The 115,343-nt window shown below is 57.0% G+C and carries 95 protein-coding genes and 2 pseudogenes (1 of these 97 running past the window's edge); 49 read left to right on the forward strand and 48 right to left on the reverse strand.

Features of this window, described 5'->3' with window-relative positions:
* The first annotated feature begins 103 nt into the window (after positions 1-103).
* The gene (locus DL88_RS09400) at positions 104-1,486 is read left to right on the forward strand and encodes an IS5 family transposase (RefSeq protein ID WP_051955798.1); all 1,383 of its coding nucleotides are present in this window, start codon (positions 104-106) and stop codon (positions 1,484-1,486) included.
* 262 nt (positions 1,487-1,748) lie between these two features.
* Here the strand turns inward: DL88_RS09400 and DL88_RS09410 are convergent, their stop codons facing one another.
* The 3 genes from DL88_RS09410 to DL88_RS09420 all read right to left on the reverse strand — a co-directional run bounded on the left by DL88_RS09410 (position 1,749) and on the right by DL88_RS09420 (position 4,693).
* On the reverse strand, positions 1,749-2,054 hold the full coding sequence (locus DL88_RS09410; RefSeq protein WP_245270744.1) for a hypothetical protein: 306 nt from the start codon (positions 2,052-2,054) through the stop codon (positions 1,749-1,751).
* 610 nt (positions 2,055-2,664) lie between these two features.
* Positions 2,665-3,507: a 3-mercaptopyruvate sulfurtransferase gene (gene sseA, locus DL88_RS09415; RefSeq protein WP_034995179.1), complete on the reverse strand. Its 843-nt coding sequence runs from the start codon at positions 3,505-3,507 to the stop codon at positions 2,665-2,667.
* Positions 3,508-3,661: 154 nt separating this feature from the next.
* Positions 3,662-4,693, reverse strand: a complete 1,032-nt coding sequence (locus DL88_RS09420; RefSeq protein ID WP_034995180.1) for a cysteine synthase A — start codon at positions 4,691-4,693, stop codon at positions 3,662-3,664.
* Between the two features lie 357 nt (positions 4,694-5,050).
* Between DL88_RS09420 and DL88_RS09425 the strand changes: the two genes are divergently transcribed.
* Complete coding sequence (locus DL88_RS09425; protein WP_034995181.1) at positions 5,051-5,617, forward strand: HPF/RaiA family ribosome-associated protein; 567 nt, start codon at positions 5,051-5,053, stop codon at positions 5,615-5,617.
* 301 nt (positions 5,618-5,918) lie between these two features.
* Here DL88_RS09425 and DL88_RS20265 read toward each other — a convergent pair whose 3' ends face one another.
* Positions 5,919-6,140, reverse strand: coding sequence for a hypothetical protein (locus tag DL88_RS20265; RefSeq protein WP_156971024.1), 222 nt, complete (start codon positions 6,138-6,140; stop codon positions 5,919-5,921).
* 240 nt (positions 6,141-6,380) lie between these two features.
* Here DL88_RS20265 and DL88_RS09430 point away from each other — a divergent pair, with 240 nt between their 5' ends.
* The gene (locus DL88_RS09430; RefSeq protein ID WP_034995182.1) at positions 6,381-7,163 is read left to right on the forward strand and encodes an SDR family NAD(P)-dependent oxidoreductase; all 783 of its coding nucleotides are present in this window, start codon (positions 6,381-6,383) and stop codon (positions 7,161-7,163) included.
* 22 nt (positions 7,164-7,185) lie between these two features.
* On the opposite strand, the gene DL88_RS09435 is transcribed toward DL88_RS09430, so the two are convergent.
* Positions 7,186-7,512, reverse strand: a complete 327-nt coding sequence (locus tag DL88_RS09435; RefSeq protein WP_034995184.1) for a hypothetical protein — start codon at positions 7,510-7,512, stop codon at positions 7,186-7,188.
* A gap of 556 nt (positions 7,513-8,068) precedes the next feature.
* On the opposite strand from DL88_RS09435, the gene glyA reads away from it, so the two are divergent.
* The 4 genes from glyA (at position 8,069) to DL88_RS09455 (ending at position 12,995) form a co-directional block, all read left to right on the forward strand.
* The gene (gene glyA, locus DL88_RS09440) at positions 8,069-9,370 is read left to right on the forward strand and encodes a serine hydroxymethyltransferase (RefSeq protein ID WP_034995185.1); all 1,302 of its coding nucleotides are present in this window, start codon (positions 8,069-8,071) and stop codon (positions 9,368-9,370) included.
* 77 nt (positions 9,371-9,447) lie between these two features.
* A complete protein-coding gene (gene ribD, locus DL88_RS09445; protein WP_034995390.1) occupies positions 9,448-10,614 on the forward strand; it encodes a bifunctional diaminohydroxyphosphoribosylaminopyrimidine deaminase/5-amino-6-(5-phosphoribosylamino)uracil reductase RibD in 1,167 nt (388 codons plus the stop codon).
* 2 nt (positions 10,615-10,616) lie between these two features.
* The gene (locus DL88_RS09450; protein WP_034995186.1) at positions 10,617-11,225 is read left to right on the forward strand and encodes a riboflavin synthase; all 609 of its coding nucleotides are present in this window, start codon (positions 10,617-10,619) and stop codon (positions 11,223-11,225) included.
* A gap of 129 nt (positions 11,226-11,354) precedes the next feature.
* The gene (locus DL88_RS09455; protein WP_051955799.1) at positions 11,355-12,995 is read left to right on the forward strand and encodes a Na+/H+ antiporter; all 1,641 of its coding nucleotides are present in this window, start codon (positions 11,355-11,357) and stop codon (positions 12,993-12,995) included.
* Between the two features lie 126 nt (positions 12,996-13,121).
* Here the strand turns inward: DL88_RS09455 and DL88_RS20810 are convergent.
* The 3 genes and pseudogenes from DL88_RS20810 to DL88_RS09465 all read right to left on the reverse strand — a co-directional run.
* Positions 13,122-13,264: pseudogene (locus DL88_RS20810) on the reverse strand (transposase); the annotation flags it as partial.
* 154 nt (positions 13,265-13,418) lie between these two features.
* Complete coding sequence (locus DL88_RS09460; protein WP_034995188.1) at positions 13,419-15,377, reverse strand: family 2A encapsulin nanocompartment cargo protein cysteine desulfurase; 1,959 nt, start codon at positions 15,375-15,377, stop codon at positions 13,419-13,421.
* Positions 15,358-16,281 (reverse strand): family 2A encapsulin nanocompartment shell protein, encoded by a 924-nt coding sequence (locus DL88_RS09465; protein WP_034995190.1) that lies wholly within the window; start codon positions 16,279-16,281, stop codon positions 15,358-15,360. The genes DL88_RS09460 and DL88_RS09465 overlap by 20 nt, the downstream gene beginning before the upstream one ends.
* 386 nt (positions 16,282-16,667) lie before the next feature.
* Between DL88_RS09465 and DL88_RS09470 the strand changes: the two genes are divergently transcribed.
* Together DL88_RS09470 and DL88_RS09475 are read left to right on the forward strand one after the other, a co-directional pair.
* The gene (locus DL88_RS09470; protein WP_084705089.1) at positions 16,668-17,975 is read left to right on the forward strand and encodes an MFS transporter; all 1,308 of its coding nucleotides are present in this window, start codon (positions 16,668-16,670) and stop codon (positions 17,973-17,975) included.
* 5 nt (positions 17,976-17,980) lie between these two features.
* Complete coding sequence (locus DL88_RS09475; protein WP_034995399.1) at positions 17,981-18,415, forward strand: MarR family winged helix-turn-helix transcriptional regulator; 435 nt, start codon at positions 17,981-17,983, stop codon at positions 18,413-18,415.
* Positions 18,416-18,476: 61 nt separating this feature from the next.
* Here the strand turns inward: DL88_RS09475 and DL88_RS20270 are convergent, their stop codons facing one another.
* From DL88_RS20270 to xseA, 3 genes are all read right to left on the reverse strand, one after another.
* Entirely contained in the window at positions 18,477-18,941 is a 465-nt protein-coding gene (locus tag DL88_RS20270) for a hypothetical protein (RefSeq protein WP_156971025.1), read from the reverse strand.
* 113 nt (positions 18,942-19,054) lie between these two features.
* On the reverse strand, positions 19,055-19,381 hold the full coding sequence (locus DL88_RS09485) for a hypothetical protein (protein ID WP_051955800.1): 327 nt from the start codon (positions 19,379-19,381) through the stop codon (positions 19,055-19,057).
* Positions 19,382-19,506: 125 nt separating this feature from the next.
* The gene (gene xseA / locus DL88_RS09490) at positions 19,507-21,144 is read right to left on the reverse strand and encodes an exodeoxyribonuclease VII large subunit (RefSeq protein ID WP_034995406.1); all 1,638 of its coding nucleotides are present in this window, start codon (positions 21,142-21,144) and stop codon (positions 19,507-19,509) included.
* 334 nt (positions 21,145-21,478) lie between these two features.
* Between xseA and DL88_RS09495 the strand changes: the two genes are divergently transcribed.
* Positions 21,479-23,305, forward strand: a complete 1,827-nt coding sequence (locus DL88_RS09495; RefSeq protein ID WP_034995192.1) for a cation:proton antiporter domain-containing protein — start codon at positions 21,479-21,481, stop codon at positions 23,303-23,305.
* Positions 23,306-23,353: 48 nt separating this feature from the next.
* Here the strand turns inward: DL88_RS09495 and DL88_RS09500 are convergent, their stop codons facing one another.
* The gene (locus DL88_RS09500) at positions 23,354-24,682 is read right to left on the reverse strand and encodes a DUF3422 family protein (protein ID WP_034995194.1); all 1,329 of its coding nucleotides are present in this window, start codon (positions 24,680-24,682) and stop codon (positions 23,354-23,356) included.
* Positions 24,683-25,049: 367 nt separating this feature from the next.
* Positions 25,050-26,399, reverse strand: coding sequence for an omega-aminotransferase AptA (gene aptA, locus DL88_RS09505; protein WP_034995196.1), 1,350 nt, complete (start codon positions 26,397-26,399; stop codon positions 25,050-25,052).
* 494 nt (positions 26,400-26,893) lie between these two features.
* Between aptA and DL88_RS20950 the strand changes: the two genes are divergently transcribed.
* Both DL88_RS20950 and DL88_RS20955 read left to right on the forward strand, forming a co-directional pair.
* Complete coding sequence (locus DL88_RS20950; RefSeq protein ID WP_280949201.1) at positions 26,894-27,097, forward strand: DUF2214 family protein; 204 nt, start codon at positions 26,894-26,896, stop codon at positions 27,095-27,097.
* Between the two features lie 49 nt (positions 27,098-27,146).
* Positions 27,147-27,347 (forward strand): DUF2214 family protein, encoded by a 201-nt coding sequence (locus DL88_RS20955; protein WP_280949202.1) that lies wholly within the window; start codon positions 27,147-27,149, stop codon positions 27,345-27,347.
* 15 nt (positions 27,348-27,362) lie between these two features.
* On the opposite strand, the gene DL88_RS09515 is transcribed toward DL88_RS20955, so the two are convergent.
* Positions 27,363-27,962, reverse strand: coding sequence for a hypothetical protein (locus DL88_RS09515; RefSeq protein WP_034995197.1), 600 nt, complete (start codon positions 27,960-27,962; stop codon positions 27,363-27,365).
* Between the two features lie 164 nt (positions 27,963-28,126).
* Between DL88_RS09515 and DL88_RS09520 the strand changes: the two genes are divergently transcribed.
* On the forward strand, positions 28,127-29,143 hold the full coding sequence (locus DL88_RS09520; RefSeq protein ID WP_034995408.1) for an NAD(P)H-quinone oxidoreductase: 1,017 nt from the start codon (positions 28,127-28,129) through the stop codon (positions 29,141-29,143).
* A gap of 40 nt (positions 29,144-29,183) precedes the next feature.
* On the opposite strand, the gene DL88_RS09525 is transcribed toward DL88_RS09520, so the two are convergent.
* A complete protein-coding gene (locus tag DL88_RS09525) occupies positions 29,184-30,206 on the reverse strand; it encodes an alpha/beta fold hydrolase (RefSeq protein WP_034995198.1) in 1,023 nt (340 codons plus the stop codon).
* Positions 30,207-30,337: 131 nt separating this feature from the next.
* Here DL88_RS09525 and DL88_RS09530 point away from each other — a divergent pair, with 131 nt between their 5' ends.
* Positions 30,338-30,796 (forward strand): META domain-containing protein, encoded by a 459-nt coding sequence (locus DL88_RS09530; protein ID WP_051955802.1) that lies wholly within the window; start codon positions 30,338-30,340, stop codon positions 30,794-30,796.
* 303 nt (positions 30,797-31,099) lie between these two features.
* On the forward strand, positions 31,100-31,717 hold the full coding sequence (rpsD, locus tag DL88_RS09535) for a 30S ribosomal protein S4 (protein ID WP_034995199.1): 618 nt from the start codon (positions 31,100-31,102) through the stop codon (positions 31,715-31,717).
* A 264-nt stretch (positions 31,718-31,981) separates the two neighbouring features.
* Here the strand turns inward: rpsD and DL88_RS09540 are convergent, their stop codons facing one another.
* From DL88_RS09540 to DL88_RS09550, 3 genes are all read right to left on the reverse strand, one after another.
* Positions 31,982-32,722 (reverse strand): TetR/AcrR family transcriptional regulator, encoded by a 741-nt coding sequence (locus DL88_RS09540; RefSeq protein ID WP_051955803.1) that lies wholly within the window; start codon positions 32,720-32,722, stop codon positions 31,982-31,984.
* Positions 32,723-33,071: 349 nt separating this feature from the next.
* Positions 33,072-33,899: a pyrroline-5-carboxylate reductase gene (gene proC / locus DL88_RS09545; RefSeq protein ID WP_034995200.1), complete on the reverse strand. Its 828-nt coding sequence runs from the start codon at positions 33,897-33,899 to the stop codon at positions 33,072-33,074.
* Positions 33,900-34,210: 311 nt separating this feature from the next.
* The gene (locus DL88_RS09550; protein WP_034995201.1) at positions 34,211-34,711 is read right to left on the reverse strand and encodes a type III secretion system chaperone family protein; all 501 of its coding nucleotides are present in this window, start codon (positions 34,709-34,711) and stop codon (positions 34,211-34,213) included.
* A 388-nt stretch (positions 34,712-35,099) separates the two neighbouring features.
* Between DL88_RS09550 and DL88_RS09555 the strand changes: the two genes are divergently transcribed.
* Complete coding sequence (locus DL88_RS09555; RefSeq protein WP_034995202.1) at positions 35,100-35,957, forward strand: M48 family metallopeptidase; 858 nt, start codon at positions 35,100-35,102, stop codon at positions 35,955-35,957.
* 79 nt (positions 35,958-36,036) lie between these two features.
* On the opposite strand, the gene hrpB is transcribed toward DL88_RS09555, so the two are convergent.
* Positions 36,037-38,556 (reverse strand): ATP-dependent helicase HrpB, encoded by a 2,520-nt coding sequence (gene hrpB, locus DL88_RS09560; RefSeq protein WP_051955804.1) that lies wholly within the window; start codon positions 38,554-38,556, stop codon positions 36,037-36,039.
* A 402-nt stretch (positions 38,557-38,958) separates the two neighbouring features.
* Between hrpB and DL88_RS09565 the strand changes: the two genes are divergently transcribed.
* The 3 genes from DL88_RS09565 (at position 38,959) to DL88_RS09575 (ending at position 44,192) form a co-directional block, all read left to right on the forward strand.
* Entirely contained in the window at positions 38,959-40,890 is a 1,932-nt protein-coding gene (locus tag DL88_RS09565) for a potassium transporter Kup (protein WP_034995204.1), read from the forward strand.
* Positions 40,891-40,994: 104 nt separating this feature from the next.
* A complete protein-coding gene (gene mutS / locus DL88_RS09570) occupies positions 40,995-43,847 on the forward strand; it encodes a DNA mismatch repair protein MutS (protein ID WP_084705090.1) in 2,853 nt (950 codons plus the stop codon).
* A 39-nt stretch (positions 43,848-43,886) separates the two neighbouring features.
* The gene (locus tag DL88_RS09575) at positions 43,887-44,192 is read left to right on the forward strand and encodes a carboxymuconolactone decarboxylase family protein (protein WP_034995205.1); all 306 of its coding nucleotides are present in this window, start codon (positions 43,887-43,889) and stop codon (positions 44,190-44,192) included.
* Between the two features lie 181 nt (positions 44,193-44,373).
* Here DL88_RS09575 and hrcA read toward each other — a convergent pair whose 3' ends face one another.
* The 6 genes from hrcA to DL88_RS09605 form a co-directional block, all read right to left on the reverse strand.
* Complete coding sequence (gene hrcA, locus DL88_RS09580) at positions 44,374-45,474, reverse strand: heat-inducible transcriptional repressor HrcA (RefSeq protein ID WP_034995208.1); 1,101 nt, start codon at positions 45,472-45,474, stop codon at positions 44,374-44,376.
* Between the two features lie 278 nt (positions 45,475-45,752).
* Positions 45,753-46,118, reverse strand: coding sequence for a response regulator (locus DL88_RS09585; RefSeq protein WP_034995211.1), 366 nt, complete (start codon positions 46,116-46,118; stop codon positions 45,753-45,755).
* A 285-nt stretch (positions 46,119-46,403) separates the two neighbouring features.
* On the reverse strand, positions 46,404-47,744 hold the full coding sequence (locus DL88_RS09590; RefSeq protein ID WP_051955805.1) for an outer membrane beta-barrel protein: 1,341 nt from the start codon (positions 47,742-47,744) through the stop codon (positions 46,404-46,406).
* Positions 47,745-47,929: 185 nt separating this feature from the next.
* Entirely contained in the window at positions 47,930-48,079 is a 150-nt protein-coding gene (locus DL88_RS20275) for a hypothetical protein (protein ID WP_156971026.1), read from the reverse strand.
* Positions 48,080-48,922: 843 nt separating this feature from the next.
* Entirely contained in the window at positions 48,923-50,512 is a 1,590-nt protein-coding gene (serA, locus tag DL88_RS09600; RefSeq protein ID WP_034995216.1) for a phosphoglycerate dehydrogenase, read from the reverse strand.
* A gap of 355 nt (positions 50,513-50,867) precedes the next feature.
* Positions 50,868-52,040, reverse strand: coding sequence for a phosphoserine transaminase (locus DL88_RS09605; protein ID WP_034995218.1), 1,173 nt, complete (start codon positions 52,038-52,040; stop codon positions 50,868-50,870).
* 237 nt (positions 52,041-52,277) lie between these two features.
* On the opposite strand from DL88_RS09605, the gene DL88_RS09610 reads away from it, so the two are divergent.
* From DL88_RS09610 to DL88_RS20280, 6 genes are all read left to right on the forward strand, one after another.
* Positions 52,278-53,513 (forward strand): argininosuccinate synthase, encoded by a 1,236-nt coding sequence (locus tag DL88_RS09610; protein WP_034995225.1) that lies wholly within the window; start codon positions 52,278-52,280, stop codon positions 53,511-53,513.
* Positions 53,514-53,832: 319 nt separating this feature from the next.
* Positions 53,833-54,201 carry an SWIB/MDM2 domain-containing protein gene (locus DL88_RS09615; protein ID WP_034995228.1) on the forward strand — a complete coding sequence of 123 codons (369 nt, stop codon included), beginning with the start codon at positions 53,833-53,835 and terminating at the stop codon, positions 54,199-54,201.
* A gap of 419 nt (positions 54,202-54,620) precedes the next feature.
* Positions 54,621-55,568, forward strand: coding sequence for an aldo/keto reductase family protein (locus DL88_RS09620; RefSeq protein ID WP_034995238.1), 948 nt, complete (start codon positions 54,621-54,623; stop codon positions 55,566-55,568).
* Positions 55,569-56,008: 440 nt separating this feature from the next.
* Entirely contained in the window at positions 56,009-57,073 is a 1,065-nt protein-coding gene (locus DL88_RS09625; protein WP_156971027.1) for a hypothetical protein, read from the forward strand.
* Between the two features lie 265 nt (positions 57,074-57,338).
* Positions 57,339-57,755 carry a DapH/DapD/GlmU-related protein gene (locus DL88_RS19865; RefSeq protein WP_169741556.1) on the forward strand — a complete coding sequence of 139 codons (417 nt, stop codon included), beginning with the start codon at positions 57,339-57,341 and terminating at the stop codon, positions 57,753-57,755.
* A gap of 267 nt (positions 57,756-58,022) precedes the next feature.
* On the forward strand, positions 58,023-58,595 hold the full coding sequence (locus DL88_RS20280) for a hypothetical protein (protein ID WP_034995247.1): 573 nt from the start codon (positions 58,023-58,025) through the stop codon (positions 58,593-58,595).
* Between the two features lie 9 nt (positions 58,596-58,604).
* Here DL88_RS20280 and DL88_RS20285 read toward each other — a convergent pair.
* From DL88_RS20285 to DL88_RS09650, 4 genes and pseudogenes are all read right to left on the reverse strand, one after another.
* A pseudogene (locus DL88_RS20285) lies at positions 58,605-59,344 on the reverse strand (transposase); the annotation flags it as partial.
* Positions 59,341-59,751, reverse strand: a complete 411-nt coding sequence (locus DL88_RS09640; RefSeq protein WP_034995251.1) for an acyl-CoA thioesterase — start codon at positions 59,749-59,751, stop codon at positions 59,341-59,343. The gene DL88_RS09640 and the pseudogene DL88_RS20285, both read right to left, overlap by 4 nt.
* A gap of 297 nt (positions 59,752-60,048) precedes the next feature.
* Positions 60,049-62,112, reverse strand: coding sequence for a thioredoxin domain-containing protein (locus tag DL88_RS09645; RefSeq protein WP_034995252.1), 2,064 nt, complete (start codon positions 62,110-62,112; stop codon positions 60,049-60,051).
* Positions 62,113-62,222: 110 nt separating this feature from the next.
* Positions 62,223-62,918: a hypothetical protein gene (locus tag DL88_RS09650; RefSeq protein WP_034995254.1), complete on the reverse strand. Its 696-nt coding sequence runs from the start codon at positions 62,916-62,918 to the stop codon at positions 62,223-62,225.
* 980 nt (positions 62,919-63,898) lie between these two features.
* Here DL88_RS09650 and DL88_RS09655 point away from each other — a divergent pair.
* The 7 genes from DL88_RS09655 to DL88_RS09685 all read left to right on the forward strand — a co-directional run bounded on the left by DL88_RS09655 (position 63,899) and on the right by DL88_RS09685 (position 73,944).
* A complete protein-coding gene (locus DL88_RS09655; protein WP_034995257.1) occupies positions 63,899-66,922 on the forward strand; it encodes a patatin-like phospholipase domain-containing protein in 3,024 nt (1,007 codons plus the stop codon).
* A gap of 25 nt (positions 66,923-66,947) precedes the next feature.
* Positions 66,948-68,282, forward strand: coding sequence for a tRNA uridine-5-carboxymethylaminomethyl(34) synthesis GTPase MnmE (mnmE, locus tag DL88_RS09660; RefSeq protein WP_034995260.1), 1,335 nt, complete (start codon positions 66,948-66,950; stop codon positions 68,280-68,282).
* 73 nt (positions 68,283-68,355) lie between these two features.
* Positions 68,356-70,212 carry a tRNA uridine-5-carboxymethylaminomethyl(34) synthesis enzyme MnmG gene (mnmG, locus tag DL88_RS09665; RefSeq protein WP_084705104.1) on the forward strand — a complete coding sequence of 619 codons (1,857 nt, stop codon included), beginning with the start codon at positions 68,356-68,358 and terminating at the stop codon, positions 70,210-70,212.
* A gap of 28 nt (positions 70,213-70,240) precedes the next feature.
* On the forward strand, positions 70,241-70,909 hold the full coding sequence (rsmG, locus tag DL88_RS09670; protein WP_245270746.1) for a 16S rRNA (guanine(527)-N(7))-methyltransferase RsmG: 669 nt from the start codon (positions 70,241-70,243) through the stop codon (positions 70,907-70,909).
* Positions 70,910-71,126: 217 nt separating this feature from the next.
* Positions 71,127-72,719: a bifunctional phosphoribosylaminoimidazolecarboxamide formyltransferase/IMP cyclohydrolase gene (purH, locus tag DL88_RS09675; protein WP_034995429.1), complete on the forward strand. Its 1,593-nt coding sequence runs from the start codon at positions 71,127-71,129 to the stop codon at positions 72,717-72,719.
* Between the two features lie 114 nt (positions 72,720-72,833).
* Entirely contained in the window at positions 72,834-73,121 is a 288-nt protein-coding gene (locus DL88_RS09680) for a heavy metal-binding domain-containing protein (protein WP_034995432.1), read from the forward strand.
* 169 nt (positions 73,122-73,290) lie between these two features.
* Complete coding sequence (locus DL88_RS09685; RefSeq protein ID WP_034995265.1) at positions 73,291-73,944, forward strand: MT-A70 family methyltransferase; 654 nt, start codon at positions 73,291-73,293, stop codon at positions 73,942-73,944.
* Between the two features lie 26 nt (positions 73,945-73,970).
* On the opposite strand, the gene gmk is transcribed toward DL88_RS09685, so the two are convergent.
* The 5 genes from gmk to DL88_RS09710 form a co-directional block, all read right to left on the reverse strand.
* Complete coding sequence (gene gmk / locus DL88_RS09690) at positions 73,971-74,654, reverse strand: guanylate kinase (protein ID WP_034995268.1); 684 nt, start codon at positions 74,652-74,654, stop codon at positions 73,971-73,973.
* Positions 74,655-74,659: 5 nt separating this feature from the next.
* Entirely contained in the window at positions 74,660-75,544 is an 885-nt protein-coding gene (locus DL88_RS09695) for a YicC/YloC family endoribonuclease (protein WP_034995270.1), read from the reverse strand.
* Positions 75,541-76,257: a phosphoribosylglycinamide formyltransferase gene (gene purN / locus DL88_RS09700; protein ID WP_084705094.1), complete on the reverse strand. Its 717-nt coding sequence runs from the start codon at positions 76,255-76,257 to the stop codon at positions 75,541-75,543. Before purN ends, DL88_RS09695 begins: the two co-directional genes overlap by 4 nt.
* Complete coding sequence (gene purM / locus DL88_RS09705) at positions 76,254-77,321, reverse strand: phosphoribosylformylglycinamidine cyclo-ligase (RefSeq protein WP_034995272.1); 1,068 nt, start codon at positions 77,319-77,321, stop codon at positions 76,254-76,256. The genes purN and purM overlap by 4 nt, the downstream gene beginning before the upstream one ends.
* A 111-nt stretch (positions 77,322-77,432) precedes the next feature.
* Positions 77,433-77,942, reverse strand: a complete 510-nt coding sequence (locus DL88_RS09710) for a hypothetical protein (protein WP_156971030.1) — start codon at positions 77,940-77,942, stop codon at positions 77,433-77,435.
* Between the two features lie 72 nt (positions 77,943-78,014).
* Between DL88_RS09710 and DL88_RS09715 the strand changes: the two genes are divergently transcribed.
* The 5 genes from DL88_RS09715 (at position 78,015) to DL88_RS09735 (ending at position 82,773) form a co-directional block, all read left to right on the forward strand.
* On the forward strand, positions 78,015-78,947 hold the full coding sequence (locus tag DL88_RS09715; protein ID WP_034995276.1) for a LysR family transcriptional regulator: 933 nt from the start codon (positions 78,015-78,017) through the stop codon (positions 78,945-78,947).
* Positions 78,948-79,040: 93 nt separating this feature from the next.
* A complete protein-coding gene (locus DL88_RS09720) occupies positions 79,041-79,274 on the forward strand; it encodes a hypothetical protein (protein WP_034995278.1) in 234 nt (77 codons plus the stop codon).
* A gap of 659 nt (positions 79,275-79,933) precedes the next feature.
* A complete protein-coding gene (locus DL88_RS09725; RefSeq protein ID WP_034995281.1) occupies positions 79,934-80,482 on the forward strand; it encodes a CDP-alcohol phosphatidyltransferase family protein in 549 nt (182 codons plus the stop codon).
* A gap of 442 nt (positions 80,483-80,924) precedes the next feature.
* Positions 80,925-82,073, forward strand: a complete 1,149-nt coding sequence (locus DL88_RS09730) for an AI-2E family transporter (RefSeq protein ID WP_034995284.1) — start codon at positions 80,925-80,927, stop codon at positions 82,071-82,073.
* Position 82,074: 1 nt separating this feature from the next.
* Positions 82,075-82,773 (forward strand): P-loop NTPase family protein, encoded by a 699-nt coding sequence (locus DL88_RS09735; RefSeq protein ID WP_034995287.1) that lies wholly within the window; start codon positions 82,075-82,077, stop codon positions 82,771-82,773.
* Positions 82,774-82,952: 179 nt separating this feature from the next.
* Here the strand turns inward: DL88_RS09735 and DL88_RS09740 are convergent, their stop codons facing one another.
* Positions 82,953-83,273: a YdhR family protein gene (locus DL88_RS09740; protein ID WP_034995289.1), complete on the reverse strand. Its 321-nt coding sequence runs from the start codon at positions 83,271-83,273 to the stop codon at positions 82,953-82,955.
* A gap of 220 nt (positions 83,274-83,493) precedes the next feature.
* On the opposite strand from DL88_RS09740, the gene DL88_RS09745 reads away from it, so the two are divergent.
* Together DL88_RS09745 and DL88_RS09750 are read left to right on the forward strand one after the other, a co-directional pair.
* Positions 83,494-84,579 carry an alpha/beta fold hydrolase gene (locus tag DL88_RS09745; RefSeq protein ID WP_280949203.1) on the forward strand — a complete coding sequence of 362 codons (1,086 nt, stop codon included), beginning with the start codon at positions 83,494-83,496 and terminating at the stop codon, positions 84,577-84,579.
* An 84-nt stretch (positions 84,580-84,663) separates the two neighbouring features.
* On the forward strand, positions 84,664-85,350 hold the full coding sequence (locus DL88_RS09750; RefSeq protein WP_051955837.1) for a DUF938 domain-containing protein: 687 nt from the start codon (positions 84,664-84,666) through the stop codon (positions 85,348-85,350).
* Between the two features lie 71 nt (positions 85,351-85,421).
* Here the strand turns inward: DL88_RS09750 and DL88_RS09755 are convergent, their stop codons facing one another.
* A complete protein-coding gene (locus DL88_RS09755) occupies positions 85,422-86,876 on the reverse strand; it encodes a GntP family permease (RefSeq protein WP_034995291.1) in 1,455 nt (484 codons plus the stop codon).
* Positions 86,877-87,994: 1,118 nt separating this feature from the next.
* Here DL88_RS09755 and aspS point away from each other — a divergent pair.
* Both aspS and DL88_RS09770 read left to right on the forward strand, forming a co-directional pair.
* The gene (aspS, locus tag DL88_RS09765; RefSeq protein WP_034995297.1) at positions 87,995-89,788 is read left to right on the forward strand and encodes an aspartate--tRNA ligase; all 1,794 of its coding nucleotides are present in this window, start codon (positions 87,995-87,997) and stop codon (positions 89,786-89,788) included.
* 1,328 nt (positions 89,789-91,116) lie between these two features.
* On the forward strand, positions 91,117-91,872 hold the full coding sequence (locus DL88_RS09770) for a YkgJ family cysteine cluster protein (protein WP_034995299.1): 756 nt from the start codon (positions 91,117-91,119) through the stop codon (positions 91,870-91,872).
* A 343-nt stretch (positions 91,873-92,215) separates the two neighbouring features.
* Here DL88_RS09770 and DL88_RS09775 read toward each other — a convergent pair whose 3' ends face one another.
* Positions 92,216-93,667 carry a DEAD/DEAH box helicase gene (locus DL88_RS09775; RefSeq protein WP_084705095.1) on the reverse strand — a complete coding sequence of 484 codons (1,452 nt, stop codon included), beginning with the start codon at positions 93,665-93,667 and terminating at the stop codon, positions 92,216-92,218.
* Positions 93,668-94,459: 792 nt separating this feature from the next.
* On the opposite strand from DL88_RS09775, the gene DL88_RS19345 reads away from it, so the two are divergent.
* Positions 94,460-95,239 (forward strand): methyltransferase, TIGR04325 family, encoded by a 780-nt coding sequence (locus DL88_RS19345; protein WP_210165295.1) that lies wholly within the window; start codon positions 94,460-94,462, stop codon positions 95,237-95,239.
* Between the two features lie 350 nt (positions 95,240-95,589).
* Here the strand turns inward: DL88_RS19345 and DL88_RS09785 are convergent, their stop codons facing one another.
* Complete coding sequence (locus DL88_RS09785) at positions 95,590-96,390, reverse strand: DUF2076 domain-containing protein (RefSeq protein WP_034995303.1); 801 nt, start codon at positions 96,388-96,390, stop codon at positions 95,590-95,592.
* A 405-nt stretch (positions 96,391-96,795) separates the two neighbouring features.
* Between DL88_RS09785 and hisS the strand changes: the two genes are divergently transcribed.
* The 3 genes from hisS to hisG all read left to right on the forward strand — a co-directional run bounded on the left by hisS (position 96,796) and on the right by hisG (position 100,740).
* Complete coding sequence (gene hisS / locus DL88_RS09790) at positions 96,796-98,298, forward strand: histidine--tRNA ligase (RefSeq protein ID WP_034995305.1); 1,503 nt, start codon at positions 96,796-96,798, stop codon at positions 98,296-98,298.
* Positions 98,299-98,590: 292 nt separating this feature from the next.
* Positions 98,591-99,763 (forward strand): ATP phosphoribosyltransferase regulatory subunit, encoded by a 1,173-nt coding sequence (locus DL88_RS09795; RefSeq protein WP_034995307.1) that lies wholly within the window; start codon positions 98,591-98,593, stop codon positions 99,761-99,763.
* Positions 99,763-100,740 (forward strand): ATP phosphoribosyltransferase, encoded by a 978-nt coding sequence (gene hisG / locus DL88_RS09800; protein WP_034995309.1) that lies wholly within the window; start codon positions 99,763-99,765, stop codon positions 100,738-100,740. The genes DL88_RS09795 and hisG overlap by 1 nt, the downstream gene beginning before the upstream one ends.
* A 588-nt stretch (positions 100,741-101,328) precedes the next feature.
* Here hisG and DL88_RS20290 read toward each other — a convergent pair.
* Positions 101,329-101,670 (reverse strand): hypothetical protein, encoded by a 342-nt coding sequence (locus DL88_RS20290; protein ID WP_156971032.1) that lies wholly within the window; start codon positions 101,668-101,670, stop codon positions 101,329-101,331.
* Between the two features lie 151 nt (positions 101,671-101,821).
* On the opposite strand from DL88_RS20290, the gene DL88_RS09810 reads away from it, so the two are divergent.
* Entirely contained in the window at positions 101,822-102,223 is a 402-nt protein-coding gene (locus tag DL88_RS09810; protein WP_051955807.1) for an HdeA/HdeB family chaperone, read from the forward strand.
* Between the two features lie 367 nt (positions 102,224-102,590).
* Here DL88_RS09810 and DL88_RS09815 read toward each other — a convergent pair whose 3' ends face one another.
* The gene (locus tag DL88_RS09815) at positions 102,591-104,723 is read right to left on the reverse strand and encodes an ABC transporter ATP-binding protein/permease (RefSeq protein WP_084705097.1); all 2,133 of its coding nucleotides are present in this window, start codon (positions 104,721-104,723) and stop codon (positions 102,591-102,593) included.
* Between the two features lie 345 nt (positions 104,724-105,068).
* Between DL88_RS09815 and DL88_RS20295 the strand changes: the two genes are divergently transcribed.
* Positions 105,069-105,239, forward strand: coding sequence for a hypothetical protein (locus DL88_RS20295; protein ID WP_156971033.1), 171 nt, complete (start codon positions 105,069-105,071; stop codon positions 105,237-105,239).
* Positions 105,240-105,457: 218 nt separating this feature from the next.
* On the opposite strand, the gene DL88_RS09820 is transcribed toward DL88_RS20295, so the two are convergent.
* The 5 genes from DL88_RS09820 to DL88_RS09840 form a co-directional block, all read right to left on the reverse strand.
* Positions 105,458-105,844, reverse strand: a complete 387-nt coding sequence (locus tag DL88_RS09820; protein ID WP_084705098.1) for an integration host factor subunit alpha — start codon at positions 105,842-105,844, stop codon at positions 105,458-105,460.
* A 333-nt stretch (positions 105,845-106,177) separates the two neighbouring features.
* The gene (locus DL88_RS09825) at positions 106,178-107,299 is read right to left on the reverse strand and encodes an ABC transporter permease (protein ID WP_034995312.1); all 1,122 of its coding nucleotides are present in this window, start codon (positions 107,297-107,299) and stop codon (positions 106,178-106,180) included.
* Between the two features lie 3 nt (positions 107,300-107,302).
* Positions 107,303-108,424: an ABC transporter permease gene (locus DL88_RS09830; RefSeq protein WP_210165296.1), complete on the reverse strand. Its 1,122-nt coding sequence runs from the start codon at positions 108,422-108,424 to the stop codon at positions 107,303-107,305.
* An 11-nt stretch (positions 108,425-108,435) separates the two neighbouring features.
* Positions 108,436-110,187: an ATP-binding cassette domain-containing protein gene (locus DL88_RS09835; protein ID WP_034995317.1), complete on the reverse strand. Its 1,752-nt coding sequence runs from the start codon at positions 110,185-110,187 to the stop codon at positions 108,436-108,438.
* The gene (locus DL88_RS09840) at positions 110,187-111,206 is read right to left on the reverse strand and encodes an HlyD family secretion protein (RefSeq protein ID WP_034995319.1); all 1,020 of its coding nucleotides are present in this window, start codon (positions 111,204-111,206) and stop codon (positions 110,187-110,189) included. The genes DL88_RS09835 and DL88_RS09840 overlap by 1 nt, the downstream gene beginning before the upstream one ends.
* Before the next feature lie 97 nt (positions 111,207-111,303).
* Here DL88_RS09840 and DL88_RS09845 point away from each other — a divergent pair, with 97 nt between their 5' ends.
* Positions 111,304-112,038 (forward strand): TetR/AcrR family transcriptional regulator, encoded by a 735-nt coding sequence (locus DL88_RS09845; RefSeq protein WP_051955808.1) that lies wholly within the window; start codon positions 111,304-111,306, stop codon positions 112,036-112,038.
* A 116-nt stretch (positions 112,039-112,154) separates the two neighbouring features.
* Here DL88_RS09845 and groL read toward each other — a convergent pair whose 3' ends face one another.
* Together groL and groES are read right to left on the reverse strand one after the other, a co-directional pair.
* Positions 112,155-113,801 carry a chaperonin GroEL gene (groL, locus tag DL88_RS09850; protein ID WP_034995321.1) on the reverse strand — a complete coding sequence of 549 codons (1,647 nt, stop codon included), beginning with the start codon at positions 113,799-113,801 and terminating at the stop codon, positions 112,155-112,157.
* A gap of 131 nt (positions 113,802-113,932) precedes the next feature.
* Complete coding sequence (gene groES, locus DL88_RS09855; protein ID WP_034995324.1) at positions 113,933-114,220, reverse strand: co-chaperone GroES; 288 nt, start codon at positions 114,218-114,220, stop codon at positions 113,933-113,935.
* Positions 114,221-114,694: 474 nt separating this feature from the next.
* Here groES and DL88_RS20300 point away from each other — a divergent pair, with 474 nt between their 5' ends.
* On the forward strand, positions 114,695-114,853 hold the full coding sequence (locus DL88_RS20300) for a hypothetical protein (protein ID WP_156971034.1): 159 nt from the start codon (positions 114,695-114,697) through the stop codon (positions 114,851-114,853).
* Positions 114,854-114,910: 57 nt separating this feature from the next.
* On the opposite strand, the gene DL88_RS09860 is transcribed toward DL88_RS20300, so the two are convergent.
* Positions 114,911-115,343 carry the end of a Do family serine endopeptidase gene (locus tag DL88_RS09860; protein ID WP_034995326.1) on the reverse strand. It continues 1,118 nt past the right edge of the window, so 433 of the gene's 1,551 nt are visible here — the last part of the coding sequence; its start codon lies off the right edge, out of view; it ends in the stop codon at positions 114,911-114,913.

Raw genomic sequence — 115,343 nt, forward strand, 5'->3', positions numbered from 1 at the left:
GTATTTGCCGGATTTGATAGGCTGTGGACGGGTTTTCTTGCAAATTGATCGTGGGCTTTGGGTGTGATTCTCTGGTTCTGAGGGAAGCGGAGGATCAGCGGGGATGCGGCCACGGGAGAGGCGTGAGAGCGGCCAGCAGGATCTGTTTCGGGCGCGGCTCGATCAGATCCTCGACATGCAGCATCCGCTGGTGAAGCTGGCGGCGGCGATCGACTGGGGCTTTCTCGAAAAGCGCTTTGGCGCCGCTTACAGCGATGCGCCAGGCCATCCTCCTCTGCCGACGCGGTTGATGGCTGGCGTGGCGATCCTCAAGCACATGGTCGATCTGTCTGACGAAGCGCTCTGCGAGCGCTGGGTCGAAAACCCTTATTATCAGCTGTTTTGCGGAGAAGAGTTCTTCCAGCACAGCCTTGCCTTCGACCGCTCTTCGATGACCCGCTGGCGGCAGCGGATGGGAGAAGAAAAGCTTGTCGCGCTGTTGCAGGAAAGTCTGGCGAGTGCGACGCGCACCGGCGCGGCCAAGCCCTCCGACTTCGCCAAGGTGATCATCGACACGACCGTGCAGCCGAAGGCGGTAGCGCATCCGACGGATGCCAGGCTCATGCAGCGCGCCCGTGAAAGGCTGGTCCGGCTCGCCAGGAAACACGGTGTCAGTCTGCGCCAGAGTTACCACCGCGTCGGCAAATATGCGCTGATCAGGCAGCAGCGCTATGCCCATGCCAAACAGTTCAGGCGCGCCAGACGCTCGCTAAAGACCCTCAAGACCTCTCTCGGCCGGGTGATCCGCGACATCACCCGCAAGATCAAAGACCAGGAGGCACTCCAGCAGATCTTCGCCCCCGAACTCATGCTGGCCCGCCGCGTCCATGCCGGCAACAGAAACCTGCGGCCTCTCAGGGGACAAAAGGCTGATACAGACCTGCGGGTGTTCAGCCTGCATGCGCCGGAGGTCGAATGCATCGGCAAGGGCAAGCCGCACAAGCCCTATGAGTTTGGGGTGAAGGTCTCGCTGGCGACGACACTCAAACGCTCAAAGGGCGGCCAGTTCATCGTCCATGCCAAGGCTCTGCCCGGCAAGCCCTATGACGGCCATACGCTCGGGACAGTCATTCCCGACATCGAACAACTCATCGGATGCTCCCTTGAACGGATATTCACCGATGCGGGGTACAAGGGCCACAACGCGCCACCTGCCCACCGCTTCAAGGTCTATCGCGCCGGACAGAAACGCGGCATGACAAAGGAAATCCGCCGCCAGATGCGGCGCAGGTCCGCCGTCGAGCCCGTCATCGGCCATACAAAATCCGATCATCGCATGGACCGAAATTATCTCGCGGGCCAAGCCGGCGATGCCATCAACGCTGTCCTCGCGGCAGTCGGCTACAACTTCAAACGCATCCTCTCATGGCTCCGCGTTTGGCTCGCCATTCTGTGGAGCTTCATTACAAGCTGTGGCCACTCAAAAAATCACTTCGCTCAGGCTTGAATGCCCTTCTTCACAGTCGACCGAAAGAGGATCAAGGAATCCGATCAAAAAAAGTCCGGTGCGGGAAAGCACCAGACTTCGAGAGGGTTTGCGGAGCAAGATGAAAAGGCCGCCTGTTTCGCAGAGATGTCGCGTGTGCAGGCTGTCATTCCGGCACGGGACGCAAAGCCACGGATGCGAAACCAGTCATCAGTCAACATGAAAAGACCGGAGTTTTGCTTTACCCCGGTCTCGAAGTTCAGGCTGATCGGTCAACTTCCACTCAGATGATTTCCTCAAGCACAGGTGTTTTCGCTTTGATGGAAGGTTCGGAGACGGGCTCTTCCTCAACGACGGCCGGGATGAGCGATACGGTGACGCCGGTGCCGAGCAGTTGCAGTGAGATTTCCTTGCCGTTGCCAAATTTGACGCCATCACGATAGGCGCCATGTTCCAGACGGGCGAAGATGACATCTTCCTGAGCGTTCACGCCGAGGCGGCTTTGCAGATCGCCTGAAAGACCTTCGAGAGTCAGTTTGGTATCATATTGGACGCAGACCGCGGTCGTGCAATCACCGGCTACAGCCAAGCCGATGGAGCCAGACGGGAAGCGGGTCGTAACGTATTTTTCGGACTCGCGCGCAGGCCGAGAGGCATACATTTCTAGCGAATAGTCACACATTACGGTCACTCCTGAAGTTTCGAGACGAAGTTCCCCCTTCCACGCACACGCCTATCGTCATGCCGACGAGCGGTATGGTACATTGGACCCGGATTTTCGAATGGGCCCCCTAAGACGGAGGGGGATGTGCGTGAAGGCCTCTCAGGTGCGGCCGGTCTCGCCTCTAGAAAAATGCGCGCATGAATCGGCGCATCTGGGCCAAGAACCACATTCGGCGGTCGTCGAACGTTTCACTTCAAGATCAGCAACGCATGATCCCCGGAAGAAGTTGCATCGGGAGTTCAAGTCGTTCTGCCTTGATATTGATGCTACCGCAATGACCTTGAGCGTCAAGTCACAATCATCAAGGCGAACATTAACTTTTATGTGTGTCGACGGCTTCGGACCACAGGCAGGAGTTGTGTCCGTGGTTGCGCGCTGTCACCGCCATGCGTATGCCCGACCGCAGGCACATTTTCTCTCTCATGAAATTCGCTCATGGAACGGGCGCCGTATCGGGCGCCCGTTCCAAGCTGTTTCAGCCGGTTGCGATCGGCAGGTCCGAGCGTCCGCCCCATTCGGTCCAGGAGCCGTCATAGAGCTGAATGTGACGCTGGCCGACGGTTTCCAGCGCCAGGAGAAGTATAGCCGCGCTAACGCCGGAGCCGCAGGAGGTGATGATCGGCTTATGCGGATCGAAGCCGATTGCAGCAAAAGCCTCTCGGATTTCGTCCGGCGATTTCAAGGTGCCCTCGCCGACGACTTCCCGCCAGGGAAGATTGAGGCTGCCTGGAATATGACCCGACCGCAGGCCCGCGCGCGGTTCCGGCACTTCACCGCGAAAGCGCGGTGCGGCGCGCGCATCGATGATCTGACTGGTTCCGCTCTTGGAGGCCGCGTTGACGGCCTCTGCATCGGCGACGGCCGAGGGGTCGAAATGTGGGGCGAACACGCGTGGTGTGGGCTGAACCTCTCCGCTCTCGGCCGGACGGCCTTCGGCGATCCATTTCGGGAGGCCGCCCTCAAGGATCTTGACGTTCTGTGCTCCGAAGGTGCGCAGCGTCCACCAGACGCGTGGCGCACCCAGCAGGCCGGAAGCGTCATAGACGACGAGCCGCATGGCCTCGGAAAGCCCGAGCTGCCCCGCCGCGGTCGCGAAATCGGCAGGATTGGGTAGCATATGTGGCAGATCGGTGCTGTGATCGGCGATCGCGTCGATGTCGAAGAAAATCGCGCCGGGTATATGGCGCGTGCGATATTCGGATTTCGCGTCCCGTTTCTCGTCGGGCATGAAAAACGTGCCGTCGATGACGGCGAGATCGGGTTTGCCGATTTCGCCGGCGAGCCATTCCGTGGAGACGAAATAAGCCGGATCACCCATGATTTTCTCCCGATCGTGGTGGAATTATCGTGGAACGCCGCCGACTTGCGGATCCAGGAGCGTTTCGGCTCTATCCGAAACGCTTTTCTTAACAAATCCAAGCATTTTCAAAGTCATAAAATCGCGAAGCGATTCAATTTCATCGAAAAATGTTCTAGACGAAATCCGGTTTGATCGTCACTGGCCGCTCCAGCCAGCCCGGCACGGGGAGATTTTTCTCGCGCAGAAAGGCCGGATTATAGAGCTTCGATTGGTAGCGGGCGCCTGAATCGCAGAGAACCGTCACGATCGTATGCCCGGGACCGAGTTCCTTGGCGAGGCGGATGGCGCCGGCGACATTGATGGCGGAGGAGCCGCCAAGCAACAGCCCTTCATGTTCAGCGAGATCGAAGAGGATCGGCAAGGCTTCTTGATCGGGAATCTGGTAGGCGATGTCGATCGGGGCATTTTCGAGATTGGCCGTGATCCTGCCTTGGCCGATGCCCTCGGTGATCGAGGATCCTTCGGCTTTCAGTGTGCCGTGGGTATAATATTCATAGAGCGCAGCGCCGAGAGGGTCGGCGAGACCGATCCGTACCTCCGGCTTCTTGGCCTTGAGCGCCATGCCGATGCCGGCGAGCGTGCCGCCAGTGCCCACGGCGCAGATGAAACCATCGATCTTGCCCTCGGTTTGGGCAAAGATTTCTGGACCGGTCGTCTCGAAATGGCCCTGGCGATTGGCGATATTATCGAATTGATTGGCCCAGATGGCGCCTGCGGGATGCTCCTTGGCGAGCCGTTCGGCGAGGCGACCGGACAATTTTACATAATTGTTCGGATTGGCGTAACCGACAGCCGGAACTTCCAGCAATTCCGCGCCCTGAAGGCGCAGCAGGTCCTTCTTTTCCTGGCTTTGCGTCTCGGGAATGACGATGACCGTGCGAAAGCCCAGAGCATTGGCCACCAGAGCGAGGCCGATTCCGGTATTTCCTGCCGTTCCCTCGACGATCATGCCGCCGGGCTTGAGCACGCCGCGGGCAAGCGCGTCCCTGACGATGGCCAGAGCGGCGCGATCCTTGACCGACCCGCCGGGATTCATGAATTCGGCCTTGCCGAGAATGGTGCAACCCGTCTCCTCCGAGGCACGGCGAAGCTTGATGAGGGGCGTATGACCGATGGCCTCGATCACATTATCGGCTACAGACATGAATAGGATCCTTTGCTTTTTCTCGACTATAGAGACATGGCCAAGTCACTGTCGAGATCGACTTGGTGCGGAGTTTGGCCGCGTGCCGGCTGCATCGGTCGCAGAGCAATGCCGGGGCCACGAGAATCGAGCACGTCTGTTTCAGTTGAGGTGATCAGCGGCATCGTGTGGAATGCGTCCGAAGATGGAGATGTCTTCGCGTAATCCTTTTCTTGCGCCTGCCGTATGTCGTGAGTTTGCAGCTGAACCTAAATTTTTGATCTCCGGAACGAATTCGCGCCTAAGTCGTTGCTCCGGTTGGCCCGCCTGCTTCCGTCAACGGAACGGTGGCCGGCCGATCGCGAAAGGAACAAGTGTATGGATAGGCCTTTGCAGATCGTTTTCCGGGATCTTGAACATTCCGACTCGCTCGAACATTTGATTCGGGAGCGTGCCCAGCGCCTTGAACATGTCTTTCATCATATCATCGGCATGCGCGCCGTCGTGAGCCCTGCTCAAGGGTCGGAGACGGCAAAGAAGACGCTTGCGCTGACGGTGGAAGTTGAAGTTCCTGGCCGCCCGCTGATCGTCGGCAAGTCCGAGGAACCGAGGCACGATTCGAAAGGCTCCCCGACTGCCCTCGTCAAACGGTCTTTCGATGCCGTGCAGCGCCAGATAGAGGCCCTTGCCGATATTCGGCGCGGTCAGGTCAAGCATCATGACGGGGAAGGGGAGACAGGTGTAGTGACACGGCTTTTCCCGCAGCAGAATTACGGCTTCATCGAAGTCAAGGGTGCTGGCGATCTCTATTTTACACGCAACGCCGTGCAGCGAGGAGATTTCGACGCCATGCAGGTCGGCAGTCACGTCATCATCACCCGGGCGACGACGGATGGCCCGATGGGGCCGCAGGCGAGCTCCGTCCGCTGCGTCGACAGCCTGTAGGCCGTGATGAGATGAGTGGCCTTGCGCCGAACTCATACTGGCCATGAATATGGGATTCATGAGTGAGTATGGGCTTTAAGACGTTAATCATCCAGGCGGGGAACGACTCCCCGCCTTTTGTTTGTGCTGCTTTCCCTTTCCGTCCTCTTTAGAATGCAACCTGTTCGGTATGTGTGATGCAGTGCCGCCCCATTCATATTCGTCAGAACACTGAAATCGCGAAGCGATTCAACACTATCGGAAAAGGCTCCAATGCCGATGGGAGGAAGCGATTTCAGATGATCGTGTTGCCATGATCATGTCATTCAGCCAAATTTTTTCCGTTGAATTCATCCATTTGGTTCCAAACAGCTTTGGCGCGGCGACAGCGACGATTGATTTTGCTGGGTTGCGCAAAATGCTGAAGTGTAAGCGACATTGCGAGAGTCTGTTCGGCGTCCTCTCGCACAGGATTCCAGACCACATTTGATGAACATAGTTCGTCGGGATTGGCTGCAGCTTGCCGCTGGACCTCCCTGGCCACACCGTCTCCCGATCCGGGAGGCCTGGTTTGATCGAATTTGGTATTTTCGATCTGGACGAATCATGCGGACGATCTTTTGATTGCCGGGAGAGGGTTTCTCCGAAATGATTTCGGTGTTCTCATTGGTCTTCTGTCATGGGATGAGACCGTTTAGGCGGAAGCGGTTCTCGTCTTCAAAATCTTATCGCGCGGCAATTCCGTTTTAACCGCAGGTGCCTTGCGCAAGCGAGTGAGTGGAGCATGAGGAGTTATCGTGCGAAGCCCCGGGATGGGGTCGCCTGGGTTACCGGGGCGAGCTCGGGAATCGGCCGTGCCGTGGCTCTTGAACTGGCCCGTCGCGGCTATCGTGTCGCGGTCACGGCCCGTCGCAAGGGAGATCTGGAGGAACTGGTCTGCCATACGGAAAACATCACGAGCTTTCCGGGGGATGTCACGGATGTCGCGGCGATGCGCGCGCTCGTCAAGCGGATCGAGCGTCAGCTTGGACCCATCGCGCTCGCCTTCCTCAATGCGGGCGTCTATTTCGTGCAGGAACGGGCGGTTTTCTCGGCGGAACTGGCGTGGAGAACCTTTGAGGTCAATACCGGCGGGGTTCTCAATTGTCTCGATCCGCTGCTCGTGGAGATGCGTCGCCGCCGATTTGGCCAGATCGTGATGAATGCATCCCTTGCTGCTTACGGCGGCATGCCGGGATCTCTTTCTTATGCCGCAAGCAAGGCTGCTGTCGTGTCGCTTGCCGAGACGCTGAGAATGACCGAAGACCGGCAGGGCATTAATGTCCAGGTCGTCACGCCGGGATTTGTGGAGACGGCGATGACGGCACATGAGACCAGTTTCGCCATGCCCTTCCTGATGGATGCTGATCAAGCGGCAACGCGCATTTGCGATGGCATCGAGATCAGTGGCTTCGAGATCACTTTCCCCAAGCGGCTTGCCTGGCCCTATAAATTCGTGGCGCTGCTACCCTATCCGCTTTATTTCGCGATCATGCGCTGGGTGACCCGGAGAGTGCCGTTGGGTTAGACGCGGGTGAGCCGGTTGTTCTTCAGCTCTCCTGCCCTTCCTCCGGGCTGAGTTCCTTGAGCTGATCGGAAATGACGCCAACTTCTGCCCAGTCCAGCGGTATCGGCGGCTGACGCGCCTGCAACAGCAGGCCCTCTGGCGCTACAGTGCCGACGAAATCTTGATCACTTGCAATCGGGCTCATATAGATTTCATCCACCTTGCTGGTACCGGCCTTTACGGCGGCGAGTGCTCTCGCAAGGGTGAGCGCTTCGCGCGGGGTCAGGTCGAAACTCAATCCATCCGACAGGCTGAGCCGGATCATTGGGCCGAGACCGCGATGGATGAAAGAATGTGCCGTACTGCTCATGAAGCCAATCCAGTGCTTGCCTTGGAACTTTCGATACGCGTCTTTTGATGCAATTACGACGGCGGTTTCTTCGCGGCGGGCAAATTACCGTCGGATCGCGTTGCATGGGCGCATGCCCGAATCCCTCGCATCGGTCTTGAGGTGCCGATCGCAAAGGCACTAGAGGAAAATTTGCCGGCAATGTGCCGATTTCCTCTCCGAATCTTTTGCTTTATTGAAATTCCATCGCCGCAGCGGCGCTGAGGCAGAGTTCGCTCCTGAAATCGGTTTCGAAGCATCGGCCAGGCTGATGTTTCAGAATAGAAATCGGGAGCTTCTGCCTTGCGTTGCAGCGTCAAACCGGAACGTGAACGATCATTCCTTCCAGGAATTTTGGTGCCGTCACAATCCGTTAGAGCGCCGCCCACGATCCCGTCTGAATCGCGCGGTGTTCCGACAGGGCAGCGCCAAGGTATTGAACCCCGTGGATCTGGGACAGATCATGATCCATGGGACTTGGTATTAGTGTCTCGCAAAGGGTGCCGCTGCTCCCTCTGGGCAGGCCGGGAGAATCATCATGACTATCAAACCAGAGGCCGGTCAGCCGGCCGCGAATTCCTTTTTCGCCGCGTCGCTCGCCGATGCGGATCCGGAAATCGCCAAGGCTATTGATCTCGAGCTTGGCCGTCAGCGCCATGAGATCGAATTGATCGCGTCGGAAAATATCGTCTCGAAGGCCGTGCTCGAAGCCCAGGGCTCGATCATGACCAACAAATATGCGGAAGGCTATCCGGGCCGCCGCTATTATGGCGGCTGCCAATATGTCGATATTGCCGAGACGCTGGCAATCGAGCGGGTCTGCAAATTATTCGATTGCCAGTTTGCCAATGTGCAGCCGAATTCTGGCAGCCAGGCCAATCAATCGGTTTTTCTCGCTCTTTTGCAGCCCGGCGACGTATTCATGGGGCTCGATCTCGCGGCAGGCGGTCATTTGACCCACGGATCCCCGGTGAATCTCTCGGGCAAGTGGTTCAAGGCAGTTTCCTATGGCGTGCGCCAGTCCGATCACCTGATCGATATGGATGCCGTCGAGGCGCTCGCCAAGGAGCATCGGCCGAAACTCATCCTTGCAGGCGGGTCCGCCTATCCGCGTCATTGGGATTTTGCGCGCTTCCGCGAAATCGCCGATTCCATCGGCGCGTGGTTCTTTGTGGATATGGCGCATTTCGCCGGACTGGTCGCAGGCGGGGTGCATCCGTCGCCATTCCCGCATGCGCATGTCGTGACTTCCACCACGCATAAGACCTTGCGCGGGCCGCGCGGTGGTCTCGTCCTGACCAATGATGCCGACATCGCCAAGAAGATCAATTCCGCGGTCTTTCCGGGTCTTCAGGGTGGTCCGCTGATGCATGTGATCGCCGCGAAGGCCGTGGCCTTCGGCGAAGCCCTGCGGCCGGATTTCCGCGCCTATGCGCAAAATGTCGTCGACAATGCCCGTGTGCTCGCCTCACAGCTCACTGCAAAAGGGTTTGCGATTTCTTCCGGCGGTACCGACAACCATCTCATGCTCGTCGATCTTCGGCCGAAGCAATTGACCGGCAAGGCGGCTGAGGCCGCGCTTGGGCGTGCCTCCATTACCTGCAACAAGAATGGCGTGCCTTTCGATACGGCGAGCCCCTTCGTCACATCCGGTATTCGGCTTGGCTCTCCAGCGGCGACATCGCGTGGTTTTGGCGGTGCGGAATTTCACGAGATTGCCGATCTCATCGCCGAAACGCTCGACGGCCTCGCCAAAAACGGTGAGGAAGGCAATGCCGCCGTCGAGGCCGCCGTCAAGGAGCGCGCGCTCGCCCTGACACAAAGGTTCCCGATCTATTGATCGGGCGCCTCTGCATTCCCTGATATCCTCCCACCTCTAGCACGAGGACTGCGACTTCGTCGATGCATTCGAGCGGCATGAGCATTGAGGCCATCGCCTCGTCCGTCAGTGAGGCCGATGTTCTCTATATGGAGGAGGCTCTTGCGCTTGGCCGGCGCGGACTTGGGCGTTCAGCGCCCAATCCTTCGGTTGGTGCGCTCCTTGTCAAAAACGGCGTCGTGGTCGGCAAGGGCCGCACCCAGCCTGGCGGGCGTCCCCACGCCGAGACCGACGCTCTGGCTGAAGCGGGGGAATCCGCGCGCGGTGCCACGCTCTATGTGACGCTGGAGCCTTGCAGCCATTTTGGCGTCACACCACCCTGTGCGGCGGCGATTATTGCCGCCGGCGTCGCCCGTGTCGTCTGTGCGCTGGAGGATCCGGACCCTCGCGTTTCGGGACGCGGCTACCGCATGCTGCGCGACGCCGGCATCGAGGTCGTTCATGGCGTGCTGGAAGCCGAAGCCCGCCGGGCCAATCTCGGCCATATTCTGCGCACGCTGGAAAATCGTCCGATGGTGACGCTGAAACTCGCCATGACGCAAGACGGCTATGCCGGGAAAGCCCATGGAACCACCTCACCAGCGCAGCGTCTGAAGATCACCGGCCCGGAGGCCGATGAAGAAGTCCACAGGATGCGTGCGTCTCATGACGCCATCATGATCGGTGTCGGCACCGCGATTGCCGACGATCCGCTGCTGACCGTCCGTTTGCCGGGTATGGAGACGATAAAGCCGTTGCGCATCGTGCTCGATAGCCATTTGCGGCTTCCGCTCGATTCGCGGCTCGTGCGGACGGCAGTGGATCATCCGACGCTGGTGTTCACGCGCGCCGATGCGCCGGCAGAGGCGATCGACCGATTGCGGGCGGCCTCCGTCGCCGTTGAAACAGTGGAAAGTGTCGATGCCGCGGAGACTTCGCTCGATCTTTCGGCCGCGCTGCATTGCGCGGCAGGCCTCGGGCTGACGCGCGTCTTTTCCGAGGGGGGACCGAGAGTTGCCGACGCGCTCATCGGGCTGGGGGTTGCCGACGATATCATCCTGTTGACCTCTGACAGGACGCTCGGCGGGGCTCAGGAGCAGGGCGCGGATATTCCGGGCCTTTCTTCCTCTGCGCGCGCCCTGATCACCCAATCCGGCCGTTACCATCTGACCGAGACCCGGATGCTCGGCAAAGACCGTCTGACCCATTACGAGAGGATTCTTTGATCATGTTCACCGGGCTCATCAGCGATGTCGGAGAAGTCGGCTCGGTCGAACCGCGTGGTGATCTGCGGCGGCTCCGGATCCTCTGTTCCTATCCGGTAGAGACGATCGCCATTGGCGCCTCGATCGCGTGCAATGGCGCCTGTCTGACCGTTGTCGAAATTGATCGTGACAGACAGAGCAACCGGACATGGTTCGAGGTCGACGTCGGCGCGGAAACCCTGGCGCGGACGACCGCGAAACAATGGGAGCCCGGCATGCAGATCAACCTCGAACGCTCCCTGAAAGTCGGGGATGAACTGGGCGGCCATATCGTCACCGGCCATGTGGATGCGGTGGCGACGATTGCGGCAATCGAGGATTTTGATGGAATGCGGCGGTTTTCCATCAGCGTGCCAGAGGATCTTTCCCGGTTTATCGCCGAGAAGGGATCGGTGAGCCTCGACGGCACATCACTGACCGTGAACAGCGTCGATGGCAATCTTTTCTCCATTCTTTTGATCCCGCATACGCTTGCCGTCACCACATGGGCTTCGCGGCGCGCGGGGGATTCAATCAATCTCGAGGTGGATCTGATGGCGCGCTATGCGGCGCGGCTTGCGGGTATCTCCTGAAAGCGTCATCCGGACTTGCAGGACACCGAGGATGGAATTGAGATTGCAAGGAGGAGACTTGTCATGAAAGCCGCGTTCTAAAAATTTTAGAAAATGGCGATAGGATAGGGGGATCAAGAGGGACGAAGCGTGGATACGGTTGTCAGCATTCTCATCTTTCTCGTCGCGGTCGTTCTCAGCAGTTCGCTCGCCAGGCTTTCTCCCATCCCCATCCCGCTTCCTCTGGTGCAGATCGCGCTCGGTGTCCTGATCACCGCTGTGACCGATCTGGGCGTGACGCTGCAGCCGGATGTTTTCTTCCTTCTCTTTTTGCCACCGCTATTGTTTCTCGATGGCTGGCGCATTCCCAAGGAGGGGTTGTTCCGTGACAAGGACACCATTCTGGAACTGGCGCTCGGTCTCGTGGTCTTCACTGTCATTGGGGTCGGTTTTTTCATCCACTGGATGATCCCGGCCATGCCGCTCGCAGTGGCATTCGCGCTCGCGGCCATCGTTTCGCCGACCGATCCGATTGCTGTTTCGGCAATCGCCTCGAAAGTGCCGATTCCCAATCGCATGATGCATCTTCTGGAAGGGGAATCCCTGCTCAATGATGCCTCAGGCCTCGTCTGTATGCGGTTTGCTGTGGCGGCGGCACTTACCCACCGGTTCTCTCTCCCCGAGGCCTTCGGCACATTTCTCTGGCTTTCGATCGGCGGAATTTTCATCGGCGTCGCCGTCACCTGGCTGGTGACACAGGCGAAATACTGGATGGCGCGTTTCGTCGGTGAAGAGACGGGAGCGCAGATCCTCGTCAGCCTGCTTATTCCATTTGGTGCTTATCTCGTAGCGGAACATTTCCATTGTTCCGGTATCCTCTCCGCTGTCGCGGCGGGCATTACGATGAGTTATGTCGAACAGTCGGGACAGGTGCTCGCCGTAACCCGTGTTCGCCGGAATGCCGTCTGGGAAACGATGCAATTTGCCCTCAACGGCATCATTTTCGTTCTCCTCGGCGAGCAATTGCCGCAGATCGTTGACGGCGCCACGAAGGTCGTACGGGAGACAGGCCATCACGATCCGGTCTGGATCTTGATCTATGTGCTCGCCATCAATGCCGCTTTGGCGGCATTGCGTTTCGTCTGGTCATGGGTCTCATTGCGCTACAATCTGTTTGTAGCCAAGCGTAAAGGGCTCACAGTCAAACTGTCGATCGGCCGTCTTGTCGCAGCCATGTCGGTTGCCGGTGTGCGTGGCACCATCACACTCGCTGGTGTTCTGTCTCTGCCGTTGTCCATGCCAGACTGGTCGCCGTTTCCCGCGCGTGATCTCGCGATCTGTCTTGCCGCTGGCGTCATCATCGTCTCGCTGATCGTCGCCAGCATCTTCCTGCCGATCTTTCTTAAAAATGTCGAAGTGCCGCCGGAGCCGTCGCATCAGGAGGAGGAGGATCATGCCCGCATTGTCGCGGCTGAGGCTGCGATCAAGGCGATCGAGCGGGGTCAGCATGATCTCAGCCAAGGCCGTTCGGATGTCGATCTCTATGCGAGTGTCGGCACGCGCCTGATGGAACTTTACCGCCAGAGGATCGATGGGCGTTCGAAGACCGGAGCCGAGGCTGATCTCGTCAAGAAGGCGGAAGATGTCGAACGACAGCTACGCCTCGCCGCACTTCGTGCCGAACGCGATGAGATCTTCCGTCTCGCAAGAGCGCGCCGTCTTTCGGACGAGACGGTGCGGAAGTTGGTGCGTGAGATCGATTTGCAGGAAACCCGCATTTTAGCTGTATGAGAAGCGTTTTTTCGCACGGAGTAAAAATTGCTTTTCGGCCTCGTTGGTTCTAAGGGCCGAAAAGCAAGCTCAATCAAGCTGACCAGAGATTTCCATCAAAAATTTTTATTGATTTGGCCACCTGGAACAACCCGCAACCTCGAAGGGCAGATGCTCCCACGGGGTTGCCGTAAAAAGAACGAACAGGATGCCAGGAGCATTTCGCGGTTCTCCACCCGAGGCCGCCCACCTTTGGGGCGCGGCGCAACCGGAGGAAACAACGGTGCGATTTCAGCTCATAAGGCGTCAGGAACAAGCTGTTTGGCCATACAAATATCGTCAGCAAAACAGGGTTAACAAATCGGTTTGTTAGACGCTCTAAAATAATAAAACCTTCCCTGCGTTGTGTACGCAGGGAAGGTTTTTAAAGCGGTGCGACAGGTTTTAAACAGTCGGCAAGGTCATCGATTTGATGTCACGAACGGCCTGCACAAGTGCGTCTATATCTGCGAATGTATTATAGAGCGCGAGTGAGGGTCTGACAGTCGCCTCCAGACCGAAACGACGCAGGATCGGTTGCGCGCAATGATGACCGGCACGCACGGCTATGCCTTTCTGGTTCAGCGCGCGGCCAACTGCAGGTGCGTCAAGGCCATCGAGAACGAACGAGACGACGCCGGCTTTTTCCTTTGCCGTTCCAATGATCCTCAAACCCTGGATCTCGGAAAGGCGCAAGGTGGCATAGATAAGAAGGTCATGTTCGTGCCTGGCGATGGTTTCCATGCCGAAACGTTCGAGATAATCAAAGGCGGCGCCGAGCCCGACGGCGTCAGCGATATTGCCTGTACCAGCCTCGAACCGTGCAGGGGAGGGCTGATAGGCGGTCTTCTCGAAAGTGACATCCTCGATCATATTGCCGCCTCCCTGCCAGGGAGGGCTATTTTCGAGTACGTTCTGCTTCCCGTAGACGACTCCTATGCCCGTTGGTCCGAACACTTTATGTCCGGAAAGCACATACCAATCGCAGCCAAGGGTCTGCACATCGACTGGCATATGCGATACCGCCTGTGCTCCGTCGACGAGGACATGCGCGCCATGACGCTTTGCCATGGCCACCATTTCACGGGCGGGAGTCACCGTGCCGAGCGCATTCGAAACCTGAGTAAACGAAACCAATTTCGTGCGCTCGCTGAGTAGCTTCTCATATTCCTCGAGAATGATCTGCCCATCGTTATCGACCGGCACGACTTTCAGCTTGGCGCCTTTCTCGGCGCAAAGCATCTGCCAGGGCACGATATTGGCGTGATGTTCGAGCCAGGTGATGATGATGTCATCGCCGGCACGGATGTTGGCGCGGCCCCAGCTTTGCGCGACGAGATTGATCCCTTCGGTCGCGCCGCGAACGAAGATGATTTCGTTGGTGGATGTGGCATGCAGAAAGCGCCGCGTCTTCTCTCTTGCAGCTTCATAAGCATCGGTCGCGCGTGCGGCGAGTTCGTGGGCGGCGCGATGGATATTGGAATTTTCATGTCGGTAGAAGGCCGACAGGCGTTCTATGACGGCATTGGGTTTCTGCGTTGTCGCCGCATTGTCGAGCCAGACGAGCGGATGGCCATTGACTCTTTGATGCAGGATTGGGAAGTCGGCCCGCACGAAATTGGCATCAAACGCGGAGTGGCGTGATACTGCGGGCTGCGGTGCCTTATGGGAGGCCTCCCTCGAAGCCGCTGCCTCAAAAACTCCGGCCGTTCCATCAAGGAAATAATAGTCGGGTTCGGCGCCTCTTGAGCCGGCCGCCGAGGGTATTCCTTCACGGTTTTGCGGCACGGCCCGTGATGAGGCGAACAAAGCCTTTAAGGCATCTTCCGCCGGGAAAGTGTCGGAGAGCAGCGGAATTGCCGCAAGGCCGGGAAGAGTGGTACCGGACAGCCCAAAGCCTTGATCGGGTGTTGTGACAGGCGCGCCCGATGGAATGCTGAAGCCGCTTTGCGCCGTGGGGATTGGTGCTTCAAAAGCAATAGGCGCAGGCGCCGCGAGTGTGGATGCGGCCGGAGTTACGATACCGCCTTGCAAGGGGGTGGTGGCCAAGGGGCCGGTGGTGCTGCCTGGCGTGGAAGTCGAAAGGTGCGGTGCCGAAGGTGGGGGTGCTCCATAGCCTCCGAGCGGAATTCCACCCGGTGGTAAGCCGGTGCCTGCGGGGGGCAAGGAGGCGAGTGACGCCGAGGACAATGGCAGGGGAGCGCCAATGCCGGATGCTGGCGCAGATGGTGCGGAAATGGCAGGGCCATCGGCGGGCGCCGTAGGAGAAATTGCTCCCTGATGAAACAATTCCCCTGCGATCCGGGCAAGAATGCCCGGATCGATTGGTGCCGCCTGATCAGGATCAGGGATAATTGTAGGCATGATATTTATCAACCTCGACATCTTCGAGCACTGCCAGCGCATCGTCGGTCAGGACCGCGAGCGAGCAATAGAGGGACACCAGATAGGAGGCGATGGCCTTGTGATTGATACCCATGAAGCGGACGGAGAGACCGATGCTCTGTTCCCCGGGGAGGTTCGGCTGAAACAGACCGATGACGCCCTGACGCGCCTGACCTGTGCGCAGGAGCAGGATCTTGGTCTTGCCGTTTTCGAATTTGATCTTGTCGCTCGGCACGAGAGGAACGCCACGCCAGGTGATGAACTGTGAACCGAACATGGACACTGTTGGCGGCGGGACGCCACGGCGCGTGCATTCCCGTCCGAATGCGGCGATGGCGGCGGGATGAGCGAGGAAGAAAGCCGGTTCCTTCCAGACTTTCGTCAAGAGTTCATCGAGATCATCGGGCGTCGGAGCGCCGGTACGCGTCGAAATCTTTTGTGTTTCGGCGACATTGTTCAGCAACCCATATTCAGGATTGTTGATGAGTTCGCTTTCCTGACGTTCCTTGATGACTTCGATCGTGAGCCGGAGCTGTTCAACGATCTGATTATGCGGAGCACTATAGAGATCAGACACCCGCGTGTGAATATCGACAACGCTGTTGACCGCGCTGAGCAGATATTCGCGCGGATTTTCCTCGTAATCGACAAATGTTTGCGGTAGTTCGCGTTCGTCCCGATTGGAACAATCGACGCTGATCTGTGATGCATCCTTTACACGGTTGAGACGGAAAATACCCGCTTCGACCGGCACCCATTGCAGACAATGCACCAGCCAACGCGGCGTGATGATCGACATCTGGGGGACGGTTTTCGTCGCATTGGCCAATTGGCGTGCGGCGACGTCCCCGAGCGCTGTCGCGATCGATGAGTCGTGTGTCATAGGGGAAACAATCTCGTGATGCGTCCGTATCCACTCAATTGGAAAGGGACACGGAGGCGTGATAAACGAAGAGGATTGGCTACTGCTTCGATGGAGACAAAATCAATATACAGCGGCAGCGAGACCGGACAATGAGAATAAAATTCTTTTTTTCACTCATACATACTATAAATATACTATATTGATGTGGTTTGCGACTGCCTCACATACATCTCTTCTTGTGTCATGTCGTCCTCCCCAAACTTTGCCTCACTGTCTTGAATCGCCGAGGGCGAGGATGCCGCGGGCAAATTTGTGGCTTGACTAAGGGCAATTACCCGTATTTTGATGGGCGTGGACCATAAATATCGTCCGGTTCTTCAATCCGGACATTCGGAAGCGCCCTCATGCATCAACGCTCCTTTCATTATGCTTGGATCGTCGTCGCCGTCACCTTCCTCGTGTTGCTGGTCGGCGCCGGGATTCGCGCGACGCCCAGTGTCTTGATCATTCCCTTGCAACAGGAATTCGGCTGGACCAACGCCGAGATCAGCGGCGCAATCGCCATCAACATTCTCCTTTATGGCTTGGTGGGGCCATTCGCTGCCGCGCTCATGGAGCGTTTTGGCCTTCGCAAGAGCATATGCAGCGCCCTCGCTTTGCTGGCTCTCGGTACCGGCCTGTCGGTCTTCATTCAGGCCTCATGGCAATTAAAACTGCTTTGGGGTGTCGTCGTCGGCCTCGGATCGGGGATGGTGGCCATCGTGCTTGGTGCGACGGTTGCGGAACGCTGGTTCCAGAGCCGGCGCGGCCTTGTCGTTGGTCTCCTCACCGCGAGTAGCGCCACCGGCCAACTCGTTTTTCTGCCTTTGCTGGCGTGGCTCGTTTCCTCGCAGGGATGGCGACTCGTTACAATGTTTGTGGCCTTCATCGCGCTCGCGCTCATTCCGCTGGTGATCTTGTTTGTGCGCGATAGGCCGGCGAGTCTCGGTCTCGCGCCCTTTGGTGGTGAGGAGGTGATCGTCACGCTTTCGTCGCGCCGTAATCCTGCCGCGCGGGCCGTCGGAGCTTTATGGAATGGACTTGGCCAACCGGATTTCTGGCTCCTTGCGGGCAGTTTCTTTATTTGCGGCGCCTCGACCAATGGTCTGATCGGCACGCATCTCATCGCCGCCTGTGGCGATCATGGCATTCCCGAAGTTCGGGCGGCGGGGTTGCTCGCTCTGATGGGCGTTTTTGATTTCCTTGGCACGACAGGCTCTGGCTGGCTGACGGATCGTTGCGATAGCCGATGGCTGTTGTTTTCCTATTATGGCTTGCGCGGCCTGTCGCTTCTCTACCTGCCGTTCGCCTTTGATGGCGGATTCTTCGGATTGCCTCTCTTCGCCATCTTTTACGGGCTCGACTGGATTGCGACCGTGCCGCCAACCATTCGCCTTGCTGAAAAATCCTTCGGTCGTGAGAATGCGGCCGTCATGTTCGGCTGGATTGCCGCCGCGCACCAAGTTGGCGGTGCCTTTGCGGCGCTGGCGGCTGGGTCGTTGCGCACAGGCACCGGCAACTATTTCAGTGCTTTCCTCTCGGCCGGTATCATGTGTTTTCTGGCGGCCTTCCTCGTTCTGTTCATCGGCCGAAGTGGTCCTTCTCCCTTTTGGGGCGCATCCGGGGATAAAGGGAAGGGAACGGCAGGCGCCCTTCAAGCAAGGGAGTCTTGATCGAGATGCGGGAAGAGGCTGAAATCTGCAGTTGTGCAGCCGTCCGTCAGGCGGCGCGGCATATATCCCGTCTTTATGATGAAGCGCTGGCGGCCACAGGCCTCAGCCTCAACCAATATTCCATCCTTGCCAAGCTCTCGCGCTTCGGGCCGCAGACGGTACAGGCACTCGCCGATCGCCTTGTTATGGATCGGTCAACGCTCGGCCACCTGCTGCGCCCGCTGGAACGCTCTGGCTGGATAGAGATCGGCGTGGCCGTTACCGACAGACGGCAGCGCCAAATCCATATCACGCCTCTAGGCACGCAATTGATGCAGCAGGCGGAACCTTTGTGGAAACGGGCGGAGAAGGCGTTCCGTCATGATTTCGGAGAGGAAAATGCGCTCCTCTTGAGGACACTCATGAAACAGATCACTCGGGTGAAGCCGGAGGGAAAATGAGCCTTCCCTCCGGAGGTTTCGCGTCCCTTGACATCCTTCCCGCCCTAACTTCGGAAGTCAGTCATTGCAAGGCAATCGAGTGTCCTTCAGCCCGGCTCAACAAAGACTCAAGGACATCCACCGGGACGACCGCCATGCGGCGGCCACGCATCTTTATGATATGGACCTTGACCGGATTACCGGCGGTCATCGGAACCTCCATTGTCTTCTCAAAGCTCATATTCTTGCCGCTGAAATCGGCCGGGTAGAAGTCCGAACCGGTCCCGGCGGCATGGCTTGCGCCTACACTGACGATCAAGCTGATGAAGGTGGTGCAGATGATTGATCTGACGCGCATGATGCTCCTCCCTGTTTCTGTATTATCGTGATTGCCGGATAATGTTTGTGGCAATGGAGCAATCATATCATGAAACAGACAGTGTGCGGGAATCTGATAAAATCCACTCTTCCAGCACGTCGATGACGAAAATGCTGCCGGTGAAGATGTGTCTTGGTGCGGATTGGATGCGGCCGCGCTGTCAAGCATGCGCTGGATGACATGCGCGTAGGTACGGTACGAGTGGGAAGCGGGAGCGCGTTTTCTGGCCGTCTGCCGCGATTTTGTGCCTCCGCCCGGCAATGTCCAGCTATAGGGTATACTCAGTCGTCGAGTATGCCACCCATCCAAGCCATGGGATGTTTGTCACCCTCCCAGGGAATCCCTTTGGCGCTCTCTTCTTCCGAAACGGTAAAGACGATTTTGCCGGGATAGGGTTCGTGTGCCGAAGCGAAACGAAAACTGGATATTGTGCCTCCAAAATAGGAAGGTTCATTCTTCGTCTTGTGAAGATAGAGCTTGGCGTTGACGAGTTTCGCCGCCTCCGTCTCATAAAACGTCCAATATCCGCTTTCATGCAATGGTGTCGCCGTGGCATCCAGAGGCCGCAGATTTAAGGGATTGCGTGAAATGAGATGAATTCTGGTCATGCGAAGGGTCCGGCGGGAAAAAGCAGAAAATGCGGAGCGGGTTCTGCTGGGCTGTGGGACGGTGACTCTTCAATGCTCCGGACGCGAGATGGCCTTGCCATAGGATCGATGCCTTTTCAATTGTCTTAAAATAATTCCTCCTGCTTCGGTTTTTTCGCGGTGCGCGTGGGTTTCCTTGGTTTTGGCTGCCCGGCGGCAATTTCAGTCGGCGGAATCGTCGATGATGAAACTGCGTTGGCGATAGCCTGGCGATTTCCATCGGCGAACTCCAGCGTCAATATAGCGCCGTCGGTGACATCAGTGGCGCGCCGCAGAGGTATGCCGCGCTCGTCACGGACGAGAGCGAAGCCGCGCGCCAGAACCGATTTGTAGCCAAGGCTCCTGATGAGTTGATCGAGCGCTGCGAGCCGCGTATGCCGCTGCTCAAGCCGGCGGCTGATTGCCGATTGTAGACGTATTTCCAATGTGCCGAGTTGTTGTCTGCGGTTCTGTATGCGGTCACGTTCAAGGCGTAAGCCCAATGTCAGGCCCTGCGTCAGGCGTCCGCCGAGATGATCGAGCTTCTGGCGTCGCCGCTCCTGCAGCAAAGCACTGGCGCGCCGTAGATCCCGGCCGCGCGCATCGAGTCTCTGTGCCATCCGTGCGAGGCTTGCATGCGGGGCTTGCCGGGACAGACGGTGGGCGAGACGTCCGAGTGTCAGACTGCGCTGGTCGAGCATACGCAGGCATGTCGTGGTGAGCCGTGCGCTGGCCCGGTCTAGTCTTTGTCGCGGCGCGGCAAACAAAGCGTCGGCCTGGGGCAGACCGCGCACAAGAGCCCGCAGATCGCTCCTGCGGCGGTCAAGCACGCGGAAAATAGCTCCCGCATTGCGCCGTTGCAGATCATTGACGCTAGTCAGAAGGTCCGCGCGAACCGGCACCGCCTTTTCGGCGGCTCCGGTCGGTGTCGGGGCACGCAGATCGGCGGCATAATCGATCAGCGTCCAATCGGTTTCATGCCCGATCGCGGCGATCAGCGGGATCTCACTCGCCGCTGCCGCCCGTACCACGTTTTCCTCGTTGAAAGCCCAAAGATCTTCCAGTGAGCCGCCGCCACGCGCGACGATGAGAAGATCGGGACGGAGAAGACTGGTCTCGCTTGAAAGTGGTCCCCGAAGCGGCGCCGAGACCGGCAAAGCGTTGAAACCGGTGATGGCCGCCGTGACTTCGGCGGCGGCGGTCTCACCTTGCACGCGCACCGGCCAGAGCAGCACCGGCCGGGGAAAACGCTCCGAGATCCTGTGCAGAATATCGCGGATGACAGCGCCCGTCGGGGAGGTGATAACGCCGATGGTACGCGGCAGAAAGGGCAGGGGGCGCTTGCGGTCCTCGTCGAACAACCCTTCGGAAGCCAATTGCCGCCGCCGTGCCTCGAACAGCGCCATGAGCGCACCGAGCCCCGCCGGCTCGATGGCTTCGATCACGATCTGATAGGACGACTTGCCGGCGAAGGTGGTGATCTTGCCGGTTGCGATGACTTCGAGACCTTCTTCCGGCTTCACCTTCAGCCGCATGAAAGTGGTCTTCCAGATGACGGCATCGATTCGTGCCGTCTGGTCCTTTAGGCAGAAATAGGCATGACCCGAGGAATGCGGTCCGCGATAATTGGAGATTTCACCGCGCAGCCGCACGGTCCCGAAACGATCTTCCAACGTCCGCTTCAAGGCGGCGGATAATTCGCTGACCGTCAGTTCGGTGTTGTTGGTGACGAGAGGAGTTGACATGGAACGAGGATGGAGCATCGCGGCCGCCAGGAAAAGCCGAAAATAGCTTCACCAATTGCTTCGCGATCTCTTTTCCAAGCCTTTGTGTCCTTGCTTATGGCGACATTCTGGCGAAAAAAGATCATAAACGGGCATAAGCGGGAGAACCAATCTCCGGCGACCTGATATACCACCATTCCGAAGGAATAAGGCGATATACTCTCGCAATTCATTGGGATGAAATGATTTGCGAGATCGGAACCCGAATTCCCATGGAATTCGGGTAGACCAGTCGGCAGATAGGGATCATGGCCGATGATGCAGTTTCGGCCTGCTGTACGGGGAAGAAACACGGATGACCTCGTTCAATCCGGCCGCTTACAAGGAAACCCTTCTGTTTCTGGCGACCGCCGGCCTCGTCGTTCCGCTGTTTCGCCGGTTGCGGATGAGCCCCATTTTGGGATTTCTCTGCGCGGGCGTGGCGCTGGGGCCGCATGGGTTTGGCGCGCTGGCGCACGGCCCGACAGCCTGGCTTTCCTGGCTCACCCTCGATAAGGTTGAGGAGATCGAACCGATCGCCGAATTTGGCGTCGTGTTTCTTCTGTTCATGATCGGCCTTGAGCTTTCCTGGGAACGTCTCGCGCGTATGCGCACGCTGATCTTTGGGCTTGGCGCCTTGCAGCTCTTTGGCTGCGCGGCTGCTTTGGTAACCGTCGCTCTCGCTTTCGGGCTTGGTTCACCGGCGGCAATCGTCCTCGGCTTCGCGCTTTCCCTCTCCTCGACGGCCGTCGTCGTGCCGGCGCTCGCCGAACGCAAGCGGCTTGGAACGACAGCGGGGCGCACTGTCTTTTCAGTGCTGCTGTTTCAGGATCTGATGGTCGCGCCCTTGCTCGTCATGGTCTCGATGCTGGGCACGCGCGGGGGCGATCTGACGGTCACCATCGTCTCGACGCTGCTGCCGGCGACGGCGGCCTTGAGCCTTGTCGTCCTCGTCGGGCGGCTGCTGGTGCGGCCGTTTTTCCATCAGGTGGCTTCAGCCGGTTCGACGGAATTCTTCATCGCCGCCTGCCTGTTCACCGTTATCGGAACCAGCGTCATCGTCGCGATGAGCGGGCTTTCGATGGGGCTTGGCGCGTTTGTGGCCGGATTGCTGCTGGCGGAGACCCAATACAGGCGCGAGATCGAGGTCACGATCGAACCCTATAAAGGTCTGCTGCTCGGATTGTTCTTCGTTTCGATCGGCGCCGGCCTCAATCCCTCTGAAGTGCTGGCCGCGCCGCTCCAAACGATTGGCATCGCGCTTGGCTTCATCGCCGTGAAGATCTTGCTGGTCATACCGGCCGGCGTATTGATGGGCCTCGATCGCCGGGTCATTCTGGAATCCGCCTTTCTGCTCAGTCCGGGTGGAGAATTTGCCTTCGTGCTCATCAGCGCCGGTCTTGCCGCGGGGCTCTTGCCGGCGAAATTGGCAGGGGATGTGGAGATCGCCGTCACGCTGTCCCTGTTCCTGGTGCCGGTCATGGCCAGGCTTGGCCGCAGATTGGGCCGCAAACCCTTGGTCACGACAGCCGAACTGCCCGAAATGCCGGAATCATTGGAGACTGGCGAAACGCCACAGGCCATTCTCATCGGATACGGCCGCGTCGGCCGTCTGGTCGGTGATTTGCTGCGCGTCCATAACATACGCTATCTGGCCGTGGATCAGGATGCTGGCGTGGTCCAGCTTGCGCGCGAGGAAGGCGTTGACATTTCCTGGGGCAATGCGACGCGCCGCGATTTTCTCGAGCGGTGCGGCATCGCGTACGCCAAGGCGCTCATTATCACGATGGATATGGCGAAGGTTGCCGAGGAAATCGTGGCCATGGTGCGCGCGGCCTATCCGGCCATCGTCATCGTCGCCCGCGCGCGTGATGCCAAACATGCAACGGTTCTTTACGGGCTTGGCGTAAACGATGCCGTTCCCGAAACGATCGAAGCGAGTCTGCAATTGTCGGAAGCCACACTCGTTGATCTCGGCGTGCCGATCGGTCTTGTCATCGCGTCGATCCATGAGAAGCGCGATGAATACCGTCAGATCCTCCAGTCCGTGGCCGATGGCGCCGCGCAGCAATATCATCTGGAGCGCCCGGTGCGGCGTAAACATGCGGTACGACGGCGGCTCAAGACCGCCATCGAAGAGTAATCGCGACGTGTACCGAACAGTTTGCGCGGAGCTCGTCTGGCAGACCCTTCACTCTTCCGAATGATGTCGGCGTATACGCAAAACGAGCCAGGTCACGAAGCCTAGAATGAAAGGAACCGCGAGTGCCGTCGCAAAGGCGGGATCGAAATTGAGTTCCCATTCCTGCGGTCCGTGATGCAGCCCTTCGAAGAAGAGATGCAGGATCGAGGAAATGTAATAAGTGATGGCGGCGATCGAGAGCCCTTCGACCGTCTGCTGCAATTGCAATTGCATGCGCACGCGATCGTTCATCTTGCGCAAGAGATCGCTGTTCTGGCTTTCGAGATCGATTTCGACACGGGTCCGCAACAATTGTGCAGCCCTCGCTAGTTTGCGTGACAATGTATCCTGCCGTGTTTCCACGGCAATGCAGGTGCGGATCGCCGGCGTGAGCCGGCGTGACAAAAAGGAGGCGAGCGTCGGCAGATCGGCGAGCTGTTTTTCGCCGATATTATTCAGCCGAACAGTCATGAGTTCATGATAGGCGCGTGTGGCACCGAAACGATAGGCTGTATGCGCGGCGCTTGCTTCAAGTTCCGCGGCGAGCGCGGTCAGACGATGCAGTAGATGCTGGTTGGCGGCCATGCCCTCGCTTAGCCGCATTTCCTTCGTGAGCAGAGGTAGTTCTGTTTCAATACGGCGCAGGGCGGGGCTGATTTCCTGGGCATCCGGCAGGCCGAGAAGGGCGAGCGTGCGATAGGTCTCGACCTCGAGAAGCCGCTGGATGAGTGCACCGGCCTGAATCGGTGTCAGCGCCTTGTCCAGGATGAGCATGCGCACGAAACCGAAGGCATCGGCGTGAAAATCGGTTGCGATGATCGCCGCCCCATTACTGACCTCCGAAGCGGTCAACATGTCCGGATCGAAAATATGCCGGTAGAGCGTATCGTCGTCCGAGGAAGGCAGAAAATGGAGGTCAACCGCCACGAGAAGGGGGCCGGGTTGCGGCAATTGCCGCATGATGGTGCTCAGCTCGTCGGCGCTCGGACGAAAGGCACTATCCGGCCCGGGCGATCGCGCGGCCTCGCCTTTTTCCGAAAACTCCCACGTATAGGTGCAGAATTCGCCATGCTGCTCCCAGCGAAGGACGGCCGGGGAGAGAACGACGAGGTGATGCCGGGCTTCCGGCGACGGAGGCGGTACGGCGCGTTCGAGACAAAAGGCTTCCAGCGCGGTGCGCGCTCTCGCCGCTGCCTCCTGATTGGTCAGAAAAGCGAAATGAAGGAAGCGCCCGGCGCCTTCGAAAGCCATGAAGGGTCGTGCATGGACTTCCGCGAGAATGCGCCCCCGCAAGGGATGAATGGTAAAGGCGTCGAAATGGCCCCTTTCCTCGTGCACGTCTATTCCTCCAGCGACCGGCCGGCAATCAATGATTCCGATTCATCGTCTTTGCGACGCTACAGAACCTACTACAATTCTTATGAATTTTGAAAAGCCTGCGCTCGGGAGCCTGTCTTGACAGCGCCTCTTGGCACAACACAGAGTCCGATCTCTACCGGGTCATATATCCTGGATGATATCTCTCGGGAGGACGTGAGAAAGAGCAAAAGACTGACTGCTTCGTCATCATTTGTTTGGCGGCGGGGAAACCGGCTGCGGCAGCCGTTGAAAAGAGGGAAGCTTTTGCGGGGCATGAACCTGCCCCGCAATGATGATGTATTGGTGACGAGTCCGTCCGCGCGGCGAAAGGCCGGAGCGGTGACGGTCAGGCCATCGCCGCGATCGCCTTGCCGGTCTTTTCCACGATCTCCGCGATCTGGCTTTCGCTGACAATCAGCGGCGGCGTCAGAATGATCGAATCACCCGCGATGCGGGTGAGGAGATCGAGCTCGTGGAATGCCTTGTCCATGACGCCGAAGGCCCGTTTGCCGGGCGCGTCCGGGATCGGCGCGAGATCGATTGCCGCTGTGAGGCCGACGGTGCGTATATCGAGAATATTCGGCAGGCCTTTCAGGCCATGTACGGTATCCGCCCAGAGGGGTTCGAGCTTGCGGACACGCTCGAAAAGGCCCTCTTCCTTATAGAGGTCGAGCGTCGCGAGACCCGCCGCACAGGCAAGCGGATGGCCTGAATAAGTATAGCCATGCGGCAGTTCGACGGCGAGATCCGGTCCTTTCATGAAGGCGTCGAAGATCGGCTTGCGAATAAGCACGCCGCCCATTGGCACCGTGCCGGATGTGATGCCCTTGGCGAAGGTGATCATGTCGGGGAGCACGCCGTAGCGTTCGGCCGCGAAGGCATAGCCGAGGCGGCCATAGCCGCAGATGACCTCGTCGAAGATCAGCAGAATGCCGTATTTATCGCAGATGGCGCGCAGTTTCTGCAAATAGCCTTTGGGCGGGGGCAGCACGCCTGTCGAGCCGGCCATGGGTTCGACGATGACGGCGGCGATGGTCGAAGCGTCGTGCAAAGCGACGAGCTTTTCGAGATCATCGGCAAGATGCGCGCCCCATTCCGGTTCGCCTTTGGTGAAGGCCTGTTCAGCGCGATTATAAGTCGTCGGCAAATGATCGACACCGGCGAGCAGGGCGCCGAAAGCCTTGCGGTTGCCGGGAACGCCGCCGACCGCGCCGCCGCCGAAACCGACGCCATGATAGGCGCGTTCACGACCGATCAGGCGCACGCGCGAGCCCTGGCCCTGAATATTGTGATAGGCGAGCGCGATCTTCAGTGCCGTGTCGACGGCTTCCGACCCGGAATTGGTGAAGAACACATGATCGAGATCGCCCGGCGCGAGGGCCGCGACGCGTGCGGCGAGCGCGAAGACCTTGGGATGACCGAACTGGAACGGCGGCGCGAAATCGAGCTCGGCCGCCTGAGCCTGGATCGCTTGCACGATCTTATCCCGGCTGTGACCGGCATTCGAGCACCAGAGCCCAGCCGTACCGTCGAGGATCGGCCGCCCGTCGGTCGTGTAATAATGCATGTCCTTGGCCGAAGCGACGATGCGCGGGCTCTTCTTGAAGGCGCGATTGGCCGTGAACGGCATCCAATAGGCTTCGAGATCGTTTGGCAGCGGGCCGGTGGAGGCGAGAGATGTGGAGGCGGGAGACATAGGCAAGCTCCGGATGAGTCAGCCGGCGTCAAGGAGGTGGGAAATATCCCGCGCCGGTATGCGTGAAGAAATTCTGGACCTCAAGAGAACAGGCGCAGGTTTGATTACACTGGTTTGCGCCGATTTTGGAGCCGTGGGCTGAAATCGCGGGTTAACAATCGTGAGCTGGGAGTCGCGGGCCAGGAGCCATGGGAATGCGCGGAGGACGAAACCTCGACCGATGTGTAAGCGATTCTCATGCCGATCACCAGAAGGCTGTAGCGAACCGCCGCGGCGCGTCGAACCGGCTGCAAGGTTTGCGATGGGAAGAGCCATATCCCTTTTATGCCGGGTCAGCTTGCGTGGACCTTATGTGTGCCGTCTGCTGCTTACGTACGAACCGGCAAGGGGATGACGCTGTTTCGAGGATATTGGCGAGCGTTGCGCGTCGGGATTTGCGACCGGCATATTGTTGCTCGCCACAGGCACGCATTTCATCAACCCAGGATTGCCTCATGGTTTTGGATTTCATCCTCGCCAGTTTGCATCATCTCGCCATTTTCGCGCTCTTCGGCCTGCTCCTTGCCGAACTGTTGTTCCTGCGGCCCGGTTTCGACGCGGGCGCGCTGAAACGGATCAGCCGGCTGGATCTTGCCTATGGAATCGCCGCAGGCCTGGTGGTGATCTTCGGATTTTCGCGGGTCTTTTTTAGGCGCTAAGGACCCGAATTTCTATTTCGATAATCCGGTCTTCTGGGCCAAGATCGGAGTGTTCGCCTTCATCGGCTTTCTCTCGCTGGTGCCGACCTTACGTTTCATTGAGTGGCGGCGCCATATTCGCCGTGATCCCGAATATTTTCCTCCGGCGCAGGAGGTGCGGCGTATGCACCGCATCGTTCATGCCGAGCTTGGACTGTTTTTTCTCCTGCCGATTCTCGCGGCCGCCATGGCGCGCGGAATCGGCTTGTAAAATCAGCTCGTGAATTCAGGAAAGATCGTCGCAAAAATCGCAGAAATCGTCGCGTCCGAGCTTGTCGATGAGAAAGGAGAGGCCGGCGATGAATGCGGGAGACGCCGTCTCGAACCCCGGCACCTGCCGCAGCGCGGAGCCGGTGTCCGCCACCTGCCGGGTGCCGGCACGTCCGCAGAAAACGCGGCCGAGATAATCGGCGAGCGCTGGAAACAGGCCTTTTCCGTAGCGGATGCGCAGCAGAAACAGGCGTGGATCGGAAGGCGTCATCATTCCTGATGTTTCGTTGCGGGTTCCATTATCGATGGCGGCGATGAGCTGCCACTGCCAGCTCTGTTCCCAATCGCGCCCCGCGATTTTTTCGTCGGAGAGCTGCCACTGCCGTAGGGAACCCATCTCACTCGTTCGCATTTCGTCGCTCGAATCGGCAGCATCGGCGATCGGTTGCAGGATCAGCACTTCGAGTGCCTTGACGAGCCGATCGCGTTCGCGGTCATCGAGGGTTGGCAATGATGTCCAATACTCGAGTGGCAAACCATATTCGTCGCGCAGAAGATGATCGAATGCGGTGAGGCCGTCGGGATTGGTCGTGGGGGGATCTTGCGGGTTCGTCATGAATGGACCAGAAAGGCTGCCGGGGAACCGCCGCGCTCTTTACGCTTTGGAGCCCTGTTGGCAAGAGCGGCTTGGAACATAAGATGAGGAAGGAGGCGCGGGCATCGCAAGATGATTCCCGCACGGCCCTCTGTTTGGAAGCGTCGATTGATGAGGGATGCTGCATGACGGTGACAATTCCCGCCAGGATGCGCCAGATTAGTTTCGACGGGAAGGGCGGTCCCGAGGTCATTCGCGTTGGTGAGGGCGATGTTCCCTTGCCCGGCCCTGGCAAGGTGCTGATCGAAGTGCATGCGGCTGGCATCAACAGGCCGGATATTGTGCAGCGGGCGGGCTTTTATCCGCCGCCGCCGGGAGAAAGCGGTATTCCGGGTCTCGAGGTCGCGGGAAAAATCGTCAGGCTGGGCGATGGCGTGTCGCAATGGTCAGTTGGCGACGAAGTTTGCGCGCTGCTTGGCTCAGGTGGCTATGCGGAATATGCGCTGGCGGATGCCGCCCTGTGCCTGCCGGTGCCGAAAGCCTTGAGCCTGATCGAGGCCGCGGCGCTGCCGGAGACCTATTTCACCGTCTACGATAATGTGTTCCGGCGCGGCAACCTGCAGCGCGGCGAAACTTTTCTCGTGCATGGCGGCTCAAGCGGCATCGGCACCACGGCCATTCAACTGGCCAAGCAATTCGGCGCGACCGTCTTCACCACCGCAGGCTCGGCCGAAAAATGCGCCTTCTGCAAGACGCTCGGCGCCGATCATGCGATCGATTACAAGACCAGCGATTTCGTCGACGAAATCCGCAAGATTACCGATGCAAAACATCCAGTCGATCTCATTCTCGACATGGTTGGTGGCAGTTACATCGCCAAAAATCTGTCCTTGCTGAATTATGACGGCCGCATGGTGCAGATCGCCTTTCTGCAATCTCCGAAAGTCGCTTCGTTCGATTTTCTGCCGCTCATGCTGCGGCGTCTGACGATTACCGGCTCGACTTTACGCGCCCGTGCTTTGGGGCAGAAGATCGATATTGCCATGGGCCTGCGCCAGATGATCTGGCCTCTGCTCGATGAAGGCACGGTCAAACCCATCGTTCACGCGACTTTTCCGCTTGAGGAAGCACGCCAGGCGCATGAATTGATGGAATCCTCGGCGCATCTCGGCAAGATTCTGCTGCTGACCGGGCGTTCCTGACGGCATAGCGGAAAGCCTGCCGTTTGGTGGGCTTCGCCGGTCAGGGCGCGACGGCCTGGTAGCGCTCGCCGAGGAACGCGGCGAGAGCAGCGAGAAAGGGCTCGGGCTGTTCAATATGCGGAACATGGCCTGAGCCTTCGATTTCGACGAGCTTGCCGTCCGGGAGATCTTTGACGGCGGCGCGTCCAAGCTCCGGCCAATGGCCGAGGGCGCCAATGTCTTCGCGTCTCGCGTAGCGGCGGAAGAAGACGCTGCGATCCTCCTGGCCGATCATCAGCAGCACTGGCAGCTTGAGCAGCCCATATTCCTGCCGGATCGGCTGTTCGTAGATCATTCGATAAGTAAGGGCGGAGGCTTTTGCCGCGCGCGGATATTCACCGCTCTGCAGCATGCGGGTGAAGACCTCGACCTGGTGTTCCGCCTGGCTTGGCCAGCCGAGGAAGAAGGCCTTCATAAAGCCGCGATAGGATTCAGGCGTCTGCGCCAATTCCGTCTGGAGCAGGGTTTCAAGCGTCTGCGGTGGAATTGCGCTGCGATAATCTTCGAGGCCGATCGGGTTTTCGAGGATCAGCGCCGCCGTTATTTCCGGATAGGTCCGTGCGAAATAGACCGCCAGCATGCCGCCGAACGAATGTCCGACGACTGCGGCTTTGGTGACGCCTCTATGGTCGAGCAATTGTTTCGTCGCGCGCGTCAATACGTCGAAACTGTAGTGAATATCCGGCTTCGAGGATTTGCCGAAGCCCAATTGATCGGGAACGATGACGCGGTACCCTTTTGTCGTCAGATAGCGAATAGTCGCTCCCCAATAATCTCCTGAAAAGCTCTTGCCATGCAGCAGAACCACCGTTCCACCATTGGGCTGGTGAACCGGCGGCACATCCATATAGGCCATGCGCAAGGGCTGCCCTTCAAGGGTGAGATCGAAGAAGCCGACAGGATAGGGATAATCGATGCCTTCAAGGCCGATGCCGAGCGGAATCACTGGAGATTCCGCGATGGCGACATGGGCAAAGCAAAGAAATGTCGCGGTCACGAGAGAGCGAAAAATCTTTGAAGACATGGGCAAACCCTGGAAAGCATGAGTTCTGTCGGGGCAAAACGCGCATGGGCACCACAAAGTTGAGCTTGCGACATGAGGCGAGGACATTGGGTGCGACGACGCGGGCCGTATAGCATGGGAGCGGAATGAAAATGTGGAAGAGACTTCATCCTCTCGGAATCGTGCGGCAAGGATATTCCTCTTTTGGTGCCGCTTTGGCTCTCACGCTGCTTCTCGACCTTTTGCCGGTCGCCGTTTCAGCTGCTGTGACACCCGGAGCGCCGACTGGAAGCTGGCTCGCCGAAAACATCGTTGGGGGCGGTGTGCTCGATCGTCTCCAGACCATACTGATGATCGATGAAAAGGGCTCAATGTCCGGCTTCGGCGGCTGCAACACCTTGCGGGGGAAGGTTACCTTTGCTGGTGACGCGCTCTCCTTCGGTCCCATTATGTCCACGCGAAAGGCCTGCTCTCCGGCGATTATGGATCAGGAAACCAAATTTCTTTCTGCACTCGAACGGGTGCGCCGTTTCACCGTCGATACGGTTCGGCGCAAGTTGATTCTGTTTGACGAGGAAGGAACGCCCATTCTCGTTTTTGCGGCAAAATGAATGCCGACAGGAAGGCACGAGAGGTCCCTTTCCTATGAATTTGTAGCGAATCCGTCAGGATTCCGTCATCGATCTCTTGACCATCGATCACTTCTCGTCTACCCGAAGCGCTCTTCGAGGCTCATGCCTCGGATCCGCTGGGGTCTTTCCCGGCGGTAGACGCACCCGTGGTCATGCGCCTTGCCTGGCACAATGACCTGTCGGTCGGCCTTCAGGCTGGCAGAGGAGGGCGCGTTCCTCAATCTCCGTTGGATCGCAGCAGCCTTCTCGGCTGCGGCATTCTGTTTCTTTCGAGGACACGCGATGACAAAGCGCGCAGAAGCAAAATATAAAATCGACCGCCGTATGGGCCAGAACATCTGGGGCCGGTCGAAGAGCCCAGTCAACCGGCGTGAATATGGTCCCGGCCAGCACGGTCAGCGGCGCAAGGGCAAGCTTTCCGATTTCGGCACCCAGCTCAAGGCCAAGCAGAAGCTGAAAGGCTATTACGGTAATATTTCGGAAAAGCAGTTCCGGAAATATTACGCCGAAGCTATTCGTATGAAGGGCGACTCGGGCGACAACCTCATCGGTCTCCTCGAGCGCCGTCTCGATGCCGTGGTCTATCGCGCGAAATTCGTCCCGACCGTCTTCGCATCGCGCCAGTTCATCAATCACGGCCACATCAAGGTGAATGGCCGCCGTGTGAACATCGCCTCGTATCAGGTGCGCGTCGGTGACGTGATCGAGGTCAAGGAAGCCTCACGCCAGCTCGCCCTCGTGCTCGAAGCATCGCAGCTCGCCGAGCGCGATGTGCCGGAATTCTATGAAGTCGATCATTCCAAGATGACAGCCAAGGTGACGCGCATCCCGCTGCCGGCGGAAGTGCCTTATCCGGTCATCATGGAACCCAATCTGGTGATCGAATTCTACTCGCGCTAAGTCGCGAAGCATCGGTTCAGAAAATACAGGGCGGGGGAAACCTCGCCCTTTTTCTTTATGCCTGGAGCATTTCGGAAATATCCGGAAATGCTCCTCGTCAAAGAAATCAGAGCATTTTCCAAGCAATGGACGCGCGAAGCCGTTCACTTTGTCGGAAGGTGTTCCGGTGGTATCCGGTTCGTGGTCGTGCCTCCATCGCCTGATGTGGGCCCGATGCCGGGAAATCCGGCGGTGCGCAAACGGCACACCCACCGCGATAAGGAGTCAGAAAGCGTGTTCGCTTGTGTCTTTCTCCGCCGAATGCGCGTTGGCCGTGGGCCGATGGCGCTCGAACAGCGCGCGGGCGATGGAAAACAGCGGCGTCGTCAGGCGGCTGAGATCCTCGGCGCGGGAGACCATGCGGCCGCCGCGTTGCAATTCGCGGTCTAGGACGGCCATCGTTTTTGCGAGGCCAGGATCGTCATCCCGGAACCAGACCGGCAGAATGCGCGCCCAGGCGAGCACCAGCCCCTGCAATTTCAGGACGCCGACGGGGCCTTCCGAGTCGATTCCGGCGGCTTCCAGCATGAACCGCATGGAATTGATGGCGACGCCATTCAGCGCGGCCGCTGCGAGGGGATCACGCTTTACCCATTCATGGATGCCTTCAAGACCGAGCTTGTAGGGCGCCATGGCGTCGAAACGGCGCATTAGAACGTCGAAAAGCCGCTCCTTGGTCGATTCTCCAAGCAGTTCATCGGTCGAGGCATCAAGGACGATCTTGTCGATCTTGCGGGAAAAGGCCGCGAGAATCGCACCCTTGGAGGGAAAAGCATCCCGAAATTCCGAAAGGGTGACATTGGCTCGTGCGGCAATATCGGACAAGGTGATGTCTTCCCAGCGCCTTTCGCCAGCCAGTTCGAGAAGCGCATCAATGATGGCGTTCTTGACGTCGCCGGGAGCTTTCAGAATGACGCTGCGATCCTCGAAGGGACCATCATCAAAATCGCTGTTTTCTTCCGCCATGGCCGTCCTCTTCCGTATCGTTGCCTTGCGCGATGCGATTGCCTTAGCGAATTGGACTCTCGAAGACATATCTCTTTGAAACAGTCTCGAAGAGAGCCTGTCCTAGTCGATCAATTTCCCTTCTTCTACCAAAGTGCATGGATCACATCTTTTTGTGATCCATCTCGTTCGGCGGACTGTCGCCGCGCAGGCGCAGGGCCAAAGGGCGACGAGTCAGGCTCACCACACTTTGATTTCATTTGAAAGCATAGGCTTTACCGCTTCGCATGACAATGTGTGCCGTTGGGGACAATATGATGCGAAGGTCTTAAAAAAGCGGGATGACAGCTGCAATTTTAATTTTGGGCTTTCATCCGGCCAATTCGGCAGCGCGCTTTCTGGCGGCTTGCGCTGCCTGTTCCATCAGCGGCGCAAGGCCGTTTTGCGCCATCAGCACCTCAAGGGCGGCAGCGGTTGTGCCGCCGGGTGAGGTGACGTTCTCGCGCAATTGCGCGGGCCTGATGCCGGTTTCATGCATGAGCAGGCCGCCCGCGCCCTCTACGGTCGCCCGTGCGAGCCGTTCCGAAATGTCCTGAGGCAGGCCCAGCGCGACGCCCGCCTGGCTGAGGCATTCCACGAAATAGAAGACATAGGCAGGACCTGAGCCGGAAATGGCTGTGACCGCGTCGATCAAAGCTTCATCGTCCAGCCATTCGACCGATCCGGCAGCGCCGAGCAAGGTCGTCGCGAAAGCCTGTTGTTCCTGTGTCAGCTCCGGTCCTGCGACGGCACCGGTGATGCCGAGCCCGATGGAAGCTGGCAGATTGGGCATGGCGCGGACGATGGCGCCCGCATGCGGAAAGTGGTGCCGAAGTGTGGCGATCGTCTTGCCGGCGAGGATGGAAATGATCAGCGTCCTGCCGTCCACATAGTGCTGCAGTGCCGGAGCGGCCTTGTCGAGCATTTGCGGCTTGATCGCCAGGAGTAGGACTTGGGCTATGAGAGGATGCGGCGCTAATGTCAGCCCATGTTGAACGGCCAAAGCCGAGAGCGCTGGCGACGGATGCGGATCGATGACGCCGATATTGGCGCCGGGTAGGCCCAGCGAAAGCCAGCTCTCGAGCAAAGCACTCCCCATCTTGCCGGCCCCTGCCAGGATCAGACTTTGTGGAAAGACAAGGGTCGCTTCGTCGGCCATGGGATCTCTGAACTCGGGAGGAAAGAATGGATGATCGGTGGCTGACCTCAAAAGATTTGCCACTGCTGATAAGGTTGAATCGTTTTACAATTTCATTGCTTTGAAAAATACTTGGATTTTTTCTCGTGAGGGTGCTGCCAGATAATCATTCAGCAAATAAATCAGATAAATACGACATTTATTTCATATTTGGCTTTAGCAGGTCATGTCTCTCTGCCATCCCGATAATTTCAACGGATTTTCAATAGCTAACAAATAAAAGTTCAACTTTAATTGAAAGGCATCCGATTAATCGAACCTGCGGTTGTCTTTCAGGCTCGCCCCTGCGTGACGATCAGCGCTTGTTCCAGCGCCTCCCGGCTGCTGCGCCCGGCCCAGACCACGAATTGAAACGCCTGATAATAGCGTTCGCAGGTGACCACGGCGTTGGTGAGGACGGTCTCGCACTGGCGCCCGTTGAGATCAGCTCCGCCCGCGAGCACGATCGTGTGCCGGAACATGATGACGCCGTCCTGCGGCCAGATGTCGAAATGACCAAGCCATAATTGCTCGTTGATGAGGGCGATCAGCGACAGAACCTCGTTGCCACGGGCAGGCGGAATTTTGAGATCAAAGACGCAGGCAATATGCAGGGCTTCCATATCGGCGAGCCAGGTGAAGGCGACATTGTAATCGGTCCATTCGCCCGTGACGCTGATGGACAATTCATCCTCGCCATCGCGGTCGAACGCCCATTGATGCTGCGCCGCAAGTCTCTCGATCAAATCGACCGGATGTTCGCTACGATCAGCCGCGAAATGAGGAAACGCCATTACAAAGCCTCGACAAGGGTACTGACAAACGCTTTCCCCTGCTGCCTGAATGAGCCGGAGGAAATTAGATATGGAGACCTGGGGGAGTTTTCCCCTTCGGAATCAATGAACTTTAAGGATCGTTCCGGACTATTCGAAAGATTTCCGGAATCGACGGCTACCATTTGTAAAGGAATCATAACGTCTCCCTTTCTGGCAACCGCCTGATGTTCTCTCGCCGGGGTTGTCCCCCGAACTTATCGGTCTGGCCGACAAATTTCCGACTTTATGGTGTTTGATGTGGGTCATTCGTTCTCGATCCGATCGTCTTCCCGGATAGCCGTCGAGGCTTGCTCCGCCCTGAAGGGATGGAGTTGGCGGGGAGCGGCTGCTTAGCTAAAATGGACCTATGCTCCGTCTCTTCAGAAGCCGAACGCCTGTTTCGGCCGATCCGGATTTTCTTGAACTCACCCATGAGGGTGAGAGGCTGCGCATCGCCCTCAAACGGTCGGCTGGAGCGCGGCGTCTGACATTGCGCGTGCGCTCCGCGAACCGGGATGTGGTGCTGACCATGCCGGCGCATAGCGCCTTGAAAGATGCGCGGCTTTTCGCCGAGAGTCATGCGCCCTGGATTCAGGCGCGGCTCAGGCGTCTACCGCCGCTGGTCCCCCTGCTGCCGGGGTCGATCCTGCCCCTGCGGGGTCTGCCGCATCTGATTTCCGCCAGTAACGAGCGGAACAAGGGGTCCGTGTGGCTGATGCCCTGTTCTGACACGCCGGAGAATAATGATGAAGCCCTGCGCCCGGCGGGTGCCCAGCTGGCGTATCCTCACCGTGCGAATGTTCAATTTCCAGCTTTATCATCGACGGGCATTCATGGGATCGTCTGCGTCACTGGCGAGCCGGCGCATCACGAGCGGCGGGTGCGCGATTTTCTTGTGCGTCTGGCGCGTGCCGATATCGAGGCTGCCGTCGCGCGGCATGCCGCTGTTCTTGGCCGGGCGCCGACACGGATCACCTTGCGGGATACGACAAGCCGCTGGGGCTCCTGCTCGGCCAAGGGATGCCTGAATTTCTCCTGGCGATTGATTCTCGCTCCTTCCTATGTCCTTGATTATCTTGCGGCGCATGAAGTCTCGCATTTGCGCCATATGAATCATTCCGAGGCCTTCTGGCATCAGGTCGGCGATCTGTGCCCAAATGTGCGGGTGGCGGAAAGCTGGCTCAAGGCGCATGGCAGCGGCCTCATGCGCTATGGACGAGAGTGAATCAGACCATGGATCGGCTTCGTTCCATGGAGCCGATGCTTTCGGCGGACAAGCTGCGTTTTGCCTTTGCGCTTGAAAATCAAACCGGACGTGGCTTGGCGCGGGTGGTTGGCAAGGCTTTCGCCGGATCGTCGGGCCAGGAATGGCGGGGATAGCGGCCTTTCATCTCGCTTTTCACCGAGGACCATGAGCCTTTCCAGAAGCCCGGGAGGTCGCGGGTGATCTGGATCGGCCGGCTGGCGGGCGAAAGCAGATGCAGGATGACGGGCACTTTCCCGCCCGCCAAGGCCGGATGATCGGCAAGCCCGTAGAATTCCTGAACCCTGGCCGCCAGCACCGGGCCTTCTTCCGTATAGTCGAGCGCGATGCGTGATCCGGCCGGTGTCGTTATATGAGTTGGCGCCTCGGCATCGAGCCGTTGCTGCTGGGCGTAGGTGAGTAGACTTTTCAGCGCGGCATCAAGATCCTCGGCCTGGAGCTCGGCGAGCGAAGTCTTGCCTTCGAGATAGGGGCCGAGCCATTGCGCAATCTCCCGGCCTAATGCCTCGTCTGAAAGGTCCGGCCAATCGCTGAAGTGTTCGTTGCGCGCGAGAAACAAGACCCGATCGCGCCATTGCGCCACGGCCTTGCCCCAGGGAAGACGCCAAAGACCGAGCGTGGCGATGCCTTCGGCGAGAAGCGCGCCGCTAGCCAATTCACGCGGGAAAGGCAGGTTGCGTTCGGACAGAATGAGAGCGCCAAACCGGCGGCGTCCTCTCGTCTGCAACGCGGCGCGGGAAGAATCGAAGAAAATTTCTTCCTTCGTTTCGATCTGGTCCGGGAATAGTGCGACGATATCCTCCTCCGTCAACACCGAGGCGAGGAGAATTCTTTGGCGCGCCGCCTGGCCTGTCAGTTCGCCAATGGCGAGATAGGGGCTTTGCGCCAGTGGATCGGTGGGGTCCAGCTCGGCGCCACGGCCGTTGGCCATCAGGAAGCCGCCGGTCCTGTCGCGCGCCTTGGCGATGCGATCGGGAAAGGCGAGCGCCAGCAGTTTGGGCGCCGCAACGCTGATGGCTCCGGCAAGCGGCGCGGTTTCGGCGCCAGCCTGTCGCAGAAAGGATTGGACCAGCCGACGGGCTTCCGCTGCGCGTGGGGAACGGTCGCGCCGGAAAGTCTCGAGTCGTGAGCTGAGATCGGTGCTCGTGCCGCCAAGACCGCGTTCAACGAGAAGAACCGCGATTTCCGCCGCCGCCTGAGCTTCGCCGCGCTCTGTCGCGGCAACGATCATGGCGGCGAGACGCGGGGGTAAGGCCAGCCGGGCGATCGCATGGCCTTTGGAGGTGAGATAATCCGCCTCGTCGAGAGCGCCGATCTCGCGCAGCAGAATGCGCGCTTCCTGCACGGCCGGCTTTGGCGGCTGATCGAGCCATGCGAGCCGCGAGGGGTCTCGAACCCCCCAGACCGCGAGGTCGAGGATCAGACTGGAAAGATCGGCTGCCGCTATTTCCGGCGTCGCGAAGGCAGGAAGCGAACCCGTCGCCACTTCCTCCCATAAGCGGTAGCAAACCCCTGGCTCGGTACGGCCAGCGCGTCCGCGTCGCTGATCGGCGGAGGCTCTTGAAACACGGCGTGTTTCAAGACGGGTCAGACCGAGGCCCGGTTCAAAGCAGGGGATCCTTGCGAGCCCGGAATCGATGACGACCCGTACCCCTTCGATGGTCAAGGAGGTCTCGGCAATCGAGGTAGCCAGAACAATCTTGCGCCGCCCGGGCAGGGCCGGGGCGATTGCTTCCTCCTGCTGCGCTTTATCGGCTGCTGAAAACAGCCCAATCACGGCGACGGCGGGATCGGCGATCCTTTCAACCAGCCGGTCACGGACCCGCGTGATTTCCGCCTGACCGGGGAGAAAAGCAAGGATCGACCCTTTTTCTTCCGCGAGCCCGCGGAGGATGGCGCGGGTCATGGCATCCTCGATTCGCTCATTCGGATCGCGTCCGAGATAATGCGTCACGACCGGAAAGGCGCGGCCCTCACTCTCGATGATGGGTGCCTGCCCGAGGAGGGCCGCGACGCGCGCGCCATCGACCGTCGCCGACATGACGAGGAGCCGCAGTTCCTCGCAAAGGGCCGATTGGGCGTCGATTGCCAGCGCCAAACCAAGATCGGCATCGAGAGAACGTTCGTGGAACTCATCGAAAATCACCGCACCTATGCCCTCAAGCCCGGGATCGGCAAGGATCATGCGGCTGAAGACACCTTCGGTGACGACCTCGATTCGGGTCTTGCCGGAGACCCGTGTTTGCGCGCGCATCCGCAGGCCGATGGTCTCGCCCACGGCCTCGCCTAAAAGGGAAGCCATGCGCTCCGCCGCCGCGCGTGCGGCCAGCCGACGAGGCTCGATCAGGATAATCTTGTTGGTGCCGAGAAAGACTGTTTTGAGAAGCGCGAGTGGAACGAGTGTGGTCTTGCCCGCGCCGGGCGGGGCAACAAGGACGGCGTTTTTATCTTGCTCCAGCCGTGTCATCAGGCGGTCGAGGACGTCCTCTATCGGCAGTGATGGATTGCCGCCACCCGCCACGGGTTTGGAGAAAGGCTTTGAAACGCGCGGCGATTCCATCTAAACGCATCCTGCTATTTTGGTGAAAGGCATAGTTGTGCGCATTTCCGGGATTTGTTCGGGTAATGCGGCTGATTGCCAGCCGTCTGAAGATCGCCGGGAGATGCCCCGTTGCCTGGAGATGAACGCTGTTTGGGGCGATGCGCTATCCGGTTGACTGGAACCGTTTGAAGCGGCCGTTGTCTGATCGCAAGGATCGCATTTCAGAAAGACCATGGCTGTTTCAACGAATGCGCCGATGGCTCTCTTGTGGGCTTGTCTTCGGTTATATGACACAATGAGGGCTGCTAAAGTCACTCTCTGTTTCGGACCCGCATTTTCTTATTCTGCCCTCCGGGCCTGAGAGGAATCGGCCGACCTCATCGCTATGGCCGCAGGATTGGACTTCGACAAGGATTCACCATGGGGCAGCAGATCGCTCAAGAGCCGGTTTCATTGGAGAGTTCGGTCCAATGCGCAGTGCCCGTGCCGCCGCAGGCCAAGCATGGAGGGTTCGGCGGTCTCGTACTCGGATCAGTCGGTGTCGTCTATGGCGATATCGGTACCAGCCCCCTTTATGCCCTGCGGGAATCGCTCCGACACGTCGAGGAAACAGGTGTCACCGACACAAGTGTGATCGGGACGATTTCCCTGCTCCTTTGGGCCTTGTTCATCACCGTTACCGCGAAATATGTCCTGTTTCTGATGCAGGCGGATAACAAGGGTGAAGGCGGTATCCTTTCCCTCATGGCCTTGGCACAGAAGGCGCTCGGCCATCGCGCAGCACCGGTGTTCTTCCTGGGCGTCGCCGGCGCCGCGCTGTTTTCCGGCGACGCGATCATCACGCCGGCAATCTCGGTTCTCTCCGCTCTCGAAGGCCTTGAAACAGTCGCGCCGCATTTCGAGACTTACATCCTGCCGACCACGGTCGCGATTCTGGTTTCCGTCTTCTGGGTGCAGAGCCACGGAACGGCTCGGGTGGCCGCCTTTTTCGGCCCCATCATGGCCCTTTTCTTCGTGACCATCGGTGGCCTCGGCATCATCCATATCGCCGATGCGCCGCGCGTGCTGCAGGCTTTCGACCCGATCCATGGATTGCGGTTTCTGTTCAGTCACGGTTTGATGGGATTTATGGTGCTCGGTTCCGTCTTCCTGGCGGTGACTGGCGCCGAGGCTCTCTATGCCGATATGGGCCACTTCGGCCGTAAGCCGATCCAATTTGCCTGGATCTGTTTTGTCCTGCCGGCTCTGAGCCTCAATTATCTTGGCCAGGGTGCCTTTATCCTTTCCAATCCCAAAGCCATCGAAAATCCCTTCTTCCTGCTGGCGCCCTCTTGGGCTCTCGTACCCCTTGTCATTCTCGCCACGCTCGCGACGGTCATCGCGAGTCAGGCGGTCATTACGGGCGCATTCTCTCTCGTCCGTCAGGCGATCCAGCTCGGCCTTCTGCCGCGCATGTTGATCCTGCACACGTCCGAGACGCAGGAGGGCCAGATCTTCATTCCCCGGCTCAATCGCATCCTGCTCATCGGCGTTCTCCTTCTCGTCTTCGTCTTTAAGAACTCGAGCGCGTTGGCTTCCGCCTACGGCATTGCCGTGACCTGCACGATGGTGGTGACGACGGCGCTCGCCTTCGTCGTGGTCTGGAAACTGTGGCGATGGCCGCTTTGGGGAGCCATCCCGTTTGTTGCCGCGTTTCTCGCTATCGATTTTGCATTTCTCACGGCCAATCTGCTCAAGATCGTCGATGGCGGCTGGATACCGCTCGTGCTTGGCTGCCTGGTGATGGTGATGATGTGGACGTGGGTGCGCGGCACCGCGCTTCTCAACGCCAAATCCCGCCGCGATTCGATTTCTCTGCAGGACCTGATCCGCATGCTGGAAAAATCGAAGCCGACACGGGTCAAGGGTACCGCGATTTTCCTCACCAGCACGCCCGAGATCGCGCCATCGGCCTTCATGCATAATCTCAAGCACAATAAGGTCGTGCATGAGCGGGTGCTGATCATGTCGGTGCAGACGGAGGATATGCCGCGTGTGGCGCCTTCCAATCGCTACGAGATCGAGCAATTGTCCGACGATTTTACGCGGGTGATTCTCCATTACGGCTATATGGAGAGCCCGAGGATCCCGGCTGCCCTCGCGATTCTGCGGAAATCGGGCCTCAAATTCGATATTATGACCACTTCGTTCTTCCTTGGCCGACGGTCCATCAAGCCGGCGCCCAATTCGGCCATGCCCGTCTGGCAGGACAAATTATTCGTCGCTCTGTCGAAACAGGCGGCCAATGCGACGGACTTTTTCTCGATACCGTCTGATCGCGTGGTGGAGCTGGGCGCGCAAGTTACAATCTGACGGTACCATCCGACGCGCTAAAAATTCTGAAGGAATGCGGTTTATCCACGCCGGAAATGCCACCGGGCCGTGCATGGGTGCTGGCGCTTTGCTAGACTGCGCCAATGCCCAAATCCATCCTCGCCACCCAGCAAAAACAGGATCATTCCGTCTCTCCGGACCCCGCGCCGGCCGCCAAAGTGTCGCCGATGATGGCCCAATATGGGGAGATCAAGGCCGGCTATCCGGATGTGCTCCTGTTCTACCGCATGGGGGATTTCTACGAACTGTTCTTCGAGGATGCGGAGCGGGCAGCGAGCGCCCTCAACATCGTTCTCACCAAGCGCGGACGCCATCTGGGCGAAGATATTCCCATGTGCGGCGTGCCCGTGGAGCGCGCCGAGGATTATCTTGCGCGGCTGATCGCCAAGGGCTTCAAGGTCGCGGTCTGTGAGCAGACGGAGGATCCGGCCGAAGCGAGAAAGCGCGGCGGCAAATCCGTCGTCCGGCGCGAAGTCGTCCGGCTCGTCACCCCGGGGACCTTGACCGAGGATTCCCTGCTTGATCCGCGCCGGTCAAATTGCCTCCTTGCCATCGTCCCGGCGGCGTCTCCGGGTGGCTCGGCAGCTTCCAAAGGAGCGGGCAGGAAGGCGCCAGACGACGAAATTTATGGCCTTGCCGCAGTCGATATATCGACCGGTTCCTTTTCCGTCCTCGAAGTCGACGGGCTATTTCTTGCTGCTGAACTGGCCCGTGTCGAACCGGCCGAAATCATTGCGCCGGATGCATTGTGCCAGTCGCCATTGCTGCGGCAGCTGGAGCGGCAGGTGACGCTGACACCCCTTGGTTCCCGTCTTGACGATGAGGTCTCGGCGGAGCGGCGCATCCGGGAATTCTATGGACTGGCGACGCTCGACGGCCTTGCCGCCTTCACCAGTGCCGAAAAAGGCGCTGCCGCTGCAGCTTTGTTCTATATCGAGCGCACCCAGTGCGGCGTGACGCCGATGCTCGCCACGCCTGGTCGGCTCGCCCGTTCCGCGCATATGGAAATCGATGCCGCGACGCGGGCCAATCTTGAGCTCACTCAGACACTTTCCGGCCGGCGTGAGGGATCTCTGCTCGATATCCTCGACCAGACGGTGACCTCGGCGGGTGGCCGTCTTTTGGCCGAACGACTGGTGGCGCCGCTGACCGACCCACAGGCTATTGAGAAGCGGCTTGCGACGCTTGATATGCTGATCGCTGAAACGCGGCTTGCCGAAGACCTGCAGACCCTTCTCAAATCCGTGCCGGATCTCGCGCGCGCTTTGGGCAGGCTCGGTCTCGGCCGTGGCGGGCCGCGCGATCTCGCAAGCCTTCGCGATGCGTTGGCCAATGCCAGTGTGGTTGGTGAGAGACTTGGAAGCATGAATGGGCTTCCGCAGGAGCTGACGGAGGCAGCGCGAGCCTGTCGCGCGATCGATAACAGCCTCATTCTTTCCTTGCGGGAGGCGTTGGCGGAAAGCCTGCCGCTCAACCGGCGCGACGGTAATTTCATACGCGTGGGATTTGATGCCGAGCTCGATGCCCACCGCAGCCTGCGCGATGAAAGCCGGCAGGTCATCGCGGCGCTGCAGGCGCGTTATTGCGAATTGGCGGAAGTCCGGCAGCTCAAGGTCAAGCATAATAATTTTCTCGGCTTCTTCCTGGAGGTTCCGCAGGCGCAGGGCGAAAGGCTGCTGCAGCCGCCCTTCGACAAGATCTTCAATCACCGTCAGACCATGGCTGACGCCATGCGTTTTTCGACCGCCGAACTCGCGGAACTGGAAGCAAAGATCTCGGGTGCTGCCGAGGCCGCGCTCGCGCGTGAAAACGCTATTTTCGACCGGCTGGCGGCGGCCATCCTGGCCTGCGCCGATCCTATCCGCTCTGTGGGCTTTGCTCTCGCGACCATTGATGTTGGCGTCGCGCTGGCGCTGCTTGCGCGCCGCAATGGCTGGAGACGGCCGAAGATCGATAGCTCGCTCGCTTTCGAAATTGAGGGCGCAAGACATCCTGTCGTCGAGGCCGCCTTGAAGGGGCAGGGCAGGCCATTCATCGCCAATGACTGCCGCCTGACCGCCGATCATGAGAACATGCTTTTTGAATGCCTGGGCGAGGATCTGGCGGTTCCTCCGGGAGGAGCCGGCCGTATAGCCATCGTCACCGGTCCGAATATGGGTGGCAAATCGACCTATCTGCGTCAGAACGCTCTTATCGCCATTCTGGGGCAGATGGGTGCCTATGTGCCGGCGCAATCCGCGCATATCGGGATCGTCGATCGCTTGTTCTCGCGGGTCGGCGCGGCGGATGATCTGGCGCGCGGACGTTCGACCTTCATGGTCGAAATGGTTGAGACGGCGGCCATCCTCAATCAGGCAACGCCCCGGTCGCTCGTCATTCTCGATGAAATCGGACGCGGTACTGCTACGTTCGACGGATTGGCGATCGCCGTTGCGGTCGTCGAATATCTGCACGAGACGAATCGCTCACGAACCTTGTTCGCCACCCATTTCGGTGAGGTCACGGCACTCGCGAGACGATTGTCGCGCCTCGTCAATCTCACCGTGCGCGTCGTCGAGGGAAAGGGCGATCTCATCTTTCTACATGAAATCATCCACGGGACGGCGGATCGCTCTCACGGCATTCAAGTCGCGAAACTCGCTGGCCTGCCAAAACCGGTTTTAGTGCGAGCAAAACAACTTCTCGTCGATCTGGAAGCGGGAGAGCGGCGCGCTGAGGCGGAACGGCTGGTTGCTGAAATGCCGCTCTTCGCCGGTCTGGCCACGACGTCTCAGGAAGAGGATGCGGCGCCGGTAGAAGACTCAAGCGGCCGTTCATACGAAACGAATGGCCCCGTCCTCGAAGCGCTCGACGAGCTCGATCCCGACAGGATGAGCCCGCGCGAGGCGATGGATGCGCTCTATCATTTGAAAAGTCTGCGCGCGCGGCAGGTATAATCTGCCGCGTAACAGGAACGAACTCAGGGAGGAAACGTAATGTATGATATGGCTAATCTGAAGAAACTCGATGGGCTGGCGAAGAATGCGCCTTCCGCCTGGGAAGGCTATCTCGCCTTTGACAAGGCGGCGATGGCGGAAGGCGCCATCCCGGTGAAATACAAGGAACTGATTGCGCTTGCAGTGGCCTTGACGACGCAATGCCCCTATTGCCTTGAAGTCCACAAAAAGGGTGCCGAGAAAGCTGGCGCGACGCAGCAGGAAATCGCCGAAACGGTTTTCATCGCCATGGCGTTGCGGGCGGGAGCCGCGCTCACCCATGGCACGCATATCGTTCAGGAGTGAGGCTTTCCGCCGGATGCGCTAATACCAAGTCTCAATGAGAATGACTTATTGATACTTGATCCCCGTGATGGTGGTTTTCCGCCGAATTTTCTTGGTCCCAACAGGTTGGGGCCAAGAAGAGGTGGTCCAAGGTGTATGCGGCATCTGTTTTTGAAAAAACGATAGCGTCCGGTGCTTCGTGCTACCGTGACTGCAGCATCCGCATGATCAATTTCGATGTGTAATCGACCATGGGCACGATGCGAGCATAATTGAGCCTTGTCGGGCCGATGACACCGATAACGCCGACGATATGTTGCTGCCCGTCGTGAAACGGTGCGGCAATGGTCGAGGAGCCGGAGAGAGAGAATAATTTATTCTCTGATCCGATGAAAATCCGCACGCCTTCTCCCCCCTCCGCGCGGCTCAACAGGTCGATGACATCCTTTTTGGTCTCGAGATCCGCGAAAAGCAGCCGGATGCGTTCGAGTTCCTCGAGCGCAGTTAAATCTTCCAGTAGATTGGCGTGGCCGCGTACAATCAATTGCGGCTCCTGGCCGGAACATTCGGCCCAGCTTGCGAGGCCGGCATCGATGAGCCGGGCAGTCAATTCACCCAGTTCCGCTTCGACGGCCTTGCGCGATGCCTCTATTTCCACGCCCACTTCCTGCAGCGTCCGCCCGCGTATGCGCTCATTGAGATAATTGCTGGCTTCCGTCAGGGCGGAAGGGGGCAGGCCGGCGGGAATCTGGACGATGCGGTTTTCGACGGAGCCTTCTTCTGCGACCAGCACGGCAAGGGCGCGTTCGGGTTCAAGACGCACGAATTCTATATGTTTGAGCCGCGCATTTTCCTTGGTCGTCAGGACAAGCCCCGCGCCACGGGTCAAGCCGGACAGCATCATCATGGCGTCACCGAGAAGGTCCTCGAGCGTCCTGTCGCCGGCGGCGACATTGATCTGTGCTTCGATATGGGCCCTCTCCGCCTCGCCAATGTCGCCGACTTCAAGAAGCGCATCGACGAAAAAACGCAGACCAATTTCGGTCGGCAGGCGTCCGGCGCTGGTGTGAGGCGCATAGATCAGGCCGAGCGATTCCAGATCCTGCATGACATTGCGTACGGAAGCAGGGGAGAGCGGGATCTGGAGAAGCTTCGCCAGTTGACGTGAGCCAACCGGTTCTCCAGTGGCGAGATAGGACTCGACGAGGTGACGGAAAATCTCGCGCGACCGTTCGTTCAGCGTGCCGAGAGCGGTCGTGTTCGGAAATAGCGAAAAATGCGGCGGATCGAAGGAAATGGCCATCCCGCGAAAGATGGCAAGAGTTGACCTTGGACGCAAGGCATTGGCGGGATTGATTGGCCTTCTTTTGCGATTGCCAGTGGGTCTGGCGCTATCAAATGAAAGAAAAATCGCAAATTGTTCGGAATGAACGATCTTTTTGCGGGGAATTGTAATGCCGAGATTCCAGTCACCGAGCGGCGCTAAACGCCAGTTCCCGTGCGACCAACCCGCTGGCCATGAAAATGATGGCTTTTCTCAAAAAGTCTTAAATTGGGAGAATTCAATTCAGAGGAAAGAGTTTAATTTGCGACAAGCAATTCGCCGACGGCTTTTTCGATTTCCTTCGCCTCGAAAGGCTTTTGCAGGGTTTTGCAGTGCGAAAATGCCCCGTTTAGCCCATGCGCGCCATAACCCGACAGGAAGATGAAGGGAATGGATCGTGTGTTCAGCTCCTCGGCGATTGGATAACTTGGCCGGCCGTTGAGATTGATATCGAGGAGCGCGAAATCGACCTGCTTTTCAGCAATATATTCTAACGCTGTCTCAACCGAGGTTTTCACCTCGACCGTCTTGCAGCCAATATCGATGAGCACATCTTCGAGAAGCATGCCGATCATTGCTTCATCTTCTACGACAAGAATATGGAGATCATGCAAGTTTTTCACGGTCTACGCCAGTTCCTGGAGAGCATTACCAGAGCGCAACGCCTGAAAAAAAGAAGGGTTCCGGACCCTTTCATACTCTTGTGATCGGTATGGCAAAACCCATGAACAAGCCCGATCCCCGCAACGCATTGCGCGCTTGGTACGCGTGCGAACGGTAGGAAAGAAGGAAAGGTAAAGGGAGGAGGCAGTCGATCTCCCGCTCATAGCGAAAGTCGGGGCGCTGAAACGACAAGACGGGACCAAGCATGTAGGCCCCGTCTTGAAAAATGCTAAATCTTGCCTCGATCAAAACCCGAGAACGATATCACCACCGATCATGAGGGCGGTCTGCGAACTTCCGTTGTTGAAAGGTGAGGTTCCATTGAGAGCCTGGTCGATACGCACTTCCGGCCGAAACATGAGAGTCTTTACCGGCAGGTTGTAATGCGCCCAGTCGATTTTCGGTTTGAAGGTCACATTCACCGTGAGTTCACCATAGGTCGTCGGCGATGGCGCTCCGACGAACGTATAAGGCAGGCCACGGATACTATTCGTATAGTCACGCGTATTCATAAAATTGCCGACAAGGACGCCGGTGTTATCTCGCATGAGTTCGCCGCGGACGTTGAGCGTTGCTTCGTCGTTGAGAGCATAAGCCAGATAACCGGCGAAACCATAAGCGGTTCTATGAGCGAGCCCATAATCATACATCAAATTCGCTTCGCCGCCGAGCGTGACTTTCTCATCCTGTTTGTAGGTGACGACGACATCGTTCCAGGAGCGCATGAGATTGTTGGCGTTTGGAACGAGAAGGACCGATTGCTCCGGGCCGAGCCGGCTCAGCGCGACGATATTCAACTTGCCATCCGCCAGCTTGTTGAGGCCGAAACCGAAATAGCCCGCTGGCTCCGAATTGTTGTCATTCGGCGCAAATGACGTTTGCGCACCGGCATCGATACCGGCGTAAAGGTCAAATGTATCGTTCACATGCCAGGTGGCAATGCCGCCGATGTGCTGGAAGGGAACGAGGAAATTGGACATGTAGGAGAAAGTATAGAAGGGCCGAACGGCGGGGTCGAAGACCTCATAGCCCATGGCGCCTGGGGTCAGACCAAATTTGACGTCTATACCGCCCGAAGTGAACCATGGCAGATGCGCCAGTGCAGTCAAATTGGTGGGCACGAGCTGATTACGACCGCCCAGCATGTCATCATTCAAACCAAGAATGTGATTGTAGCGGGCGTCCGTGCCATAGATCATCTGAAACAGGAAACCGAAGTCATAGCCCGTTGCGGATGGATCCAACGGTCGCTGGAATGTAACCATGACCTGGCTGAGCATGGGTTGGTTGGCATAGTCGGAATAGAGCATTCCGAAATTCCTACCATTGCTCGGATTGGCGGGATTACCGGCAATACCCGCTTCGATCTGAAGGCCCAGCGAAATCGTGTCGCTCCAGGCTGCGGGGGCAACCTTGACGGCAGGAGGTTCAGCAATATCAGCGGCCGCAGCGGTTTCAATTCCCGCCGCCAGAAGGAGGGAGCAAAGCGCCAGGGGCCTTGATCGAGAAGCCAAACTGGTGGTCCTCGCCGGATGGCGGGCGTCTGTGGCAAGACACCGGCGCGGGAATTCAGAGAAGAATAACATCGGGTTTTCCTCGATGAACATTCGCTTTAAAAAACGACGCAAATGGGAATTTGTTGTTAACGCATCTGCCATTGTGCTTATCGATATATCCATGAACACAATGACTCACCACACGACCATGTCGGCTACGGGATTCGCATTATCTGGTTGTTACCTAGTCTCAGAATTAACATTGGCTGCTTGTTCTAGGTCTTGATGCGCAGGGCGTTGTAGGCCGGTGCGCGCACGGTGAAACGTGCCACCGTGCAATCATGGCTCACGACTTGTGCGAATCCATGATCGTTGAAGAAGATTGCCAAAATCGCAGGCAATTCTCCGGAGCGCGGGAGAAACACCAAGAATTTCCGTTGCTAGTCATTAGCTAGCATGAAGGTTACTCTGCCGTCTTGATGAATATTTATTTATGATGACGAAATTTTAGTCAATATAGTTTTCATTTCCAAGACATGTGGTTTTGTCGCGGCGCGCTTTGTCAGCCCATTATTCTCACTCATCGGCTTGAGAAGCGGATGTCAGATAATGTTTTATGTGTTTGTAAACGCGCTGTATTTTCCCGCAGTGGAAGATTGTTATTCCAGAGTGATGAAGCGGAGCGGGATGATTGTTTTTTGCAACACATCCCGAGAAAAAGAGATCTTTGACGATTTCGAGATGCATAGGTCGGCGGCGCTAAGAGCCAGGGCATATTCTTTCCAACTCATCTCCCTGCCGGGATCGACGTGGGAGGCCCGGTAGATCGGACCCTCCGCTGATCGAGCGCGAAAAACGCCGCGCCAACGAAAAATAGATCGCACCCATCGTAACTGCCCCGGGGATTTCAAGAACGGTTCGATGGCAGTGCTATCCCGCCCGCCATATGGCGGGCGTATAGAGGCAGCAGCGCGACATATAGATTTCGTAAAAACTGTCCCACACGCGAAATGCGTACGAATCAAATCATTAAGCTTGATGCGAAGTGAGCGGATCGCTGCCGAGATGGACAAAAAAAACCGCTTCACTGAAGTTTCAGCGAAGCGGCTCGAAAGACCATCGATAGTCGTCGGGGAGGGGTCCACATGGGGATAGGTGGACCAAATTTATTCGCCGATACCAAATCCAGATGATTGGGAGATATCAAGATTGGATATTTGCGAGCCTTTGGGCAGAAACGCCCTCAGGCATTTTCAGGCGACTTGCTTTCAGAAAGCGAGCAGTTTCGCCTTCTTCACACCGGGCAGGGCCTTGACCTCGCTCAGCACATTATCTGGCACGCTTCCGTCGATTTCGACGAGCGCGATTGCCGAACCGCCCTCCCGATCACGACCGAGGGCGAAAGTGGCGATGTTGACGCCCGCATTGCCGAGCAGGCTCGCAAAACGGCCAATGAAGCCCGGCTTGTCTTCGTTGGAAATGTAAATCATCGCCGGCGCGACAGCGGCATCGATCTTGATATCGTTGATCGCAATGATACGGGGCTTGCCGTCGTGGAAAACGGTTCCGGCGATCGAATGCGACCCTGCTTCGGTTTCAACCGTCAGAGTGATCAGCGATTCATAATCGGCGTCGGCAGCGGCGCGGCTCACTTCATCGATGATGATACCACGTTCCTTGGCGACCGCTGGGGCCGAGACGACATTGACATCCGAAAGCAGCGGCCGCAGCAGGCCGGCAATTGCTGACGCGGTAAGAGCCTTGATCTTCAATTGGCCGACTTCACCTTCGTAGGTGATCGTGACCTTCTTGATGGCGGTGTCGACCACCTGACCAGCGAACGAACCGAGCCGATCGGCAAGCGCAATGAAGGGCTTCAGTTTCGGTGCTTCCTCGGCGGTGATCGACGGGAAGTTGACGGCGTTGGAAATGGCGCCGCGGATCAGATAATCCGACATCTGTTCGGCGACTTGCAGGGCCACATTCTCCTGCGCTTCCGTGGTCGAGGCGCCGAGATGCGGCGTACACACGACATTGGGATGACCAAACAGCGGGTTTTCCTTGGCCGGTTCGGTCACGAAAACATCGAAGGCGGCTCCGGCGACATGACCGGAATCGAGCGCCTTGCGCAGGGCTTCCTCATCGACGAGACCGCCGCGGGCGCAATTGATGATTCGTACACCCTTCTTGGTCTTGGCGAGATTTTCCGCGGAAAGGATATTCTTGGTTTGCGGCGTAAGCGGCGTATGCAACGTGATGAAATCGGCGCGCGCCAGCAGATCGTCGAGTTCGACTTTTTCGACGCCGAGATCGAGCGCCCGCTCTGGTGTCAGGAAGGGGTCGAAAGCGATGACGCGCATCTTGAGGCCGAGGCCGCGTTCGGCGACGATCGAACCGATATTGCCGCAGCCAATGATGCCGAGAACCTTCGCGGTGATCTCGACGCCCATGAATTTATTCTTTTCCCATTTGCCGGCCTGTGTCGAGGCATCGGCTGCAGGAATCTGCCGGGCGAGCGCAAACATGAGGGCGATTGCATGTTCGGCTGTCGTAATCGAATTGCCAAACGGCGTATTCATTACGATGACGCCCTTGGCAGTCGCTGCCGGAATATCGACATTGTCAACGCCGATGCCGGCGCGTCCGACGACCTTCAGGTTCGTGGCCTTTTCAAGGATCTTGTCGGTGACTTTGGTTGCCGAGCGGATGGCGAGGCCATCGAATTGCCCGATGATCTCGGCAAGCTTGTCTTTATCCTTGCCGAGATCGGGCTGGAAATCGACTTCGACGCCGCGCTCCTTGAAGATCGCTACGGCGGCTTCCGACAGAGCATCGGAAATGAGAACACGGGGAGCCATGGAATTCTCCAGAAACTGCGGGACGCCCGCAAGTGTCGCGGAAATGCGTTCCGTTAGGATGACGGATCATGTTTTTTAAAAGGGGCCCGAGAAAAGGGTTCAAGAGAACCCCAAGAAAGCGGGGCATTGGAGCGTTTCGGATATATCCAGAAACGCTCCATTCAAAATAAGAGCATTTTCAAAAGGAAAACGCTCATGCGGACGCACACCGAGCCGGCCGCCGGGAGGTTGACAGCGTTTCAATTTCCAGAAGCGCTGTTACCTGGTCCGGAAAACCATATGCTGAAGCGGAGGCGATCGCAGGGTCCCGCTTCAAAAGCGAAAGGGGCTTTGACAGCCGCGATACCAGCTCTAATCAGGCCGCTTTGGCGAGATCGCCCTTGGTCTTGGCATAGGCATAATCAAGCCATGCCGTCAGAGCGGTGACATCGCTGGTTTCCACCGTGGCACCGCACCAGATACGCAGGCCGGGAGGAGCGTCGCGATAGGCGCCAATGTCATAGGCCACATTCTCTTTCTCGAGAAGGCTCGCCAACTTCTTGGCGAAATCGGCCTGTGCTTCGGCGGGCAGGGCGGTGATTTCTGGATCGGAAACCTTGAGACATACGCTCGTATTGGAGCGAATGGCCGGATCCGCCGCGAGGAAATCGATCCAGGCGGTTTTTTCAACCCAGTCGGTGATCGCCTTGGTATTGGCATCGGCGCGGGCGATCAGGCTGTCGAGGCCACCAAGCGATTTCGCCCAATTGAGGGCGTCGATATAGTCCTCGACGCAGAGCATGGAGGGCGTGTTGATCGTCTCGCCGACGAAAATACCTTCCGTGAGCTTGCCACCGCTCGTCAGGCGGAAGATTTTCGGCAACGGCCAGGCCGGCGTATAAGTGGTGAGCCGTTCAACCGCGCGGGGCGAGAGAATGAGCATGCCATGGCCGCCCTCGCCGCCAAGCACCTTTTGCCAGGAGAAGGTGACGACATCGAGTTTCGCCCAATCGAGCTTCTGGGCAAAGGCAGCGGAAGTCGCGTCGCAAATGGTGAGGCCCTGACGGTCCGCCGCGATCCAGTCGCCATTCGGAACTTTCACACCAGAGGTAGTGCCGTTCCAGGTAAAGACGACGTCATTGTTGAAATCGACGGTCGCAAGATCCACGATCTCGCCATATCCGGCCTTGAGCGTGCGGACATTCGGCAGTTTCAGTTGCTTGACGATGTCGGTGACCCAGCCCTGACCGAAGGATTCCCAGGCAAGCACATCGACACCGCGTGCGCCTAGGAGAGTCCACAGCGCCATTTCGACAGCGCCGGTATCAGAACCAGGGACGATGCCGATGCGATAATCGGCCGGAACCTGCAGAATTTCACGGGTGAGATCGATTGCCAGCTTCAGCTTGGTCTTGCCGATCTTGGCGCGATGGGAGCGGCCGAGCGGCGCATCCTTGAGAGCGGAAAAATCCCAGCCGGGGCGCTTGGCGCAGGGGCCGGAGGAAAAGCAGGCATTGGCCGGGCGAGCGGCGGGAAGCGTATCGGTCATGTAACCATCCTTTCAGATGGGCGCCTCTCGTTGGGGAGAGGTGTCCCGGCGCTGTCGATACGCGGGAACAAGGTTGCGGTCAAGCGTCTGATGGCATGACGAAGGGAAGAGCCGCATACAGCGGCGTCGAGCATCAAAGATTTATCGAAAACACATCGGTGACGCAGGGCCGATCGCTTGCCAGCTGACAGGAGCGCACTATAAAGCGCCAAACTGCCTCTCTCGCCTGGGTCCCCTATGTCCACAGACCAGAAATCCATCAAGAAAGTCGTCCTGGCCTATTCCGGTGGCCTCGATACGTCGATCATCCTCAAATGGCTGCAAACGACCTATGGCTGCGAGGTCGTGACCTTTACCGCCGATCTCGGCCAGGGTGAGGAACTCGGGCCCGCCCGCGACAAGGCGCTTTTGCTCGGCATCAAGCCCGAGAACATCTTTATCGAGGATTTGCGCGAGGAATTCGTGCGCGATTACGTCTTTCCGATGTTTCGCGCCAATGCCCAATATGAAGGGCTCTATCTGCTCGGCACTTCCATCGCACGGCCACTGATCGCCAAGAAACAGATCGAGATCGCACGGGCGACCGGGGCCGATGCCGTGGCGCATGGCGCGACCGGCAAGGGCAATGATCAGGTGCGTTTCGAGCTTTCCTATTATGCGCTCGAACCCGACATCAAGGTCATCGCTCCCTGGCGCGAATGGGATCTTTCTTCCCGTACGGCTCTGCTCGACTTCGCCGAAAAGAATCAGATTCCGATCGCCAAGGACAAGCGGGGAGAGGCGCCTTTCTCTGTCGACGCCAACCTTCTGCATGCTTCGTCGGAAGGCAAGGTGCTGGAGGACCCGGCGCAGGACGTGCCCGATTATGTCTATTCCCGCACCTTGAGCCCGGAAGAGGCGCCGAACCAGCCGACCTATATTGAGGTCGATTTCGAAAAGGGCGATGCGGTCGCGATCGACGGCGAGGCTCTGTCTCCCGCCACTTTGCTGACGCGTCTCAACAAGCTTGGCCATGATAATGGCATCGGGCGGCTCGATCTCGTCGAGAATCGCTTCGTCGGGATGAAGTCGCGCGGCATGTATGAGACGCCCGGCGGCACGATCCTCTATTTCGCCCATCGTGGCATCGAGCAGATTACCCTCGACCGCGGCGCGGCGCATCTGAAGGACGAGCTCATGCCGAAATATGCGGAGCTCATCTACAACGGCTTCTGGTTCTCACCAGAACGGGAAATGCTGCAGGCGCTGATCGACAGAAGCCAGGAATTCGTGACCGGCAGGGTGCGGCTGAAACTCTATAAGGGCGGAGTCTATGTCGTCGGCCGTTCCAGCCCCTATTCCCTCTATGATCAGGATCTCGTCACATTCGAGGAAGGCGCGGTCGCCTATGATCATCATGACGCCGCAGGCTTCATCAAATTGAACGCCTTGCGTCTGCGGACGCTGGCGAAACGGGCGCGCAAGCTGGCCTGACCCGGCCGAATCACATGATTCGCATGGTCTTGAGGGCATCAGTGCAAATGGGAAGAAACACGCCTTTTGGGCTGTCTCAATCGATCATGTTCATCATTCAGCCATGATCTCGGCCGGGATTCGAAGCTTTTGGAGTGGAAAGCACTGCAAATTCTCTTGGAAGCCCGCGCTCTGCTTGACGTTGCTTCATGGTTGGGGTTCGTTCTGCCAGGCAGGACTGCCGCAATGACTGCCCGGCCCATGGGCAGCTCGGCGCAAAGTCCATGTGGTCCAATAAGCTGCATGGATATATCTGGACAATTCTAAGGAGGCAGACGGGATGACGACATCCAGCAAGAAATCGCCAGGCGCGGAGACCAAGGCTGCCCCGGCAAAAGCAGCCAAAGCGCCTGCAAAGACTGCGGCTAAATCCGCCAAGGCGACTGAGAAAGCTGCTAAGCCTGCCGGCAACAGTGCTTTCAGCAAGCCGTTGCAGCCCTCCAAGGAATTGGCGGAAATCGTCGGGTCTGAGCCTTTGCCGCGCACTGAAGTGGTCAGCAAGGTGTGGGAATACATCAAGAAACACAAGCTTCAGAACGAAGCGAACAAGCGTGAGATTCTCGCCGACGACAAACTCAAGCCGATCTTTGGTAAGGACAAGGCGACGATGTTCGAAATGAACAAATTCCTGGCGCAGCACCTTAAATAAGCGGAACCCGGAATTCGGGCGGTTTTGCCGCCAGCATGCCCGGACCTGATGGGTGCGACCACGAGAGAGAGTGTGGCACCCAGCAAGTCGCCTTTAACCCTTGATACGAACCATGGCAGAGCGGCCGTCCCCTCAGACGGATGCAAAGAAGCACCCAATGGGTGTGATCAGGGGTGAGAGAGGTCCTTTGAAAGCGAAGGGGGACGGGCTCTCTCCGGAGGTGGCGTCGTGAAATGGCGGGTTCGGCAGGGGAATGGGATTGAATGGTCTGGCTTCTGCTAGGGCATATGCAATGTCGCATATGCTCCGGCCGGAGAAGTTGAGCGTATCGCGCTTCATTTCGATGCACCGCCCTTTGGCGGAAGCCCGAAGCAAGGGTGATTTCGGCACGACGCGCCGCAGCAGGAAAGAGCCTTCACGTGAAATATCGTCAGCTTGGTGACAGTGATCTTCAGATTTCGACGATCTCTCTTGGATCGTGGCTGACTTATGCAGGCGGTATTGAGAAGACTCAGGCTATTGCTTGCATTCACAAAGCGTTCGATGTCGGCATTAATTTCTTCGATACGGCCAATGTCTACGGACGCGGTGCGGCGGAAACCGTATTGGGGGAGGCCTTTACCGGTATGGACCGGTCATCCTTCATCCTCGGCACCAAAGTGTTCGGGGCGATGAGCGATACGGACAAGGGTCTATCGCGTGAGCAGATCATCAAGCAGCTAGACGCCTCGCTCAAGCGTTTGAAGACAGATTATGTCGATCTCTATCAATGTCACCGTTACGATACGGAGACACCGCTCGAAGAGACGATGGAGGCGCTGACGGCCGAGGTAAAGAAGGGCAAGGTTCGCTATATCGGTTTCAGTGAATGGCCGCAGGACAAGATCGTTGAAGCCTGCGAAATGGGCGATATGGTGCCCTTCGTTTCCAGCCAGCCACAATATTCCTTGCTCTGGCCCTATCCGCAAAACGAACTCTTTGATCTTTGCGCCGATTATGGCGTGACGCAGATCGTCTGGTCGCCACTCGCGCAAGGTATTCTGACAGGCAAATATAAGCCAAATGGGAAATTACCCGGGTCATCGCGCGCCGCAAGTGAAAGCATGGGTTCGATGGTCCCGAAACGCTGGCTTGAAACGCCGGTTCTGGAAGCCGTAGAGAAATTGAAACCGCTGGCCGATGAGGCTGGTCTTACGCTCGCGCAATTTGCACTCGCCTGGGTTTTGCGCAAGGCGAATGTCTCTTCGGCAATTATCGGGGCGAGCCGACCGGAGCAGGTGGAAGAGAATGCCAAGGCTGCGGAAGTGCAGGTCACGAATGAACTCTTCTTTCGTGCCGAGGATATTTTGAAACCGTTCATTCAGTAGAACGGCGGCATGATGCATGAGAGCATTTTCTGATTACGTTGAATCGCTTCCCAATTTTAGTATCCTGAAAATGCTTTGGTTTTTTGAGTAGGGCGTTTCTGGATTTATCTTAAACGCTCTAAAGCACCCGCGACCAATTCTATCCCTCGAAATATACTGTTAAAGAGGATGCGATCGCACCAACGATCGGTGAAATTGACATAGAGGATAACAATCTTCACGCAATCGACGAAGATATCTACTCCTGCCTCCTATGCGGCCGTTGTATCGAATGTTAGATTTTGTAAAGTATTTTTGATTTACATTTTGCATAATGACGCACATTGACTCAAAATGTTTGACCAGGGTCTGGGAAGGAAACAGGCGCAATTTAATGTTGATTCCAAATCCTTATGCTTATCCCAATCATATTTCACGCTATCGCTGGTTGCGAAAGAATATTGGTATGGCTGGTCCCCAGCAATTATGACATCTCTGATAAGTGTAATCTCAGGCGCGAGGGATGTCTCTTTTTTGAAGGGGATGACTACGGGCGCTATAAAGATGCCAATGATGATTTATCTTGGGATTCTTTCTTCGCCGATGAAGCTTCGCGTCGGGTTAATTTCGCCTATATTGCGGGGGCGGAGCCAGGCCTGGAATTGAATCGTATACGTCTAGCTGCGAAACATATTCGCTCTGGTGTCGTCTTCACAAATGGAACACGACCTATTCCAGATGACGTCAATTATCAAATTCACATTTCTCTATGGGGTGGTCAAGAGCAAACTGAATATTTGCGCGTGGTCGACACGACTTCGAGGGCGATTCAGAATTATGCCGATGATCCGAGAGCCCATTTTGTTTATACCATTAACTCTGTGAATATTAACGAGATCTATAAAACTGCCCAACGGCTACATGATGCAGGACAGCGTCTTACATTTAGTTATTTCAGTCCTACTGTTAAATATCTGCGTAAACTTGCGGACGGCACGGCCAATGATGGGGCGTTCTTCCGTTTCAGCCAAGCTGAACAGAATTTGGTCATGACAGCCGACGATTTCCAACGCGCAAGACAGGCAATCGTGCAGGTTCTTTCTGATTTTAGGGAAACGATCGTTTATTCCCTGGACTATGATGACTGGATCTCTCATCCTGATGGCGTCTACACACTTGATCCGGAAACCGGTGTTGCCATTGATTGCGGCATGCGGCAGACGTTCCAACATCGTCACTACAATGTCGATTTAACTCCATCTCAAGAAAAGTGTTGCTCACCTAATGTGAGTTGCAGTGGATGCCGTGCCTATGCGCAAGGCTATGGAACCTATCTTCACCGTTTCAGAGGAAGCAGACGGGATTCGATCCAATTCGCTCAATGGCTGGCTGTCTGGGAGTTGTGGGCGAGATTGTTCCTTGGGATTACGGTTCCGGAAAGTCTCGTTCCAGAGGGGCAAATGTCTCACGATCCTTCAAGGCCCCATCCTCGTCGTGATCTTTCGGCGCAATATGGGAATGCCTGAAGATGGCATCCAGCGATTTTCGATTGAAGGATTCCTCGAATTATCCGCCTATTTCACGGCCTGGACAAATCATTTTAATCGGTGCGGGGCGTGATGGGCACAATATGATCGGCCTCCTTGAATCTGCCGGTGTCAGGATCGAACACGTGCTTGATGACGCCGTGACCGGTCAGATCTAGGACGTGAAATTAAACCCATCCAAGGTTATGCAGGACCGATATGGGATGCTCTCATTGCAGTCGGATCAGCCGATGTCAGACGTGCTTTGGTCGAGCGCCTCTCCACTAAAGAATTTCGTTGGACAACTTATGTAGATCCAAACGCGGTGGTTTCTGCATATGCAACACTGGGTGACGGTTGTTTTGTCGCGCCATTTTCAGCTTTGGCCGATGTGGATGTTGCAGCACATGTGAAAATTGTTTCTCATAGCGTCATAGGTGCAAGGGTGCGCATTGGAGCCTTCACCACAGTTGGTCCGCATGTTACAATTGCAAGCGATACAACAATTGGTGCAAATTGTATGATCGGGATGGGTGCGCGCATCGCTGCTGGTCTCCAAATTGGTGATGGCTGCGCCATTGCCCCGAATGCGGTGGTTCGACATGACATGCCGTCGGACCATATAGCGGTGGCTGAATTCCGGACCCGGATCGTGAAACGGCATTCCAGAAAAAGCCAATAGTCAAACTACCTAAGAAGCATACTCTACGCGGCTTTCCAGGTTTTGGGGACTCTTCGTATACATCAACCCTCTTGATGTGAATGACAGGTTCAGCATGTCCGACCGGTACCGGTATTGATTGCGTCAAGAAATCGACCGCTTTATCTATGGGCGTGCTTGGACAGCCTTTTCCGCGCCACGCGTCATCCACATCGCTTCGTATTCGTCGATATGGGATCTGATGATCCTCTCGTACCGCGAGTGATTGAAGGATTTCGTAGACGACAGATGTTCGATGAGATCGTCCGCATGGAGCGTGATGATCCGCGCCTGCTGATCGAGTTCGTGAAGAGACATCTCGATGATTGGAGTCCTTATTTCGTTTATGTGGAGTCGGATGTTGTCGTCGAAGTCACGGAACCTTGTTGGTTGAAGCAATGGGTTGATTTGATGGACGCGAATCCCCAACTGGCTATGTTGGGATCTGCGATCAATACGTCTGATTTTATCGACCTTGATCAGGCTAAGGCTCTGCATCCTGATGAAGACGAGGTGACGTTACGACAACGTATCAAGGCCATGAGTTCCGAACGAACACAAAATGTCGAAACAGCAAGAGACGAGGCCCTGTTTCGGCCGCATAATCCAGCTGGCCGATTCATGATGCTTCGAACCTCACCGCTTCGGGAAGTTGGTGCTGCGGAAGATCACACGTTACATTCCCGTTTGCGGGCGGCGGGATATGATACGGCGATTGCAACCAGAGTTCGTCATCGCCATCTCTCTCTTCTCCATCTTTATGATTATCCAGACTACGATCTGGAACGTCGAAACGCATATTTTCATAAATTGAATGAATGAGAGCGCTTCACAAATCCGTTTGATCTGCCGCAGGCATATGATGGCAGAAGCGAGGGTGGTGAATGCAAGATAGATATCAGCCCTTCGTTCATACCGTATGCTTAATCATCGGAATCGGTTCATCCAGGCATGAGTGCGCTCGACCACCCAACGATGACGACCCAGCGTTTGGTTGTTGTCCCAACCGCCACGATGGTCATGGGACTTGTCCGCATGCAGCTTGTCAGGCTTCTGGCGCGGGTGGGCAGGCCGGCTGTTGCACAAGGGTGGAAGAGCGTCCAGCGTCGGGGTGAGCATCTGGCTGTCGTGCTGATTGGCAGGTCCTATCAGCATACCAAGCAGTTTGGCGCGTGCGTCGACGACGAGATGGCGTTTGGTTCCGGGCCTCTCCCGATCTGTCGGGTTGGGACCCGTCGCGCCGCCCTTTTTTGCTAGAATGGAGGCACTGTCCAGCGCCAGTCGATCTGGCCTACACCTTGAAGACGCTCCAGGAGCACGCGGTGCAAGGCTGCCCAGACGCCGGCTTGCTGCCAATCACGTAAGCGGCGCCTGCAACTCATCCCCGAGCCACAGCCTATGTCGCATACCAACCATCGTCCTCGCACCGTGCAGGGTGATTTCGCGAGGAACGCCCATTCATACAAAATCTCAACGAGAATGGCTGGTCTTGGCTTGCCCCGCGACTGCGGTGGCGATCCCCGTCGGATCTCCCTGATCCACCGGTTGGGTTCAGGGAGAGTTGGTTCTATTCCGCCGGAACAATCACGTCGTCGGGCAGGGGACGCGGACGGCGATGATCGTCGATTGCCACAAAGGTGAAGATGGCTTCTGTCACCTTTGTCGTATCCCGGCTGTCGCGGCTGCGCCGCCATGCCTCGACCTCGATCTGCATCGACGTGCGCCCGCGTTTGATCAATCGGGCAAACAGGCTCACCTCATCGCCGACGAAGACGGGGCTGTGAAACACCATGGCCTCGGCTTTGATGGTCGCCGCGCGGCCGCGCGAAATCAGGCTCGCGACGCTGCCCGCCGCCAAGTCCATTTGCGACATCAACCATCCACCGAAAATATCGCCAGCCGGATTGGTATCGGCAGGCATGGCGATGGTGCGAATGACAGGGGCGCCGCTCGGCATGGAGGCTTCTTTAGCAAGCATTGTCGATATCCTGATCGGAGGAAAGTCTTTCCTCCGCGAAAGCGAAACAGCCTTTCCTGAAAAATGGTGCCGGATATCTACCAGCTCCAAGCTTGGCCGGAAACGATCAAGATGGAAAAGGAGGTAGCGACAAATTGCATGGCTCATCCTTCATCATCTTGAAGGATGAGGTTATCTATCATTGATTTTTCACAGAAAAATAAAAACCAATCAGAGAGCGCTCCCTATAAGCTAGTCAATAGTCGCAGATCACGTTTGCTTGAGAGCGTCTTCGCACCGCAGGAGAGACGCGTTTGCTCAGGCGATATTGGCGGTGCTTTCGAGCGCCTCCACATCGTGCACGGGCAATGAACAGGCCCCACCGGAACAGACGAAAGCCGTTGCCGTGTCACGGGCGAGCGTGGCCTGTGCCTTGACCGGATGGCTGTCCGGAAGCGCGTCGGAGCCGTCGAGATCCATCACCACGCGTTCGATGAAGGGCAGTTTCAGCGCCGCGCTATAGAGCGCCGAGCGATCGGGACCTGCAGTGACAACGTCGCGGATTCTGAGCCGCAGATCGAGGGCGTTCAAAATGCCCGCATGACCGACAAAGCTTGTCCTGACCGAAGGCGTGATGGCCTTGAACAAAGCATCGGCCTTGGCCAGCCAGCTGTCGTCACCGGAAAGTCCGGCAAGCCGGATCAGTGCGGTGAGATAGACCGGATGTGCGTTTGGAATGGCATCGTCTCCGGTCGGCGCCAGCCGAAGGATGACGTCATCAGCATCCTTGGCGGCCATACAAAGGAGCCCGCTTTCCGGATCGAGATGGTAGCTTTCGAGTTGCGTCGCGAAAGTGATGGCCTCGGCGAGATAATTCCGCGTCAGACTGGCCGAGACGGATGGCAGATTGCGTACCTCGTGCAAGGCGATAGCCGCCCGCATCATGGCAGCATAATCCAGCGCCATGGCGGGCGTTACCAGCACGCTGGCGCGCCAGCTGTGAGCCAGCCGTCTCACCCCTTGTTGATCAGTGAAATTCAGGGTGGAGAGGATGAAATCATAGGCCTTCGCAGCCATGAGGATCCATTCGGGCTCATCGAAAGCCGTCGCCGCATTGACCAATGAGGCGACCATCAGGCCATTCCAGTCGGCCATGATTTTGTCGTCGAGCCCCGGCCTTACGCGTTGTTCACGCGCGGCGAAAAGCTTGGCGCGCATCGGTGCCAAGCGGGCCTCCTCATCCTCATTCGGCCGGTGCGATTCGAGCCGATTGAGGATGGTGACCATCACGCCCTGTTTTTCATCGGCCCAATTGCCGATCCTTCCGGCATTATAGAATTTGCCGAAATATTGCGCGTCTTCGAGACCCAGCGTTTTGACGAGCTCTTCCCAGACCCACACGTAAAATTTGCCTTCGACGCCCTCACTGTCGGCATCGAGCGAGGCGCAAAAGGCGCCTTCCGGCGATGTCATCTCGCGTTTTAGCCAGCCGACCGTCTCCTGCGCACGGATCTTGAACAGGTCATCATTGAATTCGCGGTAGCAGAGCGCGAGCATTTCAAGGATCTGCGCATTGTCGTAGAGCATTTTCTCGAAATGCGGAACGAGCCATCGCTCATCCGTCGAATAGCGGGCATAGCCGCCGCCGAGATGATCGTAGATGCCACCTTCCGACATACGGTCGAGCGTGTGCCGCACGAGATCGCGATAGGGCACTTTGCTGATCCGCGCTCCGGCGCGCCAGAGGAATTCAAACACCGGCATATTGGGGAATTTGGGTGAACCGCGCAGACCGCCATCCACCTGGTCGATGAAATTCACCACTTGCGGGGCGAGATTGTTGAGTTGCTCGATGCTGAGCGCCGCGCCTTCGTTCTCGGTCCGCTTGCCGAGACCTTCGCGCACGACCTCGGTATTCTTGGCGATGCGTTCCGGCTGTTTATGAAACGCTTCCGATACCGTCCGCAGAACGGTGGCGAAAGCTGGCCGGCCGAAGGATTCGACCTTGGGGAAATAGGTGCCGCCCCAGAAAGGCTCGCCCTGCGGCGTGAGAAACATCGTCAAGGGCCAGCCGCCGCGTTCTCCGAAAGCGTGCAGGGCACTCATATAAATGTGGTCGATATCCGGACGCTCTTCGCGATCGACCTTGATATTCACGAAGAGCTCGTTCATGACCTCGGCTGTCGCCGGATCTTCGAAGCTTTCATGCGCCATGACGTGGCACCAATGGCAGGCCGCATAGCCAACGGAAAGCAGGATTGGCTTATTTTGGGCCTGGGCTTCCTCCAGGGCGGCTTTGGTCCACATGCGCCAATGGACGGGATTATGCGCATGCTGCAGCAGATAGGGGCTGGCGGCTTGGCTCAGTTCATTGGCTGACATGAAAAACTCTTGAAGGTTCGCAACCTGGATCGACCTTCTTGTAAGCATGTCTCGGGCCGTTGCCAGCCTTCCATATGCATTCGGGTTGCTATGTGTCAATTTATAATAACTTAGCTTCGCGCGGTTGCAAGTCGAAGTGTATCATTCAGTACCTTGCGGCAGAATTGAAGACTCAACAATGCATTGCTACTCCCATTATCGCGACCGCGATGCCGTGTTGTGTCGTATTGAGAAATACATGTCACGAGAAGATTGGTCAAATAGCCATTTCCTTTTGATTTAACCGTCGATACCCCTTTTGACCGCGTGGCGCTGGAGGGTGACGCCACTGTTGCCTCATTCGCATTGTTGTTACCGACGAGGGCAACGAGCAGATCGCCATACTGACTTAAAATCATCGCATAGGCATCATGGCCGATGACACCGTTCACGTAACTTTGGCATACTGCATAGAGGCCATCCCGAAGGGCGAGGATGCTAGCTGTCCGACCTGCAAGTTGGAGGGCAGTTTCGGTTGTACTGATCTTAGATTGAGCTTCGCCTGTACCTTTATCACTGGCGGTCATCTTTGCCGATTGTTCGGCCAGTGTATTAAAGGTGACGGCATAATCCGGACTTGGCTCTGTGCAAACAATAGGCCAATAGGTGCCGTCTTGCTCAAGCCGTTGGCGTTCTGTGACCAAGCGCAGATTGCCAGTTGTCGCCAATGTTGGAATATCATTGAAGGTGAATTGGGTAACCCTAGCGCTTGGGGATGAGCATGCCGCAAGGAGCAGATAGAACAAAAAAACGAACTTGAAACGCATATTTCCACCTGTATAAGGCTAGCTATGATAGTCGTATAAAACAAAGCTAACATCCATTTATTGTCACGGAACAATAATCACCAGTATTTTTCAATTAGCTCAACCAAAAGTTGATATTTTAAGCTATTAGAGATATTGATATATATCGTAGAGATGATATTTGCCCTACGTCAAGTCCATATCCAATGCACAATGTATATCTAGCGTAAAATATGTGCATGATATGCACTCGAGGCTTGGTTTCAAAAAAACGGTTCTTGACAGCTTTGATTTTGTATGTAAACTTATTGCCTGCGTCAATTGTGTGTATGTGGCAATGTTGTTGTGTTGCTGGTGTGATTTTCTGTCCAAGCTGGCGGGTTCCTAGATTAATTGACGCGGTTTGTCTGAGCATCTGCCGATATTGCGGGTCTGGGCTATCTTAAGCCTTAGTAGTATGGCTTTTGATGGTGAGAGTGGAAATTTGTTGGCTGCTTGGGTTCTCTGGGGGCAGGGTTTTGTTTGGAAGTATTCCCTGATTGCCGGCTTACGTATTTTGTTTTGTGGTATCAAGGTCTGTTGTGGTCTTTTCTGGTTTCGCTTGCCTATATGTCGTTTTTGTAGCTTGCGTGTTTTTATTGTTTGCCATCCTTCGTGATGGTGATTGCTCTATTTGGTGCAGATGTATTTAATTTCGTGTTGTGTCCAGAGCGTATGTTTTTGTGTCTTTGTTTTGTATAACAATCGTGTTGTTTCGGAATCTGGAAATGATCAATTATTCACCATGTGATGATGTTTGATATGTATATATCTGTGTAATTGTATTGATATATTTGTTTTAGTCTACTAGAAAGCACGAATGATCTGTCGGTGTCTGTTCTGGGGAGTTTTGCGTCATGGTGTGCCGGTAACGTAAAAATTGTCCCTTCAGGTATTGTTGGAGGGTGTAGCAGCTATGAATTGCTACGCTTTATCTGTTTGATTTATAAATGAGTACTACAATGGCAATCAATCATTTATGGGGTTGGCTCGCTTTGGGATTTGGTTGCTTGGTTTGGGGAGCGATTGCGGTTTCTCTGGGTCTGCACATCGATCTCAGGTCAACCGCTCAGAGATGCTCGCTGGCCGCTTTTCTTTTCTATCCCACCACCATCATCGCCTCTTTTTGCCTCCTTTGGTCTTTAAGTCGAGCGCGTGTATTTTTTACGGTCATGAAAGAAATGTGGTTGCCTTTGGCCGCCATAGGAGTCGCCTGTTTCTTTCTGTTTCTGACTGATCAAGGCCAGGATCTTGGCGTCGGACTCATCGACGCATCGAGTGATCGTTATTGTCTGAAGCTCAGTTTATTGTTCTTCGCGTTGTTTTTTTGGGCGCTCTCCGCATGGCATGCCGCGCGTTTGCCACTTGCGCGCCGCTATACATACGCCTTCGAAAACAAGGACCATTTGATAGATGCGGAAGGCAACCCAACAGAGGCTGCCAAATCAAGTGCATCGGGCGAAGAGGTACGCAAAGCCTTGGAGTCGCGAAATGCGGAACCTTGGTTGCGTTGGCCCCCCCGGCTTGCGGGGCTCGCCGCCCATTTTTTTGCCGCTTTGACGATTGCCTTGGCCGCATTTCATCTTCCTTTTTCAAAGGAATGGGATTGGTCCAAATTGGCTTCGACGCAGTATCCCGTCTTTGCCGTGCCAGCCGCTGTGATCAGCTTGACAGCGGCTTGTTATTTTATTGATTTCTTTTTCATTTTACGGCCGCTTGGGCACTATTGTAAAAAGAAATGGAGTATCACACAGACTTGTGTTCTCCTGATTTGCCTGCTAACGGGCGTATTTACTGGTTTTGCAGGTTCGGAATTAGTGACATATAATAATCATGCTAAGCAACCTGTAGATCTCATCGGTTTGTTCAGTGCTTCCGTCGTCATTCTCGGTTCGTCACTATTATTCATTACCATCACATTACAGAGTAGCCGGTTACGGTTACGAGATGCTCACGAGCGCAGGTTAGAAGCACATAAGCATATCTCAGCCATCTATGAGAAAAGAGGGGCTGCGTCTTTCAATGTTGCCTACGAAAAGTATCAGCTTGGTAAGGTTTTTGAAGGAAAGATTGCCGAAAACTGGCATTGGACCCTAGGGCTCGCCGGGCTCGCTATTATCATTTATCTAATAATGTCATTAATGCCTTCGATTTGGATCGGCCGGTTCATTGGATCGATGGTTACGGCTTTCACAATCTTTTTCATCGCTGTGGCAATTGGAAACTTATTCCGTGAAGTGGTCTTGAAATTTCTTTTGGATCGGCCTGACGGAATCCTCGGATTTTTCTTTGAAACACCAGTATTGTTGTTGATTTTTCTTCTGCTGGTGGGCGTCGCGGGATCAATCAATCGCGATTCTCATGCGGTAACCCTTTGTAACGACAAAGAAGCGGTTGGCGAATGCGAAGCGGCGGCGCCCGTTATCGGCGTGGCCAAAGATCAATGGCAGGGTTTAAGAGACTGGAAGAAACGTCCAACGGTATCCAAAGCGGTTGATCGTTGGTATGCGCAGGCCCGTAAATCCTGGGCGAAAGCGGGAGGCCAAGAAAGTGAGCCCGTGCCTCTCGTGATCGTTTCGACAGCGGGAGGCGGTATACGTGCAGCCTATTGGACTGCAACGGTTCTGCAAAAGCTGCAAGAAAAGGTAGGTGGAGTAGGGAATTTGCGGCCCTACCTCTTTGCTATTAGCGGCGTGTCGGGCGGCAGCCTTGGTGCTGCGGCCTATGTCGCCTCGCTGCATGAACGGGTTGAGGCTTCGGACAAAGCGAAAGATGCGACGGAGTTTCTTAGTGACGATTTTTTGGCTCCGGTGCTTGAGCGTTTTGTCCTTCAGGATCCTTTGACATCATTTATCCCTGTGCCAATCGTTGACCGGGGTGTGCAATTGGAAAAAGCTTGGGATGCAGCGAGCAATGGCCGTCTTGCCAGATCGTTCCTGAGCTATTTTCCCGACCTCGCCGCCGGTTCCGACGATAATAGCGGTGACGTGACTTGGAGCCCCATCCTACTGCTGAATGGAACCCATCTCGAAACAGGCCGACGTATTATCACCAGCCATTTGCAGATCGAGAATCGCATTTTTCTGGATAGTTTCGATATGTTCAGGCTCGTCCAATCGGATATGAAATTGAGCGCTGCGGCGCACAACAGCGCACGCTTTAGCTATATTTCGCCTGCTGGGAAGATTGTTCCCAATCCACCGAAAGGAAAAGATGGCAAGCAATGGGCTTACAAGGATGACGAAAAGTGGCCTCCTTATCTGGGATTTGTCATCGATGGTGGATATTTTGAGAATTTCGGGGCTCTGACTGCGCTGGAGCTCGGCCGCGAGATCGAACGTGTCTCTAAGTCTGGACAGAAAAACATTAGACTCATTTATCTTCAGATCAGCAGCGATCCTGGACTAGACGAACGGACGATGGCAAGGATCAAGTCACCGAGTAAGAAGAGCTGTAGCATTCCCAAAGTGGGAGAGCAGCAACCACATTCCAATGATTTTTCACAATTCCTGACTTTTCGTCCGCCAAGTAAAAATTTTTTTACATCGCCCCCCCATGATGGCGGCGATTTCGAAACCTCTTTCTTGACTCAGATTTTCGGGCCTCTCGCTGGCGTGCTGTCAGCTAGGATCGCTCATGGCACGGCTGCATCATGGGAACTTGCCTATAAAACCTGCGTCGTGCAGCTGGATGGAGGTGAAAATTCACAATCTCCTGTATTCGTGCATCTTTCCATGCTTAACGATCGGGATTGTCAAAATATCGGGGAAGAGAACAGTCCCTCAGATAGCAAGCGCGAGAATAAAAACGTACGGCTTGCGGCACCGCTCGGGTGGGTGATGTCAAAGGCTACAAATCTTTCGATTAAACGATGGGTCAACCAGTGCGGTAATGCAAAGGAATTAACGAAAGTGACCGACGCTATCCGGGTAAGGGTAAATCTTGAGCTTGGTTCTACGGAAGCCAGGTCCTCAACCAGCCCATGACACGAATTGTTCCCTCGCCAGCACCATGAATGATACGATTTATGCCATAGCTTCTGGTTTTGGCCGAAGTTCCGTCTGCGTGGTCCGCCTCTCTGGGTCCAAGTCTGGTGAAACTGCGATCCGCCTTGCCGGTAGGTTACCACAGCCGAGGACATTCCTGCTTGCCACTCTCCGGGATCCGCGCAATGGCGAGATCATCGACAAGGGGCTGGTGCTCTGGTTTCCGGCGCCGCATAGTTTTACCGGAGAGGATGTCGTGGAATTTCAGATCCATGGTGGCCGTGCGGTGGTGGCAGCTCTATTCGATGCGCTGGGTGCCTGTGAAGGCCTCCGCGCTGCCAATGCCGGTGAGTTCACTCGGCGGGCGCTTGACCATGGAAAGCTTGATTTAGCCGAGGTCGAAGGCCTTGCAGATCTCATTGATGCGGAGACTCAGGCACAGCGACGTCAAGCCTTGCGGCAGATGGAGGGCGCCTTAAGCCATCAGGCTATTGAATGGCGTGGCAAGTTACTCGATGCCCTGGCTTTTATCGAGGCCGAGATCGATTTCGTCGATGAAAGGGATGTTCCGCCTGAAACAAGCCGTCTCGTTGATGCAATCATCGGCCCCTTGCTTGTGAGCTTGCGCCGGGAACTTGCGAAGGGCACGGCAGGCGAGCGGATTCGGGACGGTTTTCATATTGCACTCATGGGACCGCCGAATGCGGGAAAATCGACTTTATTGAACGTGCTTGCGCAGCGCGATATCGCAATCGTCTCAGATCTTCCTGGCACGACCCGTGACGTGATCGACGTGGCGCTCGATCTTGGCGGCTATAGCGTCACTCTGATCGATACCGCCGGCCTACGGGACAGTGCCGATCCCCTTGAGCAGATGGGTATGGCGCGGGCGATGCAACGAGGACAGGGGGCCGATCTCATCCTCTGGCTTTCGGAAGCAAGCACGCCGTCCGATCCTCCTCCGGAATTAACCGGCGCTGTTTGGCGAATCATGACCAAGATCGATCGCGCCGAATCGCTGCCCGCACCTGCGGAAGACCGAGAGTTGGAAAAAACTGATACTTTCTTTATTAGCGCTGCAACGGGTTATAATCTCGAACGTCTCATCGCCGCTCTGAAGAAGTTTGTTGACGTTCAAACGATTGGTGCTGGTGAGGCTCTCATCACCCGTGCACGTCATCGGGAAGCTTTCGAGCGCGCGGCGAACGCCTTGGATCATGCCATGACACGGCACCTGCCCATCGAACTGATGGGCGAGGATCTGCGGCATGCCGCGCAAGCGTTGCAGGACATCACAGGTTGTATCGGCGCGGAAGAAATTCTTGGGGAAATTTTCTCCCGTTTCTGTATAGGAAAATAGCCCAATAGGCATGATTGGAGCAGATGGCTCATCCCTGAAGACGTGTGCGCAGCATAAAGGCATGAAATCTTTCATGGCGAATACCTATGATGTCGTCGTGGTCGGCGGCGGCCACGCCGGTTGCGAAGCGGCCGCCGCTGCCGCGCGGCTTGGCGCCCGCACTGCGCTCGTCACGCAATCCTTCGACACGATCGGCTCCATGTCGTGCAATCCGGCGATCGGAGGTCTTGGCAAGGGACATCTGGTGCGCGAAATCGACGCGCTCGATGGTCTTATGGGCCGCGTGGCCGATGCCGCTGGCATTCAGTTCCGGGTTCTCAATCGCGCCAAGGGGCCTGCCGTTCGTGGGCCACGGGCCCAGGCGGACCGCAAGCTTTACCGTGCCGCCATGCAGGCGGAAATTCGGGCGATCGATGGCCTCGATGTGATCGAGGGTGAGGCGCAATCGCTCGTGGTCGATGCGGGAAAGATTACTGGTGTTATTGTCGGCGGCAAGACGATTGTCTGCGCCGCCGTGGTGCTCACTACTGGCACATTCCTGCGCGGTCTGATCCATGTTGGCGAAAGAAAGGTGCCTGCCGGTCGGGTCGGCGAGCCGCCGGCCGAGGCGCTTGGCCTGGCGCTGGAACAGCTTGGCCTGACCATGGGCCGTTTGAAAACCGGCACACCGGCACGGCTTGATGGCCGTAGCATCGCTTGGGACAGGCTGGAGCGCCAATCCGGCGATGCCGAGCCAGAGCCATTTTCGTTTTTGACTAGCGCCATCACCCGGCCGCAGGTCGATTGCTTCATCACGATGACGACGCAGGCAACCCATGCGGTGATCCGCGAAAATCTGCACTATTCGCCGGTCTATTCCGGTGCCATCAATGGGCGCGGACCGCGTTACTGCCCGTCGATCGAAGATAAGGTCGTCCGTTTCGCCGAACGCGAAGGGCATCAGATTTTTCTGGAGCCCGAAGGGCTCGACGTGCCGACCATCTATCCGAACGGCATCTCGACGGCCCTTCCCGAGGCGGTTCAGGAGCGCTTTCTACGCACGATTCCGGGGCTCGAACAGGTCGCGATTCTCCAATACGGCTATGCCATCGAATATGATTATGTCGATCCGCGCGAATTGACCGCGGGGCTGGAGGTCAAGAAGCTTCCAGGCCTCTTCCTCGCAGGGCAGATCAACGGTACGACCGGTTATGAAGAAGCCGGTGCGCAGGGACTTGTCGCAGGTCTCAACGCAGCGGCCTTGGCTGGCGGCCTTGCTCCCATCCGTTTCGATCGCTCGGAAGCCTATCTCGGGGTCATGATCGACGATCTCATCACCCGTGGCGTCTCCGAGCCCTATCGGATGTTCACCTCGCGCGCGGAATATCGGCTCACCTTGCGCGCCGATAATGCTGATCAAAGGCTGACCGGCAAGGGCATCGCGTTCGGCTGTATCGGCCGACATCGCGCGGAAGTCTTCCAAGAGAAAGACAAGGCCTTGACCGGGGCCCGCGCGCTGCTCGGCGCTTTGACGCTCAGCCCGAATGAAGCGACGCGCCATGGTATCAAGGTCAATCATGACGGTGTGCGGCGCTCAGCTTTCGATCTCCTTGCGCTTCCTGAAGTCACGCTTCAATCTCTCTATCCTATCTGGCCGCAATTACAGGATATTCCTGAATCCATCGCCGAGCAGATCGCCATTGATGCGCATTATGCCGTCTATCTCGACCGGCAGGAGGCCGATATTGCCGCCTTCCGTCGCGATGAAGGGCTGAGCCTTCCCACCGATCTCGATTATGCCGCCATTACCGGCCTTTCCAACGAGATTCGTGGCCGTCTCGCGGCGATCCGCCCGGCGACGCTGGGGCAGGCGGGCCGGATCGAAGGCATGACGCCTACCGCTTTGACGCTGCTCGCGGCGCGGGTCCGCCGTGCCGGGCTGCGCGCCTGAGGATCGGCCTTCGCTGAAGGAAAAATCGGTGGGACGCTCTCAATCCTTCGGCATGCGGAATCTTGATAAGCTGGCAGCAAATGCCGCGTCGGAGGAAGTCGGTCTGGCCGCTTCTCTGCCGGAGGACTTACGCGCGAGATTAGAGATTTATGCCACTTTGCTCAGGAAGTGGCAGAAGACCATCAATCTTGTCGCCCCCTCGACGCTCGACCATATCTGGACCCGGCATTTTGCTGATTCCCTGCAAATTCGCGATCTCCTTCCGCAGGCAAAGCGCTGGGTCGATCTCGGGTCTGGCGGCGGCTTTCCCGGCCTTGTGACCGCTGTCGCGCTCGCGGGCCAACCGGATACTATCGTGCATCTCATCGAGAGCGACCAGCGCAAATGCGCCTTCCTGCGGGAAGTGACTCGAGAGACAGGCGTGCCGGCGATTATTCATTGTGGGCGGATCGAGACCGTCGCCACAGAATTTGAAGACGAAGTGGATGCCGTGAGCGCGCGGGCGCTTGCGCCGCTTGCATCGCTTCTGTCTCTCGCCTCCCCCTGGCTCGAAAAAGGCGCGGCAGGTGTGTTCCTCAAGGGCGCGGAGGCGGAGAAGGAAATGGTGGAGGCCGATTGCTCTGCCTCCTATCGTTGCGAGACCTATCCCAGCCGGACGCATCCGGCGGCGCGGATCATTCTGGTACGAAAGTTTTGAACCTGCCGGTTTCATCCGGCAGCATTTTGCGTTATGGCCGCTTTCATACCAAGTCTCGTTGAAAGTCTCCCGGGAAGTCACACCAATCACGCCCGTCTTGATTGGTGGAGCTGGTTGAGCGCCGCCTTAGGGGGCCATGCTTCCGGCAAGCGTCTCCCGGCACGCCGTCGAATCGAGCTTTGGTATTGATCTCATCGTCACTCCATCAGGATATCCCATGGCTTCCGAGCTTCGCCGCGTCGAGCGGGCGCTGATTTCCGTTTCCGACAAGTCCGGCCTCATCGATTTCGCCCGCGCGCTCGCCGATCTTGGCATTGAACTCGTCTCGACTGGTGGTACCGCCAAAGCCTTGAGCGAAGCTGGTCTCGCTGTTCGTGACGTCTCGGATCTGACCGGTTTTCCGGAGCTGATGGATGGGCGGCTGAAAACGCTGCATCCCAAGGTCCATGGCGGCCTTCTCGCCATACGCGAAAATCCAGAGCATGAAGCGGCGATGCTTGCGCATAATATCGCGCCGATCGACCTTCTCGTGGTCAATCTCTATCCTTTCGAGGCGACCATTACGCGCGGCGCGCCTTTCGCCGAATGTATCGAAAATATCGATATTGGTGGCCCGGCGATGATTCGTGCTGCCTCTAAAAATTTCAATGATGTGACTGTCGTTATTGAACCGGAAGATTATGAATCCGTGCTCAATGAGCTGAATGCGCGCAAGGGTTCGACCAGCCTTGAGCTGCGCCGTCGGCTGGCGCAAAAAGCCTTTGCCCGGACAGCGACCTATGATGCGACCATATCGAACTGGTTTGCGGCGGAGATCGGCGAGAAGGTGCCGGCCTATCGCGCTTTCGGTGGGAAACTGATCGAATCTTTGCGCTATGGCGAAAATCCGCACCAGAGCGCGGCCTTCTATTCCTCACCGGATAAACGGGCCGGTGTGACGACGGCGCGGCAGGTTCAGGGCAAGGCGCTTTCCTATAATAATGTCAATGACACGGACGCGGCTTTTGAACTCGTGGCCGAATTTGATCCCGAAAAACATGCCGCTGTGGCCATTATCAAACATGCCAATCCTTGCGGCGTCGCGCAGGCCGCGACTTTGGCGGAGGCCTATCAGCTTGCGCTGCGTTGTGACCCGGTTTCCGCCTTCGGCGGCATCGTCGCGCTCAACCGCAGGCTTGATGCCGAAGCGGCTACCGAAATCGTCAAGATTTTTACCGAAGTCATCATTGCCCCTCAGGCAGATGAGGAGGCGATCGCTCTCGTCGCGGCCAAGAAGAACCTCCGCCTGCTTTTGACTGGCGGGCTACCGGATGTGCGTGCACCGTCCCTGACCTTCCGTCCCGTCGCCGGTGGCTTTCTCGTGCAGGAGCGCGACAATGCTGTGATCGATGATCTCGAACCGCGTGTCGTGACCAAGCGCGCGCCGACCGAGTCGGAATGGCGGGACCTGCGCTTTGCCTTCCGTGTCGCTAAACATGTCAAATCCAATGCGATCGTCTATGCGAAAGACGGCGCCACAGTCGGTATCGGAGCCGGCCAGATGAGCCGCGTCGACTCGTCCCGAATCGCCGCCATGAAGGCACAGGAAGCGTCAGAGGCAGCAGGCTTGACGGAATCGCTCGCCAAAGGCTCGGTCGTCGCGTCGGATGCTTTCTTCCCCTTCGCCGATGGCCTGCTTGCCGCCGCCGCCGCCGGAGCCACCGCCGTCATCCAGCCGGGGGGCTCAGTACGTGACAATGAGGTCATTGCTGCCGCTGATGAAGCGGGCCTTGCCATGGTGCTCACCGGCATCCGCCATTTCCGGCATTAACCATGGTTTCGTGTCGTTGTTCGGGACTCGCAAGACGGGCGTCTTCGTTAAGCTCTGATCAATGTTGAAAGGCGTAAGCAGCTCTTCTTAATGATTTTCATTTTGGAGTTTTGCATGCGCGTCAGCACCACGGAATCGATTGAGGGTAGCCGGGTCGTCCAGTCGATTGGATCGATCACCGCCACATCGAGCTGGCATGCTTCGGGTACTCAACCGCATCAGGGCAATTGGCGGGAACGCCTGCTTGCCGATCTGATCCGCCGCGCCGAGGACATTGGTGCCGACGCTATTGTCGGCGTCAATTATCAGGACGAGAACACGGCGCTGACCAGCGAAGGCGGTGTCGCGCTCAAGCGCGTCATGGTTACTGGCACGGCCGTCAAGCTCGCCTGCGCGGCTTGATCCTGAGGAAGGGTCCCGTTTTTCAACGGGAACGAGAGACTCTCGGGAGCGGCTTTCAGGCCGCTCCACGTACTTCTGAAAAAATGAAATATCTATTTCAATAGCTTATGAAGTAGACTTCATGTTGTATTAAAAGGAGTTCGGGGCGTGTCTGTTCGGATCGAGGGTAATGCGGCCTGATCCAATCGCCGAATTCTCACGCGATCTCACCGAGCGCAGCTTCGCGACGATCCTTGCCGATCCTCCATGGCGTTTTCAAAATCGCACAGGAAAAATGGCGCCCGAACATCGCCGCCTGAGCCGCTATGGCACGATGGATCTCGGGGAGATCATGGCCATGCCGGTCGCCTCGGTTCTGGCGGATACTGCCCACCTCTATCTCTGGGTGCCGAATGCTCTTCTGCCGCAAGGACTCGAGGTCCTCGCTGCCTGGGGGTTCGATTATAAATCAAACCTCGTCTGGCATAAGGTGCGCAAAGACGGTGGTTCGGACGGCCGCGGTGTCGGGTTCTATTTTCGAAACGTCACCGAACTCGTGCTGTTCGGCGTCAAGGGCAAAAAGGCACGCACCCTCGCCCCGGGGCGGCGGCAGGTCAATCTTCTTGCCGCGCCGAAACGCGAGCACAGCCGCAAGCCGGATGAATTCTACACGATTATCGAAGCCTGTAGTCCGGGACCTTATCTCGAATTATTCGCGCGTGGCGCGCGGCCCGGATGGACGAGCTGGGGTAATCAAGCGGAAGATTATGAAATTACCTGGAGCACTTATCGGAACAATAGCCGGGGACATTCCCGAAATTCTCCCGATGAAGCGGAGGAATAAAGCTGTTTCCGTACAAGGGTGAGGCTTCAGCCGGGCTCATTGAGAAGCGTCTCGACGAACGCGCCGAGGCCCTCCTTGAGCCGTGGCGAACGCAGCCGCTCGCTCGTCACGATCGCCGTCAGCTCCTCGAAGGTGCGCTGCAGATCATCGTTGATCAGCACATAATCATAATGCGCCCAATGGCTTATTTCCGTCCGGGCGTTTTCGAGCCGTTTGGCGATGGTCTCCGGCGGATCCTCGGCGCGCCGTTCGAGCCGCGCGCGCAATTCCCGCATGGTCGGCGGCAGGATGAAAACCGAGACGACATCGGCCCCGATCTTCTGCCTGACCTGCCGGGCGCCTTGATAATCGATATCGAACAAGACATCCCGGCCTTCGCTGAGAATCGCTTCTAGCGGTTCGCTCGGTGTACCGTAGAAATTGCCATGCACCTCCGCCCATTCGAGAAGGGCATCGGTGTCCCGCAGAGTTTCGAACTGTTTGCGGGTGATGAAATTATAATGGATGCCCTCGACTTCACTCGTCCGGCGCGGCCGCGTCGTGACCGAAATCGACAGGGTCAGATCGAGCTTCTTCGACTGCAGCAGCATGCGCGTCAGCGTTGTCTTCCCCGCGCCGGAAGGCGAGGAAAGAATCAGCATCAGCCCGCGCCGTTTGCAATGGAGGGCAGCAGAATGGGGATCCGGACGGGGATCGGCAACATCGGTCATAGGCGTTATTCGAGATTTTGAATCTGCTCGCGGAACTGCTCGATCTCGACACGCAATTCGAGCCCGATATCGGTCAAGCCGGCGTCATTGGATTTCGAGCATAGCGTATTGGCTTCGCGGCCCAGCTCCTGCGCCAGAAAATCGAGCTTGCGGCCACAGGGACCGCCGGTTTCGAGATGCGTACGCGCCGCCTGCACATGCGTCAGCAGACGATCGAGTTCTTCGCGAATATCCGCCTTGGCTGCGAGCAGCAAGGCTTCCTGATGCAGGCGCGCGGGATCAAGCCCCACCTGATCGGCGAGCCGGGCGATGCTGGCGGCAAGTTTGGCTTTGATCGCTTCGGGTTGGCGTCCCGGACAGCTTTCGGCCGCCTTGGTCAGGGTGCCGATCCGTTCAAGCCGGCTGATGAGGATGGGGGCGAGCGCCGCCCCTTCCACCTGGCGCATGGCAACAAGGCCCGTGATCGCCTCATCGAGATGGAGGAGAACGGCGCCGTTCAGGGCCTCGCGTTCTGCGGGGCTTTCCTCTGCCTCGATGATTTCGATGAGTCCGCGAACACCAAGGAGGCCGTCGAGACTGCCTGTACGGATGCCGGGCGGCAGTGGGAGATCCCCGATGGAGGTCAGCAGTTTTTCTAGAAGTGCCTCATTGATATGGACTTCGGGCGCCATCGCCTCGCGCTGTACATTGAGCGAGGCATGCACGGTTCCCCGTGTCAGCGCCTTGCCGAGTCTTTGCCGGATGTCCGCCTCGATCGCGTCGAATCCCGGCGGTAGCCGCAGCCGTAGATCAATGCCTTTGCTGTTAACGCTCTTCAGCTCCCAGGCAAAACGCGCGGCGCCCTGGCTGCCGGTGCTGCGGGCGAAGCCGGTCATGCTTGCCAGAATCATGAACGCTTCTCCCGCGCTGAGGGATTTGCCGGTGGATCACCTTCAGGAACTGGTCCAGGCACCCGCAAGGCCGAGGGCAGGAGCGTTGCATCGGCATTGTTCTGAAACAACACACGATTGCCCGCGATGCGCCAGCCGCCGCGCGCAATATAGTCTAGCGCACGTGGATAGAGCAGATGCTCCTCGGCGAGAACCCGCGCTGCCAAAGTCTCAGCTGTGTCGTCTTCCAGAACCGGAACGGCGGCCTGTGCGATGATCGGTCCGGCATCCATGGCCGGCACGACGAAATGGACCGTGCAGCCGTGGATTCTCACGCCATCCTCCAGCGCGCGCTCATGCGTGTGCAGGCCGCGGAAGGATGGTAGGAGGGCGGGATGGATGTTCAAAATCCGTCCTTCCCACTGGCTGATGAACCAGGGTGTCAACAGCCGCATGAAGCCGGCAAGGCAGAGCAGCTCGATGCGATGCAGCTCAAGCAAGGCTTGCATGGAGCGTTCGAATTCCTCACGCCCGGCATAGATTTTATGGTCCACCGCCGCTGTGGCGATCCCCTTTTCCTTGGCGAAACGGAGCCCTTCCGCTTCCGGCCGATTGGAAAGGACGAGGGCGATTTCGGCCGGAAAATGCGGGGCACGAGCGCTTTCGATCAGGGCCCGCATGTTGGAGCCCCGGCCGGAAATCAGGATGGCGGTGCGTTTGCGGGAGGGCGTCAAAGCGAAAGCCGCCCCTGAAACTGCACGCGTGCGCTCGCTGGCGCCGACTCGACGACCGAGCCGAGCCGTACCGGTTTCTCTCCGGCCTGTCGCAACGCATCCTCGACGGTTTCGATTGAGCCGGCCGCAACGACGAGGACCATGCCGATGCCGCAATTGAAGGTGCGCAGCATTTCGGATTCCTCTATGCCGCCTTCGCGGGCGAGCCAGCCGAATACGGCAGGTACGTAAATGCGGGAGAGATCGATCTGGAGGTCGAGCGAAGCCGGTAGAACCCGTGGCAGATTGTCCTGAAAACCACCCCCAGTGATATGCGCCAGAGCTTTGATCCCCGGTGCCGTCGCAAGGGTTTGGAGCAATGGCCGGACGTAGATGCGGGTCGGCGCGAGAAGCGCCATGCCGAGCGTCGTATCGGGTGCGAACGGCGCCACCATCCCAAGATCGAGACCTTTGAGGGTCAGAACCCGACGGACGAGAGAGAAGCCATTTGAATGCAGTCCGGAGGAGGGCAGGCCCAGAAGCATATCTCCGGGGACCATATCGGCGCGCGGCAGGAGATTGCCGCGTTCGACCGCGCCGACCGCAAATCCGGCGAGATCATAATCCTTGCCCGCATAGAGGCCGGGCATTTCCGCCGTTTCGCCGCCGATGAGGGCGCAGCCCGCCTCGCGGCAGCCTTCGGCGATGCCTTTGATCACATCGGCTGCCGTTGCCGGTTCGAGTTTGCCGGTCGCGTAATAATCGAGAAAGAAGAGCGGTTCTGCGCCCTGCACGATGAGATCGTTGACGCACATGGCGACGAGATCAATGCCGATCGTCTCGTGCCGGCTGCTGTCGATTGCGAGCTTGACCTTGGAGCCCACACCATCATTGGCGGCAACGAGAATCGGGTCGTGGAAACCGGCCGCCTTGAGATCGAACAGGCCGCCGAAGCCGCCAATCTCGGCATCCGCGCCCTTGCGGCGGGTTGCGCGAACAAATGGCTTGATGGTTTCGACGAGCGCATTGCCGGCATCGATGTCGACGCCGGCTTCCGCATAGGTCAGGCCGTTCTTCTTATCCATGGAGGGTCCGAATTGTCGGGTCGAAGCCATCGGGCGGGCGATGCCACGCCTGCGCCGGCGAGAGACTAACACATTGTTTTTATGCTGGAACTTTAACGTCGAAAATGACGATCATCTGCATGCTGTAACGGCTTGTTGGGGCCGATGCAAGTTGGCCGCGTCAACAGCGCCCAACGTGACAAGCTTGGCATTGACAGCAGAACGGGCCGCTGGCATCACAAATCCTTGAACGATAATAATGTTCAGGGAATCATTTTCGCTTCGATATTGCCACATTCCCTCAAAGCGCGGCCTTACGAAAGTTTCCGTGAAAAAGATGGCATACAGTCGTATGGCGTTATTCTCACGCAAATGATTTTTCAGCATCTTTGCGACTTTGAAAATCGGAGGCGGAGCCGGAGAAGCGGCCGGAGGCGGAAAATGGGTCCGACTCGGAAGCGCTGTCCCTTGCTCGATGGGCAGCCAGAGCATTTCGTATCGATCCGGACATGAAAAAATCTTTGTATTTTCAAAGTGATATATCAAAAATCGACGCGTCATGAGCAGAAAATGCTCTCGACTTCCCATATCGTTTCGCGCCGGCGTCGAAAACGCGGACATGATTGAGGCAACAACGGTCACGCTTTGCGTGCGTTGGCAAAAGGTAGTGAAAAAGCTTCTTTAATCGTCTCATTGAGACGGCCGGACGGTGCGATGCAGAAACTCGATGATATGATCACCTTTGTCCGCGTCGTGGAGCGCGGCAGTTTCGTGGCCGCCGCGCGCCAGCTCGGCGTGCCGCCGGCCACCGTCAGCCGCAAGATTCAGGAACTGGAACATCGGCTCGGTATTGAATTGCTGCGGCGCACGACGCGCAGGGTTTTCGTAACCGAGGCTGGTCGCGCCTTTTTCGATAACGCTTCACAGGCGCTGACTCTCATCGAGGAGGCTGAGCTCGTCGCCAAGAGCTACAGCAGCAAACCAGCCGGCGTACTGCGAGTCCTTGCCCCCTATACTTTGGGCATTTTGATCATCGACCAGATATTGCCGGCATTTCAGCGTCTTTACCCGGAAGTTTTGGTCTATCTGACTTTGAACAATGAACCGCTCGATCTCATCGAGCATGGATTCGATGTTGCCGTCCGGCTTGGTGCTTTGCCTGATTCGACCTATGCCGTGCATCATCTCATGCATGCCGTCCGTCGGGTTGTCGCCTCTCCCTCCTATCTGGAAAAGCATCCGCCGATTGAATCGGTGAGCGACCTCGAACACCACGTCTTTCTGAGCGCATCCATCGATACGCCGGCTGCCGGCGCCACCATGACTTTTCGAAAGGGTCAGGAACAAGTGCCTGTCACTCTCGTGCCGCGCATGGTCTCCAACGAGGCATCGGTCATTCTCAATCATGTTCTACTGGGTGAAGGATTCGCCCTCTTTGCGGAAATCCTCACGGAACCCTTCCTCGCCAGCGGCGCCCTGAAGCAGGTCCTGCCGGATTGGCATAGTGGCGATCCGTTGGAAGCCTCTCTGCTCTTTAGCCGGCATGCGACGAGCGATCCTAAAGTGAGGCTTTTTATCGATTTTCTCACGAATGAGGCCACGACTTCGAAGAAGCGCAGCACATTATTGCTTGGTTTGAGAGAATGAAATTCCGTTTTGGCCAATGATCAATCCGCTCCGGAAGTTTATATTTTTTTTTAGTGAGGGGGCGATGAAGTCGCTCCCGCAAGGAGCAGAAAGATGAAACATTTGGTCTCGGCCTTATTGGCCTCCAGTTTGGTACTTGCCGCCGGTGCGGCGGTCGCCAATGATAAAATTCCCGCCAATGCAAATGAATATTATTCTTATGTCGACAATCAGAATGATCGCGTCGGCCATGTCGTGCATCATGAAAAGAGCGACGGCGGTGCCTTCGGTCGCATGGGACAGGGCGCGAACCCCTACTTTCCTGAAGGACCTGGTAATCCCCGCTAAGGCCAGGCATTAACTTCAAAATTTGCCCGGCCCCCTGTTGAGGAAGATTTGGTGTCCGCTCATTCGAAATGCAACAGGCGATAGAAGCCCCGATTGAGAGCTCTCGCCTGACGGCCATTAAATGAAGAATTGTCAGTTCCAAGACGGTTAAACATCTGTCGACTGGGCAATTCTTTCTCGTAAAAGCACCACCTTTATCCTGCTTTTCCCTCAAGAAGCGCGATAAATGTGGTGCTTTTTCTTTGTCAGGACTTTTAACGGCGCAATCCGTTTGAACATAAGGATGGGGCTCTCTTCGAACAGCCCGGGAAAAAGCCGTTTTCCAAATCTTTTGGCTCATTCCGATCCATTCCCGCATGCCTTGCGATCGAGGCCATTGAAGGCAAAAGGCGATGATTCTGACTCATCGCTTGCGCCCCTGCGACTATGCGCGGCTTTCCGGCGAACATTTATGGATTATGACAGGTCGCGATCCATGCACTTCGATACGAATCGCTCGGCTGCACTTCCCGTTAATGATTCTTGATGAAGAACCGGCGCGTCAGGGGAACAATTATGCCGATCGGGATTTGTCTGGAGCATGAAGCATTGAATAGGATGCTTCAGCAGTTCATTCAGGCGCCATTTTCCATCGCGGTGCCGGTTTCCCGTATCAGCCCATGCTCACAGCGAATTTCGGCAGCATTCCGAATCTGATCAGCCTGTTCCGGCTGGTGCTCGTCCCGGCCATTGTCGTGATGATCGCTTCGCATCGCTGGATGGAAGCCTGCATCATCTTCATTATCGCCGGTATTTCCGATGCCCTTGATGGTTGGATCGCCAAAAGCTTCGACCTTCGCACGGAGCTTGGTGCCTATCTCGACCCGCTCGCGGACAAGGCCTTGCTCGTCTCGATCTATATTGCTTTGGCGATCAATCAGACGATCCCCGCGGGTCTGGCGATTATTGTCGTCGCACGTGACCTGATGATCATCGGCGCCTTCATGGTCTCATGGCTCCTGGATAAGCCCATTCGCGTGGTGCCCTTGCCGATCTCCAAGCTGAATACCGCTGCCCAGATCGCTTTTGCGTCGCTTGTCCTGGGCGTCAAGGCATTTGCGCTTCCCGCGCACCCGTGGTTCAGCATTGGTGTTTACACCATCACATTTCTGACATTGGCGTCGATGGCCGCCTATATCTCGCGATGGATCCGCCATATGAATCTGTGATTCTCGGCGGATTTCTGAAATCCCCATTGTTCGACATTCCTGTCAGCATTGCTTTTGCTTTGGAAAAGCAGAATCCATCATGGCTCTGGCCGTGCAAGGCGGCTTAGAATCCGCTGTGGCCTGTGAGGCTCGATATGACCGCCCCACAAGAGGGCATCGTCTTTTGGCCACTGGGATCTGCGAAGTGGGCTTTGCGTGTGAATCGGTGATGCCGACACAGCCCTCGATAATTTCAAGTCTCAATGGGCGTGACTCATTGAGACTTGTCCCCGCGCTTGCGGAGCGGCGGCTTTCCGCCGAACCTCACTGATCCCAATAGGTTGGGATCAGTGAGACTTGGTATGAGACAATGATTTTGCGCTTTGGGAGGATGCTTCATTCGGATGGGTGATCGCCGGTGAGGTGACGGACTTCGGTTTCACCATCATGAGGGCCCAACGTAATGCGTATCGAATGGCAAATCTGTTTCTGGGTCGTCGCCTTTTTCCTGGTGGTCTTTTTGTTTTGGCTTTTTAGCGCAGTGATCCTGCCCTTCGCGGCGGCTGTCGTGCTCGGCTATCTGCTCGATCCCGTGGCCGATTATCTTGAGGGTCTCGGGCTCAATCGCCTCGGTGCGACCTTGCTGATTCTGGCGGTTTTTCTCGTCGTCGTCGTGGTTGCCGGCATCCTCATCCTGCCAATTCTCGGCCATCAATTCGCGGGGTTCATTCAATCGCTGCCGGATTATATCCACAAGCTTGAGGATCTCATTACTCAGGGACGCGACCGCCTGGCGACTGAATATGTCGGCGCCTTTATTGAAAGGCTTGGCCTTGGCCATTTGGAGGGGCCAGAACTCGCACCGAAGACAAGCGATATGGTTTCGCAGGTCATTCAATGGGGAGCCGGTATTCTGACATCCCTCTGGAGCGGAGGGGCGGCGCTCGTCAGTCTGATTTCTCTGCTCGTCGTCACGCCTGTTGTTGCCTTCTATATGCTGCTCGACTGGGACAAGATGATCGCCAAGATCGATAGTCTCATTCCCATCCGACACCGGGCTACCGTGCGGGCATTGGCTGCGGAAATCGATGCGGCGATGGCGGGATTTCTGCGTGGCCAGTCACTTGTGTGTCTGTTTCTCGGCCTCTGGTACGGGCTCGGCTTTACGCTCGTTGGTCTGAATTTCGGCCTGCTGATCGGTATTTCAGCCGGGATCCTCAGTTTCATTCCTTATGTTGGATCGCTGGTTGCGCTGGTGATCGGTTCGGCTGTCGCGATCGTTCAAGATTGGCCGAACTGGCATCTCCTCTTCGTGACTTTGTCCGTGATTTTCGTAGGCCAGTTTCTTGAAGGGAACATTCTCGCGCCGAAACTTGTCGGTGAATCCATCGGACTGCATCCGGTTTGGGTCATGTTCGCGCTCTTGTCATTCGGCAGCCTGTTCGGTTTCACCGGCCTTCTCACGGCGGTTCCCGTGGCTGCAGCAATGGGTGTCATCCTGCGTTTTGCCGTCCGGCGTTACCGCGCCAGCGCGCTTTACACTGGTATTACCGAGGCGAGCCCCAAAGTCCTCATCGATGTTGCAGTCTTGCAAAGCGAAGGTGAACAATAGGATGAAATCGGCAAAGCCGGCGCGCCAGCTGATCCTTGATCTGGCTGGTGACCCTTGTTTCGGCGTCGAGGATTTCTTCGTCTCATCCTCGAATGAAAAAGCCTATGCCATGCTGGAATTGTGGCCGGATTGGCCGGATCCGGTTCTTTTGCTGCAGGGCGCTGCCGGAGCCGGGAAGAGCCATCTCGCGTCGATCTGGGCACGCAGGGCAGGGGCTAGACGTCTCGCCGCCCGCGACCTGTTGCTTGAAGATGATCTCGAACGATTGGCGCGGTCAGGCCCCCTGTTGATCGAGGAGGCCGAGACGCTCGCCATAGTGCAGGCACAGCTTTTTCACCTTCTCAACCTTGTAAGGGAATCGCGTCAGGCTCTGGTGCTGACGGCGAGAACGGCGCCCGACCTTTGGGGGCTGAGCATAGCCGATCTTCTGTCGCGTCTCAGACTTGCGCCGTCGGTCTCTATCGAGCCACCTGACGATGATCTGTTGCGGGCCGTTCTGGTTAAGCTTTTCCTCGACCGGCAACTTGTCGTGGATACGGCGCTCATCGATTATGCGGCTTTGCGCCTTGATCGTTCCTTCGAAGCGGCCCGTATCTTCGTCGAAAAGCTCGATCAGGAAGCGCTTGCGCGCGGGTCAAGGATCACCCGAATGCTCGCCGGAGAGGTCCTGCAGACGATGATACCAGCCGATCCGGAATGATCCGCCTGGAGCGTTTCGGATATATCCGGAACGCTCCACGAAAGAAAATTAGAGTATTTTCAAAATGATGGAATCGCGTAGCGATTCAACATTATCGGAAAATGCTCTAAGGGTACCGTACCGGATAATCTCCTCGGGAGAGGCTGGCTCAATCGCCAACGAAGGGTTTAGCGTTTTGCCTAAACCGCTTCAGGGATGAAATAGGGCGCATCCATTCCGGCGCTCGCTTCCGCCACGATATCACCGTCGAAAAGTTTGACGGAAAGGCTGCCACCGAGCTGCGCCGCCGCCCCCGCGAGATAGCCCGTGGCATAGGCCTTCGCATTTTCCTGACTGTCGAACTCGTAGAAGCCGCCAATCGTATTGGTATTGATGCCACTCAGCCAGGTTTTGCTCTTGAGACCCGGTTCCTTGCGCATGGCTTCGTTGATGGAGCGCCAGTCGATTTTTTCGAAGGGTATAGCGACCTGAATCTCGGCATAAAGGAAAGTTCGGCTCATTTTTAACTCCTGCTTGGCTCGTGTCGCATGACGGTTTCGAAATGTCAGAAGCGGGGACTAGAGCATTTCCGCCTGGAGCAGTTCGGAAACGTCCGAACCGCTCCAGGTGGTCGGTCTCCGCTCTTGGGAGGTACAGCATATTAGTCTATTAAAATCACAGATTATATCAACATAAACTATCAGCGGCTTCGGCTTAAAGTTGACAAAATCCATAGAATAATTGAAATTTCTTCATCCGCAGCCTTTCGACGATGAGACGACATTGGGCTCCTATTACGATCGAGAACGACACGGGCCTTTTGAGATCCATGATCTGGGACCCTTTCTGCTGGAAAATGGCGGTACTATCCGCAATTTGCAGCTTGCCTATGCCACCTTTGGGGAACTGTCGGCTGCCGGGGACAACGCCATCCTTTTCCCGACATGGTATTCCGGCACCACGAAGATCTTGGAACAGGCTTATATCGGTCCGGGCCGTGCGCTTGATCCAGATCGCTATTTCATCATTCTCGTCAATCAGATCGGTAATGGTCTCTCCAGCGCGCCGAGCAATAACCCGGCTCCTTTCAACGCGGCGCGATTTCCTTTGGTTTCGATCGGCGATGACGTCCGTGCTCAACATCGCCTTGTGACGGAACATTTTGGATTGACGCGGCTGCAGCTCGTTCTGGGGGGATCCATGGGGGCCCAACAGACCTATGAATGGGCAGTCCGTTATCCGGAATTCGTCCGCCGCGCCGCGCCGATCGCCGGAACAGCCCGCGCGAGCGCGCACAATCAATTGCTCGTCGAGAGTTTCATCGAGGCGATCACCAGTGATCGCGCTTATGATAATGGCTGGTATGATAATGCCGGCGACATTCATCGGGGCCTGCGCCGCCATGCGCGCCTGTTTGCCACAGCGGCTTTCACCCCCCGTTTGTATGCAGAGGAGGGATGGCGGGACCTCGGATTCTCATCGACCGAGGATTTCCTGACCGGCTTCGTGGAGGGGCATTTTCTCCCTCAGGATCCGAACAATCTCATTCTTCTCGCACGTAAATGGCAGGGTGGTGATGTCGGCCGCAACAGTGGGGGCGATATCAAAAAAGCTTTGTCCCATATCATAGCCACGACATATGTCATCGCAATCGATGAGGATGGGCTGTTTCCATTATCGGACATCGCCGCTGAACAGACATTGGTTCCTGGCAGCCAGCTGAAACACCTGTCTTCGATCTGGGGGCATCTCGCGATTTTTGGGCTCGACCAGAGCTATCGCGATGGAATTGACACTATACTGAAAGATTTGCTGGCGACTGCCTGACCCACAAAGTCGTCAAGCCGCATGAGCTTTCGAATGATGCAGATGGAATTTTCCAGTCTGCCCGCTTTCCGATGGGAGACAATCATGACACATAATATCGATGACCATCTGCCGGAACCGGGAATTGTTGAAGAGCCGAGGCCGCCGATCGATCCCTATCCGCTGAGCGCCTATGTCTCCTGGGCTGGACGGCGCAATCGTGATCCTATTCTTGGCGTCTTCAAAACCCTGTTCCCGAAAGACGGCTGGGCACTCGAATTGGCCAGTGGCAGTGGTGCCCATGTCAATTATTTCGCGCCGCATTTTCCAGAAGTGACTTTCCAGCCGTCCGATTATGATGAGAAGGTTTTTGAAACAATCTCGAAGACACGGGATTCGCAAGGCAACAAGAATGTCGTCGATCCTATTCGCGTTGATCTGACGAATGCCGAGACTTGGCCGCACGCTGAAACACGCCTTTATGATGTCGTCTTCGTCATCAATCTGTTTCAGGTCGCGCCGCTATCAATCGCGGAAGGAATTTCCGAGCTGGCTTCGAAAGCTCTGACACCACGCGGCTTTTTGGCCATCTACGGTCCCTTTAAAGTCGATGGCCACTATACGACGGAATCCAATCAGAATTTCGATCAGGAAATTCTTTCCAAACAGGTGCCGGAATGGGGCCTGAAAGATATTCGTGATATTGAAAAGATAGCCGGCAAGCACGGTCTTCTTCTCAAGAAGCAGATCGATTTGCCGGCCAATAATTTCATTTTGCTCTTTTCTCGTTAAAAAGAGCATCAAGGCTCTTGCTCAACCGCAATCATTGAGAAAAGCGGTTGAGCAAGATTTATCGATCTGTTTTAGAAGGAGCCCACCAAGGAGCCAACGCCGATGACGGCGACCAGAGCGAGGATGGCGCCAACAATGGCGACCATGACGAGATCGAAATAGCTTTCGCCATGGGTTGAATTGCAGACGGCGAGCATCGTCACGACAGCACCATTATGCGGCAGACTATCCAGCGTTCCAGCTCCGATCACTGCCACACGATGCAGCAATTCGGGATTGATACCTTGTTCTGCGGCAAGTCGCATATAGGTCTCGCCGAGCGCATCGAGCGCGATCGTCATGCCGCCGGACGCCGAACCCGTGAGTGACGCGAGAACATTGGTCGCGATCGCCAGGGAAACGAGCGGACCACCCTCGATCGACAAAACCCACTCACGCACCAAATTGAAGGCGGGCATTGAGGCGACCACGACGCCGAAGCCGACCAGGCTTGCCACGCTCAATACCGGCAGGACCGAGGCATTCGCGCCGGCATCGATGCTGGCGCGGAGAGCAGGCAGACGCCGGAAATTGATGAGAATGAGTGTTATAATGGCCGACGCGAGAGCGACGACCACAGACCAGACACCACCGACAGCCGCCAATGTGGTCGGCCCAAAACGGTCTTCGGAAAGATAGGAGACGTCGATCTCCGGCAGGATGATCATGGACATGATCAGATTGACGACAATCACGACGACGAGAGGCAGGACCGCCAACGCAAAGGGTGGCTTCGTCGCGCTGACGTGCCCATGGCTCAATTCCGCCGGATCGAATTCCTGCGCGGCGCTCGCCAGAGCGCGGATGCTATCATCCTTGATGACAAGGTCGGTATTGGCGCCCACATTGCCATTATAGCCCTCGCCCTTGCGCCGGGCTGACGCTTCCGCGCGGCTCAGCCACCATAATCCAAATCCGAGCATGATCGCCGAAGCGAGAATGCCGAGACCGGGCGCCGCAAAGGGCGTGGTGCCGAAAAACGGCATGGGAATGGCGTTCTGGATGGCTGGTGTCCCCGGCATGGCGGACATAGTGAAAGTCGACGTGCCGAGAGCGATGGTGGCGGGCATCAGACGGCGTGGAATGGAAGATGCCTGGAACAGGGCATGAGCCATCGGGGCGATGACGAAGAAGGCGACGAAAAGGCTGACGCCGCCATAGGTGACCAGCGCTCCTGCCAGAACGACAGCCAAAATGGCGCGTTTCGGCCCCAGTTTCTCCGTCATGTAATCGGCAATGGCGGTGACCGACCCGCTGTCTTCCATGAGCTTTCCAAAGATCGCCCCAAGAAGAAAAATCGGAAAAAATTGCGCGACGAACCCTGCGGCGCTGATCATGAAAGTTTGCGTCCAATGCGCAAGCAAGGGTTCGTTCGAAAAAGCCGCGGTGATAATGGCTGCTATCGGAGCAAGGATGAGGACGCTCCACCCGCGAAAAGCGAGCCATACCAAAAAGGCTAGAGAAAGAAGTATACCAAAAAGACCCATGGGCAGACCAGCTCCATAATATTGTCACATGAATATAACGAATAGTCTGTTGTCAATATTAACAGACCTGGGTGCCAGATCAGAGCCACGCAATCAACGTGGCTCGTGACAGTTTGTATTCCATACGCCAAGTCTCATTGATAACAATTAGTTATTGTCAATGAGACTTGGCGTCAAAGCCACTGCGCTGCGGTCGCGGGATCGGGTTTCCAGGAGTCATCCTCATCAGGATTTGATGTCAGCATGCTTTGAAGGAAAACCGGACAGGGCCAAGATTGGCCTTTGTCACGAAAGCTTTTTCAATATTCATCTTGAAAAAGCGATTCATGAATATGCCGAGAACCGTAACGACTCTATGCTAGCTTAGCAATGCGCGAAGGTGGCTCGCTAAGATTAAATATGAATACCTGCCGGTAGTTTATGAGGATGGATGTTCACCCCGTGGCTCCCTCCGTTTGTCATTGGGACATTTACGGGATGCCCTTCGCAGATTTGAGAGAGCAGGTGGTAGGTTCGAAGTTCAGTTCCCTGAAGAAAACGCTCTATCTGAAATTATGAGAGCTTCGCGCGTCGTTAGTGCATTTTTAGACTTCGTTCAAAAACACCTGAATAGCCCTGGAGCGACGCACCGCGCCTCTCCGGGCGCCTGGGCCGTGCATAATTTTCTAGCCGCGCGTTAAATCTCAAGCTGGGCCATGATCTGTCTCGGAGAGGGTAGGCGCTCGCGAGAGCGGCGGCGCTCAGCGTGCCCGCGGACAAATTCTCCCTAACGATCCGCAGTTGCGCGATAGCCGGTCTGGTTGTGAAGAGCCGATTTAATTTCCCGGTGAATTCGGGCAAATTTCTGGAAAACGCCGCATTTTTCTAACTCCCTCCGAGCGCAATGTGTCGGGATCACAGCCTTCGATGGAATGCCGCGGCCATGCTGCTCCGGAGGTAGAGATGCGAGCCAGAAGAGGGGCCAGCTCTTGATGCGCCGCAAGGCCAAGAACGGGAGGAATCGAGAATTCATCGTGGAGTTGACGAATTCCATCCCTTGACAGATGCCTTGCCGCATGCGGTTGTCCCGTTCCACATAGCCTTTGGCCCCATTTCTGAACCGTGACCGTGAAAAAATGATGCACCGCTACCGTAGCCATACTTGCGGCGATTTGCGCGAGACCCAAGCTGATGAAACCATACGTCTTTCCGGATGGTGCCATCGTATCCGGGATCATGGCGGCGTCTTATTCATCGATCTGCGCGATCATTACGGCATGACGCAGTGCGTCGTCGATCCCGATTCCGCGGCTTTTCCATTGGCGGAAAAATTACGCTCCGAATGGGTGGTCAAAATTGACGGACTCGTGCGCAAGAGACCAGCCGGCACCGAAAATCCGGAAATGCCGACAGGCCTCATTGAGGTCTATGTGACTGAGATCGAAGTACTGGGCCCTGCGGCTGAACTGCCCATGCCGGTTTTCGGAGATGTTGATTATCCAGAGGATATCCGGCTCAAATATCGATTCCTCGATCTTCGCCGCGAGAAGCTCCACAAAAACATCATGTTGCGCGGCAAGGTAGTGGACAGTTTGCGGCGGCGCATGAAGGAACAAGGCTTCTTTGAGTTCCAGACGCCGATCCTGACGGCTTCAAGCCCGGAAGGTGCACGCGATTTTCTCGTTCCATCGCGTATCCATCCTGGAAAATTTTACGCGCTACCCCAGGCGCCACAGCAATATAAGCAATTGCTGATGATGGCGGGCTTTGACCGGTATTTTCAGATCGCGCCCTGTTTCCGCGATGAGGATCCGCGTGCCGACCGCCTGCCAGGCGAATTCTATCAGCTTGATATCGAAATGAGTTTCGTGACTCAGGAGGATATTTTCGCGGCGATGGAGCCGGTCATTCGCGGGGCTTTTGAGGAATTTGGCAACGGGCAGCCGGTGACGCAGGTTTTCCCGCGGATTCCTTATGCTGAAGCCATGCTCAAATATGGCTCGGACAAGCCGGATTTACGTAATCCTCTGGTGATCGCGGATGTCACTGATCTCTTCGGGCGCGATGACGTCACCTTTAACGCCTTCAAGAATGTTATCAAGAAGGGTGGTGTCGTGCGCGCCATTCCGGCAACGGGCGCGGCGGCACAACCACGCAGTTTCTTCGACAAACTCAATGATTGGGCCAAATCCGAAGGCGCTGCCGGTCTTGGCTACGTAATTTTCGAAGGAGGCGACAATGGGCCGGTTGGCAAGGGACCAATCGCCAAATTTCTTCCCGCCGATGTCCAGGCTGCGATCATCGCCAGAGCGGATCTGAAGGCGGGCGACGCTGTCTTCTTCGCCTGTGATATTGAGGAAAAGGCCGCTAAACTAGCCGGAGCGGCGCGTTTGCGCATCGGCCATGAACTCGGTCTTTCGAAGACCGGGGTCTTCGAGCTTTGCTGGATCGTCGATTTTCCGATGTATGAGTGGAATGAGGACGATAAGAAGGTCGATTTCTCGCACAATCCCTTCTCCATGCCACAAGGCGGCCTTGAGGCGCTGCAACAGCAGGATCCACTGACTATCAAGGCATTTCAATATGACATCGCTTGTAATGGTTATGAGATCGCCTCGGGAGGGATCCGCAACCACCGTCCGGAAGCGATGGTCAAAGCTTTTGAAATTGCTGGCTATGGCGAAGAAACCGTGGTCGAGAGATTCGGCGGTATGTATCGAGCGTTTCAATATGGGGCGCCACCCCATGGCGGTATGGCTGCCGGTATTGACCGAATCATCATGCTTCTCGCGGGTGTCCAGAATTTGCGGGAAATTTCTCTGTTTCCAATGAACCAGAAAGCAGAAGATCTCCTTATGGGCGCGCCTTCCGAAGCTACGACCAAACAATTGCGGGAGTTGCACATTCGCCTCAATTTGCCCGAGCCGAAATAAGGGCCTGATCGTCTATCTCAACAATTGCATGATGTGATGATTTTTGAATCTATGGAAAACCACGATTCAGAACCTGATCAGTGGGAGTGCATCTGTTGAGACGATGCCGGACCTAGGGGCGTCATCGCTGCCGGATGTATAGGAGCGGATCCGGCCCCTGTTCACGCAGGAGCGTTTGGCTCCGCTTCGGCATTTCTGAATGCGCGCTGATCGGCGTGAGCCGCGCAAGACCAGGGCGGTATCGGCCAAGGCCTCCGCCGGGCATAAGCCCGGTTGGGGCGCATCGGAGTGGTGGGTGCCACAGCCTGCCATTCAACTCGGATATTGAAGGCGGCCCGTCGGACAGTTTCTCAGAAGCTCCGGCTGCTTTCGACGAAGACAACATACGGGCGCTGCCAACAAAATCCTGCCGGAGTGCTAATATCTTCTGCAGGAACGTCGATATTCCTGACAATTCCCGACACCTTCTTCTTTCAGTTCCGCCTCATGGGCGCAGGCCCAACGCAATTGGTCGCAATCCGTACGACTCACGGATCGGCCTTCATAGATAGGCTGCGCCAAAAATCCGCGTGTGCCGAAGCTAAACCCTTGCGCAAGAGCTGCCGAAGAGACCAACAGGCAGACCGTTGCTGTGAGCGCAAATCCATAAATTCCCATTGGCGCGTTTCCCTCTATCTTATTCTCCCTGAAAACAGGGGGCGATATAAAATGTTCCGTTCGTTACGGCGCGTTACAGAACATTTTCAGACGGCCACGATGACGCACCAGAGGAGATGATGATGCGTGTCGACCTATGGCTTGGTTGTGCCGCCGCTCTTTTGTCTCCGCCCGTAGGCCCCCCGAGGGAGTGATCTGCGAAGCATTGCTGCTAGCGCGGTCCTGCTTTCGACGGCGCACCTCGTTCGCATTATTCAGGTGACCAATCGCCGACAGTCTGCCTAAAGCGGAGCATAATGCTTCGCGGCCATTTGTGCTTCCTTGCAATTCAACGAGTTATCTCGTATCGCATTGTGACACTATTGACATGCTATATATATAGTTATATATGATTCTGTCAGCACCTCCGGCGCCGCCTGCGAGGCTTAATCAAGGGGTGGATGGGTCAGGGCGCGCTAACCCAATGCAATTCAATTTCGATCGTCCGGGAATATTTTCGCTCCATCGGAATAGTCTCTGATCAAAACATTGGTTGGCTTAGTGTGTGATCTGGCAATTGTGGAACGCCATTGATGGCGGTCTCCCGAGCCGAAACTATGTCTTCATCGTTACCGTTCGTTGTATGCGCCGGATGAGTGCGCGGTCTGTATCTTTTATATCGGGGAGTGATCATGCCGATTCTCGATGCCGCCAATCCGCTCTCCTTTTTCAAGGGAATGAACGGCGTCTTTCTTGACGTGATCACTCGCGAGCGTGACAAAAAAGCCTTCCTCGATGCGCTGCTTCCCCGCGCCTATGAGACATTCGAAGGCAGTGTTGACGCCTGCTCCAATGGACCGGGATCACTTGCATGCCGCGGTGGTTGCGCCAGTTGCTGCACCATTCGTGTCGCCGCGACAGCCCCGGAAATCCTCTATATTGCTCAGCACCTTCGGAACCTCGCAGAGGAAGAGTCATCGGGGCAATGGATGCGTGATCTTCTCGGCCGGCTGCTTGAAGCCAATAACGCGACCCACGGTGTTGGCGAACAAGACCGTATGGAACAGGGCACCGTCTGTCCCTTCATCGAGGACGGCCTTTGCGTGATCTATGATCGCAGGCCATTGGCCTGTCGCGGTCATGCGTCTTTCTCGGAACAAGCCTGTATCGACGCCTTGAACGGTGAGGAAATCGCGGTACCGGTATCCTCCCTCCATTTGACGGTTCGTAGCCTGATCCAAAACGCATTGCAGTCGGCTCTCCGAGATACACGTCTTGAATGGGGTGTATACGAACTTAATCAGGCTCTTGAGATCGCCTTGCGCAATCCGCAGATAGACGCCGAATGGTTGGCGGGAGCCGATGTTTTTGCCGATGCAGCGATTACTGATGTCAGCGCGGAAGAAATGGCTGAAACATTTGATGCCATCAAGGCAATGGCTGCCTAGCGCGTTTCGGTTATTTCCGGAAACGCTCCCATCAGAAATCAGGGCAATTTTCGAAGCAGGGCGTATCTGAAAGAAGATCCCATTACATCGGAAATGCTTTAAGTTCAGCCTGATAAATTCAGACATTTAGCACACCGGCTGCGGAGCCCGCGGTCGGTGTAGATGTCATGCTATCATTGTTTGTGTTGACGGAATAGGTGAGGGTTCACGAGCGCCTGTTTGCAGGGGTGAACAGGTTACACCCCTGCCAAGCGGAGATGAAATCCTCAAATCAACGAGTCAATCGCATTCACGCCACAGGCGTTTGCAGCCCTTATGAAGATTGACGATACGACAAAGCCAATCAGGTTGGGTCCGCCGTCGTCTGCCCGGATTGCTGGCTGTGGAAACGCGCCGAGAAGCCTGGACGGGAGCGCATTGATTTGGCGGCGGCGGGAGAAACACTGTTTTGCCGATCCCCGCGCGAATGGCGCGGCCCACGTGCCGAATGTGCGTTGTCAGAGTGTCTTCCCGTATCACCGGGCAGGCCTGGAAAATGCCCCGAGCGTTGCTCTTGTCTTGGAGCTATTCCTTTCGGAACCACGCCGCCCTTCTGATTTGCGGGTCTGCGCGCTGCTGGACCGGCGCTGCGAGGAAGCTGAACGTCCTCATGCCCGGGGGCGCGGCGATCCTCGACGGGAAGGTTGAGCTTGGTCAATTTTTCGATATTGCGCAGGTAGTCGCGTTCCGTGCCATCGCAGAGGGAAATAGCGATTCCCTCTGCGCCCGCCCGTGCGGTTCTGCCGATGCGATGCACATAGCTCTCGGGAACCTCCGGCAATTCATAATTCACGACATGGGTGACACCGTCGATATCGATGCCGCGTGCCGCTATATCGGTTGCGACGAGCGCCCGAATATGACCCGAACGAAATGCCAGGAGTGACCGCTCGCGTTGGCTTTGGCTCTTGTTGCCATGAATTGCGAAAGCAGGAATACCGGCTTTTTCGAGATGCTGGGTGACTTTGTCGGCGCCGCGCTTGGTGCGTGTAAAGACGATCGTACGCGTCATCATCGCATCGCCGAACAATTCGACCAGAATATCACGTTTGCGATGGGCCTCGACGAAAACTACCTGCTGGCGTACGCGATCGGCTGTTTTTGCAACTGGCGTTACGGAAACGGACACTGGATCACGCAGCAATTCCGTGGCGAGCTTGCGGATTTCCACAGGCATTGTGGCCGAAAAGAAGAGGCTTTGCCGTTTGGCGGGCAGAGCCGAGACGATCCGGCGGATGGGCTTTACAAAACCGAGATCGAGCATCTGATCGACTTCATCGAGGACGAAGAATTCGGTCTTGTCGAGATGGGCGACACGCGAATCGAGGTGATCGACCAGCCGTCCAGGCGTTGCGACCAGCACATCGAGACCGCGTTGCAGCGCCTTGATCTGAGCGCCCGGCGCGACCCCGCCGAAGACGACGGCGACCGAGAGCGGATGCGACTGCCCGAAAGATTGCCCTAGGGTCTTGAACGTTTCGGCGATCTGGCTGGCTAATTCTCGCGTGGGGCTCAAAACAAGAACACGGGCGCCACCGCGCGGAGGCTGCGCCGGATGTGCCAGGAGATGATGCAGGATCGGTAGCGCGAAGGCGGCGGTCTTGCCGGTTCCTGTTTGTGCAATTCCGATGACGTCACGGCCTTCCAGGATTGCCGGAATGGCTTGCGCCTGGATCGGCGTCGGCCGGGTAAATCCTCGCCTTGCTAAAGTGTCGAGCAGGGAGGGGGCAAGTCCGAGGCCGCGAAAATCAGTCAAAGAATAACCTTTCCAAGCATTTAGAAGATCTGGGATAATGTGGTTGCAGACGGTCGTGAACCTATGGATAGGCGTGAGCTTCTCAATTGCAGCCACACATCGCCGTTCTTCCTATCGCAGTTTCCATGCTGCTTAGCCGCGAAAGCGGCGCTCGGATTCCAAAGGCTGATACTCTTCAACTTCTGCCTGCAAGTTCAGGGTATTGTCAAGCCAAAGTAGCTGTAGGCCGGATTCTCAAAAGGAAAGGGAGGAGCCTTTGATTCCTCGCATATTAGCGGCATGCCACACTCTGTTTATTTATATCGATAAATATATAGGTTTGCAGGAAACGTGACGTCAAGGCTTTCAATACGATCTTCGCTGCCCGGCCCCGTTGAGCGATCTCTCGCGTCGATGTGAATGGGACATTATCCCCATTGGCTGATCGGCCTGGCGTGATGGTGGTCAGTATGCGGGAGGTATGATTGGCATGGTCATGACTTGGAGGAATTGGCCTGAAGAAATCGCTTCGAAAACATGCATTGTTTGTGATGGTGAGACTGTCAAGAATTGGTGATTGAAGAGCGGCTACATTTGGTCCATAATTATGGTAACGTTGAGAAGCATGAAATTTAAAACATGTTTGCGTCAATGATATCAGATGCGTTCTGTAGTTTGTTTATTTCACGATGCTTCTTTTTAGTTTGAGTTCATTTTGTAATAAGAAGGATTGCCACGTTGATGCAGACCTCTATCATGCAAATACGCGGCTCTACTGTGCAAGTACTGAAACGGTTCTTTCTAATAAAATACTTGCTTAGTCTGTATTCCGTTAACCTCTTTCTCCGGCGTGGGTGCGGCCGCTTCTGGGGGCAGTTTCCGACCTACAAGGAAGCTTATGATTTTTTGCCTCCGCGACGGCGGGTTGTTTATGACGAGGATCGTGTCGTTCCGATCTCTCTGGAATCCTTTCTGCTGGTGCACCTCTTCGATTGGCCGATCCTGTTTCATCTTCAGAGGCTGATCCACGACAAGAATTTGCGCAGGATCACCGATTTTGGCGGCCATATCGGTGTAAAATATCGCGCGTTCCGTGACATTCTCGTATTTCCCGATGATCTGCGATGGCAGGTCATTGATGTACCGGCCTTACGACGGGAGGGTGAGCGGCTGGCCCGTGAGGACAATCTGCCCGCCCTTCAATTTTACGCGCAACCCGAGGATACAGAACCCTGCGATGTGCTCCTGTGTTCGGGTGTCCTGCAATATTCGGATATTTCACTCGAAGCGCTCGTGCGCAGATTGCCGCGTCTGCCGCCGCTGATCTTGATTAACAAAGTGGCCGTCAGCGACTTCGGACCCTATTATACTTTGGAGGATTTTGGTCCCGGCCGCATGGTCTATCGCGTGTTCGGCGTTTCGGAGCTTGAGGATATTCGTACAGCCCTGGGATACGATAAAATCGCCGACTGGACCGTGCCCTATCGCGATCTCGTTATCCATGGCCCGCAAGGCGACGTTGTCGCACCCATGATCGGCGAGGCGTGGCATTTGAATAATGTGCCTGAAGGGTCCCAAGGCAAATCTCATTGATCAGAACCAATCAATGAGATCCGCTGCCACGCGTATTTTCCGTCGAACTTGGTAGCCGCTGCTGATGAACCTGTCATCAGCAGCGGTCCGAATAAGATCTCGGAGCTTGGCTTTGGAGGTGCCGCAGGATCATTGCTGCGGGACTCGCGTGTGTTTTCCGTATTGTGGAAAGGCTCCCATCTTCCCACTATCGAAGCATTAGAGTGTTTCGGATATATCCAGGAACGTTCCACTCAAAAAACAGAGCATTCTCAGGGGAATGGAATCCCGAAGCGATTCAGCCTTATCGGAAAATGCTCTGGAAAGACCTCGATGGCGGGAAGCGAATGGTTTCAGCGCCCGCGTCTCACTCACACGTCATAGGAACCGTCGTCTCCGTAATCACTGTCGCCGTCATCGGCGGCATTCTGCGGATCATTCGGATAATGATTGGTGTCATTGTGCCAATCTGCCTGATGGGTCTGGTCATCCGAACCATAATAATTGTTGATGATCGTTTCGCTCCCTGGCGTCCCGGCTCCTATCCCTCCGAGGCCGGCATTGGAAAAACCAGAGCCGATCCCGAGTGAATTATTGTGGCCGCCGAGCAGACCCCGCAGCGAATCCGCGAGAAGGACACCACCGGCGACGCCTGCAGCAGCGCCGAGAGCGCCTTTCAGAAAGCCGCCACCCTGGTTTGCAGCTTGCGGAGGCTGAGGAACGGGTTGGGCTCCCCAAGGTCCTGCTTGCGGCGGATAATCAGGTTGGCGCTGTCCCCATGCACCGGAAGGGTTTTGATTCGCCGATTGCTGCCATGGATTGCCCGCAGGCTGTTGCGGCGGACGTGTCTGCTGCGCCTGATTGCTCGTTTGACCGCCACCAAAGAGGGAACCGAGGCCTCCCAGAAAGCTGCCGCCGGAGGCCGGCTGCTGATTGGCGCTTTGCTGTTTCAGCGCTTCAACCTCGCTCTCGAGCTGGCGCAGCCGATCATTGGCCGCGCTCAAAGCCTGTTCCTGCACCAGGACGGTCTGTGCCAGCAGATAAGGAGCATAGGGTTGCGCCCGCACTGCATCCGCGATCAAGGCCTCGGCTTCCTTGTCGCGCGGATTGGCGCCGAGGGGTTTCGTCCGGTCGAACAAACCGATCAGCAATTGGCGTTCTTCGGGTGACATCCTGTTCTCCCAAGAAAAGTAAATTTGCGGCCTGCCGGAGCACGACGTCTCTCCGCAGCAAGGGGCTGTCGCAACCACTCCGGCCTTGCGGCCGTTTGCAGGCGTTATAAGTGGGCTCGGCGCCTCGCGCCGAAGATATGGGGCTGCTGCAATGAGGCTCCAAGCCCCTACCTCGCCGTCCGAGGTGATGACCGGGGCGGACTATGGACCGGTGCGCCAGCACTCTTACCAGGAAAAGCCATCTCATCCTGGGAAATAGGGAGAATATCCATTTATTTTCAATTGAATAGAGAAAAATTGGCTTTTCTGTCCGGCAAGGTTGCACTTGCTCCCCGCGCCTTGGCCTCGTAAGAGCAAGCAACATCTTCCGCTGCATTAAATTTAATTCACGAGGCTTTCCTCAAAATGACCGCCCCAAAGACAAATCCCCGCGCGAGCGCCAGATTGCCGCGGGGTTTCATCGACCGTGGACCTGCGGCATTTGCCGCCACCGATAGAATGTTGGTGGCGATCAAGGAGTCCTACGAACTTTACGGTTTCGAGGCGGTGGAAACGCCCTTCATCGAATATACTGAGGCGCTCGGCAAATTCCTGCCCGACCTCGACCGTCCGAATGAGGGCGTCTTTTCGTTCAAGGACGATGACGAGCAATGGCTCTCGCTGCGCTATGATCTCACCGCGCCGCTGGCCCGCTATGTAGCGGAACATTTCGATCAATTGCCGAAGCCCTATCGGTCCTACCGGGCGGGCTTCGTGTTCCGCAACGAGAAACCGGGGCCTGGCCGGTTTCGGCAATTCATGCAATTCGATGCCGATACGGTTGGCGCGGCTTCCGTGGCGGCCGATGCGGAAATCTGCATGATGGCCGCCGAGACGCTCGAAAAGCTGGGCGTGAAACGCGGCGACTATGTCATCAAGGTCAATAATCGCAAAGTGCTCGATGGCGTCATGGAAGCCATTGGCCTCGGCGGCGACAACAATGCCGGCCGCCGCCTGACCGTGCTGCGGGCCATCGACAAATTCGACCGGCTCGGCCGCGATGGCGTGGCACTGTTGCTCGGCGCCGGGCGTAAGGATGAATCGGGAGATTTCACCAAGGGTGCCGGCCTCGATACCACCCAGATCGCGCAGGTTTTCGCTCTTCTTGACGCAGGCGCGCAAAACAATGCCGAGACTGTCGCGCGTTTCGCCGATGTCTTCGCCTCGACGCCCATCGGACAGGAAGGCACTGCCGAATTGCGGACGATCGCTGAACTCGTCGAGGCGGCGGGTTTCTCGGATCGTGTGCGGATCGACCCCGCCGTCGTGCGTGGGCTCGAATATTATACCGGTCCCGTCTTTGAGGCCGAATTGACCTTCGAGGTTCAGGACGAGGAGGGGCGTCCGATTCGTTTTGGCTCGGTCGGCGGTGGTGGCCGCTATGATGGGCTCGTCGGACGGTTTCGCGGCGAGAACGTCCCGGCGACCGGGTTTTCGATCGGTGTCTCCCGTCTGTTCTCGGCGCTCACCGCGATCAATTCGCCTGTCGTCAGCGCGGCCACGCAGCGCGGGCCGGTGGTCGTTCTGGTTCTCGATAAGGATCAGGTCGCGCGCTACCAGTCTTTCGTGACAAAGCTGCGCGAGGCGGGTATCCGCGCCGAGCTTTATCTCGGCAGTTCCGGCATGAATGCCCAGCTGAAATATGCCGACAAGCGCGGGTCGCTCTGTGCTGTTATTCAAGGATCGAACGAACGCGACCATGCCGAGGGTCCGCAGCTAACGATCCGCGACCTGGCGCTTGGAGCCGAGCTTGCTGCCTCGACGAAGGACCGGGCGGATTATCTCGACCTGCGGGCCCGGGCGCAATTCACGATACCGGAGAGCGAACTTGTCGCCTCCGTGCGGGAAGTGCTCGCCCGTCATGAATAATATTAACGGTCATAAGAGATGATTGTTGGACCGCTCTTGAATTTTTCGCCATCGCTTTGAAAAAAGCGAAAATTCAAGAAAGGAACCAAGGGTCGTTTATTACGACCTTTGTATAATCCGCTCGCATCGCATGAGACGCGCGGATGTTGATGTCTTTTTCATAGAAAAAGTGCAGGGATCGAAGGCAGCCTGCAGCCGCTGCATTCGGAGCCGGTGTGGGAGCACATCGGCTCCGGCCCCCTGAGCATCGCTTGCAGAAACGAGATCCGGCCCTCGGGCCATCGCACGAGTAATGACCTTGGCCGTTGTCGATTCTTCCTCTTCCCAACCCTCTAGCGGCGCGACGCGCCCGCTTCAGGAGGCGATTGCCGAGCGCTTCCTTGCCGCCGGCTATGCGCGCTGTGAACCTGCCATCCTCCAGCCGGCCGCTATTTTTTTCGATTCGGGCGAGGAATTGCGCGGCCAGCTTTATCTGACGAGCGATATTTCCGGGGCGGAATATTGCCTTCGTCCGGAATATACAATTCCGGTGTCGCGTCACTATCTGGCTTCGCCACAGGCCGGGACGAGCGCGGGCTATTCCTATTGTGGGCCGGTCTTCCGCTATCGCGGGGAAAGGCCGAGCGAGTTTGTTCAGGCCGGTATCGAAAGTTTCGGCAGAAGCGACCGTGAGGCGGCCGATGCCGAAATTCTGAGCCTTGCCATGGAATCGGTCGGGGATTTCTCCGAACGGCTTGCCGTCCGCATTACTGATGTCGGCTTGTTCACCGCTTTGCTTGATGCCCTCGAACTGCCGCCCCCTTGGAGGCGGCGGCTTTTGCGCGCCCAGGTTCTTGGCATGCCACTCGCGACGCTCTTTACCTCCGAGGGTGAGGTGAGCCAGACGGATCATTCCGGCGTTCTTGCCCTTCTCGAAGGCGCTGATCGGGCAGGAGCACGCGCGCTCGTCGAAGACCTCCTTTCGATCGCCGGTTTTGCTTCGATCATCGGCCGCACACCGGCGGAAATCGCCGATCGATTTCTCGAACAGGCGGCGCTGAAATCAAGCCAGGATATAGCTGGTGAGAAGCGGGCCATTATTGAGCGGTTCCTTGCGATCGAAGGTGATCCGGACCAGGCTTCGGAGGCGATGCGGCACCTCCTGGCGGATGCGGGGCTCAATCTTGCCGCCACGCTCGACAGTTTCGATGCGCGGCTCGGCTTTCTGGCTGCGCGCGGTCTTGATATAGCCGCGCTGCATTTCGCGACCCGTTTCACCCGCAACCTCGATTATTACACGGGTTTCGTCTTTGAGGCGCATGACCGGATGCGGCCGCATGAAAAGCCGGTGATCGGTGGCGGGCGCTACGACAAATTGCTGTGTCGGCTCGGCGCGCAGGAGGATATTTCGGCGGTGGGCGCGGCGATCTGGATCGACGCGCTCGAAGCTATGACGCGGGAAACGATGGCGCGGGAAACGGCCTGATGGAACAGAAACAAGCGCCGCTGGTGCTCGCCGTCCCCTCGAAGGGGCGGCTGCAGGAAAATGTCACTGCCTTTTTCGCCCGTGCCGGCCTTAGCCTCGTGCAGGGCAGGGGCGCGCGCGATTATCGCGGAACGCTCAAGGGCATTGATGGCGTCGAGGTCGCATTCGTCTCGGCCTCCGATATCGTGACGCATCTCGCGCAGGGCAGCGCCCATCTCGGTGTGACTGGTGAGGATCTGATCCGCGAGAGCGTATCTGACGCCGACAGCAAGATCGCGCTTCTGACACCGCTCGGTTTTGGTTTCGCCAATGTCGTCGTCGCGGTTCCCCAGGCCTGGATCGATGTGCGGACCATGGCCGATCTCGATGATGTCGCAATCCTCTACCGCGCACGGCGAGGCGAGCGCATGCGGGTTGCGACCAAATATGTCAATCTGACGCGGCGCTTCTTCGCGAGCAAACATGTCACCGATTACCGGATCGTCGAAAGTCTAGGCGCCACTGAGGGGGCTCCGGCGGCAGGGCAAGCGGAATTGATCGTCGATATCACCACCACCGGATCGACGCTTGCGGCCAATGCGCTGAAAATTCTTGATGACGGCGTCATCCTGAGGTCCGAGGCTAATCTCGCTGCTTCTATCGGCGCTGAATGGAGCGAGGCGAACCGTGAGAAGGCCCGGTTGATCCTGTCGCATATTGCTGCAGAGGAAGAAGGACGCACCACGCGCGAAGTCTCGACGGTTCTGCAAAATTGTGCGGAGGACTTTTTCGAGGAGGCGAAAGGCCGGTTCGCGGCGCGTCTGCGCCATTATGGTAAAGAAGGCCATCTGATCATCGCCTGTCCCGCCGAAAAGGTTTCAGGCTTTGCAGACTGGCTCATCGCCAGGGGCGCGGCCTATGTGGGTGTCAGCGCGCAGGAATATGTCTTCTCGGCTGCCAATCCGCTTTACGACAGGCTGATAGAGAAAATTCGTTGAGGGGATAGTCCCGGTGGCGCGGGTTTCACTGCGCCCATCTCCGGCAGACCTTGTATGGAAGGAATGATCGGCCTGCCTTCCACAATGGAATCACGCTGATCAGCTCCAGAACAATGCGCCTCCTGACTTTTGCGACGTGCCGCGCTTGATACAGAATCTCGATGGGCATGATTCATCGAGGTTGAGGCCTTGCGCCTGCGGCGCGGCGGAATGTCCATTATGACCTGATATCAATCTCTCACTTCAAGACGCATTCATCGCTCGGGTCGTGGTCAACGAGGACATGTTCATCCGTCTTGCGGGACAAGAAGGCTGATTGTCGCAGGTAATCGTGAACAGAAATAATATTTTCGCAGAGCGTTATTTTGCCGGCATGATGATTTCCATCAGATGAGAAATCATTCCATTGTATTTCCTGCGACAAATTGATGGCCAAGCAATCATCAGGCGTTAAAAGACTTTATATTTCAAATATATACATGTCTCGCTTCGCCTAGAGAGCTTCCGCCTTCAAGCGGTCGAGCCTGCAGGGGAGCGACATTTTGTCATTGTCATTTCCGCAAAAAAAATGCTGCTAGCGCAGGGCTATCATGGAACCCGTTGTTTAGTTCCTCTATCGGTGGTTTTGCTATCGTGCGATAGCAAATACAGATCTATTACTTCATGTCGCATGAGACTTTTCGGCGCATTGTTTCCTGTCGTCTGTTGGGCCACATTCTCCTCAGTTACATCGAACGGGAGTAGCGCCAGCGTCTGACTTTGTTGCGGAAGAATGGAACAGGTCAGACCGTCGTGTCGAAAACGAAGTTTATACAATAAGGAATGCGCAATCGGATAATGTTTGCGGATGATCGTGCGATAAGCAATCCCACAATGTTTATCGCTACCTCCCTGCACCTGATTGTGTCCGGTAAAAATCTCTGATGGCACTCAAGGATCCTGTCACTGCCCGGTTTTGGCTGGGCGGACGGAAAACCTCTGCCATGTCCCAAAGCGGGTCGCGTATGATGAATACGGTCACGCTTCATGCAGCGGTTCTCTTGATTGTGTCTCTCACTCCCTCCCACTTAAGAGGCTTCCCATGAACAACATCCGCAAAATCGCCGTTGCCGCCGCCTTTGCCGCTGCCGCCGGCGTTACCGCTGCCGCGTCGTTTGTCGCTGGTGGTTTGGGTCGCGCGGAAGCGGCTGCCAATGTGCCGCTGTCTGCCTATGCCGATGCGCATGGGTTTTTGAATTTGCAGTCGATTACCTGTGCCAATCTTTCGCAGACACGAGCCGATGACGCTGACTATCTCGTGATTTGGTACACCGGTTTCTATTCGGGAGCCACCAAGAAGCGCTTTGCCCGGATTTCCCCGACTGACGCAAGCGACCATCGTTTGCAGAGTTTCTGCAAGGATCATCCCGATATCCGCGTGATTTCGGCACTCGATACCTTGTTCAAGAAAAATCTTGAAGAATCCATGCGCGCCGAAAATTGATGGAGCGCAGGGATGGGGGAGGTACCGATGATGATTGTCTCCATCATCGGTCTGAAGGACGAAAATCCTTCGCGCCTATCTGAACCTTAGAACGTCACATGCCATCAGAATCGGAGGGCGGAGCTAAGGCTCCGCTCTTGTCGTTTGTGTCCGGTTTGTTTGTGCCGAAGGAGATCCGAGGCTTGAGCCGCGGTCTATCGGGCGCCCGCAGGAGCGTTTCGGAAATAGCCGGAAACGCTCCCAGCAATCGGTGCCGTTTCAAAGCAATGGAATTGCAAAGCGATTCACCGTCAAAGGTAAATGCTCGCGTTCAGAGAGGGAGCGACCGGTCGTATTCGGTATGAACGCTCGGCGACGGCCCCGTCTGTTATTCCGCTGCATTTGTCGATGCGATTTCGACGAGCGTGAAACTGCCTTCCTGTGTCCCACGCATCTCTATGTGGCGGCTGTGGAAATGGATCAGGCTCGAGCGATGGCCGATCGAAACGATCGTCGTCTCGGGAAGCTTCTCGACCAATGTTTTGTAAATCGAGGCTTCGAGCGCCTCGTCCATGGCTGAGGTCGCTTCATCGAGAAACAGCCAATCGGGTCTGGCTAGAAGCGCGCGCGCGATCGCAAGCCTTTGTTGCTCGCCACCGGAAAGGCGTTGAGCCCAGGGATCATCGCATTCGAGCTTCTCCGCGAGATGGTCGAGCTTCACTTCGTGGAGTGCTTCCCGGATCTCCTCTTCGCTATAGGCCAGAGGATCGGCCGGGTAGGTGATTGCGCAGCGCAGGGTGCCTATTGGCAGATAGGGCTTTTGCGGCAACAGCATGAAATGCTGCTGGTGCGGCCTGGCAATCGTTCCCTCGCCGAAAGGCCAGATCCCCGAGAGTGCACGCAGAAGCGTGGATTTGCCGGAGCCTGACGGTCCTGTCAGCAGGGCTGCTTCGCTGCGCCGCAAGGCGAGCGTTGCATTTTCCACGATGGGTGACCCATCGGGAAGATGCAGCTTGAGGTTTTCAAGACCGAAATGGGTTGCGATTGTGTTGTCGGTTTCATTCGAAGCGTTTTGCTGGGGCCGCAGCGGTTCGAGTGCGAGTGCCTTTTCAATGGCGGCGTCGAAAGAGGTCAGACGGTCGAGGACTGATTTGAACTCGGCCAACGAGACATAATAATTGATGAAGAAGGTCAGGGCCGAATTGACGCTGCCGAAGGCCGATGCGGTCTGTGACATGACGCCGAAGGTGATCTTGCCGGCAAAATAGAAAGGCGCGGCGAGAAAATAGGGAATGAATTGACTGACCATTCCATAGGAAGCCGTGAAGCTTGTCAGTTTCTTTCGCGTCGAGACGATCTGGTAATAATTGTTGATAACATGGGCGAAACGCTGCTTGAGCGTCGCCTTTTCCGCTGCCTCGCCAAGGAGAAGTGCGATCTGCTCGCCATATTCGCGCAGGCGTGCGAGGGCGAAGCGGTAATCGGCCTCATAACGCTGCTGCCTGAAGGCGAGTGTCGTCAGCGAATGGCCGAGCCAATGCGTCACGACAGTACCGATTCCGGCATAGACGAGAGCGGCCCAGAACAGGAAGCCTGGCACTGCGATGTCGAAATGCGGCAAGGTGAAATTGGCCGAGAGCGACCACAGGATGATCGCATAGGATACGAGCGAGCTGAGTTTTGAAATCAAAAGAATGGTGAATGTGTAAATGCCATAGCCACTCGCCTGACCGCCGTCGATGAAGCGGTAGATATCCTCCGAGATACGCTGGTCCGGGTTGTCATTCGTCGTACCCAGAAGCTGCATTCGGTAATGTGTGTGATTGTCGAGCCAGCGGTCGACATAGAAATTATTGAGCCAGCTCCGCCAGCGAATGACGAGCGACGAGGCGACGACATATTCCGTCACTACCGCGAAAATATAAAGAAATGCCCAGGGTAGAAACACGAACAGGGTGAGCGACCAGAAGGCCTTTTCATCCTTGCCCTGAATGGCATTGAACCAGTCCCGATTGAAGAAGGACAGGCGGATGTCGATACCGACCTCCGCTTGATTGATCAGCACCAGGAACACGATCATGGCCTTCGCGAGGCGTCGCTCCAGCACGCCATAGGCGGGGAGTGGCCAGATACGCGCGACTGTCGGATCGGTCGTGTCGAAATAGCGGTCGGCGATTTTCGTCATCGAACGCACGACCGGAATAAAAGACACCGCATAAACGAGAATGGAAAAGAGCGCGACCGTGAGGGCCAAGCTCTCGGGCAATGCATAATCTGCAAGGGAGGCCGGCCAGAAACCGACCTTGTCGAGCAGGCAGAGCGCGCCGAAGATCACCGCCTCGACGGCGAAAATGGCGGCGAAGATCTTGAGAAAGGTCGATATCGTGCGGCTCAGATAGGTCGTCACGGCGCAAAGGGCGGCGGTCGCCACCAGCAGCCAGATGAGCATATCTCCCGTTTCAAACCCGACGACTGCGCCGACGCCGGCGAATAGGGCGACGATCAGAGCAAGAAAATGCATGGCCTGCCTTTGAAGCGATCACAGGGATCGATTGAGAGCGTTTCCGAATAGCGCCTTTTCGATTGAAAAATATGCGCAGCTTAAACCATTTCGAGGAATTCAAATCTTATCAGAATCCGGTGAACAAGGCCCATCATGATCTCGCTCATGGCCACCGGCATTGATCCTTGGAGTGGATAGTCCATCTCGGGGAAATTCTATGGGGGTGGAAACATGAGCGAATATCGTTGCCCATTTCACTTGAACGGGCGCGAAACAGCCGGAGGCCTTCCGCCAGACCAGAGGATCAAATCATCTGGCAACGGAACGATGCTAGAGCACATTTTGAATCTAGCCGGAAATGACTTGCGATTCAAAGCCTTTCACCGGGGGCAGGGCGTTTCCGAACGCCATGCTACATCGGCCGATGGTATCACCCTGGGCAATTGCCAGCATGGCGATAATTTGAACAGTCCGGATTGTTCCGACGGCTCGGTGGTGCTGCGGTTCCTGGAGAAGCACGCCTGGGGACAGTGATCGGAGATTATGTTCGGAGACAATGCCCGTCCCGCTGGTCAATGGAGTGGATTGACGGGGAACAAGGCTCGAATAGGCATGAGATCGGGAAAACTATCGAACTGAAAGAGCGACAATCTCTTTTCGATTCAAGTCTCCACAAGGGATGGCGTCGCGATCGGCTTCTAAGCTTCCATTTGGATCGCAACGCCCGAAGAGTGTTTGAAGGCGTGGCAGGTTTAATCCTGATCGAAGCCGTTCTCCGGGGGAATTGCCGTACCGTTCACGGAGGCGGCAAGAACTGGTGAAGCTTTGAAGGTCAGGACTCTGCGTGGTGTAATCGGCACTTCAACACCCGTACGCGGGTTACGGCCGATCCTTTCCCGTTTCGAACGCACGGAAAATAGGCCGAATGAGCGAAGCTTGACCGGTTCGCCCCGTAACAGAGCTTCGGAAATTTCCTCCAGAGTCATTTCGAAAATGTCGCGCGTCTGCGCACGCGACAGAAACGAACAGGATGTATAAATGGCGTCGAGCAGATCTGCCCTTGTCGCCGTTTTGCGTTGCTGGCGGGTTTCGGCACTGCTCTCCGACTCGCGCGTCACTTTGTCTTCCTCCTGCACCATTCCGACTATCAGTGGAGAGCGTCTGCCCATCGAGAATTGCGCATTCTCGAGGCGTCGTCTCGGGAGCCCATCTCCCGCGACCCTCGAAGAAGCTTGGCTTTTCGAGCCGGGACAAGCCCGCCGCCGTGTCGGAAAAATTAGGCTTGCTTTGGTAATTAGAGTTGTCGAGTCACCATTTTCGAACCCACAAGGCTCGCAAGGCTGGAGGCTTGCCATCAAGACTCACGCCAGTTTGTCCCTGAAAACATTGGACGAGTGCGGATGGAAGGCTTTTTCAATCAGGGAGGGCAATCGCGGTGGGATTGCGTCGGTCCGTGCTTGTTCGACACGGCTTCAGCTGAGCCGGTTGCGGAACAGATGAGCGGCAAGTCCAAGCGTGAAGAAGCCGATCGGGATCAATGGCCACAGATCGACAAGAAGCGCCGAGAGCGTCGAGCCCTTGAGCATGATGGCGTCGATGGCATCGATCGCATAGCGGAGCGGGTCGACCAGGGTGAGATATTGCAACGCCCTGGGCATGGCGCTAATCGGCGTGGTGAGGCCGGAAAACAGGATGAAGGGGAGCAGAACGAGAAAAGTGTAGAGCAGGGCCTGTTGCATCGTCGCCGCCAGCGAGGAGAGCAGGAGGCCAAGCCCGATCGAGGCCAAAAGATATAGCGCAAGAGCGCCATAAAGCGCGGCGAGAGAACCTGCAAGCGGGATATGGAACCAGAACAGCGCGATCACCACCACCAGGGTCGCCTGTACGATGCCGATCAGGATCGAAGGGATCGCCTTGCCGATCATGATTTCCATCGGCCGGAAGGGTGTCACCAATAGCTGGTCGAATGTGCCCTGTTCGCGCTCGCGCGCCACCGACATGGCGCTGATGAGGAGGATCTGGAGCATGGTCAAGGTCGCGATCATGCCCGGCACGAAATGCCAGCGGCTTTCCGCATTGGGATTGTACCAATAGCGATAGTCAATGGCGATTGTATGTGTGTTGGAGGTGGCGCCCTTCCTGTCATAGGCGGTGGCGAAATTGTTGGCGATCTGCGTCAGGTAGAGCGTGGCCGTGACTGCCGTATTCGAATTGCGCCCGTCGGCGATAACCTGCACCGGCGCGGCATTGCCCGCTCTTAGACGGCGTTCGAAATCCTCACCGATCTGCACGGCGATCAAGGCTTTGCGGGTATCGATCGCGTGTTTCAGCGCGGTGACGGAATCGAGCGTGGCGATGCGTGTGAAAAGGCCCGAGCCGTCCAGCTTCGCAAGCAGCGCATGCGAAGCCTCGCTCCGATCGCGGTCGATGACGACATAGGGAATGTTGGAGAGGTCATAAGTAGCTGCATAGCCAAAAAGGATGCTTTGGGCGATGACGGGTGCGAACAGGGTGATGCGGCTGCGCTTGTCCTTGAGGACAGCGAGCATTTCCTTGTGGATGAGTGCGAGGATGCGAAACAGGGCGGCGACCATCGTTCAGCCGACCCGCTTGCGGTTCGCCCATCGGATCGCCGCGAAGATCACGATCGTCATGAGCGCGAGAACGGCGAGAGAGGGGCCGGCGATCTGCCTGATTGTCCCTGACAGAAATTCCGCTTGCACGAGAGTGATGTAATGGCGTGCTGGGATGAGCAATGTAACGATTTCAATGACAGGGGGAAGGCTGCGCAGATCGAACAGGAAGCCGGACAGCATGAGCGCCGGTAGAAAGGAAATGATGACGGTGATCTGCGTGGCGAGAAACTGGTTTCGCGTGAGCGAGGAAATCAGCAGGCCGATCCCCAGCGCGATCAGAAGGTAAAGTGACGAGCCGAGACCCAATACCAGCCAGGACCCATGAAACGGTATGTGAAACAGCAGGCGCGCGCTCACGATGCAGGAGAGGAAACCGATGCATCCGAGCCCGAAATAGGGAATCGTCTTGGCCACGATGATCTCGCCCATGGTGACGGGAGTGGCAAACAGCGATTCAAAAGTGGCACGTTCCCATTCCCGCGCGACGACGAGTGCGGTCAACAGCGCGCCGGTCAGAGTCATGATGATCGCGGTGAGGCCGGGAACCAGAAAATAGCGGCTGTCCCGCGCCGGATTGAACCAGATGCGATCGCGCAGATCGATGGGTATCACTGAGCCGAAGCTATATCCTTCCGCTTTCAGGCGTCCTGATATTGTGGTGACGACTCCCTGGACGTAACCGAGGATGATGCGTGCCTTGTTGGGATCCGTCCCGTCGAGGATGATCTGTACTGCGGCAGGACCGGAGGTTCCCCCCTGCGTCAGGCGGCGGGTGAAATCGGCCTGAAGGTGCAGGATGGCGTCGATGCGTCCGCGTTCCAGCGCGCGGGCGGCGGAATTGATGTCGCGAATGTCGATGACATCGAAATAGCGCGAAAGAACGAAGCCGGAGCGGAACTCATCGGCCATTTGCGACGGGGAGTCGATGACGACCGCGAGGGAAACATTCTGGATATCGAGTGAGAGCCCGTAACCGAACAGAAGGATCAGTATGAGCGGCAGAAGAATGCCCACCAGCATGCTGCTGGGATCACGCCAGATCTCGCGGGATTCCTTGAGGATGAGCGCACCTAGGCGGCGCAATCTTCGCGGCATCACGCAGCGGGCCGCGTGGCGTTGCGGGCCTCATCCACAATGGCAATGAAGACTTCTTCCATCGTCACCAGTTCACCATGCGGTTTTTCCGGCACGCGCATACGCAATTCACTTGGGGTGCCGATCGCGAGCATGCGTCCGGCATCCTGAATCAGCACGCGATCGCAGAATTCCGCTTCCTCCATGAAATGTGTCGTGACGATGATCGTGACGCCACGCGCCGCAAGGGCGGTGATGCGGCTCCAGAACTCCCGCCGTGTCATCGGATCGGCTCCGCTGGTCGGTTCGTCGAGAAACAGAATGTCGGGTTCATGGAGCAGCGCGCAAGCCATGGCGAGACGCTTGTCGAAACCGCCCGGCAAGGTACCGCTCAAGCTGTCTCGCATCGGTTCGAGACCGAATTCGGCGATGATGGTGCGGATCCGTTGACGTTTTCTTTGTCCGCGCAGGCCATAGGCGCTGGCATAGAAGGACAGATTTTCGGAAACGGATAATTGTCCGTAAAGTGAGAAGCTTTGCGCGACATAGCCTATCCTCGCGCGGGCTTGAGCCCGGGCGACACGCAGATCCTCGCCGGCGACGCGCAAGCTGCCGCCGCTGGCTGGTAGGAGACCGCAAAGCATGCGGAAGGTAGTGGTCTTGCCCGCGCCATTGGGCCCGAGCAGCCCGAAAATTTCGCCGCGCCGGACGGAAAAGCTGACGTGGTCGACAGCGATGAAACTGCCGAAACGCCGCGAAAGATCCCGCACCTCGATGACCGTCTCCGCCTGCCCGGAAAGAGCGGCGCCGGAAGGGATGGGAACCGGCTGGTTCCTTGCGCCACTCTCATGCAGCGCGACCATGAAGGCATCGCCGAAGTCCGGCGGCACGGCGCGCACGTCGATCTGGTCGAGGCAGGCGGGATGCGCTGCTTGCCGGTCGCGCAGAAAACGCACGAGGCCGCCTTCCGGCACGGCATCGAGAATGCCGGCGCTGGCGAGAAGGCGCGATTGCAAAAGGCGCGGCGCTTCTCCTGCCGGCGGAGTGGCGAGGAAAGTCATGTCGCGCGCCATCTGTGTCAGTTCCTCGGGCGTTCCCTGATGGAGCAGGCGGCCGCCATAGAGAATAGCGGCGTGATCACAACGCGTGGCCTCCTCCAAATAGGAGGTGGCGATCAGGACCGAGAGATGATCAGCCTCGACGAAATGATTGATGATAGACCAGAGCTCGCGGCGTGAAAGCGGATCGACCCCGACTGTCGGCTCGTCGAGCAAAAGGAGCGTGGGCACGCGCACAAGGGTGCAGGCGAGCCCGAGCTTCTGTTTCATCCCGCCGGAGAGTTGCCCCGCCTGACGGTCGGCAAAGGGCACAAGCGCGGTGGCATCAAGCAATTCAGCATAGCGATGTGGCCATGTCGCGCGATCGACCGATTGCAGATCGGCATAAAGCTGAAGATTTTCGCGGACCGTAAGATGGCCATAGAGCCCGAACGCTTGCGGCATGTAGCTGATTTTTGCCTGGACGGCCGCCGGATCGCGTGCAGCGTCGATTCCGTCGACGAGCGCCGCGCCGCTATCGGGCCGGAGCAATCCGGCAAACAGACGCAGCAGCGTCGTCTTGCCCGCGCCATCGGGGCCTACGAGGGCGGTGAGAGTGCCGCGCCGGATATCGAAGGAAATGTCATCCAGCGCCCGGATTATGCCGCCGCCGGTCCGTTTAAACCCTTTTCCAAGCGCCTGCGCGCGTGCCGCCAGTTCCGGTGCGTCCCTCATCACGAGGCCGGGGCGGGCGTGGCTGCCCCGTCGATGCGGACGGTTGCCGGCATGCCGAGACGCAGCAGATTGGCGTCGTCATGGACGAAGATACGCACTTCATAGACGAGGCTTGTGCGCAGATCGGGTGTTTCCACATTCTTGGGCGTGAATTCGGCCTGGGGAGAGATGAAGCCGACCCAGCCGTCAAGGCTGCGCCCGGGCAGGCCATCGGTCGTGATTTGCGCCTTCATTCCCTCATGAATGCGCGGCAGATCCCGCTCGGATACATAGGTGCGGATCCATTTCGGATCGGTGATGGCGAGGGAATAGACCGGCATGTCCGGCGAGGCCATATCCCCGACTTCGAGCAATCGTGTACGGATGATGCCATCGACGGGCGCCAGCAGCACGGTGTCTGCGAGATGCTGCCGCGCCAGCGCCGTGCGTGCCGCCATGGCCCGCAACATGGCTTCATCGCGCGCCACATCTTCCTCACGCGGGCCGAGAAGCGCGAGATCAAGTGTCTTTTGCGCCTGGTCGACCCTGGCTTTGGCGACATCGAGGGCGGAACGGGCGCTGTCGAGATCCTGCCGGCTCACCGCGCGATTATGGGATTCGATGCCAATTCCCTGAAGCCGGTCATATTGTTGTTTCGCATAGACGGCCTCAGCCTCGGCGGCGGCGAGTGCCGCGCGCGCCTGATCGATCTCCTGTGGTCGAGACCCTTTGTGATCACGCTCCACGAGCTTCTGCTGAGCCGCCTGTTCGGCTTCGGCATCGTCGAGAGCGGGTTTCAGCCGCTTTGTTTCCTGTGTCGCGAGCCGTTCCCCCTTGTGAACGAGATCGCCTTCCTGAACCAATACTTCGGCTATGCGTTCGGGTTGATTAAACGCCACCGAGACATAGCGAAGATCGACATTGCCGTAGACCGTCAGCGTGTCGGAGGGGAGAGCGGGCCGGTTGAACACCCACCATAAACCGCCAGCGAACGCGGCAGCGATCAGCAAGACAAGAATGACGGTGAGGCGACGTGTCATGGGGCAAGGATGAGGGAGAAGCCTGTTATCGTCAAATTAAAATTTGAATTTCATATTCTAATTTGACATCGGGCGGGATCCGATTCACTCTCGGCACATGTCCATAAAGCTAATCTCTGTTTCAGCTGTTGCAGCCATCCGGGAAAGAAGGAGCGAGACGGCGGCGCGTCTGCTCGAGGCCGCGGGCAAATTGTTCGCCGCAAATGGTTTCGAGCGGACCACCAGTGCCGAAATCTGCCGGCTAGCCAAAACCAATAATGCAGCCGTGAACTATTATTTCGGCAGTTTCCAGGAGCTTTATTGCGCCACGCTTGCTGAGGCCCATAGCCGATTGATGAATGGTGATCATCTCAGCGCGGTAGCGAAGGACCCGGAGCCGGCCAGCGAACGTTTGCGCAAGGTCATCGCTCTGTTTCTCCGTAACGCGACGGGCAGCGCCGCCGCCACATGGCCATTCCGCCTGCTCGGACGCGAGTTTCTTTCGCCGAGCCCGGCGTTCCGGCAATTACGCCAGGAGCAAATTCTGCCGAAATCAGACCATTTACGGCAGATCATTGCCGAAATTCTGCAAAGGCCGGTCCACGATCCCGCCGTCAACCGGGGATTGCTCTGTGTCGTTTCTCCTTGTCTCATGCTCCTGCTGATGGATCGGGAGACGCTGGTGGAGGTCTTTCCGGGGGTGGTGGAAAAGCCGGTGCGCAAGGCTGGAAATGAGGATGGCGGCGAGGCTGAAGGGAGACAGGGAATAGAGGGGGGCGAGGGCAGTGAAACGCTCGAGGAAACGATTTACCGTTTCGCTTTGGCCGGGTTGGGTAACATCCTGCCTGTCTGAATGGCCTCGGGGACATTTTTTTCGCTATCGGCAACCAGCAAAACGCGAAAACCCCGGCTGAAGCCGGGGTTCCGTATGAAAGCATAAGGCTCTCTGGGCTGGATTCGCGTGATGGATTAGAAATCCATACCGCCCATGCCGCCCATGCCGCCACCGCCCATCGGGGGCATCGGAGCTTCCTTCTTGGGCTGCTCGGTGATGGTGGCCTCGGTGGTGATCAACAGGCCGGCGACAGAGGCAGCATCCTGCAGCGCGGTACGGACGACCTTGGTGGGGTCGATGATACCGAGCTTGACCATATCGCCATATTCGCCGGTCTGGGCATTGTAGCCATAGGCATAGTCGTTCGATTCGAGCAGCTTGCCGACGACCACCGCGCCGTCACCGCCGGAATTGTCGACGATCTGCTTGGCCGGGGTCTGGATCGCCTTGCGGACGATTTCGATACCTGCCTTCTGATCCGAATTGGCGGGCGAGAGGGTTTCGAGAACCTTGATGGCGCGGAGCAGGGCAACGCCACCACCGGGGGACACGCCTTCCTCGACCGCAGCGCGGGTCGCGTTCAGGGCATCGTCGACGCGGTCCTTCTTTTCCTTCACTTCGACTTCGGTCGAACCGCCGACGCGCAGAACGGCGACACCGCCGGCGAGCTTGGCAAGACGCTCCTGCATCTTTTCACGATCGTAGTCGGAAGTGGTTTCGGCGATCTGGGCCTTGATCTGGGCGATGCGGGCCTCGATGTCGTCCTTGACGCCGGCGCCGTCGATGATCGTCGTGGTTTCCTTGTCGATGCGGATCCGCTTGGCGCGGCCGAGCATGGCGAGGGTGACGTTCTCGAGCTTGATGCCGAGTTCTTCGGAGATCAGCGTGCCGCCGGTGAGGATGGCGATATCCTCAAGCATGGCCTTGCGGCGATCACCGAAGCCCGGAGCCTTGACGGCCGCGACCTTGAGGCCGCCACGCAGCTTGTTGACGACGAGAGTGGCGAGTGCCTCGCCTTCGACGTCCTCAGCGATGATGACGAGCGGCTTGCCGGTCTGGACGACAGCTTCGAGAACCGGAAGCATGGCCTGCAGGGAGGAAAGCTTCTTCTCGTGGACGAGGATGTAGGGATCCTCGAGCTCGGCAACCATCTTCTCGGCATTGGTGATGAAATAGGGCGAGAGATAACCGCGGTCGAACTGCATGCCTTCGACGACGTCGAGTTCGGTCTCGAGGCTCTTGGCTTCCTCGACGGTGATGACGCCCTCGTTGCCGACCTTCTGCATGGCGGTCGAGATCATGTCACCGACGGACTTGTCACCATTGGCAGAGATCGTGCCGACCTGGGCGATTTCGTCGTTCGAGGTGACCTTCTTGGAATTGGCCTTGAGGTCGGCGACGATCGCTTCGACCGCATGGTCGATGCCGCGCTTGAGATCCATCGGGTTCAGGCCGGCGGCAACCGCCTTGGTGCCTTCCTTGACGATGGAAGCCGCGAGAATGGTCGCGGTGGTGGTGCCGTCGCCGGCCGCGTCGTTCTGCTTGGAAGCGACTTCGCGGACGAGCTGGGCGCCGAGGTTCTCGAACTTGTCGGCGAGTTCGATCTCCTTGGCGACGCTCACACCGTCCTTGGTGATGCGCGGTGCGCCGAAGCTTTTCTCGATAACGACGTTACGGCCCTTGGGACCGAGGGTGACCTTGACCGCATTGGCAAGGATCTCGACGCCACGCAGCATACGGTCGCGCGCATCAGACGAAAAACGTACGTCTTTGGCTGCCATTATGGAACTCCTGAATCGCTTTCGCGTAAATTTTGGAAAAGGTGAAGCTCAGGCGACGATCAGCCCCGAGATGATCGGCCCTTGATGACCGTCTCTCGATGATCGGCGCAAAATGCCTGGCCGAACGTGGATCAGCCGACGACACCGAGAATGTCGCTCTCCTTCATGATGAGGAGATCCTGGCCATCGATCTTCACTTCAGTGCCCGACCATTTGCCGAACAGCACCTTGTCGCCCGCCTTGACATCGAGGGGGATCAGTTTGCCGGTCTCGTCACGGCCGCCCGGCCCGACGGCGATGATTTCACCTTCCTGCGGCTTCTCCTTGGCGCTGTCGGGGATGATGATACCACCCTTGGTCTTCTCCTCGCTCTCGAGGCGCTTGACCACGACACGATCGTGCAAAGGACGAAAAGTCATTGTGTGATGCTTCCTTAAATGTTCGCCACGCGCCGACCCATAGAGGCGCAGCAGCGAAGCCTGGCCGACTGAAGCTGTCTTTTGTTAGCACTCCAGTCCGATGAGTGCTAAAGACTGCGTTTAATTAGGCAGATTGGTGATTGCTGTCAAGCAATTCATCAGATTGGTTGGGAAATGATGAAATTTTAATCAGACACGCCCGGCAGGAGATGCTGTGGGAATCGTTCAGATGAAAACGCCCGCGGCTTCACGGAGAGGGAAGCGAAGCAGAAGCGAGCCTATTTCCGCTTCATATATGGAGCGGAAGCGTCGCAGATCCATGGTGTCAGAGAAGTTTTTTCCGCCTGAACGCGAGAGCGATGAGAGGCCGCGGAGAAACGATTTGCGCTTTCATCGTATCGAGATTGAGCGCACCTGCATAAGCAATTGGCAGCATGTCCATGCTGCAATGCGCGTGACCGGAGCCGCGGCACGGTGAATGAAGACTTCCGGATCGACCGGATTGGGGGCAATGGCGGAATTATTCAAAACTTTGAAAATAATATTGTCTTGCCGACGAGCCATTCATGTATTGCCGAACAGCTCTTGACAGCACCGGATCATCCAAAAAATTCTTGGCGATTTTCTGGATGATCAGGGCGGCTGCTGTGCGGGGCTTGTCCCGCGCAGCAGTCTTTACATCTCTTCATTTCATTGCATGCCGACGGCGATGAAACGGACTTCGCCCTGATTATTGGCGATAAGCAGGAGCGCGGTTTTCTTGCCTTGTTCCTTGAGGCTTTTTAGCTTCTTGGAAACGTCGGTCGGGGACTTCATCTGATCCTGGTTGATCTCCACAATCACGTCACCGGCCTGCACATGTTTTTCAGCCGCTGCCGATTCCGGATCGATATCGGTAATGACGACACCCGAGCCGACTGTATCCCGGATCGAGAATTTCTGCCGTGTGTCGTCGTTGAGGTTTGAAAGGCTCATTCCAAGGACGCGTTGATTGAGTGTGTCCTGCGTGCTCTCGTTGTGGCTGGATTCGAGCGCGGCCTGTTTCTCGTTTTCCTCGAGACGGCCGAGCTTGACGGTTTTCGTGATTTCCTTGCCCTGGCGAAATAGAACGATCGGGACATCC

The organism is Beijerinckia mobilis, assembly GCF_000745425.1.
Lineage (GTDB): Bacteria > Pseudomonadota > Alphaproteobacteria > Rhizobiales > Beijerinckiaceae > Beijerinckia > Beijerinckia mobilis.

Excerpts from the sequence above, each read along its gene's own strand:
- DL88_RS09615 (WP_034995228.1), top strand. The coding sequence starts at position 53,833 with ATGACGACATCCAGCAAGAAATCGCCAGGCGCGGAGACCAAGGCTGCC.
- DL88_RS09720 (WP_034995278.1), top strand. The coding sequence starts at position 79,041 with ATGAAACATTTGGTCTCGGCCTTATTGGCCTCCAGTTTGGTACTTGCC.
- DL88_RS09565 (WP_034995204.1), top strand. The coding sequence starts at position 38,959 with ATGGGGCAGCAGATCGCTCAAGAGCCGGTTTCATTGGAGAGTTCGGTC.
- serA (WP_034995216.1), bottom strand. The coding sequence starts at position 50,512 with ATGGCTCCCCGTGTTCTCATTTCCGATGCTCTGTCGGAAGCCGCCGTA.
- DL88_RS09695 (WP_034995270.1), bottom strand. The coding sequence starts at position 75,544 with ATGATTCTGGCAAGCATGACCGGCTTCGCCCGCAGCACCGGCAGCCAG.
- DL88_RS09530 (WP_051955802.1), top strand. The coding sequence starts at position 30,338 with ATGTGGAAGAGACTTCATCCTCTCGGAATCGTGCGGCAAGGATATTCC.
- DL88_RS09795 (WP_034995307.1), top strand. The coding sequence starts at position 98,591 with ATGACCTTGGCCGTTGTCGATTCTTCCTCTTCCCAACCCTCTAGCGGC.
- DL88_RS09785 (WP_034995303.1), bottom strand. The coding sequence starts at position 96,390 with ATGTCACCCGAAGAACGCCAATTGCTGATCGGTTTGTTCGACCGGACG.
- DL88_RS09550 (WP_034995201.1), bottom strand. The coding sequence starts at position 34,711 with ATGGCGTTTCCTCATTTCGCGGCTGATCGTAGCGAACATCCGGTCGAT.
- DL88_RS09605 (WP_034995218.1), bottom strand. The coding sequence starts at position 52,040 with ATGACCGATACGCTTCCCGCCGCTCGCCCGGCCAATGCCTGCTTTTCC.
- DL88_RS09460 (WP_034995188.1), bottom strand. The coding sequence starts at position 15,377 with ATGCCTACAATTATCCCTGATCCTGATCAGGCGGCACCAATCGATCCG.
- DL88_RS09450 (WP_034995186.1), top strand. The coding sequence starts at position 10,617 with ATGTTCACCGGGCTCATCAGCGATGTCGGAGAAGTCGGCTCGGTCGAA.
- DL88_RS09825 (WP_034995312.1), bottom strand. The coding sequence starts at position 107,299 with ATGGTCGCCGCCCTGTTTCGCATCCTCGCACTCATCCACAAGGAAATG.
- groES (WP_034995324.1), bottom strand. The coding sequence starts at position 114,220 with ATGACTTTTCGTCCTTTGCACGATCGTGTCGTGGTCAAGCGCCTCGAG.
- ribD (WP_034995390.1), top strand. The coding sequence starts at position 9,448 with ATGAGCATTGAGGCCATCGCCTCGTCCGTCAGTGAGGCCGATGTTCTC.
- DL88_RS09645 (WP_034995252.1), bottom strand. The coding sequence starts at position 62,112 with ATGTCAGCCAATGAACTGAGCCAAGCCGCCAGCCCCTATCTGCTGCAG.
- DL88_RS09770 (WP_034995299.1), top strand. The coding sequence starts at position 91,117 with ATGCCGATTCTCGATGCCGCCAATCCGCTCTCCTTTTTCAAGGGAATG.
- DL88_RS09520 (WP_034995408.1), top strand. The coding sequence starts at position 28,127 with ATGACGGTGACAATTCCCGCCAGGATGCGCCAGATTAGTTTCGACGGG.
- hrpB (WP_051955804.1), bottom strand. The coding sequence starts at position 38,556 with ATGGAATCGCCGCGCGTTTCAAAGCCTTTCTCCAAACCCGTGGCGGGT.
- DL88_RS09590 (WP_051955805.1), bottom strand. The coding sequence starts at position 47,744 with ATGTTATTCTTCTCTGAATTCCCGCGCCGGTGTCTTGCCACAGACGCC.
- DL88_RS20950 (WP_280949201.1), top strand. The coding sequence starts at position 26,894 with ATGGTTTTGGATTTCATCCTCGCCAGTTTGCATCATCTCGCCATTTTC.
- DL88_RS09435 (WP_034995184.1), bottom strand. The coding sequence starts at position 7,512 with ATGAGCAGTACGGCACATTCTTTCATCCATCGCGGTCTCGGCCCAATG.
- DL88_RS09430 (WP_034995182.1), top strand. The coding sequence starts at position 6,381 with ATGAGGAGTTATCGTGCGAAGCCCCGGGATGGGGTCGCCTGGGTTACC.
- hrcA (WP_034995208.1), bottom strand. The coding sequence starts at position 45,474 with ATGGCCATTTCCTTCGATCCGCCGCATTTTTCGCTATTTCCGAACACG.
- DL88_RS09735 (WP_034995287.1), top strand. The coding sequence starts at position 82,075 with ATGAAATCGGCAAAGCCGGCGCGCCAGCTGATCCTTGATCTGGCTGGT.
- hisG (WP_034995309.1), top strand. The coding sequence starts at position 99,763 with ATGGAACAGAAACAAGCGCCGCTGGTGCTCGCCGTCCCCTCGAAGGGG.
- DL88_RS09740 (WP_034995289.1), bottom strand. The coding sequence starts at position 83,273 with ATGAGCCGAACTTTCCTTTATGCCGAGATTCAGGTCGCTATACCCTTC.
- hisS (WP_034995305.1), top strand. The coding sequence starts at position 96,796 with ATGACCGCCCCAAAGACAAATCCCCGCGCGAGCGCCAGATTGCCGCGG.
- mnmG (WP_084705104.1), top strand. The coding sequence starts at position 68,356 with ATGGCGAATACCTATGATGTCGTCGTGGTCGGCGGCGGCCACGCCGGT.
- DL88_RS09655 (WP_034995257.1), top strand. The coding sequence starts at position 63,899 with ATGGCAATCAATCATTTATGGGGTTGGCTCGCTTTGGGATTTGGTTGC.
- DL88_RS09465 (WP_034995190.1), bottom strand. The coding sequence starts at position 16,281 with ATGACACACGACTCATCGATCGCGACAGCGCTCGGGGACGTCGCCGCA.
- DL88_RS09475 (WP_034995399.1), top strand. The coding sequence starts at position 17,981 with ATGCGGGAAGAGGCTGAAATCTGCAGTTGTGCAGCCGTCCGTCAGGCG.
- rpsD (WP_034995199.1), top strand. The coding sequence starts at position 31,100 with ATGACAAAGCGCGCAGAAGCAAAATATAAAATCGACCGCCGTATGGGC.
- DL88_RS09750 (WP_051955837.1), top strand. The coding sequence starts at position 84,664 with ATGACACATAATATCGATGACCATCTGCCGGAACCGGGAATTGTTGAA.
- mnmE (WP_034995260.1), top strand. The coding sequence starts at position 66,948 with ATGAATGATACGATTTATGCCATAGCTTCTGGTTTTGGCCGAAGTTCC.
- purH (WP_034995429.1), top strand. The coding sequence starts at position 71,127 with ATGGCTTCCGAGCTTCGCCGCGTCGAGCGGGCGCTGATTTCCGTTTCC.
- DL88_RS09525 (WP_034995198.1), bottom strand. The coding sequence starts at position 30,206 with ATGTCTTCAAAGATTTTTCGCTCTCTCGTGACCGCGACATTTCTTTGC.
- DL88_RS09575 (WP_034995205.1), top strand. The coding sequence starts at position 43,887 with ATGTATGATATGGCTAATCTGAAGAAACTCGATGGGCTGGCGAAGAAT.
- aptA (WP_034995196.1), bottom strand. The coding sequence starts at position 26,399 with ATGTCTCCCGCCTCCACATCTCTCGCCTCCACCGGCCCGCTGCCAAAC.
- DL88_RS09730 (WP_034995284.1), top strand. The coding sequence starts at position 80,925 with ATGCGTATCGAATGGCAAATCTGTTTCTGGGTCGTCGCCTTTTTCCTG.
- DL88_RS09810 (WP_051955807.1), top strand. The coding sequence starts at position 101,822 with ATGAACAACATCCGCAAAATCGCCGTTGCCGCCGCCTTTGCCGCTGCC.
- DL88_RS09540 (WP_051955803.1), bottom strand. The coding sequence starts at position 32,722 with ATGGCGGAAGAAAACAGCGATTTTGATGATGGTCCCTTCGAGGATCGC.
- DL88_RS09425 (WP_034995181.1), top strand. The coding sequence starts at position 5,051 with ATGGATAGGCCTTTGCAGATCGTTTTCCGGGATCTTGAACATTCCGAC.
- DL88_RS09400 (WP_051955798.1), top strand. The coding sequence starts at position 104 with ATGCGGCCACGGGAGAGGCGTGAGAGCGGCCAGCAGGATCTGTTTCGG.
- DL88_RS09485 (WP_051955800.1), bottom strand. The coding sequence starts at position 19,381 with ATGACCAGAATTCATCTCATTTCACGCAATCCCTTAAATCTGCGGCCT.
- DL88_RS09650 (WP_034995254.1), bottom strand. The coding sequence starts at position 62,918 with ATGCGTTTCAAGTTCGTTTTTTTGTTCTATCTGCTCCTTGCGGCATGC.
- DL88_RS09685 (WP_034995265.1), top strand. The coding sequence starts at position 73,291 with ATGCGGCCTGATCCAATCGCCGAATTCTCACGCGATCTCACCGAGCGC.
- gmk (WP_034995268.1), bottom strand. The coding sequence starts at position 74,654 with ATGACCGATGTTGCCGATCCCCGTCCGGATCCCCATTCTGCTGCCCTC.
- DL88_RS09840 (WP_034995319.1), bottom strand. The coding sequence starts at position 111,206 with ATGACACGTCGCCTCACCGTCATTCTTGTCTTGCTGATCGCTGCCGCG.
- aspS (WP_034995297.1), top strand. The coding sequence starts at position 87,995 with ATGCACCGCTACCGTAGCCATACTTGCGGCGATTTGCGCGAGACCCAA.
- DL88_RS09515 (WP_034995197.1), bottom strand. The coding sequence starts at position 27,962 with ATGACGAACCCGCAAGATCCCCCCACGACCAATCCCGACGGCCTCACC.
- DL88_RS09725 (WP_034995281.1), top strand. The coding sequence starts at position 79,934 with ATGCTCACAGCGAATTTCGGCAGCATTCCGAATCTGATCAGCCTGTTC.
- DL88_RS09640 (WP_034995251.1), bottom strand. The coding sequence starts at position 59,751 with ATGCTTGCTAAAGAAGCCTCCATGCCGAGCGGCGCCCCTGTCATTCGC.
- purM (WP_034995272.1), bottom strand. The coding sequence starts at position 77,321 with ATGGATAAGAAGAACGGCCTGACCTATGCGGAAGCCGGCGTCGACATC.
- glyA (WP_034995185.1), top strand. The coding sequence starts at position 8,069 with ATGACTATCAAACCAGAGGCCGGTCAGCCGGCCGCGAATTCCTTTTTC.
- DL88_RS09680 (WP_034995432.1), top strand. The coding sequence starts at position 72,834 with ATGCGCGTCAGCACCACGGAATCGATTGAGGGTAGCCGGGTCGTCCAG.
- groL (WP_034995321.1), bottom strand. The coding sequence starts at position 113,801 with ATGGCAGCCAAAGACGTACGTTTTTCGTCTGATGCGCGCGACCGTATG.
- DL88_RS09555 (WP_034995202.1), top strand. The coding sequence starts at position 35,100 with ATGCTCCGTCTCTTCAGAAGCCGAACGCCTGTTTCGGCCGATCCGGAT.
- DL88_RS09755 (WP_034995291.1), bottom strand. The coding sequence starts at position 86,876 with ATGGGTCTTTTTGGTATACTTCTTTCTCTAGCCTTTTTGGTATGGCTC.
- DL88_RS09715 (WP_034995276.1), top strand. The coding sequence starts at position 78,015 with ATGCAGAAACTCGATGATATGATCACCTTTGTCCGCGTCGTGGAGCGC.
- DL88_RS09495 (WP_034995192.1), top strand. The coding sequence starts at position 21,479 with ATGACCTCGTTCAATCCGGCCGCTTACAAGGAAACCCTTCTGTTTCTG.
- xseA (WP_034995406.1), bottom strand. The coding sequence starts at position 21,144 with ATGTCAACTCCTCTCGTCACCAACAACACCGAACTGACGGTCAGCGAA.
- DL88_RS20270 (WP_156971025.1), bottom strand. The coding sequence starts at position 18,941 with ATGCTTGACAGCGCGGCCGCATCCAATCCGCACCAAGACACATCTTCA.
- DL88_RS09470 (WP_084705089.1), top strand. The coding sequence starts at position 16,668 with ATGCATCAACGCTCCTTTCATTATGCTTGGATCGTCGTCGCCGTCACC.
- DL88_RS09835 (WP_034995317.1), bottom strand. The coding sequence starts at position 110,187 with ATGAGGGACGCACCGGAACTGGCGGCACGCGCGCAGGCGCTTGGAAAA.
- DL88_RS09420 (WP_034995180.1), bottom strand. The coding sequence starts at position 4,693 with ATGTCTGTAGCCGATAATGTGATCGAGGCCATCGGTCATACGCCCCTC.
- DL88_RS20280 (WP_034995247.1), top strand. The coding sequence starts at position 58,023 with ATGTTCGATGAGATCGTCCGCATGGAGCGTGATGATCCGCGCCTGCTG.
- DL88_RS09815 (WP_084705097.1), bottom strand. The coding sequence starts at position 104,723 with ATGCATTTTCTTGCTCTGATCGTCGCCCTATTCGCCGGCGTCGGCGCA.
- DL88_RS09820 (WP_084705098.1), bottom strand. The coding sequence starts at position 105,844 with ATGGTGCAGGAGGAAGACAAAGTGACGCGCGAGTCGGAGAGCAGTGCC.
- sseA (WP_034995179.1), bottom strand. The coding sequence starts at position 3,507 with ATGGGTGATCCGGCTTATTTCGTCTCCACGGAATGGCTCGCCGGCGAA.
- proC (WP_034995200.1), bottom strand. The coding sequence starts at position 33,899 with ATGGCCGACGAAGCGACCCTTGTCTTTCCACAAAGTCTGATCCTGGCA.
- mutS (WP_084705090.1), top strand. The coding sequence starts at position 40,995 with ATGCCCAAATCCATCCTCGCCACCCAGCAAAAACAGGATCATTCCGTC.
- DL88_RS09845 (WP_051955808.1), top strand. The coding sequence starts at position 111,304 with ATGTCCATAAAGCTAATCTCTGTTTCAGCTGTTGCAGCCATCCGGGAA.
- DL88_RS09610 (WP_034995225.1), top strand. The coding sequence starts at position 52,278 with ATGTCCACAGACCAGAAATCCATCAAGAAAGTCGTCCTGGCCTATTCC.